Raw genomic sequence first — 115,343 nt, forward strand, 5'->3', positions numbered from 1 at the left:
CGGGCAGTCTTCCATGAACATAGGTGTGCGCTCTCGGAAATTACCGTATGGCAGGCTGGTCACGTTATTTGGATGCGGTGCCGTGCTGTTGACTGTATTCAGCCTGATGTTTGGAGGGATGCGAATTCCTGTCGGCGATCTATTGTCCGGCCTGTTCGGCGGTGAGAACGCAAATTCGGCCTTGCTGCAGTTTAGAATTCCGCGCACGCTGGTGGCAGCCGGGGCTGGTATCGCGCTTGCGGTCAGCGGTGTCTTGATCCAATTAGCCGTTCGTAATCCCTTAGCGGATGCCTCGATCATTGGTGTTTCTTCAGGGGCTGGCTTTGGTGCGCTTGCAGTGATTATCGTTTGGCCTGGGCTACCTGTTTATATGCTGCCCATCGCGGCGATTGCCGGAGCGACGGTGTCGGCGGCGGTGATCTTCTTTTTATCATGGAACAAGCACCTAAACCCGTCTGTGGTCATCCTACTTGGGATTGCTGTATCAGCGATCGGAGCAGCCGGCATTCAGGTACTGATTATCCAAGGCTCGCTTTGGGGCAGCACAGGCTATATTTGGCTGACGGGTAGTACCTACGCTCGAAACTGGGGGCAGGTGGCGACGATTCTGGCCTTTCTGCTCGTGTTGTTGCCAATAGCCTGGTGGCTAGCTCGCCGCTTCGATCTTTTGGTGTTTGACGATAGCAGCGCTATGGGACTGGGACTTCCGGTACGCCGCACTCGGCTGCTGGCCATGGCAGTGGGTGTGCTGCTGGCGGGTGGAGCGGTAGCCTGTGTGGGGACAATTGGCTTCATCGGGCTGATTGCTCCGCATATCGTGCGTACGTTGATTGGGCACCATGTACGCCGCTCCATTGTTCTGTCGAGCCTCTTGGGAGCAGTAATGCTGGTGCTGGCTGATACGATTGGCCGGACAGTGCTTGCGCCGACCGAAATTCCTTCCGGATTGCTGATCGCACTGATCGGTGCACCGTATTTCCTGTACTTGATGTATCGCTCCAATAAGAGTAAGTCAGTGTAGTTAAATATGTACTTGAACAGGCTGCTTCCCAACGGTGATTTTCCGTGGGGAAGCAGTCTTTATTATTAATTTTCTACGTAATCAATGGACTTTATATTTACAAATCTAATAAAATAGATATAATGTTTTATATGGAACCGTCATTGATTTATAAAGCATTGTCAAACGAAACTCGTCGTCTAATTATGCTGTGGTTAAAAAAACCAGAAGAGTTTTTTGATGAACAGGCTTATCTAAAACAAGGGCTTAATTTTCAAATTGGTGTATGTGTGGGAGATATTCAGGCTAAATCGGGACTTGCGCAGTCTGTGATTTCAAGTTATTTATTAACAATGCAAAAATCCGGTTTGTTAGAGTCTGAGCGTATTGGGAAGTGGACGTACTATCGTCGGAATGAAAAAACAATCCGGGAATTTGCCGAGTACGTTCAAAAAGAACTATAAACTGAAAGGAGGTTTTTTTTCACATAACATATCTAGAAATCTATATATATAATTAAATTGGAGGCTTATACTTAAAATGAAAAAGGTTAACCCGTTACTTATTATCATTCTGGCTTTAGGCGTATTCGGCATTATTACAACGGAAATGGGGATTATAGGCGTTCTCCCTCAAGTAACTCAAAAATTCAATGTATCAGCTGCCCAGGCTGGTTGGCTCGTCAGTATTTTTTCTTTAGTTGTTGCCATTTCAGGTCCGTTCTTGACCTTACTCGTTTCCGGCATGAATCGTAAAGTCATTCTATTAACCGCTGTATTCAGTTTTGTCATTTCTAATATTGTCTATGCCTATACCACTCATTTTGAGGTCATGCTCATTTTTCGTGTTCTTCCTGCTATTTTTCATCCTGTCTTTTTTTCGGTCGCTCTCGTGACTGCATCTCATCTTGTCCCCCCTGAAAAGAGTAGTAAAGCCGTCACTAAGGTTTTCGCTGGAATTACAGTAGGATTTGCGTTTGGCGTGCCTTTGACTTCCTATCTTGCTGAAAAGATATCGTTAGAAGCTGCTTTCTTGTTTGGAGCTGTCGTAAGCATGATTGCATTTGTGGGAATACTCGTATGGCTTCCTTCCCTGCCCGTTCAGGAAAAGATGTCTTATGGCAAACAGCTTGGTATATTACGTAAACCTCAATTGTGGTTCAACATTGTGACTGTTATTTTTATCTTTGCAGCTATGTTTTCGGTGTATAGCTACTTTGCCGAATATCTTGGAGAAGTAACTCTTATGAACGGGTCATGGATCAGTATGATGTTGATGGTCTTTGGAATCGTTATGATTTTTGGAAACTTTTTATTTGGAGGATTATTACATAAAAATCTGACAAAGACCGTCATCATGTTCCCATTGCTATATATGGTCATTTACGTATTCACTTATGCTCTAGGAGCTTCTTTCCTACCGATGGTTGTGGTTGTACTCATTTGGGGGGCCGTGCATTCCGGGGGGCTAATTATTAGTCAAACATGGTTAACCACTGAAGCGAAAGAAGCTCCAGAGTTTGGTAACAGTCTGTTTGTCTCATTTTCTAATCTGGGTATTACGATAGGGGCTGCTATGGGCGGGTGGTTTATCTCTCACTTGGGAATACACCAGCTCATCTGGAGCGGATTGATGTTTGCACTGCTAGCGTTTTTATCTATGATTATAAAAATAAAATTGTTCAATTCGAATGCAACGGAAGTCAACGTGCGTTAAAATATGGAGAGATATTAGAAGAGTACTCTAGAAGATGATGACCATAAATTGATGCATGGGGTGATGTTGATTGAATTTCGTATGGACTTCGATCTTAATGACATTCGTAATCGTTATCGGGATTTTGGCGTTGCTCATCTGGGGAGTGATATCCTTAATTAAGCGTTTTCGCTAATCGCAATGAAGGGGTAGGCATCTCTATGTACAGGTGTAACCTTGCATCAATACGTCAAATTCTCAATTATAACGGGCATACTCAGCGATCAGTAGAGCTTTTAAATGAGGAGATTTTAGATTTGGAAGGTGCAGGGTACCGGATTATACATGCTTGATTGGAAGTGCAAGAGCATTTCGGGACCAGCCCAAGCTTTATTAAGAAATGGCGAGAAGTAAATCTCTGGATGAACAGGATATACTACTTCAATTTGCGGCGTTGGATGTGAACGCCAAACTTCTAAGCGATTTAGAGGATAATCAATAACCAATGTAATGGTCCTATACAATCCTAGATAAAATGCCAATTTGGATACGTACAGATAATGGGCTTATCAATTATTTATGAGGAGGACGATTGCATTGAAATTAAAAGAAGTGCTCTTAGGCACACACAGTTTCGAAGAGATGAAAGCTTTTTACGGCTCTCTCCTGGATTTGCAGGTTGTAGAGGAGGGGCCTTCGCGGTTGTCGTTTCAAGTAGGGGAATCGGTTCTTGCCTTTCAGGAATCCTCCCACATGAAAAATGAGTTTTACCATATTGCCTTTACGATTCCAACAAATAAATTCATAGAGGCAAAACAGTGGGCCATCGACCGTGGGATTTCATTGATTTCAAAACTCCAAGAAGAAGATGAGTTTTTTTTCGAAAACTGGAATGCAACAGCGCTTTATTTCTATGATCCAGATCATAACCTTGTTGAATTCATTGCCCACCATACACTCGATAATGCAGTCGCTGAAGCTTTCGGACCCAACTCTATACTTCGTATAAGCGAGATTGGTCTTCCGGTCGATGATGTTCCAGAGGTATCTAGAATAATTACCGAAACGTTCCAACTTAATTCATGGGGAGGGGCTGGACAGAAATTCGCGCCGCTAGGGGATGTAGAAGGATCATTTATAGTCATAGACAAGCAACGGCCTTGGTTTCCTGATGATAGGCTTCCGACCGTGTGCAGCATCAGTGTCTTGTTTGAAGGTCCACACTCTGCTAGTCTTTCACTGCATAATGGTTTGTATCAATTGAGATCAGACGGATAGTGCTTCCCATCTCCACCACCCCCGGATTTCTGGAATAAAGCTTACGATGGGGTGGAAATCCGGGGATCATAATACATACAGGAGAGAATATATGAATATTAGACTACTTAATTCAAATGAAAAATATCCAATAGAGCTTTTGTTACTAGCTGATCCATCGCACCAACTTGTTGAGGAATATTTAAAAAGAGGGGAGTGTTATGTAGCAGAGATTGACCATCATATTGTAGGGGTCTATGTTCTTTTACCTACAAGACCTGAAACAGTTGAGTTAGTGAATATAGCAGTGTCAGAAGGTATGCATGGTAAAGGAATAGGCAGACAATTAGTAACACATGCAATTGAAACAGCCAGGGCTGAAGGTTATAAAACGATGGAAATGGGTACAGGAAACTCTAGCATTGGGCAGTTAGCTCTCTACCAAAAATGTGGGTTCAGAATTGTTGGTGTAGATCTAGATTTCTTTGTCAGACACAACTATCTAGAAGAAATTTATGAGAATGGCATACAGTGTAGAGATATGATTCGTATGTCTCAGGATTTATAGAGCTTAAATTCTTTGCAAGCCCATCAAAGGTATCTTAAGTAAGGTTCTGAAAGGTATATGATATTGTGCCAAAAGATGGTACAATAAATTGCGGAAAGGCTATACAATCATTGGATTGCAATAGTCCTTTTTTAATAAGTTGATATCCTACTAAGTTCCTGATAAGGGGTGGTTACTTTGTACAACACAACAACCACGATACTCACAGAGATAACAAAACATATGAAAGATAATGATTTAATACTAAGTGATTTAGCTAGAGAGGCAGAAATGAATCCGGGCACCATGAGCAGTATTATTAATGGGAACCGTACTCTTTCAGTGGATCAGCTAGACCGAATTACAAAAGCAATGGGGCATCCTGTTGGCTATTACTACGAACGGTATGTGTCTGAGTATTTAACAGAGGCTAATCCGAATTGGCGTCGAATGAGTCCTTTTATACATAATTGTGCAAAATTAAACAAGCTGGACTGCATTCATGATGTGGTCAATCTATTGATGGATAAGTTGGGCTATTCAGAATCCTTATTTGAGCTTGCTGAAGAATTATTTCATGAAAAGATGTACCAAGCGGCAGCCATACTTTATGAAAATGTAGCTTTAAGTGAGAAAAAACAATACTCAGAACGCCTCGCTATGTGTCAGTACCGCTTGTTCCATACGAGGCAAGGAGACAATCAAGAGAAAAATTATGAGGCGGCAGTTCAATTTGAAATATATGTTGAACGACTAGATGAGATAGATCAGTTAGAAGCGTTAAAAGATTTGGCGAATACATACCGTTCGTTACGTAAATGGGACAAAGTAGAACTGTTCGCTAAAGCTTTGGGAGACAAAGCTAAGATTCAATACAAACTGGAACAACAACGGCATCATATGAAAAAAGAAAATTCAAAGAAACCAAGTTTTCCTCTGTTTGCTTATTGGGCATTTTCTCATTTACTTCGTGCAGAAGCTTGTGAAGCGAGGAAAGACTATGAGCAAGCACTCCAGCACACTTATGCTTATGCCGATTTAAGTTGGGTGAAAGATACGGATGAAACTGCTTTGAAGTGGAAGAGGCAGTATGAAGAGTGGGCTGTGGGGAATACCTATTTGAATAAGATTCTTGCAGGCGAGATAAACGTTCTATCTGATTATGTAGTTTATATATCATCAAGAAAAGATGAGATTCTTCCGGCACTTGATATTATCGTCGATTCGGCTAATAGATACCACATTGATGTAGATGATATTTTAAAGCAATTCAATGAGGACATTTCATCTTTTCTGGAGCAACAGAAAGTTGAAAGCTTTTATACTAGACGATTCATAACAGAACGTTTTATGCATTTTTCGAAGGAATTATCAGTCTACTATTTGACCAAAGGAAGATTTTCTGATGGTTTTAAATTTTTAATAAGTTGTTTGGAAAAATCTACATTAATCAATAATAAATCGTATATAATTAAGTGTATGCGGCTGTATGAGTCTTATCGAGAGCATGCATCAACTGAGATAAAGACAGCGTACAGAAATTTGATTAATGAGGTGGAAAAGGATGAAACATAAAATAATTTTAACCGTACTGGTAACGAGCTTTATGTTATTGACAATAGTATTCCCTCGAGCAGGCTATCAAGACATTGAACATGACTATCAACCTGCACAGCATGGGGAAATGTAATTATTTCTAATAGGAAAAATATGTTTTGTATTTAAAATAATTAAATGATATATATTGCTAAATTCAATGGATAATGGAACAGGTTAGATGGAATGATCCGTCTAGCCCTTTTATTGCGTTTTTTGCTGTATATAAGTAATATGAGGAAATCTTCTTTTGAGAAATATATGTAAAAAGTGCAAAAATGTTATGTGTGCTGTTGTAAATAACTGAAGGGTATATGACTTTGTTCCAAAAGAAAATGATGGGCTAAAGTAATTCTTACTAACTGTTTCTCATTACATGGTTTAATTATGTATCATATGCCGAGTCTACGTTGAAAGGGTGGTTTATCTATGGAGATCACACCTACGATTAGAGCAGAAGTTCAAACCTATCTGATAAGAAAAAGCTTAACCATGACCGAGTTTGGTCACATGATTGATTTGAATGTAGGAACAGTTAGTGGCATTGTGACGGGCAACCGACCTATTTCTGTTCACCAGCTAGATCGGATCACTATGGGAATGAATTTACCATCGGATTATTTTTATGAACGTTATATTGATGAATGTATTGAAGAAGAACCGCTTAACTGGCGAAGAATCAGCCCTTTTTTATACCGGTGCGCGGAGTTAGGGCGACTTGATTGCTTGCGAAGAGTTGTAGGTATGTTGCTAGATAATCCTGTTTATCTTCCTTCACTTTTTGAAGTAGCCGAGGATTCTTATAAAAAAGGTTATACTGAAGCAGCGGCGTTCCTTTATGAAAATGTAGCAGAAGGGGAAAAGTATCAGTATTCAGAACGATTGGCGGTTTGCCAGTATCGATTGTTTACGATTCGTATTGGAGACGATCAAGAGAAAAACTATGATGCAGCCATTCAATTTGAGCCTTACGTTGATCGATTAGATGAGGTAGATCAGCTAGATGCCTTAAAAGACTTGGCGAATACATACCGCTCGTTACGAAAATGGGATAAAGTAGAACTATTCGCTAAAGCAATGGGAGACAAGGCAAAAATTCAATACAAACTGCAACAACAGCGGCATCATGTACACAAAGACAATTCGAAGAAACCTAATTTTCCTTTGTTTGCGTATTGGGCATTCTCGCATTTACTTCGTTCACAAGCATGTGGTGAGGGGAAAGACTATGAAAAGGGACTTCAACACATTAAAAAATACGCTGATTTAAGTTGGGTTACTGATACAGATGAAGAAGCTTTGAAATGGAGAAAAAAGTACGAAGACTGGGCAGTAGTAAACACGTATGTTAATAAGCTTCTTTCTGGCGATAAGAGCGTTCTTTCTAATTATGTAACTTATATTTCTTCAAGAAAAGATGAGATTCTTCCCGCACTTGATATTATGATCGAGGCAGCTAACCGATATCATTTTGATGTAGATGATATTTTAAAGCAATTTGAAGAAGAAATCATCTCCTTTCTGGAACAGAAAAAAGTTGAAGGATTGTATTCTCAACGATTCACAACGGAGCGATACACTCATTTCTCAAGGGAATTGGCAATCTATCTTTTGCGTAAAGGGAAGTTTTCAGAAGGCTTCACATTTTTGTGTAGCTGTTTGGAAAAGTCTGCTGAAGCTAATAATAGAATACAAGCAATCAGATGTATGAGGTTGTTTACGTATTTTAAAGAACATGCATCTGCTCACACGAGGGCAGTCTACGGAAATCTGATTAAAGTGGTTAATGAAGATGAAGAGTAAGTTGATTCAACCCTCCTAGTATCCAGTTTTATGTCAGTAGCATTAGTAATTACGATCTAGCTGGACAATAAGGAGGAATGTTGGAATAAAATAGTCTCAATTATAAGATCACAATAGACCTAGAAAATTAACTATGATCAAGAGGTTAGATGGAATTATCCGTCTAGCCTTTTTCATATCGTTTGTTTTGCTCTACATAAATAAGCTTCTAGAAGTGACTTAGCTTGGACTTTTATCTGTAAAATGTTTATTCGATCATTGGAGGATTATGTAATGTGGAAAGTAGTATTTAAATAACAAGACATATTGCCTATTCCCTTCATTTCCCTTATGATAATTGCACTACTACCTAAGAAGGAGATACATATGAAAAAAGCTGTTCTACTATTATTAATGTTTGTTGTTTTAATTCCATCACAAGCATTGGCAGCAACATCTACAAAAGCAATGTCAACAAGTGAAATCGAAAAATTATACTTTGAGAATTACAAAGATCGTGTAAAAGAAATTAAAGTTGCACAAAAAAAACTTAATGCTGTTCTGGGGGCAGAGGTTCGTGAGCTAACTCAAAGATTAAATCAAGCATCTGCACGTTATAAAAATGAAGTGAAAAATAAGTCTAGTAAAGCGGTAATAGCTCAAGCCAAGGCTGATTGTGATAAATTAAAGAAGCAGCTCGGCGTGGCTAAGGTGGAACTAAATAAAACAGTTAAAAATTACAAAAAAGAAAGCGAACAAGCATTAAAGGATATTGCAAATCAGAAAGCAGACCTTATAAAATTCATTAAGAATCACACAGCAGGAAAAGATAAACTTACGGAGTCTGAATTTAGCAAGCAAGTTAATGGAGGTATTATGTCGATTGACGGCTCATTTACTGGCATTTTAAAAATGTTGACGGAAGCTGAATAATGGTGAGTAAAGGCAGCAGGTATCACCTGTTGTCTTTTTAATTTAGGCTTAGAATGGAAGTCCTTGTTGGAGACTTTGGATTGCTGTGAAATGGGGACAAAGAGGATATATGGATATGGATGAAATAAATTTGTTCGTTTTTATATAATGAAGTACGATTAGCGAGGAGAAAAATGTATGAATCGTAAGTTTTTTATCATGGCTTTGATAAGAGGTATTTTCGGGTATTTCCCTTGTGGGCTGGGAGTTGCAGTATTATTGGAGGCTTATAGCAGATATAGTCTAAGAGGTTTTTTAATTGGAGCTACATTTTTCCTTATCGGGGGATTAGTGCTTTACTTCACAAGACGCTATGAATCATCAGATTGGTTACTTTAGATAAAGCAAATATTACATTAGAAGGAGTATATGATGTTATCACCAAAACAAGAAGAGAGCCTTAGTAAATTTATGAGTAAAATTCTTAGGCATACACCAGAACAGTTTGGAATTAAGTTGGACCATGAAGGTTATTGCCACGTGCAAGACTTAATTTCAGCAATTAAATCAGAGAATAGATGGTCGGATATAGGAGAAGCAGGGATTGATCAAGTCGTAACTAATTGTCCAAAGAAGCGATACCACATGGTAAATGGATACATACGAGCGAACTACGGGCACAGTGCAGGAAGATTAGATTACAAAGAATCCATTCCGCCAACTGCTCTTTATCACGGAACAAATAGCAAAGTAGTTGATAAAATTATTACCGAGGGAATTAAACCAATGGGGAGAAAATATGTTCATCTATCTGAGACACTTGAATTTGCAACATTGGCAGGTAAGAGACGTGGTGAATTAGTCATTCTTGAAGTCGATACAGTAAAAGCGCTGGATAATAATGTGAAGTTCTATATCGCTAACAATGGTGTTTGGCTTGCCGATTTTGTGCCTCCACAATATTTAAAAAAAATTTAACACTGATATTTTCGTTTATATTAAAAAGTCAGTTGCATTACTTGAATCTGTTAGTGAATCTATTATTTCTATAAAATTGGATGCTCTCAAAAGAGTGAAGTCAAATAATTTACTTTGCCAGGCATTTATACAATACTTTTGACATAGTAAATCCGTTTATATCAGTCCATTTGTCACATAATATAAAAGGAAATTTCAGGATAACAGGTGGATATCCCTAAACATCTCCTTCTGATAAGATTATTTCCATCTAAATTAAAATGGACGTGATCAATTGGGGAGAATATTGGTTCCACCTGATAAGCTAATGGAAGTGGCTGACCAGTTCTTGCATGGTAAACACGAAATGGAACGTATGTTAAATTTACTGAATGGAAGAATTGATTTTGTCCAACAAGGTTGGTCTGGTGCTACCCGAGAGAGGTTTTTTCAAGATTTTCAGGTCTCTAGACAATCCATGGGCGTGACACTTGAACGACTTTCTACGGTTGCACAAGAACTCATTTTTATTTCAAAAAACTTCACACAGGTAGATGGAGAAAAAGTCGTACTGGATGTGCCGTGGCTTGGTACCCCTGTTAAAACGGCATCCACAGGTGGAGGCTGGTTACATAAAATATTTGAACAAATGGGACGAGCTGAGATCACCAAGGCTGAAGCTCAATTGGAAGCTAGCAAACTTCAAGGAGAAATCCTTTGGGATACTGCACAGGGAGCAAAAGGAGCTATTCAGGGAAATTTGACATTAGGGATGCTGCCAGATAAAGAACGGGATTATGATCATCCCATGGCAGCTAAAGTAGGAGAAATTCTCGGGAATGTAGCTACAACATTGCAAGGGAGCTGGTGAGGTAATCGTTGGAACAGGTGGAGAAGGATTATCAGTTGCTGTTTCATCCACGGGAGTTGGTAGTATTATCGGAATACCTGGATTGATTGGCTCAGCAGCTTTAGCGGCACATGGAGGTACAACCGCAGTTAAAAGTGCAAGCGGAATAGGGAAGAGCTCAGCGGAATTGTGGCAGATGGCGAAAGGAGAAGGTGGAGGTTCATCTAAATCTACTCCATCTTCGGGAGCTAAGGCAGAAAAGGCTCCACATGTAATCGAGGGAACTCACAATAATAATATAGGGAGTATAATTAAGGAAGGAAATAAGACGAAATATACAAACCCTGCTGGCAATGAATTGACATGGGTTGATCAACATCCCAAAAATATTAACCGGGATATTGAGAACTTTATGAATAGCTCAGATGTAGGAAAGGCAACTGAAGCAAAAGTAGCTGGCTTTTTAAAAGAAGAACGGGAAGTCACTGGTTTTGGACAAAAAATTTTAAAAAAAGATGGTCAATTTGCAGGTGATTTAGATGTAGTTACAAAAAATGAATTAATTGAGGTTAAGGCTTCAATCAAAGCAGTTAAAGAAGGACAACTTGAGAAAATGACAATTACGACTGATAAGCTTTATTTTAATCCAGAACAGAAGAAAGTTATACTTTATATCGATAAGCCTTTGGGCAATCTATCTCAAAGTAATATAGAAAAATTAGATAATATCAAGAAGCTAGGAGTAACTGTTGTAAATTCCTTAGAGGAATTAAGAAAGGTGGTTAAGTGATGGGAAGTTCGGCTTTTATTTTAATAGAACGAGAAAAATATACACCTGAGAAATTACTAGGAGATGCAATCGTAGCTGCCTTTCATGCAGATGCTGGATTATATTTTGACAATGATAAAAAATATAAGAACGAACAGTTTTTTTCAACAACTCTAAATATATCTTATAACCCACTGGGTGCTGAAAATAACCAGCAGTTTATATTCTATATTGACGGAATTGATAATTACGAAATTAATTATGAGCATGATGAAGATATTAGTGGATTAGATTCAAGCTTGTCCTTGTATCAAGTAGGATGTATTGAAGATGTTTATGGTGTTGAAGAGCTGATTTTTCGCTTTATATATGAATATCTCAAGCTAAATCCTACTGACTATTTTTGGATTCCTGATTACGATTGGGTCTACAGTTGGGAAGATATGCAGAAGTTCAGATCTCTGCCCTATGATCCAAACTGGTGCTATAAAAATCCTAAATCAATATAATTCACAACGATTAATGAATATCTATAAGCTTGCTCCTTTAACAATAAAATGGGAGCAAGCTTTTTTCATAGTAATTTATCTGATAAAGAAGATAATTTGCATGCACCTAAGAATTAAGAGGCGGGTTTAAACAGGAGAGTCTTCAATCAGGCTACTAACTTAGCGATATGGGTAAAGTATACGGAAGGTGCGTGAATGTTATGAAGTATGATACATTCTTAAAATTATGGGAAGAACAAAATAGTCTAATGAGACTATTGTTCTGTGAAAATAAAGTGTTAGACTGAAAAACAAAGCATTAGACCGTGAAAAATAAAGTTGTAGAATGGCAGCCGGCATTAGCCAACGGGCAGGATAACGCAACCATTAGATGGACTTATGGTTCTCATATGATACAATTTATCCCAGAAGTATCTTCGCGGGTTCATGAAAAGCAGCGGTGATGAACTAATAGGAGACCAACACAAAAAAGTGGTAGTTTTATGGATATGCAATAGTTTACTATAGGGTCTTATTCCTCGGTTCGTCTAACCGATTGTAACGGAGACTTCATGAAGTGCCTGGAGATATGGAAATAAAAGTGTTGCCTGACAATGGACATAGCGGGACTGGAAGAGCGGAAGTGACAAAGCCCATAAGCGTAGGTCACAGCTCATAATACGAACGGAGAACTATTGCTTAACCAAGATATTACTGGAAAGTGCGGAGGATAATTTGGATCGCAATTCGCTGGAATCGAGTGGAGATTCACTTCGCAGACAACTGGTGGCACTACGCGCCGAATGGAACTTGGTACTAGAAGGAGAGGCAGGACACATGCAAGAAGAACAGGAAATATTCGCGGGCGACGGATATAACAGGTCGTACGCAATGGCTACGGGTATGCCGATTTTGAATCTTAGGGGTAGCATACCGCGTGAAAGTAACGGCCAACTACCGTTTCCGTGGGTGACAACGGGCATCAGGATTGATAAAGAACAGATGTTGGAAACCGTTATGAAGCAAAAGACACTCGAGTATTTATTTAATATGCAATTCAGTAAGGAGGAAATGACCGACCGCAATTTGGTTGTAGGCTGTTATGAATACAGGAATCCAAATGACAAGGAACAAATAATGCTATATGCGCTGGTTTCGTTGAAGGAATTTCTCGCGAGATACGGCGATGAACGGGCATTGGAGATTCTGATGCGAGTTGGCTGCACATACGAGAAGATTATGGAGGAATGTGATGAAGCCATTAAAGAACACTTTGCAGTATTGCGCCGGTCACTTCATTTAAAGAATTTGAGGGACAAATATGATGTCGTTTACGAGTGGAGTGAAGAGGAAGGGGTAAAGACGTACATAATCAGATACACCAAATCGAGTTATACGAAGATTAAAGCTAAATCATTCGAAGAGTTGACCAAACTCTATGATGAGCAACGGAAGAAGGATGCGAAGAAGACGTTCGCGACTCTGGAACCGTTAGAAGCATTTATGCAAGCCTAAGAAAACTGCCCCTTTACGGGGCGATTATTCAACATTTCATCGAACGAAGATTCGAGGAATATCCAGCGATAGAGAGGATTCTCGACAGTCGCATCGGAAAGTGCTGACCCGTACGCCAGATATGGTCGAATGGGGACTGATGGAAGACGTTGATCCAGCCGATTATTTCGGCAAAACCATAGAGGTAGAACGATTTAAGGCGATTGGAAGCCTAGCGATTCAGGGAGAATTTATCGCCTTGGTGTGTTTCTTACTGACGGCAATCCGATCGGCAGCACCGAAACGGTTGTAGATATCAACGGGGATGGCATGTTCTCGCTCCCCAGTGGCAAGCTGCTGCAGAGTATAAGTGGCAATTCCTTCGAGGCGTGGCAGCGCGACTGGCTGGATCGGTACGGCGGATGACAAGAACCTCATCTTGTATCAAATAAACTTTATCAAAACAGCCAGTCTTATCACATGAAGTAATTTTGCACCACTTGTTACGCTAACAGAGAACGTTAGTTCAATAAACGAGCGGCAGTCTAGGACTTTATTTTCAGGTCCTTGACTGCCGCTCGTTTTATATTTGGGTCAGTCTAAAACTTATTATTCCAAGTCTGACGATTTAGCAATTCAGAACCAGCTTAGGACCAACAAATCCAGTCTAAATCTTTATTTTCATCGGACAACTATTAGAAAGGAGGGATTTAAGAATCAGAAATTTTTTATCATGGATTTGATAAGAGGTATTTTCGGTTTTTTTCATTGTGGGCTGGGACTTGCAAAAATATTGAGGCTTATAACAGATACAGTCTAAGAGGTTTTTTAATTGGAGCTACATCTTTCCTTATCGGAGGTTTGGGGCTTTACTTCACAAGGTGCTATGAATCATCGGATAGGTTATTATAGATAGACAAATATTTTATTAAAGGAGTATACAATGTTAACACCAAAACAAGAAGAGAGCCTCAGTAAGTTTATGAGTAAGATTCTGAGACATACACCAGAACAATTTGGTTTGAGCTAGACCATGAGGGTTATTGTGACATCCAAGACCTGATTCAAGGGATAAGATCAGAGAATAGATGGGCCGATGTTAAGTGAGTTGGGTATCAAGCAAGTAGTAAACCATTGTTCAAAGCAAAGATATGAGATTGTTAATGGGTATATAAGAGCTAATTATGGTCACAGTACAGACAGGTTAGATTATAAGAAGGCTACTCCACCAACCATTTTCTATCATGGTACAAACACAAAGGTAATCCATAATATTTTCAATGAAGGAATTAAGCCAATGGGTAGAAAGTGTGTACATCTGTCGGAATCCCTTGAGTTTGCAATTTTAGCAGGCAAAAGACGTGGGGAACTAGTGATCCTCGAAGTAGACACAGAAAAGGCATTAGCCAATCAAGTAAAGTTTTATAAAGCCAATCATGGTGTTTGGCTTGCCGACCTTATATCCCCACAGTACTTAAAGAAGCTTGAATAAAGTGTAAACCTAGAACATTAACGATGATAAAGGGACTAGATGGAATGATTCGTCTAGTCTTTTTGATATAGCATGTTTTGCTATACATAAATAATCCTCCTAAAATTTTGAACGTATCCACGGGCGTCCACACTTACCCGGAAATGCTGCATAAAATATCCCGGGTGAACAAAGAGGAGGTGCATGTAATAACCATGATACACATGGAACCCGTACAAGTGGGTGAGCATACATTTATCGGAGTCGAAGTCAAACTGCCTAAAACAACGCTGCTGACTATCTCCAACTCCCGTGGTTACATCATGTGTGGTGCGTCTAAGATGTACCGAATTTGAGGTGGTAAAATTTTTCAATGTTTAAGTCGTAAAATCAAGCGGGACAAGCTTTCATAGCAATTTTCAATTTACTGATCTGTACTGATTCATTCTATTAAAATCTTATAAATGACTGAATTTTGTGACCGCATTTGTGACCTCTTGGAGGGGGACAAGCATGTGACTGTGCATCATACTCCTGTGAGGTCAGATCAAATGGTTATTTAAGTTGATCCAAGATATGTGGGATGTATAAATGATTTTCGAAGAATGATGGATTCATTAAACTTAAATGCTGGCCTTAAAACGAACATGAGAGCATATAAGGATTATGCCAGTATGAAGAGTTCAACATCAAAAAACTATACTCGAACAAGTGTGCTAACATATGGTATATTGTTCCTATTGCTAAAGGTTTATTTTATAGAAAAGAGTGATACAAATGAAGGATAAAGTTAAAGGTTTATTATTGGGTGTTGCAATCGGCACTATGTTTACAGGTGGTTCAGTATTGGCTGCAAACTATAAAGGCATAGATGTGGTTTTTTAAGATATACAAATTTATGTTGACCAAGTTAAAAAATCAAGCAATTCAGCGATTATCTATGATGGTACTACATATATTCCTGCAAGAACAGTAAGTAAAGCTTTAGATAAACAGGTTTCCCTAGATGGAAATAACCTATATATCGGAAAGCAGCCAATTAATAAGAATATTACTAAAGCTCAAGCTGTTAAACTCGTCAAAGAAAAATACTTTCCTAAGGCACCTTCTCAATTAATTATTGAGGTTGATAATACTGAGGGCAACACATATCTTATACATGCGTATGAAGTTGTAATTGATGATCCTAACACTGGAGCAGGACATACAGCAACATGGGGATGGTACTATGTAGATATGAAATCAGGCAAAGTTACATCAATGTTCTAATCAAGTAACTATTTCACCGAAAACACATGCATTACTAAAAAGGGGCATTAGTATGTTTGATAAAAATTTATGGAATGCACTTAATCCCGGTTCTCATTCATATGATTCATTTGGGGAAAGAGCTGAGAGTTTGGAGAGTTATATAAAGAAAGTTTCCGATTTGGGTCTAAATATTCCTACTGATGTAATCGAACAATGGATTTATCGGCATTACGAATATATTGATGCTCGTTATATCAGCCTTGGAATTGAAAAAATGAAATTTGAAAGGGAAATATGGGATAGTAATAAGGTTTATTCTAAAATCAATACATTTGAATTCGATAAACTTGGTGGAATGGGTCATAACGTATATGAGGAAGAAAACTGGCTGATCAGTTTTATGCTTAAAAATCGTACATGGCCCAAACCCATTATTGTTCTAGAAAATAATACATTTCCTTCTTGGGGAACTCCCTATCATTTGCTAGAGGGTCATCAAAGGTTGGATTTTTTTAGAGAAATTTATCAAGAAGAAAGAGATACATTAAAGGATCAACATGAAATTTGGGTTGTGAAACTGATCAAATGACTGTTTTAATTGGAAGGAATGTAGATAATGATTTGGTTCAAGAAGAAGAGGCTTGTTTATGAGAAAACAAGAATAATGGTCTTAGACCCTGACTTGGGATTTGATGTTAGATGGATGGATAATCGCATAGATAGCCTAGCTGAATAATAGGAAATCATCCAATTGGAATGTCAATCAAAGGAACAAGTCTAAGTGCTCACTCAGTACCTACTGTATTAAGTGATGACAAAAGACCTAATATAGAGGTTGGGGGCAAACAGCTTACAGGAATAGTTGTGATCATGGCAAACGAAGAAGAAAAGACTGAAGGTGTAAGAAAAATAATTTCAATTTCAGCAGACGAAGTTAAATTTATATTGGATACCTTTGAGTTAAAGTAAAAGATGTGTTTCACTGGGAAGGAGCATAGCTGTGACTGATAAGATTGACCTATATGTTGACGACCTCAGAGACTGTCCAAATGGCTTTGTGGTCGCTCGTACATACTATGAAGCAATACATATCCTTGAAACCAAAAGTGTCGGCATTCTTACGTTAGACCATGATTTGGGAGAGGACGTAGATGGTAAAGAACTGCCTAACGGATATGACTTGGTGAAGTACTTCTGTGAACATGGATTGAGGGCTGATAAGATATATTTGCATACAGATAACCCTGTAGGACGCAAGAACATGTATGAAACGTTGTTAGCTGCTAGAAGGAGAGGATTCATCGATGAGGATATTGAAATTTACCATTATCCTATAACGGTGAACAAGTATTCTGGTAGCTGGTAAAAGGCATGTTTCAAATATTCTATAACAATACAAACACTCAAGTCTGTATAAAACACCAATTTTACCATCCAGTTGCCCCTATATGACGGTGACTGGATTTTTTATATCCAAATGCGTCATTGAGAAGATTCTACGAAAATTTCGGGGAACCTTATTGGTGCCTTAACTGTTGCCATTACTAATACTTAAATAATTTCAGTATTAGGCTGCTAACTTAAATGAGGAGAATACAAAATTGGACTGTCCTATTAGTTGTAAAGGATGTGGAAAGATTTCCACGGGGACGTAGCTGATAGTATTGTTTACATAACGAAATGGGTGTCATCAAGTGTCACCCAAAGGATAATTTTGCTGATGATAACCTTAACTTTCCAACCTCTACTTTGACGCTTCGTTCGGGGAATCCCGAAGCAAGTTTACATACATTCTTCACAGCCAACTTTGCGTTCTAAAAATAGCGTGACACCGTGTAACGCTATAGTTGGACTCGTGTCCATTGTGGACATGCGTTGCCAATCCAGACATGGTGAATTTCCATATCGTAATTCTAACCTTCTGAATCGAAAGGATGAAAGCTAAACTCAATTATCGTGAAACGCGATATTCGAAATCCTATGCATAGGGAACTAAATTTCGTTCCCCCTTGTTACATAGTGAGATTAACAACGTTACATCTTGTACCTGTCCCTCAAATTTGAGGGATAGCTAATAGGTAAATCGCCATTGAGTTGTTATCTGTAAGGATACCGCCAACTTTGGCGTGACTGCGAAATTGCCGACACAATATAATTTCACACATACACAAACAAAGAGAATTCCTAAATAGGAAGGAGTCCTTTTTTAATCTTCCTGATCAATGCGATGTAGAGTTGCTTTATTTAATATGACTGTTCAAAGCATTATACGTAACGATATAATAATACACGTCTTAAAATAATGTATTAGTGTGAATGGAGAGATAAGATGAAAAGGTTTGTTGGGATATTGACTTTAATCACTTTAATTGTTTATACCCTAAGCCCTGCTACGAGCATTCAAGCAGCTTCAAGTAAGGCAAAAATTGAGCAAGCTGTATACAAAGGTCAGCCTTATGTAAGAATAAGTGGGATTAATCAAACAGCAGCCAACAAGATAAATCAAGCGTTGAAACAATATGCTGTCAATGCTACTGCTTCATCCGTTACAATTAAAAAGACCAGTAAAGAGGGGTGGCACAAAACAAGTGTTAAAACTGCTTATAATAGTAACGGCAAACTCTCTGTCGTGTTTGAATATAGTAAATACTATGGTGGTGCACATGACGTTCAAGGCACTGATACATTCAATTATGATTTAAGTACAGGTAATAGACTCTATCTTAAAGATGTCATTAACAATAAAACGAAATTAGTAAATACACGGACATACATATCATATGTACTGTCTGAAAAACAAAGAAAAAATTCGTTATCTGTAAATGAAATTAGTATCACTGACTATCCCTTTGATCCAGTAAAAACTGGATTTTACTTTAGTGATAAAGGGATAGTTGTAAGATTTGATCCTTATCAAGTTGGTTCATTCGCTGATGGTATCGTAGACATCCCGGTTCCATATTCAATAATCAACTATATCGTACCCACAGGATCACTAAATGCAAGCGAAAATGTAATTCAGTCGAAGATAGATGATGATTTTGAAGGGTTTGACGAAGGAAATATTTACGAATTGGCAAATGGACAGATATGGAAACAGGAAGATTACCATTATCATTATGCATATTCTTATAGACCTGATGTATTAATTTATAAAGACGGTGGCTCTTATTACATGAAAGTAGAAGGGCAGAATCAAGCGGTTAGGGTGTCACGATTAAAATAGAGAATAGGATTTACAACAAACAAGCCTAGATAATCTTGTCTAGGCTCTTTGCTGTGTCTATGTAGGTGATGATTTTAGTGGGTGAAGGAAGTATCTAACAAATATTGGATGTGCGAAAAGAAAGGGAATGCCCCCCCTCTAAATATTATCCAAATGCCTAGCAATAGGTGCTTTTTCGTTACTATAGACCCATTACCTAAGACATGGTAAACTATTGGTATTATTTGAGAGGTGGGACTAATTTAAATGAACTCGTGTATTAATTGCAATAATCCACTAGAAGATGAAAGTTTATTTTGCAACAAATGTGGAGCTAAACAAAAAGATGATCGGCAGTTTAACGATAATCATGTTGATTCAGTCGATAATTCAGTTATTAAAAATAAACGAAAATTATCTAAAAAAATTCTATTTATCACCGCGGCTATCTGTGTATTGTTTATTGTGTCAGTTGTTATCTATTTAAATACTCCTGAACAAAAGGCTAGAGCAACAGTGGACAATTACTTAAATGCCATACAACATGGTGAATCTGTAAGTAAATTTAAAAATGAATATTTTACTGATTATGTAAATGTGTTGGATTTCAAATATATTAACACTAGAGAATATTTAAGTTATGACGGTAAGCAAACTCTCACCCTTGATGAAGATTGGTACAACAAATATGAGAAACAAAAATTTTCTAGCTTTATGGGTTTTTTGATAGTTAAGGAAGCTGAATATAGAGAAAATACAGATTACACTATTCTAGAGAGCAATAGTGAAAAATTAGTTGTCAGAGACAATAAAGTTGGACATTCATTTTCCTTCTTATACGATATGCAAGTAACAAACACCTCAGGTACTCCTATCTATAAAAGGGTTGTATTTGATGTCGACAACTTCTCTGGTAAATATAAAATCTCTGATATCATAGAAAAGTACTAGTACAGACACACTATAATAACTCTTGCGATCTTATAATTAACTGATGCAGATAGTTGCTTTTCCGTTTGTTTATACTCTTTATAGAAAATGAAATCGATTTCGAAAATATTAAGATAGATGAATAAGTAAAAGCGCCTGAAATGGGCGTTTTCTTGGATTTATTTAAATATGGAACAAAATTCTTCCTTATTATTGGTACAGTGTGCTAATATACTAGGTATATAATACCAAAAGGGGTTGTGGAAGAGTGAAAAATAAAGTATTAGCTAGTTCATTCGCCTTAGTATTAATTCTATCCAGTGCTACAGCATATGCTCATCCGGGTAGAACTGATTCGAATGGTGGGCATTATTGTCGTACTAACTGTGCTAAGTGGGGGCTTCAAGACGGGGAATATCATTATCATAATGGCGGAGGATCTTCTTCAAGTAGTTCCTCATCTTCGAGTTCGAGTAAATCGACTCCTAAAAAGAGCACTGCAAAGCCTAAAGCAGCGAAGCCAGCTTATAAAGAATCGGGATTAAGAGTTTACGTGAACGGAAATAAATTAAGCTTTAGTAGCGAGCCATTGATTTATCAGAATACAAACTTGGTTCCTCTTCGTGAGATTGCAGAAGGTTTGGGTGCTACCCTGAACTATGATAATAATAGTGGTACCATTGGCGTAACTAAAGGAACTAGCAAAATGACACTTACCATTGGAAGCAAAAAAGTATTTTACAATGGATCATCTGAAACAGTAAGCGCAGCACCTAAAGTAATAAAGGGAGTTACATATGTTCCTGCTCAGGTTTTTGCTAGAGGATTAGGTGCAGGAATTGAATTAGACAGTATTAATAACTCTCTAAAAATAACATATTAGAGCCATGTAAATAAGCTAGAGAAGTTTTTTGACTACCTTTAATACACCAAAAAAAGTATCACAGTTTTTAGAAAGTTACATAAAATCTGTGATACTTTTTCGCTTGTATATTGATAATGAGTTGTAAGTAAAACGATGATTTTATACAGATAAAGGGGGATTACATAATGGGGTTAAAAATGATGTTTGGTGAAGCGGACTCATACAAGAACTCAATTTACAGAGAAACTGTGACCACTTATAAGTTTATTTCCGAACTAATGATTGCAATGGCTAAGTACAATAAAATTGTTGATGTTCTAAAGACAACATCAGGGGATTTGTTTGGTTATGACTTGATACTAAATTGTGAAAATGCAGTGAAGTTGGTTCAATTAAAAACGACAGTCAATACTTCGAAATGGGTTATTAAAAATAAGCTTCTGAAAAATATAAATGGAGAAGTTATAGTTATTTATCTTAGTTTTTTTGATGAAAATGATTGGAATTTTCGATACAGAATTTTAGACAAATCAAAAGTAGTAGGAGTAAATATCCTACCAGATAATGGAGAAACTATAATCAATGAAACTTTGCTTGAGCCTGAAAGAGATATTGACCATCTTGCCGTCTATCTGTTTCGAGAACTAGATTTTACCTAATGAATGTGTGAATCGAAATTGATTTAATTTGTGAAGAAGAGGTGCAAACTTAACAGATTTTTTTAAAGATTTAGAGCACATTAAATCTCTTAATGTAAAGCATTCTGAAGTTATTGAGTATTTATCCTTTCATGATGAGAGAGGAAGAGTGATTGTTTGATGAATCGTCAAGCCCTAAAAGGATTCTTTTTAATTTGCCTTATAACAGCCCTCATACATAAGTGGTTACTTGTTGGCTTTCTTATACTAAGTACAGTTATTTTTGTGATTGAAAAATTTGATAGTTATGAGATGAGTAAAGCATATAGAACAAGAAACCGTAAATGATTTGGGAAAACGATAATTTTATAAGGAGACATACCATGCCTTTTTTCGTTATAAACAAGATACCTGTATTTTTAACTTGGGATAAAGATAAACAATTACGTGAGGAGATTTTTGGTATTGAGAATGTCTTTGGGAGTTATATTCAGAGGTACGGACAAAAGAACAATCACCAAAAAAAATTCAAGAAGGCACTCTATAAAAAATATATTCAAAATAAAACGTCTTTTGTTAAAGAGTGGTCAGAATTTGATTTATATGATGAAGATGCAAAGAGTAATATTTGGGATCTAATCTATGATTATTGTGCTTATTATGGATGCGGATACATTTCAGATATTAGAGACGATGCAACCAATTTTATAGATGATTATATGGGTCAGAACTTTTTATTTCCTCAAGGTAGAACGTTTATGCTGAATTATTATGTAGCTCCGTATAATTGGCGATGGAAATACATTAGAAGAAAAAAAGGGATCACAATAACAACTGTAATTGATGCTACTAATGTAGAGAGAATAGTTGGTAATTTAGCAAACTTCACAATTTTTTATAAAGATCGTATTATTAAATGTGGAGAAGTATTTGACATAACATTAATCAATTGATTTTAAGTATAACTTTGGAAGATCATTTGAATGTCGAGGTATAAATTATGCACAATAATATTGAAGATATATATAATAATTTAATTGCTGACGAGAAACTAAAGAATGGAACAAAGTACGAAAGAATAACGGCTATAGTTTATAAATTACTTAATGAAGCTAATACAGTTTTTCACGATCTGAGGCTTAGAGGGAACGGTAAGAAAGCAAAGCATCAAATAGACGTTACTATAGAAAAAGCTGGTCAAGATAAAAGAATTCTTGTTGAATGTAAAGAGTATGACAAAGTAGTTGGAATTGGAATTGTACGAGATTTTTTTGGTGCAGTATCCCAAATTAAACCGGATGAAGCAGTAGTTGTTACCACGAAAGGTTTTACAAAGGGAGCCATTGATTTTGCAAATGATGAAGGCATTAAGCTTGCTATTTTAAGAGAAGCTGAGGATTCAGATTGGGATGGCTTGATCAGAAAAATCAAAATAAATGCTACATTAATAACCATGGGGACTCCTACAATAACGTGGTTAGCAATTGATGAGGAAGGTATAGAGAAGGCTAGACATTTACTGGGAGAGAATTGGGGTAAAGATGAAACGAAAGGAACTTTTGATGAATATTTCTACGATAGTAATCATGAAGTTATTTCAAACTATGAAGAAGTCTTTTATTCTGTTTTAAACAGAGCTAAAAGAATACCAAATGAAAAAACAGAAGGAAGATTTGAATTTGAAGAACCCGTATTTATTAAAATGCATGGACATTATATTCCAATAAGAGGTTTTGATTATGAATTTACTTCTGGAAAAAGTATTTTTGAAGTCAATATTGATGATGGGGGCAAGGTGGCTGTACTCTTGTTTGAAATTTTAAATAACGAATCTAGGAGCCTGATCTTTCAACATCAGATTGAAAAGTGGAAATTTACTGAAAATGGAGAGGTTATAAACAAAATTTGAGCTTTTGAAAATATTGCATAGATTGGGGTGAATATTTTCATATGAATTCAAACCAGCATTACACAATGACCTACACGCTAAACAGCGGTATTAAAGGAACAGTCAATCTATCCAGCAAACAAATTCAAGACTGGATAGAATCGTATCGTGTAGGTAGCAAATATGTAACTACAGTAGGCAAAGAACATTTTGGATTGAATCCTGAGCTTGTAGCAGATTTTAAGGTACATAATGAGTTTAGTGAGCAAAGGGAACAGGTAGCAGCTATACAACCGCCAGCAGCAAGTAAAGGCAGTGAACAGTTAGCAGATGCATACAGTCTGCACAAGGTGCTGATTCAGGTAGAATGTAAATGTGGAGCTTCCTTTATAGAAGAGTCAGCGTACAAGAGAAGTAAATGGGGCTGTAAAGAGTGCGGTGATATTGTGTTTCTGGATAATAAAAAGGGTATGGTTGATACAGAGAAGGGTAAGGCTTGGTATATGACCAATAGGTATTTTGTTGAGAGGTGAGCAACTGACATGTGTCGGTTGCTCTTTTTATATAACCCAAATAAGGAACATAGACTAATTGACTAATAATAATTGCGTATATGTCTATTTATTCTTTAAAATTAACATATAATGTTTTAAATAGATTTTAATGTTGACAAATAGGGAAAAAGAGGTAATATTATCTCGTGTAACATTTTCAAAAAAATTTTATTTGGAGGAAGAGAAAATGAAAAAGAAAATGATATTACCAATTATGGCAGCTGCTTCTTTAGTTTTTTCTCCGTTTGCTGGACATATTGCAAGCGCAGAAAGTGCAGAAAAAATTTTGGAGGGGACTAATGGTAGGGAAATTGTAATACATAAACCGGATGACATCTCTAGTGCAAAAATTGATGAACTTGTAAATCATATCAAGAAAGGGATTGAAGAGGATAGAGTTGGAAACCACAAGCTAGGTTTAAATAAAAATGTGTCGGAAAGTGTTTATGATAATGCAATTTATGATTACACTATTATAGCTGAAGATTATGTTTACAAATATGAAGAGGCTCCCGATAAAGCTCCAGAACTCACTATTGAGAAACCAGATGTTAAATACTTAACTGAAGGTCAAAACGACAGAATCAATACTTTAGCTTATAATATTGGGGATGGTATTGGAGGTAGACAGAATATAGTCAAAAATGGAAGCTACCTATCTACTTTGTTAAGACTTCCACTTGATTCACAAGTTGGTGAAGAGACGGCTGCCTATAACTATTCTGGATTCTCTTCAGGTGCATACGAAGCAGACATGGGACTAGTCTATGATTCTAGTGTTGGTTTAGGTTTAGCTGAAAAGGGATGGAAACCAACTATGGTCGTGAAAAAAGGTAAAGTAGGCAGTCCTGCTAAACTTATTGCAGACTATGCAGATGTACAAGGTGCAAATGCATACTTACCAAATTCCGATGTGAATTTGTATATATGGTATAATGATGGTGGTAAAGTAAGGATGAAGATCAATGGTACAGCAACATGTTCAAATCAGTCCTGTAGTAGCAGTAAAGATACTCCCTTAATTTCTATTATGGAAACTAATGATAGACTCGGCCTTAATAGCGTCGATCAATGGAAGCTTCTATCAACGGTTGTTTCAACAGATGATAGAGGACAGAATAAAGCTACCTATTCAAGTATTAAAGTAGACGGTGCCTCAGTCCCAAGTAGTGCCTTTAGTGCTCCGCTTACTGATTTTGCTAACATCAAACGCGATGGTAATAACACTGTCACTATAACTGTAAAAGGAAGTAATTACTAATGAAAAGAAATCTTTTTATAATGTTTTTAATTCTATTAATAGCAGCAGTTTTTTCTGGAGCGATTTATGCTGAAGAGGTATCCAAACCTAAAGTATACGTTAATAATGAGAAACTTGATTCCGAAACTTTTATTTCCTATTCTGGAGTGGCAATGGTTCCATTCCGAGATATCTTCGCAAGATATGATATGGAAGTGAAATGGGATAACGCACAAAAAACAGTAACGGCCTCAAGTAAGGACGGTTCCAATGTAATAAAATTGACTCAGGATAGTAATGATGGTTATGTGAATAATAAAAAGTATAATTTGACACAATCCCCGGCTTTAGTTAATGGAGTTTTATATGTGAACCTTAGGTTCATTAGTGAATCGATAGGTGCGAAAGTGAATTATGATAAATCATCACTTTCTATACACATAACTCTCCCTAAAGCTGCAAAAGAATAGAGACTTTGCCCCGGTAAATATTCCGGGGTTATTTTTTGTTTTGAATTAATATAAAGAAATAAACAGTTATAAACAAATAGCTGGACAGTCAGTGTTTAAGATTGGAAAACGACTGAAGCATGTTAAGGAGATTAAGGAGAATGATTTGGTGCATGGTGAGTGGGAGAAGTGGTTAAAGACAGTTGATCTTACTCCGAAAACAGCACAAAGAATGATAAAAGCTTTTGAGCAATTTGGAGATGCGACGTCGCAACTGCCAGTTAGTAAATTGTTTGAAATGCTTTCTCTACCTGAATCCATTGATCGTCTAGATTTTATTGATCAGGAACACACCATCCCCTCAACTGGTAAACAGAAGACAGTGAACGAAATGACTGTGCGTGAGCTGCGTGAGGTAAAGCTGAGTTTCTTCTATTATATAGAACCAGCTTGATAGAGTGAAAAAACATGAAAATAACACTTCCACTCCGCGATTCTTGTTACGATTACGATACGTGTTTGCTGTTTTCAAAAACATAGATAAATAAAGGATATTTCAAATTTGTATTTTACACAATTTTATTTATAAAACTTAAATACCCCTTGATATATTAAGCTTTTTTGCACATTATTTCTCGATACCTACGATTGAAGTCACGATACAAAGCAATTCTTCATAAATCCCTTTGTTTATCTATATTTTAGCTATTTTTTCGATACGGTAACGATGTAAATATATTATGGCACAATTTTGAACCACAATGACTCAAAAAGCCATATGGAGTAAGTGTTTTATCATCATATTATCAATTTTGACGATTGAGCTTCGATAAGGGTGTCGATACAGGTCTTCTTCTATAATGCGCTCAGAGTTGGCAATACCCCTATAATGGTTGACACAGCGTCAACATTGACTGGATGTACATCTATAAATCACACGAGTTCGATATTTTCTAAGTTGTACATAGGGTTGTACGTTGCGTAAAATGATAAACTTGTACAAACGAATGTGTCGTAGAAGTAGACTTCCACGCAATAATTATATTATAATGTGTCGTAGAAGTAATAGATATGGAGGAGCTAAGTATGGAAAAATGTTGCGTAGAAGTACAGCCATTCCTAAAAGAACAAGAAGCGCTTGGTAAGAGTGAAAATACTGTCCGTACATATATGAGAATAATGAATGCTTTTGTAAGCTGGATTGAACCCAATGGAGGAGAACTGAATGACTTAACGAGATATGATGTGCAAGCCTACATAAAATATTTAGAACAGGATGGAAAGAGCGCATCAACAGTAGATAAAGTGTTTGCTTGTTTGAGTGTGTATGCTCGTTTCATCTCTCGACCTGATGTTGTTAATCGGATTAAGCGTACTCGACCTCAAAGACAAACACAAACAGCCCCCAAGTCACTAAGCGACTTAGAACGGAAACGTATACTTCGTGAAGTTGAAAAGGATGGGATTTTACGAGATATTGCTATCATGTATGTTTTGATGCAATGTGGTTTACGTGTATCTGAACTATGCTCACTCAATCGTAGTGATGTAACTATGTCAGAACGTGGAGGGAAATTGATTGTACGCGAAAGTAAAGGTGGTGAGTCGCGTTTTTTACCACTAGCTGTTGATGTACGTTATCATATCAGTAAATACCTTGACTCAAGGACGGATGAAAACGAAGCCTTGTTTATCAGTAATGAACGTAAACGTATTTCAGTTCGAACAGTACAGCATATGCTAAGTAAGTATGGAACACATCCCCATGCACTCAGACATACCTTTGTGCGTACCCTTGTTAAATCAGGGAATGATATTGCAGTTGTGGCTGAAATGGCTGGGCATAAAGATGTAAATGTAACGCGCCGCTATTCTAAACCAGATGAACAAGAAATGATTACAGCAATTGAAAGAGCATTCTCATAATAATCATGTGTACACTACGTACACACTGCGGCTTAGATGATTTATGTCTAGGCTTTTTTGTGATAATATAACCATATATTGCCGCTCAATTTAATTAAGGGGGGATAGTTTACACCCAAAACGCCTATTAAATTTCCAAATAATGCAGCAGCACATCTAGCCCCACACTGAAGTTATATGAGCGAACGACTCAAGCCTTGAACAGTTTGGAAACCATCCGACATCGTACGATTTGCCACTGGGTAAAATATTTGAAATGTAGCTTTGCCTGAATCCGTTGATATCAATACGGAAAGTTTCCTGCATGGGGGATGGTTAAAATCATTTGACCATTCACTTTCTACAAATATACCCCTAGCACTTCCAATCCCCGACATAGCATAAATTTTACTCGATACCATCCCTAATATCATTAAGGTTGCTTATATGTTATACATCCAATCTAAGCTCAATTCATAGATTAATTACAAGGAAATACGTACATGACTATTTAATGGAGTAATTTTGTATTGGATGAGTTGTATTATGATTTTCTAAATAAATTATACATAACATAAAGACGATACTTTTAATCATGAAATCATTGCAAACTATCCCAAAAGGTATCTTAAGTACATATATGAAAGGTATATGATTTTATTCCAAAAGATGGTACAATCAAGAAAAATATTTTACTACTTGTTTCACAACTACATAATAAATTTAACTATGCATCGTATTCTTAGTCTACATTGAAAGGGTGGTTTATCTATGAAAGTTACACCCACGATTAGAGCAGAATTGGAACAATATCTACAACAAGAAGACTTAAACCTATCGCAATTTGGACAAATTACAGGGATGAATAGGGGAATAATAAGCAGCATTGTAACAGGTAACAAATCTATGTCTATTAATCAGCTTGATCGAATTACTGAAGCTATGGGCTTACCAGAGGGTCACTTTTACGACTTGTTCGTAGAAAACTACATCATCGACCATCCTCCGAATATGAGGCGAATTGAGCCATTTTTATATCGCTGTGCGGAGTTGGACAAGCTCGGTGTGATCCGTCGAGTGGTGGGAGCCATCATGGACAATCTACTCTATTCACCCAAGCTATTTGAAATTGCAGAAGGATTGCTGGCAAAGGGACGACATGAGGCAGCACTACTGCTCTATGAGGGGGTGGCTGAAGCGGAGAGATATCAACATTCTGAACGCCTAGCCATCTGTCAATATCGCATATTCAAGATTCAGGTTGGAGATGACCAAGAAAAGAATTTCCAATCAGCACTTCAATTTGAGCCATTTGTCAAACGTCTCGATGCTATAGACCAATTAGATGCACTTATAGATTTGGCTAATGTATACCGATCATTGCGAAAATGGGAACGCGCTAAGGAAGTTGCTAAGGATTTAAGGACTTTAGCCAAAGCTCAATACTCTTTGGATCATTCTCAGGAAAGGGAAGAGCGCAAACCTCTGCGACCGTTATTTTTTTATATCGCATTCAGTAAATCACTTATTGGCGGCGTTTATTATGAACAAGGAAAATATGAGTTGGCGTTACAAATTGCGTATGAGTCTTGTAATTTGGATTGGGTGAAAGAGACCGACGAAGAAGCATTGCGCTGGAAAAGCTTGTTTCAAGAATGGGGCGAGGCTAACATATGTTTAACTAAACTCATGGCTGGAGATACAAAGGTACTTCCTTTATATATTGATCTCATTTCAACAAATAGAGAGGAATTACTACCGGGTTTGTGGAATATAATGATAGTAGCCAATCGTTATAAATTAAATGTAGACAGTATTTTGAGTCAATTTGAGTGGGAAATATCCAAGATACATGATCAAGAAGGAAGACAAACGAATGACAAGCAGAATATTAATGATCAGCTTGTTGGCTTTTTGAGTGAATTAGCTGATTATTATTTGACCAGTGGTCAGTACGAAAAGGGAATTTGTTACTTATTAGACTGTATGAGAATATCCACTATAATCAATAATGAGCACTCTATACTTCGTTGCGTGAGAATGTTTGAACGTTGTCGCCAATTTGTCTCAGATGAAGTCAAAGTGGAGTATCGAAATTTAGTGGAAATGGGGTAATGGTATGAAACGCATAATCAAAGGGTTGTTCGCGACTACCTTCTTATTGGTGTTAGTAGCAAGCACACAAATAATGCACATTCAAGATTTTGGTATGTCACAGCCAATTTCTAACGGTGGTATCCAAGTGTTTGGATGGCATATTGGAAGCTAGTACATTTTAAATAGTGTGAAGCGTTTGTTCAAATGAAGAATATTAAGTCACATTTAAGGGTTGGACGGGATTATCCGTTTAGCCTTTTTTGTGTGTAAACAATTGATTGGAGGTGTGCTGGATGGATATAGGTGAATTAGTACAGTATTTAAATCGGATGAGTTCTAGCATTAGTGAAATAGGGGATAAAACTAGTTCAGGTTTACAGGACATTGAAACTAGATTGAGCAACTTAGATAGCACTCTTACTATGACTAATGTTTTACTCATCATTCTAATTATTGTTGTTGCCCTAAATACATTTCTAAAATGGAAAAACTCAAAGAATTAGTCATCAGCTCATTAAATATGTTCATTCATGAATGCCCCTATAGATGCCAGAAAGCTGCGACGATCTGGTTAGGGGCATATTCTTATAGATTGAGTATAGAAGCTACTAGTACATGAAAAAGACTGCGAGCCTAAAATACAATCCAGTATTTCTCAAAAAATTAGAATAATCAAGCAACACCTACATAATTGTAAAAACTTCTAACGTCCATAGAGGGATAAGGTGCTACGTTGATTCATGTAACTTATAACAAGGGATTATAATACTTTTGACATAGTAACCTGTCTATTGCAGTCCATTGGTCACATAATATAAAAGGAAATATCAGGATGATAGATGGATGTCCCTAAACATCTCCTTCTGATAAGATTATTTCCATCAAAATTAAAGTGGGCGTGGTAGAATGGGGAGAATATTAGTTCCACCTGACAAACTGATGGAAGTTGCTGATCAGTTCTTACACGGAAAGCATGAAATGGAACGTATGCTGAATTTTTTGAGTGGACGAATTGATTTTGTCCAACAAGGCTGGTCTGGAGCCACCCAAGAGAGATTTTTTCAGGAATTTCAGGCTTCTCGACAATCTATGAGTGTGACAATTGAAAGACTATCGACAGTAGCACAAGAACTTATTTTTATTTCAAAAAACTTTACACAGGTGGACGGGGAGAAAGTCGTACTGGATGTGCCGTGGTTAGGAGCTCCTGTTAAAACGGCATCCACAGGTGAAGGTTGGTTACATAAAATCTTTGAACAAATTGGAAAAGCTGAGATCACCAAGGCTGAAGCTCAATTGGAAGCTAGCAAACTTCAAGGAGAAATCCTTTGGGATACTGCACAGGGAGCAAAAGGAGCTATTCAGGGAAATTTGACATTGGGGATGCTGCCAGATAAAGACCGTCACTATGATCATCCCATGGCAGCTAAAGTAGGAGAAATTCTCGGGAATGTAGCTACAACATTGCAAGGGGCTGGTGAGGTAGTAGCTGGAATAGGTGGAGAAGGATTATCAGTTGCTGTTTCATCTACAGGAGTAGGGAGTATAATCGGGGTACCCGGATTAATTGGATCGACAGCTTTGGCGGCGCATGGAGCTACAACTGCGGTTAAAAGTGCAAAAGGAGTAGGAGAAAGCTCAGCAGAATTGTGGCAGATGGCGAAGGGAGAAGGTGGAGGTAAAAACTCAAAGCCTTCAAGTTCCCCCGTACATCATGAAGTGACAAGTCAATCGCCTTCTACGATAAAAAATCCAAAAGAAGTGGAGATTGTCAATAAAAAAGGTGAATCAATAGGAGAATTCGATGAAATTGATTTGAAAAAGAAAATATTCTACGAAGATAAATCTGCGAAAGGATTAGATAAAGTAAATCCTAAGACAGGTTTACCTGCTCAAACGCCCCAAGAATTTACGGATAAACAATTATTAAAGAAGACTCGAAATCGAATTAATGAACTAGAAAATAATGCATTTACTACAAGAGCAACAAAAAATAGTTCATCTGATATCCCACATCTAGATAGTATTAAAGATATTCGGGAATTTGTATTTAGATTAGATGGTGATACACCTGAATTGAGAAAAGCTGCCGAGAACAGCCTAAATCAGCTTAAAAAGGAGTTTCCAGATTATAAATTTAGTGTCCAGTTTGGAGGAGGAAAATAAATGTCAGTTAGCGTTATGATACTCGAACCACAAAATGAGTTTGAAAAAAGTTTTTTTCTTCCCGTTGCGTCAGAATCATTTTTTAATGAATGTTGGCAACCAGCTATCGAATCTTTAGGATTACAATGGATAGATTTGTTTTCAACAGGAGTTGATGTTGAGGAGGAAGACTTACCAAATATTTTGTCTGAGCTTCGACAACTTCAGAATTGGGCAGAAAGAAATTTAGAGGAGGATCACAAAAATAAACTCGTTGAACGAGTAATAACACTCATAGAAAAATTGCCTAGCGCGTTTCAGCGTAAGGAAGCAGTTGTTTTTATAGGGTAGGTAGTGATAATTTGGATTAAAGGGTGTACACAAATTGGATACACCCTTTCTTTGGTGCAATTTTAAAATGTACGAATCTAGCTATTCATTCCATGATTGTCAAGTTGGAAGCTATTCATTCCATGATTGTTCGGGGCGATTAACGCTCCTATGTTGCTCACGCTACCGAGCAGAAACAAAGCTATTGCCATCATACATAATGCCTTTTTCATCTTTGAGCACCCTCCCCAAGATTTTATTGTTCAATACATTGTATGCTTCCAGTTGATCTTTAGTTGCATGAACACTAAAAGATACAAATAATGCATTGAGTTTTTTATACCCTGTATCATCTTTAAGTTTATCAGACATTCCCAAAGCCTTGAGGGATATATTTAGTGCATTAGAATAATTTGCATTTTTGAGGTTATATAGAGCCATTAGATAGAGATGGTCTATATAATAACGTATATTGGCATCTGTTTCGTAGTTTCCGTCTAAGGAATCTAGAGTAGGTTGAAATTCTTTTAATGCCCAATCAACGTTATAGTCGTATTTTATAGCTGCCTCCAAAATCGTTATGATTCCCGGCAACAACTCTTCTTCTTCACTTTGATGTATAAATTGAACATATTCAGGAAGCGTATCCATCTTTCCTTCCAACAAGTCAAGGACGTATGTATTTGCTCGTGCAAGCATCCTGAAATGAGCCACATCAGCTTGCCCTTCCTCGTCCAATCCGTATATCCAGCCCAATTCAGTGTACTTTTCGATGCAATCTCTGGCTGCTGTGTAATCACCCATCTTCTGTAATGCGATACCTTTTGCTACCATTGCATATCCAAAATAGAAGGCGACACTTCGTTTAAGTTTTTTGGTATCAATTTTTGGTTGACCTTTTGCTTGCCTAAGTTGGTTTTCATCATACAAATTTCTAATCGACAAATAGAGCTTGTCCGCAATATGTACCATAGCATCCCAATCTTCTAGTGAAAATTCTGCTCGCAACATGTCAGTCAAAAGATTTATATCGCTTACTGATTCCAAAACTGCCGAGTTGAACATGCATCTTCCTCCATATTACATTTTTAACCAATAATATAGCATTATTGGACAATGGTCAATTACGTAGTTAAGTGGACTCGGTGACAAGTTCACGTTCATTATAAAAATATCTATAGTGAGCGGCTTTCTGTTGCATAATAAACGGTAAAAGGAATGCTCGACCCTGATAAGTTTGGCAATCCTTTTACTGTAGGCAAAGGTCATTATCATACTGGCTCTATTGGAAGATCGTTGACTCTTAAACTTGTATTCAGATGAAATGTTTAAATTTGACTGAGTAATTTTACGAAAACTACATGGGAAGATTAATTGTTCGTATGTTTCTGGTCTTCCTCCACGTTGCAATTCGGATCACAACCTTAGAAAATATGCCAAAAGAAGGGGATAACATTCGAACAATGAACGACAATTCCAGATTAGGAAGAAATGAAAAAAACGGTCAATCGGGATCAAACGAGTGGTCAAAATAAGTGAATTGGAATTCTCGCTTCTTTTATATAGACATATTTTCGCGACTACAAAAATGCATGACCGAAAATATATCAATAGAGTATATAAAAAACTTGTAATTAAGGGAGTATATGCTATACTGTAATAGTGACATAGAAGTGAAACAATAAATTGAAAGGAGAAACAAAGTGGGGCGAAGGTGAAACGGAATCAAAGAGAATGAAAGTTAAGTAGTTGACAATACATATTGCTTTACCACGGTTACAATTAAAAAGTAGATTTTAAAATACAGCAAGTAGATAGAATGCCTACTAGATTGGATAGATGGAATTAAAATAGTTTTAATATTGGTAAACTTAATATTGTTTTTATTTGTTCTATCTGAAATGGCTCGTTAAGTTTATTTGTTGTGCGATCTTTGAAAATTTTATTATAAAGAAATAGGATAGCTCTATAATAAAAGTGGAGTGACTCATGATTTTGCTTTCTTTATTTATCTTTAGTCAAAGATATTTTTTAGTATAAAAATTGAAGGGAGAAGTATATAGTTTTGGCTTATGAACAGACACGAGATTTTATCCAAGTTACAGCTAACAACGGAAAAACAAATTTTTCATACATATTTGAAGGTAATGAAGAAGAACGCTTGCTTAAAAGTAAGGTTTATAAAAGTAAAATGAAATACTACAGCAAAGAAGCAAACGAAGAATTTGAGGAATGGAATAAAAACGGTTACGGTATTTACTTTTTGCCTAATGGTGGCGGTTACAAAAATGATAACATAACTGAATTTCGTGCTTGTTTTATCGATATGGATATCAAAGATGAGATTGAGTATGCATTTGTTGCTGCTGGGTTTACTGGAAGCCCTAATGAATTACAGGAGAAGGTAAAATCCAAATTTTATTCGCTTAATAAAACCGAGAAACTCAACTATAAGCAGATATTCAGGTGTCGTGTTTCTGAATTAAAACAACGTGGGATTCCTCCAAGCGCAATTGTGGAAACGAAAAATGGGTTTCATGTATATTATTTGCTCAATAAAGATACACAGAGACACCAATTTGAAACACTAGAAGGACTTTTAATTTACATATATAACGGGGATATGGCTGTAAAGAATACAGCTCGATTGCTGAGAGTACCTGACACTTTACATCTTAAAGATTCAAATGATCCATTTACAATAAAGCTTGAGGAATGGAATCGAAGTGTCAGGTATGATGCAGAAGATTTAATTATTCGTCTTAGGAAAGTTGTTGAGAAGGTACATGTTCAAACAGACACTTTGTTATGTGTTAATTCACGTAAAGCACCCACATATAATACTAAGCTCCTATCAAAAAAGAAAGGTCTTCCATCCAGAGTAGGGATAGATTATTCTTCAATGAATATCGGTAACATCCCTATAATCAGCAAAGGGTTTGAAGGAATTCCAGAACTAAAGAAAAGGCTAGGATTAGATAACCAAGATGATCTGTGCTATATAGACCGGGATGATATCAGGCAATTCTTGAAGAAGCAAAATTTAAAGCACCTACTTGGGATAGATTCTGATAGGTTGTATTGTATTTTTCACAATAGCAGCAATCCAACCAGCGGAAACATATACTCCTATGACGATAAGTGGTTTTATAAATGCCACAGTTCTCGATGTGGAGTCCATTATGATATTGTTCAGATTATAGAGAGAATAACAAGGCTTCCTATACATAAAGCATTCGACTATTTAAAAGAATTGTACAATATTGCCGAGGTTAAAACAGAATGGCAATTAGATCAAGAGAGACTTATTGAATTTAACATTGAGTTTCTGGAACGATTCAAGTACGACATAGATTTACAAGAGAACTATCCATACCTGACGAAGTTTCTGAAAACTAAAGGTACATTGGGGCTGCTGATCCAGATCCATGAGATAGCAAGGAGAAAACTTCCCCAACTTTCTAAAATGAGGAATATGGATTCAAGTAACGCTATTGTGTTCGCACCAATGAGGAAGGTCATAGAGGAGTTATTAAGCGAGAATTCAGATTTACACAGCATTAATAAGGCCAATACCAAAGTAGTAATCATGATATTTATGTATCTGCTCAATTGTGTTGGGGTTGACCAATTACCCGATGAAATGCAAAGAAGAATTGAACAGTATCAAAAGGAATCTCGTAAGAATAGTAATCTCCATTATAATAATATAGCGAGATACTATGAGATAGTTAGCATGGATACTGAACGGCTTATACTAGCTGAAGAGATGAGCCAACTCTTTTATCAGAATCATTTAACAATTTCAAACTTTAATCGTGAACAATTGATCAGCCTGTGTGGAGTAGAAGAGGGAAATCGTGTTTTCCCTGACCGATCAGAAGAGGAGATACCCGGTCTAAATCAATCCATTTCACAGGAAATTAAGCGAATTGTAAATGAGTTAATTCAGGTCAAGGGATGGACATATGACAATGAGATTATTGAGCATATAGATATCTCAGATTTCAATATGAAGCAACGATACAAAGACAGCTTCAAGTACATACCTAAAAAGAAGTCGGATGAATTAGATTCATTAGCTGTACTAGATAATGATGTTGGATTTCAGAAGTGGCGTTATGGGTTTCTAGCTAAAAAACTATCTGTGAGTGTACCAGCAATTATTTCTAATCAGGAGTATCGTAGGGCAAGAGTAAATAAGCTGTTGAGAAAGCAGTTTGACATTCCTATACATATAAAAGGTTTCGTTTATCATCAAGAAATATCAGAACAAGGTAAACAATTAGAAGACAAAGCTTCACATATCCTACGATTAAAGCAACATGATTTAAGTCTATCTAATGCTCAGATAGCTTCATTAGTTGGATGTTCGAGACAATATGTATCTAATGTTCTTAAATGCAGAGATTAAACTTTATATTGATAATCTGATTATAGAAGTGTCAACTAAATTGCTGTTTCTAAGCACCTCATATCATTAGACTAAAGAGTAGTAACATTATGAGGTGCTTTAATAGGCACATTTAGTTGACAGGTAGGTAACGGAATAAGAATAGATGCTAGGTCAAAAATGGATTGTTATTGACTTGTCTTTAGTTCAACCTTTTTTTCTGAATTATCTATATGAAATTAACATGCTTCGTTTTGGAATGGTATTTGTATGGGGAAGAACAACACCTGTTTATTCGAGATAAATCTATAGGGATTATAGTGCTAAAATTAATTTGGGAACTCATCTTTACGTTTCCCATGCAGCAGCATAGACTTACCATAGAGACGGTTTGTAGATTAGATGAAATGAAGTAGTCGACTTCTTCTGCCTGTTTTATATTCTTTAATGAGGTGGTTATTATGGAAGGTAAAAAATTTGTTCTTATGCTTTTACTTTTTTGCTTGTTGGGCATTATAGGGCTAAGCGCTTTAATGTATGGATTCCTCTGGTTAATGTTCAATGGATAGTTTATAAAATTGGCATTTTACAATCGGTTGTTGTATTAAGAAGTGAGCATATACATACAAGTTGCTTCACACAGATGAAAACGTTGGTTTAAGGGCAATATGATTTAGATTAGTCCGAAGGGAAGGGCAATAAATTTAGAAGCTAAGAAGACAAGCTAGACTCTATACATAGGAAGTTGAGAAATAGCGCGGCAAGATTTATGAAGCAGTTAAACAAGGAATGGAATAGGACAAATTAAAACATACATAGGAGTATTTTGAGGTGAGCGTGATGACTAAAACGATGGAAAGCGGAAGAGTTATGATTGGTGTGACGGATATTATGCGTAAGATGGGAATCGGACGAGATAAGGCATATGAGTTAATTAAATCCAAGCAGTTCTACACCATAAAATTAGGAACCAGATATCTGGTGCATGAAGATGTGTTTGAAGACTGGATGAAAGGTCGGTTATAGCTGATTACAAGTAGGTTATAGGGAGGCTTTCATGTGGTATGATTACTTTTAGTCACATGCTTGACCTCCTTTCTTATTGTCACAAGAAGGGAGTTTTAAATGGCAGAACCTTTTGTTAATGAGAAGACAAAAAAATGGGATTTTGTTTTTGGTTATTACGATGAAACTGGGAAGAGACGGCAAATCCGCAGAAAAGGCTTTAAGACAAAACGTGAAGCAAATGATAAGATGATTGAGCTTCAGAATGATGTGAAGAATAAAGAATATATCAGGAAAGATAACACTACACTCAATGAGTTTATGGATTACTGGCTGGATAACATCCGGGTTCATGAATGTGGCGAAACAACGCTTTACAATAACAAGTTGTATTTCAAAAACCATATTAAGCCTAAATTCGGAAAAATAAAGTTGCAAAATTTTGATTTATTGAAATGTCAAAATTTCGTGAATGAGTTGCACAAGAAGAATTTTGCGAGGAATACAATAGATCGCATTACAACGATGGTCAAAAAAGTATTTGATAAGGCGATTGAATATGGATTCATCAAAGAAAATCCCATGCGAAAAGTGACACTTCCCAAGCGAATAAAAAAAGAAATGTCTATTTGGACGCTGGAGCAAGTGAATCATTTTCTCCAATGCACCAAAGAAAATCGTTATCATTGTGTTTATGGACTCGCTTTATTAGCAGGAATGCGGCAAGGGGAGATTTTAGGGTTAAGATGGAAAGATATTGATTTTGAATCAAAGACAATTATCATTAGACAAACGCTTGCTCATTATGGAACTCGGATTAAATCTGGAGCTAAAACCACCGCTGGGGAACGTAAAATATCTATACCTAATCAACTGATTGCGATTTTAGAAGAACAGCGTAGGCTACATGAAGTTTTCAAAGTGAAGTGGAAAAGAGAGTTTGGAGACGGTTTTGTCGATATGGATATTGTCATTTTCAATTTAAAAAATGGTAAAACGGTGTTCCCTGCTAATTTGTCCAAGGCTTATAAAAGGGATGTCTTAAGTGCCAAGCTCCCACATATTCGCTTTCATGATATGAGGCACACCCATGCGACGATGCTGTTGGAAAAGAAAATGAATGTCAAAGTGATTTCAGAGAGATTAGGTCACAGTAAGATATCTGTCACGCTGGATACGTACAGTCATGTACTTCCCAGTATGCAACAAGAGGTAGCCGATGAGCTTGAGCAGATGATCATGTTGTGATTCCTGTGACCTTTTTGTGACCTCAAATGATTTGTTGCTTAAAAACTGTTGATATAAAAGGCTTTTTTGAGGGTTCACATCATGTGTGGTGCACTGGATGTTGGACTGCTCAATGAGCGGCTGGCGGATCGGAAAATTCTTGCCGCACGAGCTGTGGGGGTAAAAACGCTGAAAGAATTGTTGGAAGCGCCGATGGAATCGGTGACAACAGAAGCGGAGCAACTGGGGATTAAGCCGGGGATGCCAGGCTACGAAGCATTATTGAAACTGGTGTAATGAAGCCTATGTGCATATGTTGCATAAAAGTAGAGGAACAAGAACCGAAAAAAACCGGACTTTTTGGCTCCGGTTTTTTTCTATGAAAAGTTCTATTCTATCGAGAAGAATTCTTTGAATTATATACGATCTATATGATCTGCAAGAACAATTATTCGGCAAACAAATTGGTCAGGCTCTCGCTAAAGGGTGCTTGCACAATTCCTTTTTCGGTAATGATGGCGGTAATGTACTCATGAGGTGTAACATCGAAAGCTGGGTTGTAGACTTTGATGCCCTGCGGGGCGGTCCTTTTACCAAAGCTTTCGGTAACTTCCTCCGCAGAACGCTCCTCGATCGGAATATCTGCGCCTGTTGCGGTCTGCAAATCAATGGTAGATAGTGGGGAAGCGACATAAAAAGGAATGCCATGCGCCTTCGCTAGCACAGCTAGACTGTAGGTGCCGATTTTGTTGGCCACATCTCCATTAGCAGCGACTCTATCTGTGCCGACAATAACGGCCTGTACCCATCCTTTGGACATCACCATGCCCGCCATATTGTCACAGAGCAGTGTGACATCAATGCCTGCCTGCTGAAGCTCGAAAGCGGTCAGGCGCGCACCTTGCAGCACGGGACGGGTTTCGTCGGCAAATACTTTGAGGTGGATGCCGTTCTCCTGCGCAAGGTACATCGGCGCGAGCGCTGTTCCGTATTTCGCTGTCGCCAATCCACCTGCATTGCAGTGAGTGAGTACGCCCATCCCGTCCTCGAACAGAGGTAAAGCATGGATGCCGATCTGGCGGCATACTTCTTCATCCTCTGCCTGAATGGCTATGGCTTCACGCTCCAGCCCAGCATTCCAGTCTTCGACCTGACCTCCGCTAGCTTCAACGATGAGTTCCCCGGCCCGCTTCTTCATGCGGTCCAGGGCCCAGAAGAGGTTTACGGCAGTCGGCCGTGAGGTAGCCAAATGTCCGCACACCGCGTGTACATGCTCCAGCCACCCAGCAACGTCGGTGCCGTCGTAGGCGGTAGCTCCCAGCACAACGCCGTAGGCCGCAGCCATCCCGATGGCAGGCGCACCGCGTACCTTCATGGCATGGATGCCGTTCCATACTTCCTCGGCCGTGAATAAATCCAGCATGACAATCGTTTCGGGCAGCAGACGCTGATCCAGCATGGACAAATGGTTACCTTTCCACACCAGCGAAGATAGAGCCTGCCTGGACACTGCAGCTTTCCCGGAGGTTACGGGTGCCGAATCTTTCTTTTCACTCATATTCATTAAGCTCCTTTAGTTTGGGCAGCTGTTGCTGTCCGAACAATGTCTCCCAGTTCCCGAATCGAATGAAGCTCGCGATTGCGAAGAACCAAGGATTTACCGATAGATAACGCCAGACGTTCCGCAGCTTCCTTGATAGCAGGATCGGCAATGGTGTCGATATCTGCCACATGCGACAGGCTGATGATACGGCGAATCACTTTGCACCCTGCAAAACCAATCGTATCTTGCAGTACTTTCTGGAGATACAAGTCCTGATATCCAGCTGTACGTGCCATATGATCGGTGACATGCTCGTCCCACAGTTTGCGGAACCTACCCTCAAACTGCTCCCATACCTGAATGGCAGTCTCCAGAAGCCAGTCACGTCTTTCCTTTAGAGCTTTCTCGCCAGAGGTCCATCCGGGCTGAGCTGCGTAGTTCAACAGCAGATTGGCAATCACCGCTCCGATATCAAAGCCCATGGGGCCGTAGTAGGCAAATTCAGGATCAATGACTTTAGTCGATTCGGTCGTTACGAAAATGCTGCCAGTATGAAGGTCACCGTGCAGAAGCGCTTCGGTTCGTGTCAAAAACTTTTCTCGCAGCAAAGCCACTTCCAAGTGAAGCACTTGATCTGTACGTAGCGCCTCTGCTTCGTCTTCGATGTAGGCACCATAGTTGTTATTATCTGAGAACCGATACGGTTCATCCAGAATCAGATCTTCAGTTATTTTGCAGAGATCTGGGTTGATAAAGCGTTTAACCAGGTCTTTTTTATCCTGCTGATTCATGCCCAAATCTGAGGTGAAGAAGAGCGTGCGTGCCAGAAACTCCCCAATATGATTAGCGAAATATGGATAGGTGTTTCCTTCTATTAGTCCCTTGCGCATGATGGTGTGTGAGCTAAGATCCTCCATCACGGTCAACGCAAGCTCATCGTCATACGCCAGTACCGCAGGAACTAATTCTGGGCAAATATGGTGTTCCTGCTGAAGTGCCTCGCGTTCAATACGGGCACGATCCAGTGAAAGCGGCCAGGATTCACCCACAATTTTTACATAGGGAAGTGCCTGCTTGGCAATGATACTCTTGTTAGATTTAGAATCCGTAATGTGAAAAACCAGATTTAAGTTACCATCACCGATTTCTCGGCATTCTAGACGGGCATCCTGACTAAAAAATCCGGGGATGTTCTTCACGAATTCGATTGCTTCTTCGGTCGTTAAAGGATGATATTGGGACAACGAAGTCACCTCCATAAATTGTGCGCATGAAATAGTTTGAAAAATATTACAATATTAAACCAAGTATTTCGATATGATAGAGAAAGTATAACGAAAATCATTGAAGTTTTGTACATTTTTTTTATGGGGATTGAAAGAGGAAGAAAGGAGTACTCTTCTTTTTGTTTCGACTCCGTATAGAGAGGGTAAATATGAGACAGACGTCCGGCAGATGATATTAGGATGCCCGCTGGCGTCTTACCGTCAGCAATGACGGTGATGGATACGTAAACGTTCCTGAAAATCAATTTGATGAAAAAGGAAGGGATTATGATGGCTAAAACAACAAGTAACTCGAAAAATACGCAAACCAAATCGGTGGAGGAACTTTTAAACCGTCAAGTCGCTAACCTCAATGTGTTATATGTAAAAATTCATAACTATCACTGGTATGTGAAAGGCTCCAGTTTCTACACACTCCATGTTAAATTTGAAGAGTTATACAATGAAGTGACATTGAAAATGGATGAGATCGCCGAGCGTTTGCTCGCGTTGAAAGGTTCTCCTTCCGCAACGTTGAAGGAATACCTGGAGCTGTCATCGATTCAGGAAGCAAACGGCAACGAAGATGCTCCCAAGATGGTACAAACCTTGATCGAGGATTTTGCAACTGTATGTGAGGAGTTTCAGGAAGGCATCGAACTGGCGGAAAGCAATTCCGACCAGCCAACTGCAGATTTGCTGATCGGTTATAAAGCGGATTTGGAAAAACATATGTGGATGCTTCGCTCTTATTTGGGCTAATTGTCAGAATTTCGATTCATCACTTATGCCTAGTTCGGTGAATTTAATTCCACTCCATAGTGGTGGGGTTACGCTCTGAAATAACCCTTTACATGTAAAACGCTACTGACGTCATGCTGTCAGTAGCGTTTTTATGGCTGAAAAGAGGTCATGCATCTCATGTTTTTTGTGTAAATTTATAATTATATAAACAACCACAGGATGTATTTTGCCATTTGTGTGCTGGTAGGGTGAACATTTTATGAAGAAAGTTGGATAACGTGTGTCTCTTGGTTGCACCCTTCAAGATATTTATTATAAAATAACTTGAGAATCATTGAGAATCAGTTTAGAATGATTATAAATAAATTTTTAAGTATTACTTGAAATCAGGGGGCTCCCCTGTTTAAATATACTTTCTGATTTCGACACCACACTACATTTTTTGGAGGGTATTGCAAATATGGCTACAAACTTTAAGATTGAAGGTCTCAAAGCGACCATTGAAGGCAAGGAAATTTTGAAAGGTATTAACCTCGAAATGAAGGGCGGAGAAATCCATGCCATCATGGGTCCTAACGGTACGGGTAAAAGTACACTCGCGTCTGCTTTGATGGGTCATCCTAAATATGAAGTCACAGATGGTAAAGTAACTTTGGATGGGGAAGACGTGCTGGATATGGAAGTGGATGAGCGTGCACGTGCAGGATTGTTCTTGGCGATGCAGTATCCGAGTGAAATTGCAGGGGTAACGAACTCCGACTTTTTGCGTAGTGCGATCAACGCGCGTCGTGAAGAAGGACAAGAAATCTCCCTGATTAAGTTTATCCGTCAAATGGAAAGCAAAATGAAAGAGCTTGAAATGAATCCTGAGTTTGCTCACCGTTACCTGAACGAAGGCTTCTCTGGTGGTGAGAAAAAACGGAATGAAATTCTGCAAATGATGATGATTGATCCGAAAATCGTCATTCTTGATGAAATCGACTCCGGTTTGGATATCGATGCTTTGAGAATCGTGGCTAGCGGTGTCAATGCTATGCGTTCCGAAGAGCGTGGTTTCCTTATCATTACTCACTATCAACGTCTGTTAAACTACGTTAAACCAGATTATGTACATGTGATGATGCAAGGACGTATTGTTAAATCCGGTGGTCCTGAGCTTGCTGAGCGTCTGGAAGCGGACGGTTACGATTGGATCAAGGAAGAACTGGGTATCGTTGATGAAACTGTAGGACAAGAGGCGTAAGCCGGAAGCGAGGAGGAAAACTAATGACTACACAAACAATCCTTCCGGTAGATTCCGAGCAACTGCGTGTTCTGTCCGAACGTAACGGCGAACCATCTTGGCTGGCCGAAGACAGACAAAAAGCACTTGAGCTTGCAGGCAAACTGGAGCTTCCGGTATTTGAAAAAACAAAAATCGAACGTTGGAAATTAAACGATTACGGTCAACATAAACAGAGCGAGGTCATTGCATCGGTAGGGCAGGTTCCTGCAGCCATTGCTGATCTGGTCAAAGAGCAACAGGAGGGCGGTCTGATTATTCAGCGCAACTCCGGCGCGGTATATGTGAAGCTGAGTGAGGAATTGGCGGCGCAAGGCGTCATTTTCACGGATTTACAAACAGCGGTTAAAGAGCATGCTGATTTGGTTAAAGCTCATCTGAACACAGTTATTAAGGCTGAAGAAAATTCATTGTCTGCATTGCATGCAGCACTCTGGAACGGTGGAGTATTTGCTTATGTGCCTAAAAATGTAGAGCTGAACGTTCCACTTCAAGCTGTATTCCTGACGGACGATGCGACTGCAACATTTGCACCGCATGTGCTGCTCGTTGTTGAAAGCCACAGTTCTGTGACTTACGTAGACAACTATGTATCTGCGGACTTGGCGGCACCTGTTCTTCATAACGGTGCGGTAGAAGTTGTTGCAAATGCAGGAGCTAAAGTGCGTTATGCGACAGTCCATCAGTTTGGAGAGCAAGTAACGGATATTTCGATTCGTCGTGCCACGTTGGGAAATGACGCAGCTATCGAATGGATTGTGGGCGAAATGAACAACGGTAATACAGCAAGCAATACCATGTCCGTGCTCAAAGGCAATGGCTCCAATTCGGATGCCAAGATCATTGCTGTAGGTTCCGGCTCACAAAAGCTGAACTATACGACACAAGCACAGCATTTTGGCAAAAATTCCGCCAGTCAGATGATTACGCGCGCAGTAATGCGTGAAGAAGCGTCTTCCATCATTAACGGAATTACAAAAATTGAAAAAGGTGCTACCAAAGCAGACGGTCAGCAAACAGAACGTGTTCTGATGCTCAGCCCGAAAGCGCGTGGTGACGCTAACCCGATCCTGCTGATTGATGAAGATGATGTAACGGCAGGTCACGCAGCATCGGTTGGTCAGGTAAACCGTGAACAAGTGTATTACTTGATGTCCCGCGGGATTAGCCGTACAGAGGCTGAACGTCTGATTATTTATGGCTTCTTGGCACCTGTCGTATCTGAAATTCCGCTCGAAGGACTTCAACATCAGCTGCAAAGCCTTGTTGAAAGGAAGTTAGGCCAATGAATACTGCATTGATCCGTGAACAGTTCCCGATTTTACATCAGGAGATTAACGGTCATCCGCTGGTTTATTTGGATAATGCGGCCACTTCGCAAAAACCGCTGGCGGTCATCGAGGCGATCAAGCACTACTACGAATATGATAATTCGAATGTTCACCGTGGTGTGCATACCTTGGGTAGCCGCGCAACGGATGCTTATGAAGGTGCGCGGGAAAAGGTAGCCCGCTTTCTGAATGCCAAGCGCAGTCAGGAAATTATTTTTACACGCGGAACAACAACGGCGTTGAATCTGGTCGCTTCTTCCTACGGTAGAGCTAACTGTAAGGAGGGTGATGAAATTGTCATCACACAAATGGAGCATCACAGTAATCTGATTCCGTGGCAACAGGTAGCCAAAGCCACAGGCGCGACTTTGAAATATATTCCACTTCAAGAGGATGGTAGCGTTGATCTTGCTGATGTGGAGAATACCATTACAGAGAACACGAAAATTGTAGCGATTGCGCATGTCTCCAATGTGCTTGGTGTTGTGAACCCTGTCAAAGAGATTGCAGCTATTGCGCATCGCAAAGGCGCAGTCATCGTTATAGACGGTGCACAAAGCACACCACATATGAAAGTAGACGTGCAAGACATCGATGCTGACTTTTATGCCTTTTCGGGTCACAAAATGTGTGCTCCTACTGGGATCGGAGCACTGTACGGCAAGAAGGCGCTGCTGGAAAACATGGAGCCGATTGAGTTCGGCGGTGAAATGATCGACGATGTGGGATTGTATGAATCCACATGGAAGGAGCTGCCTTGGAAATTCGAAGGTGGAACCCCGATTATTGCCGGAGCCGTTGGCTTGGGAGCTGCCATTGATTTTCTGGAAAGCATCGGACTGGACGCCATTGCGCAGCATGAAAGCCGTCTGTCCAACTATGCTCTCAAACGTCTCCGTGAAGTGGAGGGGTTGACTATTTACGGACCTGCAGAACGTCATGTCGGGCTCGTAACCTTTAACCTGGATGATGTGCATCCGCATGATGTAGCTACTGTACTGGATAGCAAAGGGGTGGCTGTACGTGCAGGCCATCATTGCTGCCAGCCATTGATGCGCTGGTTGAAAGCCAGTGCGACTGCACGTGCCAGCTTTTACCTCTATAACACGGAAGAGGAAGTCGACGCTTTGGTCAGCGCCTTAATCCAAACAAAGGAGTATTTTGGCGATGCAACTTGATGACTTGTACCGACGCGTGATTATGGATCATTATAAAAATCCGCGCAATCGTGGACGTTTTGAGGAAGATGCCGTTACGGTGGATTTGAATAATCCTACGTGTGGTGACCGGATTTCTCTTCAACTCAAAACGAAAGACGGCGTGGTCGAAGATGCCCGTTTTACTGGTGAAGGCTGCTCGATTAGTATGTCCTCAGCTTCGATGATGACAGAAGCGGTCAAAGGAAAAACAATTGATCAGGCACTGGATATGGCGAGCCGCTTCTCTTCTTTAATGAAGGGAGAAGCCGTCGAATTCGATGATTATGAAGAATTGGAAGCTTTGTCAGGCGTAAATAAGTTCCCGGCCCGCATCAAATGTGCAACACTGGCTTGGAACGCGCTGCGCAAAGGGATTGATGAAGATAAATAATTTAAATAGAACAGAGGAGGTTTGAGAAACATGGCCAAGAAAGCACCGGAAATGGAAGAGTATAAATATGGCTTTCGTGACGAGCACAAGTCCATTTTCCAAACAGGTAAGGGTCTCACTCCGGAAATTGTAAAGGAAATCTCCAAAATTAAGGATGAGCCAGAATGGATGCTGGAGTTCCGTCTGAAAGCACTGAAACAGTTTGAAAAAATGCCAATGCCAAACTGGGGCGGAGATATGGATGAACTGGATTTCAACGATATCCAGTACTATGTAAGACCTTCCGAGAAACAAGGGAAGACATGGGAAGAAGTTCCGACGGAAATTAAAGAAACCTTTGATAAACTGGGTATTCCTGAGGCGGAGCAAAAGTTTTTGGCTGGTGTATCCGCACAGTATGAATCCGAGGTTGTCTACCACAGTATGCAAAAGGAACTGGAAGATCAGGGCGTTATTTTCATGGATACCGATACGGCGTTGCGTGAGCATCCTGAGATTCTGAAAGAGTATTTTGCAACTGTTGTACCTCCTGCGGACAATAAGTTTGCAGCACTGAATAGTGCGGTATGGTCAGGCGGAAGCTTCATCTATGTACCAAAAGGTGTGAAATGTGAAGTTCCATTGCAGGCTTACTTCCGTATCAACTCGGAAAACATGGGGCAATTTGAGCGTACGCTCATTATTGCTGACGAAGACAGCTTTGTGCATTATGTAGAAGGCTGTACGGCTCCAATTTACAGCACGAACTCGCTGCATAGTGCGGTGGTCGAAATTATTTGTAAAAAGAACGCACGTGTTCGTTATACAACGATCCAGAACTGGGCACCAAACATCTATAACCTGGTAACCAAACGTGCGGTTGCGGAAGAAAATGCAACGATGGAATGGGTCGATGGTAACATCGGTTCCAAGTTGACGATGAAGTATCCAGCCGTTGTATTGAAAGGCCGTGGAGCGAAAGGTATGGTCTTGTCCATCGCTGTTGCAGGCAAAGGCCAGCATCAGGATGCAGGTGCGAAAATGATTCACTTGGCACCAGACACCACCTCCACAATTGTATCCAAGTCGATCAGTAAGCACGGCGGTAAAGTAACGTATCGCGGATTAGCTTCATTCGGTCGTCAGGCTCAAGGTGCAAAATCAAATATCAAGTGTGATACGTTGATTTTGGATAATCAATCAACTTCAGATACTATTCCTTATAATGAGATTATGAATGACGACATCACGCTTGAGCACGAAGCAACAGTTTCCAAGGTATCGGAAGATCAGCTGTTCTATCTGATGAGCCGTGGTTTGACTGAAGCAGAGGCAACGCAAATGATCGTTATGGGCTTTATTGAGCCGTTCACCAAAGAACTGCCGATGGAATATGCGGTAGAGATGAATCGTTTGATCAAGTTCGAAATGGAAGGTAGTATCGGTTAAAACGCAGTAACCCTTGGTGTGACAAGGTACTTGAGGTAATTAAAGCTGTTAAATAGGAGTCGTGCCGATTTGTGCCGACTCAGATTTCCTGCTAGTATAGGAGGCGAACTTTTTAAGTTCGTCTTCTTTTATTTTTTCGACTGACGTGTAAATACGTGTCTGCGATGATTCTTTGACTCTTTTACGTCCAAGTCTTTTTATTCACGCCAGCCTCCATAAAGCGTATGAGTGTGCCTGAGGGCGTACGGTGAGAGGATTTGGAATGCTCTCATGATTTATATCTTTATCTTCGCATGAAATGAGGTTATTGGGTTATTAAATGAATTTCGATCTAAGAGAACCGAAATCTATGACTTCGCAGGTAAATGGTATACCCCACAACAATCTCTCTAAGGCATACAGTATAAAGTCCTACTACCCTTAATTGGTCGGCAAAAAGCCGAAGCCGCCCCAAAAGTTGGGACAGCTCGTCTGCTACTTGTTTATTTATCTGAAGTTTTATGGTCTAAGTCATGATGTAATTCGGTTGCTGGTATTTTGGCACTATAGATTTGACCTTTGGCAACAGGGTTAGAGATGTATACATAGCTCCCGCTTCCATCCGGCGCACTTCCTGTTGCCCACAAACCTTCACTAGATTCTTCGCCTTCAGACAAATTCCAAAACTCATAAGCTTCAGGCTGAGACTCTTGCTCTGCTTCAGGAGGAAAAGAAGCGGGGACCACAACACCGTTTTTTTCTTCTAATTCTTGGATTGCCGCCATCCATTGATATTGGTGATAGCGGTCACGTGCTAGCATTTTCCGTAGTGTAGCTCTGACGCTTTCATCTTGTGTCATATGATATAGCCTTGCTACCTGCAATCGACCCTGACTCTCTGCGTGCAAATTGGACCGCATATCCGCCAATAGGTTGCCACTTGCAACGATATAAGAGCCGTTCCATGGAACTCCATTAGAATTACTAGGTAATCCGCCAAGACCGCTGACCAGCAAGTGCTGCGGGTTAATTCCCCCCATAATGGCAGCTGTAACAGGGTCTTTTGCAGCTTGTTCTTGATCTTCTGGTTTAGCTCCATCAAGTAGTTGACTAATTAAAGCACACAGCATCTCCACATGCCCCACTTCTTCAGTTCCAATGTCCATTAGCATATCTTTATATTTTTCCTCACCGCGACAGTTAAACCCTTGAAATAAATATTGCATCATCACGGTCATTTCTCCAAATTGCCCCCCCAAAACTTCTTGTACCTGCCGGGCAAAAAGAGGATCAGGACGCTCCACTTTCACTTCAAACTGCAACTCTTTTTGATGTCTAAACATAATTACTCCTCCTATAGTTAAGCAGCTTAGTAAATTCTAACTGTATTTAACCTTTTCAAGATGTAATAAAACGAGCATCAGCATAACAACAATCTGATAGGAGTCTTTACATTTAACTATCTGTTTGTTTGGTTTGTATAAAAATTATTAAGGAGGGAAGCATATGTTCACGTTTAAAAAAAAGTTTAAGGAGGTTTTTTTACATTGTATTTTTATAAAGAAGATCTAATTAATATAATAGTACCCGATAAGCCCGACCCGGCTGCTGCTAAAGTGATTCAAGAAGTATTAGGTGGTCGATTCGGAGAAATGCGTACCATGATGCAGTTTTTCTTTCAAAGTAATAATTTTCGTGGTAATGCTGTGCAGTTTAGGGATTTGATACGCGGAGTTTTTCTAGAGGAGCTTAGTCATGTTGAACTGGTCCAACATACTATTAATCAACTTCTGACTGGCTCAGGCGCAGACCAAGCCGGCGATGCTGGAATTGATCATGCTCCTTTAGATGAGGCGATAAAACACGCAAATCCTCATCATTTTATTATGGGAGCTCAAAGTTCCTTACCTGTTGATGCAAGTGGAAACCCTTGGCTAGGTAGTTATGTTTATTCCCACGGCAATCTGATTAGTGATTTGCTTGATAATCTCGTACTCGAATCTACAGGGGTTCTGCAAAAATCCCGAATTTACGAAATGAGCTCGAACAAAACATTCCGGGAAACGTTGGCTTTTTTGATTGTGCGGGATAATGCTCATCAAAATGCATTTGCTAAAGCTTTAGAGACACTTGGAGTTGATTGGGGAAAATTGTTCCCGGTTCCAAACTACGATATTAACAAGTATCCAGAATGCCGGAAGTATGTTGAAATGGGCTTTCACAATGCACAGTTTAATTTTCGATTGGATTCTACCCATATTGGAGAAATATTCAATGGGCAAACTCCAAGCAGAAACGGTGGGGATTTGAGTGTGGTGGATCCTCCAGAAGGTTTTCCTCTTCCGTATATGCCTGAATTGCCTAATGAACATAGCCCAGGTCTGCATGATCTTAACACTTAGGTTTAAACAAATAAGTAAGGATGTAACTAGGTTAATGTCCGTAACATAAAAAGAGGCTGTCCTTCGTAAAGAACCTACGAATCAAGGACAGTCTCTTTTTTTATTCGCGTAGCCTGTAATTCGGCATAACATTTCGTTCTACCGAAGTAACGCCGGGAGGCAGTAGTAGCGGATCAGGATTCCAAATAAATTTCATCAATGGATACATGGCGTTCTCTAGACAAATCTACATATTCATCATCGTTAATTCTCACTAAGGGTCTGAAGTAATCAGCAGGATTGTTCAGAATAATCGTTCCTGTCTGACCTGTAGTCAGCAGAACCTGCTTATTAATGAAATTAGGAAGCATGTGTCTGATGAACACTTGGGTAGCTTCTGGGTTTAGATGTCCAAAACTCATGCTGTGCAGCTCACGTAATACGGTGAGCAGCTCCTGCTTCGTCTGGTACACACGATTGGAAATCATCGCGCTATACACGTCGGCAATAGCTGTTATGCTGGCAAAAGGATGAATATCTTCCTTGAACAGTCCATGGGGATATCCACTTCCATCTTCACGCTCGTGATGCTGCAAGGCGACAATTGCAGAAATCTCATCGCTGGTTGAATTGCGGATAATATCATAGCCATATAGCGAATGTTTTTTCATCTCATGGAATTCTTCGGGTGTCAGTTTATCCGGTTTGTTCAAAATTTCATCCGGTATCATGGACTTGCCTATATCATGTAAGTACCCAGCTTTACCAGCGGCATATGCTTCTTCTTCCGTATATCCAAGCCATGTGGCAATGTAATATGACAGTACACCTACTTGGAGAGAATGATTATAGGTATAGTGATCTCCCCGTTCCATAATTAATAGCAGAGATACGACATCTTTTTGACGAGCCAGCTCTGAAACAAGAGGGCCGAACAGCTCATCGACTCGATATTCATCAAATTTTCCAGTTGAGGAGGCTTTGAGAAACATGCTTTCAAAGCCACTGATCGTCTGCTCCATGAGAGGAACGGCACGTTTGAGGGACTCGGGGGAAGCTGGGACATCGGGGGCAAAGTCAACCGGAATGCTCGCTGAACCGGCATCAATGTCGATATAATCGACACCGTGCATAATGAGTTTGGAAATATCGTCATGCTGTAGCTCGGTGCCCTGAATCATGACAGGTACACCGTGCCCATTGTATGTATCGGATTTGAGGCGATCTCCCGGCTTGGCATCGGTAACGTGTACTCTCATGCGCTAACCTCCTTATTGTCGTAAATTTGTCGAAAATACGAAACAAACTTAATATATCAAGAATTAAATGGTATGACAACGACTAATTTACTATTATTCCAAGCTGTAAAATAGGTCCCAGGAACCCGTTTCCTATCAAATACCTACAGTAGATAACGTCAATACCTTTCACTATGTTTAGGATATGAGATTGCCCAGAGAGTACAGCGAAGCTTAAGGACTATGTCCACTCATATGTACCATATTGCTAAATAACATGGTATGCTTAAACATTAGAAGCTCCAAAGTCGATATATATAAAGTATAGAGGAGGGCGGTTATGGAGATGACGACTCGGCAAACGTTGACCATTTTGCATACCAATGATATCCATAGTCATTTTGGCAGTATGCCTTCGATAGCCGCGATGATCGATGAACGAAGAGCCGCATCACGGGATGCGCTGCTTGTGCTCGACATAGGAGACCACATGGACCGGATGGCCCCCGAAACGGAAGGAACGCTCGGTGGGGCAAATGTGGATGTGATTAATCTAACAGGATACGATGCAATTACGATCGGTAACAATGAGGGACTGACTTTTACCCCGAATATGATTGAACAGGCATATGCGGGGATTCATTGTCCGGTCGTATGCGGCAATATGACAGAGCGTGCCACGGGGATGAGCCCTTCGTGGATGAAGGAATCCCTTATCGTAGATAAAGCAGGAATTAAGGTGGGTTTACTTGGTGTGACGGCTCCTTTTGTAGAGTTTTATCAATTGCTGGGTTGGGATGTGCTCAATCCGTTTGAGGTGCTGGAGAAGCAGATCGCGGCACTGAGAAAGCAGGTTGATGTTTTGGTTGTGATGTCGCACCTGGGTCTACCTTCCGATAAAAAATTAGCGTCGCAGTTTCCTGAAATTGACGTTATCCTTGGAGGTCACACCCATCATGTGCTGGAGGAACCGCTTTGGATCGGAAAAACAGCTTTATGTGGGGCGGGTAAGTTCGGAACGCTGCTGGGTGAAGTGACACTAAGTCGTAACGATAGCCTCGAACCGTTTCGAGTCACGTCGGGCGGCGTAGTTCCTGTGGATCAGACACTACTGGACGAAAAAGTGGCATCGGCCATTGTGGTGCATCGCAGACAAGCAGAGCGCGCCATGGAGAACACCGTTGCGGTGACGGATCGGAAACTGGAGATCGCATATGATCAGGAATCCCCTTTCGGGAATATGCTGGCACAAGCGGTGTCCCATTTTACAGGAACAGAAATTGCCCTCGTCAATGCGGGACAACTGCTCGGCCCATTACCTCAAGGGGATATCAGCAAAGGAATACTACATTCCTTATGCCCTTCGCCGATTAATGCCTGTGTTATGAAGTTGCGGGGAAGAGATATTCGGTTGGCGCTGGAGCAGTCCTTGCTGCCTGAATTTACAGACAAGCCCATGACGGGTTTTGGCTTCAGAGGCAAAGTGCTTGGCACGATGTGTGTGGAAGGCTTGGCCATTCAGTATGACCCTGGCCGTGCTCCTTATGAAAAAGTGACGGACATTCGTGTAGCGGGTCAACCTTTGGAAGAGCATGAGGAATACACAGTGGGCACGTTGGATATGTTCACTTTCAAAGCAGGTTATGAGGTGCTTGCGAACGGAACAGATCTCCGATTTATGCTTCCAGAATTTTTACGGGATATGATTGAAATGGAGTTGAAGCGTCCGGGCGCGATGGAAGAATGTTTTGCAGCTAGGTGGCTTCAGGTATCAAAACAATCGGGAGAGGATTAAGCTGCGACTGGTACCTGTTACATTATTGAGAGCCGGCATGAAGCTGGGCAAAAAAATATACAATGAAAACGGAATGGTGCTGCTCTCGGAAGGTGTTGAGCTTACTTCGCGATTGATTGAACGTCTAGGCCAAGTCGGTATTGGATATGTATACATTGAGGATGCTGTGACTGAAGATATCGTCATTCCTGAGATGATCCATGAACAGACAAGGGCCGCGGCGCTACAGGAAATCAAAAAGCAGTTTCAAGGTTTATCATCCTACTCCGTAGATCATAAGCACAAATATTTTGGCAAGTCATTTTATAAGGTGATGGAATCCATTCTGGACGATATTGGAGGCCGTCAGGACGCCGTCATTATGTTGATGGATATCGGGGCCGCGGATCAGGATTTGTATCATCATTCTTTGAACGTATGTTTATATTCACTAGTACTTGGGATATCCAATGGCTACGATAATAACCAGCTCATGGAGCTGGGGATAGGTTCACTACTGCACGATATTGGTAAAATGAAAATTTCACCTCAAGTACTCTATAAGCCGGGTAAATTGACGGATGAGGAATATGAGCATATGAAAACACACACGGTGATCGGCTACAAGCTGCTCAAAGACGAACCTGGCATTCCCTTATTGTCGGCTCATTGTGCATTACAGCACCATGAGCGTATCGACGGCAGTGGATACCCACACGGTTGGAAAAAGGACCAGATCCACGAATATGCGAAATGGATCGGTCTGGCCGACTCGTACGACGCAATGACAGCAAGTCGGATATACAAACAGGCTTTGTTGCCCTATGAAGCGATGGAAGTGCTGTACGCCGGGGCAGGAACGTTATATGAGCAGCGAATGCTGGAAGCCTTTCGTGACTGTGTAGCTATTTACCCCCTGGGACTCTCTGTGGTGCTCAACACGGGGGAAGAGGGGGTCGTGGTGCGTATACATCCCAAAATCCCGCAAAGACCCGTCATTCGCATTGTAAGAGACCGGGATGGGCAGGAAGTGAAGGCACCTTATGATGTGGATTTGTCCGTATCCCTCTCGGTTATGATTACAAACACATTGGGTGCTACTGTCGCCCCTTTCGGAGGAGTACACGTAGATTAGCAGATGATGTGGAAGAAAGTATGCAGACACTTTACACATCATGATATGATAATTATACGTCTTTTGAGGTTAATAACAGAAATAAGGTGAAAACATAATGACAGTTCTACAAAATAACACGCTACCCCAAATATCGCCAACCTATGATCCGTGGGACCCGATTGTCTCACTGCGTACACATGGTCGTCATTTGCTTACGAGTGTGGAGATGACCGTAACGCATCTATGTAATATGCGCTGTGAGCATTGCGCTGTTGGCGATATGCTGGTTATGAAGGAGGCCCCTTTCCTTCCGCTAGACCTAATGCTGAAGCGTTTGGATGAAGTCGAGCATCTGGAGACGATCAGTATTACAGGTGGGGAACCTGCTTTACTCGATAAAACAGTGGATGAAGTAATCGTTCCACTGCTGAAATATGCCAAGGAGCGCGGTATTCGCTCGCAAATCAACTCCAATCTGACATTAGATATTCGCAGATATGAGAAGATGCTTCCTTATCTGGATGTGATGCATATTTCATTTAACTATTTGAATGCAGACGATTTTTATGAAGTGGGTTTTGCAAATACCGGCCGGCCGACTCCGCGTGCGGGTGCTGTTCGCCTGTATGAAAAAATGATGGAAAATGCCCGCAGATTGAGTGAAATGGGGATGTTCATTTCAGCTGAATCCATGATTAACTATCGGACACACACGAAGCTGGAGGGCATTCATCAATTAATCAACGAAATGGGATGCCAACGGCATGAGGTTCATCCAATGTATGCGTCGAATTTTGCCTCTGCTTTGCCTGTGCTTTCACTCGACGACATGCGGAACTCTATCCATAAGCTGCTGGATGTACGTAATCAGGACATGTGGATGTTGTTTGGTACATTACCGTTCTTTGCTTGTTCGGATCGGGAAGAAGACCGCAAACTGCTTCGACGCTTGCGTCAGGAACCGAATATTACGGTGCGTAATGATCCGGACGGAAGAAACCGTGTGAATGTGAATATGTTCACGGGTAGCGTGTATGTGACAGATTTTGCAGACATACCGGCTTTCGGAAATATTCAGGAAGATAGTCTGGACGATATTTTTGGTGAATGGCTGAATGAGCATCCGCTGAATCAGACTGTGAACTGTCATTGTGATGCCGCTGCCTGTTGTGGACCAAATCTGCTCGTGGCGGATATGTATTACAAAGGAATAGACTTTAAATCAAGAAAAGCATTACAACTATAGAAATGGGGAGTTCGTATTGGATGGTCATACCGAGTTTCATTGGGGATTGCTAGCTGTGAATCTCCTCTTGGTACTGCTGCTTGTCTTTCTAAATGGTGTATTTGTGGCCGCAGAATTTTCGCTGGTCAAAATGCGCCAATCCCGATTGACGCAGCTCCAAAGCGAGGGTCATCGCCTGGCAGGCTATGCGCTGAAGGTGAACCAAAAGTTGGATGCTTATCTGTCCGCCACCCAATTAGGCATTACGCTGGCTTCATTGGGCTTGGGTTGGATTGGAGAGCCAGCAATATCCGGCTACCTGATAGAGCCACTCATGCACAAACTCGGTGTAACTGACGGTACACTGATTACAACGGTATCTGTTATCGTCGGATTTTGCGTAATTACCTTTTTGCATATCGTATTGGGGGAACTGGCGCCAAAGTCCTTAGCGATTCAGAAGACCGAAGGTGTGGCGTTGTTTTTATCGGCGCCTTTGCTGCTTTTTTATAAGGTCTTTCTGCCTGTGATCTGGGTATTGAATGCTGCGGCAAACTTGCTGTTGCGCGCATTCGGCATTCAGCCGGCTAGTGAAGCCGAAGCGGCTCATTCGGAGGAAGAGATTCGTATATTGATGAATCAGAGCGCCAAAAGCGGTGTGATTGATAAGGACGAAATTAAGCTGATGGATAATATTTTTGATTTTTCCGACTTGCTTGCCCGTGAAATCATGCTGCCGCGTACAGATATGGATTGTTTATATACGAATTTGTCGTTTAAGGAAAATCTCAAGATCATCAGCGAGACCAAGCATTCCCGCTACCCGGTAGCAGTTGAGGATAAAGACCAGATTATCGGTTTTGTCCATATTACAGATCTTCTGCTAGCTGAGCAGGGAGATCAATTGGATCTGGCTTCGGTGGTACGTCCTATTTTGAATGTGCCGGAGTCCATGGAAGTGAGTCACGTGCTACGCCTTATGCAGAAAAAACATTCCCAAATGACTCTCGTGGTAGATGAGTACGGCGGAACGGCCGGGCTGCTGACAGCGGAGGAAATTTTGGAGGAAATCGTTGGGGATCTCTATGATGAATTTGAGGATGAACGCCCGAGTGTGGAAATGAAGGAGAACTTCATCTCTGTGGACGGTCGTATGCTCATTGAGGATGTCAATGATTTGACTGGAGTGAACATTGAAGACGACGAGGTGGATTCCATCGGGGGATGGCTGTTTAAGGAATTGGAGGGCATTCCGGTGAAAGGGAAGAAAATTGAGTTTTATAACCTTACCTTTGAGGTGGAGGAAGCAACAAGGCTTCGCATAATGAGAGTGAAGATTCACCGCAAGCCTGAGCCTGTGATTGAAGATGAGCTTTCAGGTATGTAAGTTATTATAGAGTGCTGAAGAAAGAGCTTTTAGATCCACGTACCGTGGTTTTAAAGGCTCTTTTTTGATTAGAAACAGTTCTATAGTTATTTTCTTGAACAATTATTTTTATCTGTGATTTTTTGTTCGAGACTTGGGCGATGCGGCATATGTTGAATAGTAAAACAGATGGATCAATCAAAGGAGGTCCCGGCCCGTGAAATTTCCACAGCAAGGTGAGTATGCCCCGTTTGTCGGCCCGTTCGATCCGTGTCCGCCCGTTCTGTGTAAGACTTATGTGCTTCCGCCAAACTTGTTTATACAATTTCAGCCCCCTGGTCTACCACAATTCAGTCCAGATGAGGCGCTGACGAAGGGAACGCTATGGCCTATGCTTTACAGCCCTTATGAGCCTAGGAGAAACCAGGGGGGAGGCGAATAGAATGGAGAATTCAAATCAGGGTCAGTCCCCATTCCAATTCCAGCAGCAAAATCAGCATGAGAGCGGGCAGCAACAGCCGAATCCATATCAAAGCCCTTATTCAAATCCGTATCCATACCAGAACCAGTATCAGAACCAAACTCAGGGCTATAGTCAAGCCGGAAACCCGGCCCAAGGCTGCACGCCCCAAACCAAGCCAGTTGATGCCCAGTATTATGCGTTGCTGGAGAAGCTCCAAGCGGTGGATTTTGTGTTGGTGGAGCTGAATTTGTATCTGGATACGCACCCAGATGATTTACAGGCTATCGAACAGTTCAATAAGCTGACGCAGGAAAGAACGGCGATTGCTAACGAGTATCAGATGCTATATGGGCCTTTACAAAATTTTGGCCGTGCCTATTCCAAGTATCCTTGGGAGTGGAGTCAATCCCCTTGGCCGTGGCAGGTCTAGGTAGGTATAACCTTTTATAAAGGAGGAACATGAATGTGGGTATATGAGAAAAAACTGCAATATCCCGTACGTGTCAGCAAATGTGATCCTCATATGGCCAAACTGCTTATGGAGCAGTATGGTGGAGCGGATGGCGAACTGGCAGCGGCATTGCGCTATCTGAATCAGCGCTATACGATTCCCGATAAGGTAATTGGCGTACTGAACGACATAGGCACGGAGGAATTTGCGCATCTCGAGATGATTGCGACTATGATTTATAAGCTGACCAAGGATGCGAGCGTGGAGCAAATGAAGGCAGCTGGGCTAGGGGAATATTACGCGGCGCACGATCATGCGCTATATTATCAAAACGCCGGCGGTGTTCCTTTTACGGCGGCCTATATTCAAGCCAAAGGGGACCCGATTGCCGATCTATATGAGGACATAGCGGCAGAGGAAAAGGCTCGAGCTACATATCAGTGGCTGATTGATCTGACAGACGATGTGGATTTGCAGGATAGTCTGAAGTTTCTGCGTGAACGTGAAGTGATTCATTCGCTGCGTTTCCGTGAGTCAGTGGAAATTTTGAAGGGGGAAAGAGACCGGAAGAAAGTGTTCTGAGAAAGTTTTATACCATCAACGGTTTAAATTGTTAGCTTGTTCTATATATTATTACAAATAGGAAAGGCCATCTGCAAGCCTCAAGTGCAGGTGGCCCTTTTTTATTTTTTTACATTCATCTATCCCCTAATATTAATTACTTGGAACGATGGATTTTTTGGACGTCTGGACTAGAAACTGTGCTTAAATACAAAGCAGAGGATAGCCTTCCTCAATATTTAGATAGGTAGCCACATCAAAGGAAAAAAACTCCATACCACCCTGACAGAAAACTTATTTTTGTTCTAGCTGTGCAAAATACTGCTCGTTGTATAAGACGCTTGGATGAGTAGGATGGTGCAACTGAGCTATGCGATGATGCGATTTTGCCTTTTCAATGTCGCCGATTCGGTCGTAACACAGGCATAATTGCAAGTGTGGAAACCAGGTATAGTACGACGAATTAGTTAAGGCCATCACATCCTGTGGGGGCTCGATCAGCGTCGCCTGACGAAACCAGTAAATGGCTTGAGTATACTGCTCATCTTCAATGAACAAATTGCCAAAGGCACAGCAGAACTGGGCGCGTGGTACATCGAGGTTGAGTGTGCGAAGCAGTGCCATACGCTGCTCCTGTTTTTGACCCTGGTGAGCGTAGCAATCTGCTAGCTTAAAACAAGCAGCAATCCGATCCTCAATCCATCCTTGATCGAGCCCCAGATAGTGTTCGTACTGCTGGATGGCTTCTAGTATGCGTCCGTTATCATATAGTTCATTAGCGAAGTAGTAGTGATCTCGCTCAGAAAATGCAGTGCCTTTCTCCCGGTGCTGGAGATAAATATGTAAATTACGGTCAGTGTAGGCACGTGTCTTTTTATGAGTCACTGCCATATTGCTGTGAAAGGTGCTGCCAGTCACATTCAGGAATTCGTGCACAAAGCCGATCCATCTGAATCTACGATCACGCCGCACCATTCGGTTTCTTTTGAGCTTATGCAGCGGCTGCCCCTGTTCATCTACAGATAGTACATAATCCATCGTAATGCTGTCATAGGAGACGGTGGCTTGTTTTTTCCAGTCGAGAAATGCCAGTCGATCTTGCTCCTCTAGGATGTCATCAGCATCCAGCCAAAATTGATATTCCTGTGTTGCCTGATCAAACGCATAATTGCGGGCTGCGGAGAAATCATCGCACCATTCAAAATTGTATACCCGAGCATTGAACGATGCAGCGACCTCTTGGGTACTGTCTGTAGAACCAGTGTCAACGATGATAATTTCATCCACCAGATCATGGACTGATTTCAGGCAGGTATGAAGGGCTTCTTCTTCGTTTTTGACAATCATACATAAGCTGACAGTTACCATGCTCTTTGTCCCCCCAAAAAAACTTGGTATAATCTCCATTTTATTAGGATAGCTTGCTCATTATGTAGTAATTCCTATGGATCGTTTAGAGGATGTGTGATGATCATAAATTCAATCTTGCTCTAATAAATTAGAAAATCAAAGTCTGATATGAAGAGGAGGAGATTGTGCAAAATTCGATATTATCAAGTGCGACCGGGAAATAAATTTGATGGCTAAATGTAGTTAGAAAACCGGTAACAGAAAAAAAGGCAGTTAACTGGAGGGTAAGATTGTATTTTGGTATTGATGTCGTTTTCATTGAATTTCCAGGTGTAAGTCCATTCATACCACGCTCACTCCCATATCGCTTGGTCGCAATTATGATATGTCTTAGGACATGGAGGGAGAACGGTTTATGAGGCTTCTACCTGATGGAGGCGTTGAATCATGCGTATACTAATCGGTAGCCCGGTGCACCAGAAGCCGGAAATATTGTCTTTATTTCTTCAAGCTTTGGAGCGACTGGAGGCACCTGACGTGCTGCCGGATTATTTATTTGTCGATGATAATGACAATCCGACTTCAAGCCAATGGCTTGCCGATTTTTCCAATCGGCTGCCGGGCAGGGTTTTACCCTTGTTGACAGGCTCACAGCAAGTAGAGAATCGAAGTGATGAGCACACTCATTATTGGCCGCCTGCCCTCGTCTGGAAAGTGGCTGGCTTTAAAAATCGTCTTATTGATTATGCACTTCAACATAATTATGACGCGCTGTTTTTGGTCGATTCAGACCTGATTCTCCATTCCCGTACCTTATGTAAGCTGGTGGAGGCGGAGAAGGACATTGTATCTGAGATTTTCTGGACACGCTGGCAGCCGGAGGGGCCTCTATTGCCTCAGGTGTGGGTTAGTGATGAATATAATTTGTTCCATCGTGAAGAAGGCGAAGTGTTGTCGGCAGAGGAGCGAGCGCAACGCGAGTTGCATTTCATACACCAATTGCATGTTCCTGGTTTGTACGAGGTGGGTGGTCTAGGCGCTTGTACTCTAATTCGCAGACGTGCACTGGAAGCAGGGATTCACTTTGGTAAAATCAAAAACGTTTCCTATTGGGGAGAAGATCGACATTTTTGTATTCGAGCAGCTGCATATGGATTTCCACTTTTTGTGGATACACACTATCCGGCGATGCATCTGTACCGGGAAGCGGACAGAATGAAAGCAGAGCAGCTACTATTCGCCCTAAAGTATTTTACAACGAGTGCTGTTCATACGGACCATTCAGAACATTTAGCATATCTGGATCACTCCGATACTTCTACTAACTCTCCTGCCTTCAATCGTTCTGCATCATCAAGTCCCTCTAAGTTCCCTGAACCTCCTGTTATACCGTATGATCTCCGTGAGTCAGCTGTCTTTGCCAAGTACACTGCAGATTCTTTTGCTGTACCACAAACATTCTCTGGTCCACGACAAAGTGAACTTCATACGCCGCCTGTCTCCAAACCCAAATTGACGCTGACTATGACGGTATACAATGAGGCAGATCGCAAGCTCATTGACGTGCTGCGGAGTCATCGGGAATATATTGATGAAGCGGTCATTATTGATGATGGCAGTCAGGATGATAGCGGAGAGTTGTGCCGTGAGATCCTAAAGGGAATCCCACTGCGTTTAATACGCAATGAAACGGCTTCTTTTACCAATGAATTAGAGCTGCGTAAGCAGCAGTGGAGAGAGACGTTGGCTTCCTCTCCCGAATGGATATTAAACATGGACGCTGACGAAATGTTCGAATCCCGTTTTGCTCAAGGGGTACATTCGTTGTTAGCGGGAACGAAAGCCGATACGATTTGTTTCAGGTTGTTTGATATGTGGTCTCCCACGCATTACCGCGATGATGATTATTGGCAGGCTCATCGGTATTACCGTCCTTTTTTGATTCGATATAAGGAAGGGTTCTCTTATAAATGGAAGGAGCAGTCCTTGCACTGTGGGAGATTTCCCGAAAATGTGCTTGACCTTCCCAGTGAAATCAGCAACTACCGCATCCAGCATTGGGGATGGTATACACCTGCTATTCGCATGGCCAAATTTCAGCGTTACCAGTTGCTTGATCCAAGTGCTCGTTATGGCTGGAAAGAGCAATATGAATCTATTTTGGACCCGAACCCCCGACTCACGCTCTGGGTGAATCAGGACAACATAAATGTAGAAGAAGAAACTGCGCCAGAATATGAAGCTGCCCACCAGGTAAACGACATGGATGTTGCCGAGATTTCGAGTGTCCAGGTTATTGATAATTCCGATCTGCAAATAAAAAGTGAAACCAAGGACTTACTTTATAGTAAATGCAAACTGTGTGGCTCATCTGACACGGCAGTATTTCATAGCTATGAACGCTTTACCTTGATGGGATGCGGTTCCTGCGGATTGGTTTTTCGTAATGATGTGGATCATATACAGCCCGAAGATATGATTGCAGAGATTTATAATGCCAAATGGGTTGCTATGCGGGATAGTGCAGCAGCGTCAACTTATGGAGATCATGCCCTTTTTGGACTCATGCTGCTGGATATGTTCAGTACCGGTAAAGGGAAATTGCTTGAGATTGGATCAGGTACCGGAGAATTTATCCATGCTGCCCTTCAAGCCGGCTGGGATGCAGTGGGCATTGAACCTTCCATAGACTCGCGTGCTTACGCCAAATACAAATATGACGTGGATTTATTGCCGGGTTACTGGGGCGATGAAGCCGAAGAAGAAACTCAAACCCAAGAAGCACATGAAATACAGGAATTGAATGAAGTAGAAGAAGCCGAAGAAGATACTGATTTACCACTGGATCACAAATACGAGGCCGTAGCATGCTGGCATGTGCTGGAGCATATTGCGGACCCAGTTGCATTTTTGACAGATTTACGCGAACAGCTTCAACCTGACGGGACGATCTATATTACGGTGCCCAACAAAAATTCGTTCACCAATGAGGCTTATGGCGTTTACTCGCCTCTATTTACGGAGGAAGATCATTTGTATCATTATTCTGAGCATACGCTTGCGCTCTTACTGGCAAAGTCCGGCTTGCGCCCGGTGGCTTTGTTCACCCGCCAGCTTCCCTCTGGTTTAGATGCCTTGCTGCAAGCCCATCCTTTGTACGGTGAGCTTACCCTTACGGAGCAAATGGGATTGTTGGCCAAACTTCAAGGCGAGAAACGGGGTCATGAACTGTGCTGTGTCGCAAGGGTAATTTAGTCATCCCCAAAAGGAGGCAGTATCCATGAACATGTCTGATCCGTATCTGTCTCGCTTTTTTGTATATTCTGACCCCAACTCCTCCAACATGATTTACAGACTCCCCCAAAGCTGGTGGAGTCGCCCCTATGAGTATGAGTGGTGTCTCCAATTTATGTCTGGGCAAGATACAGTACTGGACGCAGCATGTGGAATCCCTCATCCATTCAAATTTGAGTTGGCCCGCCGTTGCGCTGAGGTCTATGCCTGCGATCTGGATATACGGATCGTTTCCGTGGATGCCATTTTGGCCGAGGTGCGGCGGGATATCGGAGAGGAGGCTGCCGAGCGCATTCAGGAGATTTTACCAGTTCGTCTCCACTCCGCACATGCCAATCTGACGGCTCTACCCTATGAAGATGCCAGTTTTGACAAAATTGTATGTATCTCGGTACTGGAGCATTTAACGCCTGATGAATCTTTGGCAGCCTTACGTGAATTTCACCGAACTTTACGGGATGACGGAGTGCTTCTGCTTACGTTTGATTATCCTACAGTGGACTTATCAGCGATGGAGCAATGGATAGAGCAGGCAGGGTTTTCGTATTGGAATGGTGTGGATCTCAAGCTTCCACGGGGGGCTCTACACACGGATATGTGGGGCGGTCTGCATTGTTTTAGGACTGTTTTAAAAAAATATAAGAGTTAGCGGTATGCGCAATGAGGTTTACACGGACCTCTCTTATTGCTTATCATGAGAGGGGTTAGAGTTGTAAACCTACATAGGAAAGGAATGACTGATAACTACATGAACAATGCACCTGTGTTGAAGAAACCTGAGGCTATGGTATTTGATATGGACGGTACACTTTTTCAGACGGAGACGCTATTGCTTCCTGCGTACCACAAGCTGTTTGATACGCTGCGCGCCGAAGGGCTTTATGAAGGAGAGACTCCTCCCGAGGAGCTTATTTTGAATAGTTTGGGTATGTTGCTGGATGAAATCTGGAGAAGAGTGATGCCGGAAGCCAGCGAAGCGGCCCACAGAAGAGCGGACGAGCTGCTGCTTCAGCTGGAGCTGGAGGGATTGAAGAGCGGAAGTCATGCCCTGTATCCACATGTAAAAGAAACACTTCAGTCCCTTCATGAGAAAGGTGTCCGATTGTTCGTAGCCAGCAACGGGTTGGAGGATTATGTAAAAGGGATCGCTGCTGCGTATGAAATGGTTCCCATTTTTGAAGGACTGTACAGCGCTGGGGAGTACAGCACGCTTTCCAAAGTGAATTTGCTGGAAATTCTGTTGAGCAAGCACGATATTTCGAATGTATGGATGGTAGGAGATCGCTCCTCAGATGTGGAAGCAGGCAAAAAGAACGGACAGACGGTGATCGGTTGTGCTTATGCTGGATTTGGCGTGAACGATGAGTTGAAGGGGTCTGATGCAATTATTACGGACTTTACGCAACTGCTTACACTTTATAAAAACGCCGAGTAACTGTGAAACACAGGTTAATGGTTATAAATAGGCTTGACGTACCATATAAATAAAACATGCTAGCACTGTCGGGCAGACGAAAAAGAAAGGAAGGCAGCCACTTTACGCGGAGCCTTCCTTTGTCTTATTCTCAGTCTTACTCTCTGCTTTATCTTCTGTTTTATCTTCTGCTTTGTAGTCCGTCTGAGGCTTTGGATTAATTTGTGTGTGGTAGACCCACAAGGCATATTCCATGGGCTTGGCGATGGAACGGCGATAGGTATCTTTTTCTCCAATACGTGAAAATACCTCGCGGGCTGGTTTCGGGTTGACTTCCAGCACGTATATATGACCGTCCTTATTAATTGCCAAATCGAGCGCAAGCTCGCACAATGCCCCGTAGCTTTCTTCCAGATACGCAGCGATGTCCAGTCCGAGTTTTTCCCCCTGCTTGATGATTTTCTCTCTACGGCTCTCATCACGAATCCATTGCGTCAGCAATTGGTTCATCGGTACCGCCTTGCCTCCACCATGCAGGTTGGAAGTAACACTCCGATGTGCCCCAATTCGTCCGGCGCATCCGGTTAGCTCCCATACTCCTTGGCTATTTTTCTGCACCAGCATACGGTAATCATGGACCCTGCCATTCGGCAACTGCACAGGAATGCCTTCCTGAACAATGTAGTTATCCATGTTCCAGCTGCTCAGACGCGGCTCCAGACGGTCTAGACGTACCCGCTGCTGGGGAATAATATGGCGTTTGCGATTGCGGCCTTCAATCAGATACAGGCCACCTTGCTTGTTAACAGGTTCAATACGTAAAATGCCGCGGCCTCCCGTACCGTTAATCGGCTTGAGGTACACTAATGAATTCTGTTTGAGCATCCGTTTTACACTATGAAATCCATTGAACAGCTCTGTTGCAGGCAAATGGGAGCGAAAGGCAGACCTTCTTGCAAGCTGCTGATGAATGACCCACTTGTTACTCAGCGGTCGGTTTAAATATACAAGGTCTGTATATTGCAATCGAAACTGCTTCAACTGACGATATCGTTCACTGCGCTGTACCCGGCAACGGTCGAAAATCATATCTGGGAACTCTCGCCACTTTCGGCTCCATTTTCCGCTGTGTGGATCATAGATTTGGGCAAGGAGCAGCCTTCGATCCTTATGGACATCTGCAGGAGTGAATACATACATATCCAGTCCCAGTCTTTTCCCTTCTGCAATCATGCGCTCATATATGTCGCGTTCCTCCAATTGCTTCTTGTTGTTTAAATACAAGGTCATGATGCCTAGGACAGGTTTTGGCACAGCATTCCACCTTCCTCTGCCGTCTGCTTATCTTGGGATAACTCCCCGTGAAATATCAGCGTGGGTTTCCCGGTCGGTCCAGTCGTCATTTCATGCGCAACCAGTCCAGCACGGAAACAGGTTTTGAGACTGGCCATATTGTCGGCGGCTACGCTGCACGTCAGACGGCGCAGCTGTTTGAGCTGGGCGGACAGCAGTCTAGCGCCCAGTCTGCGGCCCCGGTAAAGCGGACGAACAATTACGATGCAAGCATCCTTCCCGTAATTCAGAGCGAGGGAAAATCCCGCAATCCGCAGCCCCTTCTCCGTGCGCACATATGCGCACAGGAGAGAGGAACCAGGGGTGTTCAATTGCTCCGGCGTCAAAACAGCCAACTGCCGCAGAGCATTACGAGTAATGCGCATGCCCCCTGAGCTGCGGGCCAGAAACAGTAACTGTCGTCGTCTCAGCAGCCAGCTCCGGGCAGGCAAATGTTGAACATCGCTAATTTGCGGCATGATTCCACTTCCTTGATCATGATTTCATTCGTCCGGCCAAAAAGGAGCTGTACTGGAATATGCGTCTAAGCGACTTTTGGCGGATTTCCGGCTCGTCAAATTTCATCGGTTTGGCATTGGCCTCAAAAAACCAGAGGGTTCCGAGTGTATCCACGCCCAAATCCATGGACATTTCGCCATGAGAAAGACCGGATGCGCGTTCAATTTGACGTGCAATCTGTATGGCCGTACTTTTAACTTTGTTCAGTAGATCCGTGCTGTCCTCAGGCCCAAACAGTGAGGACAGTAGCTTGAACGGGTCCTCTACACTCCCGCCACGCGGGACATGTGTGGTAATGCTCCCTTTACCCGCCAGTCTGGCACCGACCCCGGTTATACTCCAGGAGCCACGGATATTTTTTTGTACCAGGATACGCAGGTCGAAGGGTTTTTTCTGATAGGTTGCCAGATCGATGCCCTGTTGAATGATATAAGGCGAGTTGCCCGCTTCCCGGCGGATACGTCCCCACAGCCGGGATAGCGATACAGATCTGTAGGTTACACTTTTTTTGTCATGCTGAATGGTCAGTCTGTAAGCCATTAGATGTTCTGGGCGGAATTTAAGAATCATAATCCCTTTTCCGGCCTTACCGTTTTCCGGTTTGAGATACAGGTATGGATACGCAGACAGCATTTTTCCTAAGGAAGACAGGTTGCTTAACCGTTTGGTTGCCGGAACAAGCTGACGAGTGGTTTCCGAGGTACGCAACCACTTGAACAGTTCCCATTTGTTAAAAAAGCCTGGATTGTACAGCTCAATGTCTGAAGCATGTGAAATTTCATCCAACTTTGTGCGCACAGAGGTTTTAAGTTCATAATTACGATTGGGGATGCGATTATAAATGACCTGTGGAGGTGGAAAATTCTGTTCCTCCCACGTCTGTAAACTCTTGTTGAAAACGTAGCCCTTAACCGTTTCGTCTGCCAGTTTCAGGTCCCTGACGGTAACAATGTACACCTGATAGCCCATCCGTGTTCCCGTTTCAAGAATATCCCTGAAATTGCGCTGATTGCCCTTGAAGAATTGTTCTTCGTCGTGCACTGTCAATACAGCAACGACTGGCTTATGCTCCGCCCGGGTATTCATAGTTCCTCTTTTCTGCGGAATTTACTGAGGTAAAGACAGTGGTCCAAAATATGCTCCACGGATGCTTTACCCTCCGCACGCAACGATGGATGCTGAAAAATGGATCGGCCTGGCTTGGAGTTGGCTTCAAACATCCATACCTTTTCATCCTGATCAATACCCAGATCAAAGCCGATTTCACCCAGTAGATGCTGGTGATGGTATTCAATGGCTTCTGCGAGCGTAACTGCTACGTTCTTGGCACGCTGGAGCACTTCACCCGCCCGGTCTCCGAATACCCGGTTTAACGCCTGTTCAGGTGTCATAAGGGAGCCACCGTTTTTGATGTGGGTCGTGACACTGCCGCGTCCGGCTTTTTTGGCTCCAATGCCGACGACGACCCATTGATTATTCCCATTTTTATGCATGTGAAATCGGAAATCAATCGGGCAATTGTCAATCTCGATCAGCTGGATACCCTGTTGAATGACGTAACCCTTTAACATCTGTCCCTGATTGGAGTGAAGCATCCTGAGCATGGAGTTAAAAGAGGCGAATTTTAGCAATACATTGCTATTTTTCTTACGGTACCTCACAAAATAGCCTTGCTTGGGAACATGGGACAGACGGTAGATTCCTTTGCCTAGGCTGCCTCCACTTGGCTTGTAATAAGCAAATTGATGTCGCTCCAACATACCTCGGATACGTTCAGAGCTGGGATTCATATATGATTCAGGGACATAGCGGTTAACATCTGGATTATTTTCCAGCAGATTATAGATATCGGACTTATTGAAAAAGCTCCAGTTAAAGAAGGGAATTCGTTTGCGGGAAAAGCGTTCGCGTAGTTGATTGATCGCCGGGGAAAAATCAGAGCGTCGGCTCGGCAAACGATTATAAATTACGTCCGGCAGAGGTACAAGTTTACGTGTGAATTCCCCGCTGGAAGACAGAAAATAGCCGTTAATCGTATCATTTTGCCAGTTAATATCCCGAGGGGTGAAGGCAAAAATATAAGATTTTTTGCTGCCTTCCTTCAGCAATTGCTTAATAAAGCCTGTGCGTGATCCGAAAGGGCGAGTGGTGGAGTTGGTACCGTCAGACAGCACGCCAATCAACGGCCCTAGCTGTATATCCCCATCCAGATTTCGCAAATAGATGGCCCCGCTTTTGGGAACACGGATTGCATTACGTAAGCCGGAGGTCAAGTATAGATGGCGTCCCGCCTTCTGAATGGGTTTTACTGTAGCGGGAATCTGATCCTTACCGAGCCGCAGACGTACGGACTTGGCTCCGGATAATTTAAGGCTTTTCAACAAGGAAGTGGATATATACGCCACCTTGTCGGGCTGCTGTGAGAAATGCACATTGCAATGCGTTAAACTCATCTGTTTATCCTCCTATACCGTATGTTCAAGGGAGGCGCCCGCGCCCTTTGGCCCTGTCGCTTTGGAATGGGTCATTAAATATCGAGCATATTCGAGCGGGCGGTTGACCGACTGGAAAGCGCACTCTGGCTGACGGGTCTGAAAAAAGGAGGCCCGGCCAGGTCGGGAATTAACCTCCAATAGCCAGATGTTCCCGCTCCGGTCAATACCGTAATCAATTCCCAACTCGCCAAGGCGGCCATAACGTTCCTCCAGCGCCCTGGTAATGGTCAAGGACAGCGCCATCATCTGCCCGATGATGAGACGCGTGGTGTCCGCGCCAAATTGTTCACGAAGGTAAGGCTCAGCTGGATGGGCTTCGCCCCCACCGTGAAGATTAGAAGTCAGAGTTCCTTGTCTGCCTTCTCTTACGGCAAAGCCCGTCAGGCGCCAATAGCCGTTGCCATCCTTTTGCATGAGTGCGCGAACATCAAAGGGATGATTGCTTTGGCTTGTTAATTTTAAATAAGGCTGCACGATATAAGCGCGTTTGTGTGCAATTCCGTGGACCCATGACAATCCTGCATCCAATTCGGAAAACAAGCGCCGGAACGGGCGGTTACGGGAGTCTCTACCCTGTACAAGTAGTCCCTGGCCTCCTTCTGCCAGCCGGAGATACAGTGTGCTCTTGCCATGTGTTCCGGTCTGTGGCTTCATAAACAGCTCCGAATGGCGTCGTAGCCATTCCACAAGCTGGATCGTGTCCCGGTATGGCGCCGTAGGCGGCACAAAGGGACGCACTTTATCTACCGTATGCAAAGCGCGATACACCTGCCATTTGCCAGGTAAGTTACGCGACCAGTAGATGAGCTTGCGCGATTTTTGCTCCGCCATATCTTCCAGTGTGCGCCTGACATTCTGGCTCTCGTGAGCATGGAGACAGCGGTTATACACAATATCCGGCAACGGAAAGCGGCCGGATGTCCATACTCCTTTACGGTAAACATAACCTCGTATGGAGTGATCTTCAAATGAAACTCCTTCGGCGGTAAACGCCATTACGCTAAGACCAGAGCGCCTGCCCAACAGACTTAGCCTGCGGCAAAAATCGGCTTCAGTAATAGGGGGAGTGGCAGCCTGATTCCGGCTAACAAGCACGCCCAGCGTGCCTGGCACAACAAGAGACACCGACAACAGCTCCTTTGACAGCCAGACTCTGGAAGAGGTGAATTCATTTGAAGCCGGCTGAATAACAGCAGTATTCAATCATTTTTTTTACGGACGGGCGAGTTTTCTGATCATTTAACGGCGTGTTGTCATTCTTCGATGGCTTCGAATTGACCTCCAGCAACCAGATGCGCCCCGTGCTGTCTATTGCCAGATCTATACCAAATTCTGCGAAATGGGCGGGAATCGCTTTTTCTACTCCGCTTGCGATATCCAGTGCTGCTGTTTTGAGAGAGGTATGCCCATTCGATTTAACGGTTGCGGGCAGCGTGGTTTTGGCAAGTGCTTCCTTGACTGTACTCAGCGTGCCGCCTCTTGCCAGATTGGACACAAAGTGGCTGCCTCCGGCGATCCGGGCGACAATGGATGTTACGGTCCAAGTCCCGGACGAATTTTTCTGTACAAGCGCACGAAAGTCGACCGGACGCTTACCGTGATCAATCAAGGTAAGTCCCTGTTGGAGTTGAAAGCGTGTTGTTTTCATTTTTCCCGCTAAGCTTTTGTACAGTTTATCGACGTTGGCATACATTTGCTTGCGGGGTGTGCCCGCTGTTGTGGATAGCACCGAAAAGGTACCATCCGTTTGTTTGTTAATGCGCATTATGCCTTTACCTAGGCTTCCGCGCACTGGCTTGAGAAAAACAGCGGGATACTGGTTGCACATTTTTTTGAAAACAGCAAAGGTTTGCAGCAAGTGGGACTCGGGTAAATACTTGCGCAGGGAAGAATTTGATTTAAGCGCATCAAATACTTCATTTTTATCCAGAAACTTTTCGTTAAAAATGGTTGTGCCGTACTGCGATTTTACTTCTTTCATGAAATGCTGTACGCTAGTTCTGTTCTCGAGTTTACGGGAGGTAAGACGATTATTGACGACATCGCCGGCGGGCATGACCGTCTTTTTCCAGCCTCCGTCATACACCCATCCCTGAACTCGCCCGGGCTGACTTCCGATATGCTCCGGGGTGAAAAAATACACATATGCTCCTTGTCTGCGGCATTCCCCGACTAGTTCACGGCAGAACAGGGTGATCGGCCCGAAAGGCTTGTCGGGCTGTTCGGGATAGTCCCGACTGACCAGCACGCTAATAAGTGGGCCCACTCGAAGTGTCCGGCGACCTCGGCTGTAGGTTACTCGCAGATCACAATTGGCATGAAGCCCCATTTTTCGGGCTAGCACGCTTCCCACACGTAGGCCGCTGTAGCGGGGCACCGATATGACGGTAACCTCTTGGCGGAACGAACCGAAGGCGAGCTGAACGGGGTGGCCAGCGGATATTTTCCATTTGCGAAGCAGGGACTCGCCGACCATGAGTACGTCATCCTGCAAGATGCCCGATCCGATGATTTGAATCGTTGTTTTTTTGATGGACATCGTGGATCTCCTTCCGGGCAGCAACTTGATGTCTTGAAAGTAACGGGAAACGTGAATGGGCTGTAATAGCACTGATTCATCATATGAGGACATATATCCCTTGGTGATTGACGGACAATGTGAAATGTTGACACTAAACTTGTATTGGAGGAATAAACAATCATGAACATCTATGACAAAGCCCATGATTTAGCGAAAGCATTGAAGGAAAGCAAAGAGGTAGAGGAAATTACGTCAGCGATGAAGCTGATCGAAACCGATCCAGAAGCTAAGAAAATGCTCGACGATTTCCGTGAACGCCAAATGGAAGTACAGCAACGCATGATGAGCGGCGATATGCCAGCACAGGAAGAGATGGAAAAGATGGAGAAGCTGTTTGAGGTACTTAGCTTGAACCTCAACATCCGTCGTCTGTTCGACGCTGAACGTCGCCTGAGCGTGATTATTGAGGACGTTAACAAAATTATTGCAGACAGCCTTCAACATTTGTACGGTTCATCTCTGTAAGTTTGTCTCATATTCCTTCCTGTCCTCTCATAGACTAGATACATAGAGTCACAGGGAGAGGAAGGGATACGATTGGGTTCTTTCAAAAAATGGAAACACGGTTTGTACACACTCATTGCATTGGCTATGGTTTTGATCGCGTTACCACGCATCTCGCTTGCAGGCGGTTTGAACTGGGTCAACGGCTTTGGAATGGTATGGGTACTTTTTGCGCTGCTAGTCATCGGAGCAAACATGCATTTTTTGCTGGGTGTGGATGAGGAAAAGCGCAAAACGCTGGAGCGTGTGCGACGGGCCAAAATGCAGCAGTGGCAGATGAGATGGGATAAAAAAGCTGACAAAGGCAGCATGTAGTGAGTTTTTTCAGCTTGTCCTGGGCTTGTCTCCCAGATGACAAATCAATCATAGTAAGAAGCGATCCCTTGTAAAAGAGGGGATCGCTTTTTTTGCTATTTGCAAAGCGGAGAAGTCAAAATGAACAAGGGTCTAAAATATAGGGATATTGTGCTATAATAGATACAGAATGATACAGATTGAACGTTGGGGGTGTAACAGAGTTGGACGGGCTAGATGAAACAGTTACGAAGCATGAGCAGCTATTGCGACATATCGAGCAGTTGAAAATAGGCTCCAAAATTTCTGTGCGCAGGTTGGCTAAAGAAATGAGTGTCAGCGAAGGAACGGCCTATCGGGCCGTGAAAGAAGCCGAGAACCTGGGAATCGTCATTACCAAGGAACGGATCGGAACAGTACGAGTGGAGAAGCGACCGCGCGGCTTGTCCGAGCAGCTGACCTTTGCAGATGTCGTAAATATTGTAGAGGGACATGTGCTGGGCGGAAGTGAGGGGCTGGAGAAGCCCTTGCACAAGTATGTGATCGGAGCGATGCGCGAGGAAGCTATGGCCCGTTATATTGACGCAGGTAGTTTGCTAATCGTAGGTAACCGTGAGGATGCGCATTCACTTGCATTGGAGCAGGGGGCCGGTGTGCTGATTACAGGGGGCTTCGGTACGAGCCGAGAGGTTAAGCAGCTCGCAGATCAGATTAGTCTGCCGATTATTTCCTCACGCCATGATACTTTTACAGTGGCATCTATGATTAATAGAGCCATATTTGACCGCTTGATCAAAAAGAAAATTATGCTGATTGAAGACATTGCGGCAGGCAAACCGAAAACGTTGACCTTGAAAATCAACAGCACGCTTACCGAGTTTGAAGAACTTTCGGTGACGACCGGACATCATCATTTTGCAATAGTGGATGAATGGAATCGTTTAATTGGTATCGTCAGCCGCAAAGATGTGGAGGGGCTTCTACCTGAGCATACGATGGATAAATGTCTGATCCGCAATCCGATAACGGTCACCTACCAGACCTCGCTGGCTTCTGCCGCGCAAATGATGGCGTGGGAAGGTGTAGATTATTTGCCGGTCGTGGACCGTAACCGCAAGCTGCTTGGGTCCGTTACACGGCGTGAGGTGCTGGAGGCGCTGCGTAACGCCCAAAAGCAGCCACAACTTGGCGAGACGTTCGACCAGTTGATCTGGAACGGATTTGCTGAAGAGCGTAATGAGGACGGATCGTTATTTTTTCGCGGTTTTATTATTCCACAGATGGCGACCAATTTAGGTACGATCTCGGAAGGCGTACTAGTCAACGTGATGACACAAGCGGGCTACCGGGTAGCTAGAGACATGACCGGCAAGGATTATGTGCTGGACAATTTGACGACTTATTTTATTAGACCCGTACAGATAGAGGATGCTGTCGTTCTTCGTCCGTTGCTGCTCGAGCTGAGTCGCCGCACCTGCAAGCTAGAAATTGCAATTTCACGGGAAAACCATTTGGTATGCAAAGCAGTGATGACACTTCAATCCATTGAACATGGTTAGTCTACCTATGGATCAGAGCAGGGTGTGAAGTCGAATAGATCGACTTAGTGGCTTTCAGGCAGTCTTTCTTTTGCTTCCAGCCAAATTTGCAGCACCCCTTCCATTACAAGCATCGTTTTGACCTGGATCGTATACTCCTTGTCACGAACGGTGTATTTTTTTTGGTGCAGCAACATACGTACCAGCTTGCTGTCAGAGTCAATTTCGAACATGTCTCTGCCCCGCAGCACCTCCAGATCACGACTGACACGGCGAAGAAGTTCCTTCAGGTTGATAGAATCAATTTTTTCGGCCGAAGCTTCCTCCGCGATCAGCTTGATTTCTTTGACAACGGTTTGGCGCTTGCTGTATTTGCGCAATGTTTTGTTGTCTTCCTCGGCTTGCTGGAGCTGGAATTGAAGATCCTGGTTGTTCGTCCACAGCTGATTGAAGCTGGCATGCCAGATGGCATTGTAGATCATTCCTCCCGTAATCATACCGAGTACAAAGACAGAGGATAATTGCATAAAAGGGCGCAGGCGCTCAAAAGGGGGGACTCTCATAGTCGTTTCACCTCACGGTCGTCCGTTGCCGCATACCCACTTGACCAGCTCTGCACCCATATGAGCGCCTAAAAAGGCGAAAATCAAATACAATATCTGCTTAATGGCAGGTGACAAATTACCATCCAACATATTGCTTTCAATGACCCGGATCGGGTCCATCGTTCCCCCCACAGCGGCGGCAAGCGCCCATATTTTAATTCTTCCGGCAACCTCCAGCATCGTCTGGGTTGGCGGCTGAAGCGATACCACAGCTCCCATTCCGCCGAGCATGGCTCCCCCGAGCACGATGCCGAAGGCAATGAAGAAGTCGAGAATCGCTTTGGATATAAAAGTGCTCATGCTCTTTTCCTCCTTAGGTATACGAATCAGGACCGCGCTTGTCCGCCGAGGTCTGTACTTTTATTCTATGGGCGCTACTAACGCGGATATGATAAAATAGTTTGAAGAAAATCAAGCGGTGAAAGGAAGAGAAGCGCATGAGTTCATTTGTGCATTTGCATGTTCATAGCGAGTACAGCCTGCTGGACGGCGCGGCTCGTACCGCGGAGTTGGTCAAACAGGCATCAGCTTACGGAATGAAGGCGCTGGCCCTTACAGACCACGGGGTTATGTACGGTGCCATTCCTTTTTATAGAGCGTGTGTAGAGAACGGCATTAAGCCGATTATCGGGTGTGAGGCCTATATGACGGCAGGATCGCGTAAGGAGCGTGGCAGCCGGAAGGATCAGCCCATATATCATTTGATTTTGCTCGCCAAAAATAAAACAGGCTATCAAAATCTGATGAAGTTGTGCTCCATCGGCCATTTGGAGGGCTTTCACTACAAGCCGCGCATCGACATGGAGGCTTTGGCTGCCCATCATGAAGGCATCATATGCCTGAGCGCTTGTTTGGGCGGTGAAGTGCCGCAGCATTTACTGCATGGTCGGGAAGCCGAAGCACGACGAGCAGCGGAACGGTATCGTAACATTTTTGGCGATGATTTTTATCTGGAACTTCAGGACCATGGTCTTTCGGAGCAAAAACGTGTAAATCCTCTCTTGATCGCACTGGCGAAGGAACTGAGTATTCCACTGGTGGCGACGAATGACGTGCATTACTTGACTGAGCCAGATGCGGACGTGCAAGACGTTCTGATCTGTATCGGGACAGGGAAGACAGTTGACGATGAGGAACGCTTGCGTATACCAACACGTCAGTTGTATCTGAAAAGTCAGGAGGATATGGCTCGTTTATTCCCGCATGTGGCAGAAGCCATCGCCAACACGGTGCGTATTGCTGAAAAATGCGAACTAGAGCTGGAATTCGGTCAATCCATTTTGCCTGAATATCGCCCGCTGCCGGAAGGAATGACCTCTTCGTCCTATTTACGCAATCTGTGCGTGCAAGGGCTGGAGCGTCGCTATGGAAGCGATCCCGGATGGGAGCAACTGGAGGAACGGGAAAGGCTGAACCAACGGCTAAACTATGAGTTGAATACCATTGATAGTATGGGTTTCAGCGATTATTTCCTGATTGTATGGGATTTTATTGCCTTCGCTCATAAGCATAAGATTGCAACGGGACCGGGGCGGGGTTCCTCAGCAGGCAGTTTGGTTGCCTATGTGCTTAACATCACGAATGTCGATCCGATAAAATACAACCTGTTCTTTGAACGGTTTCTAAATCCCGAACGAATCAGTATGCCGGATATAGATATTGATTTTAGTGATGAACGGCGTGACGAGGTTATCGACTATGTAGTGCAGAAATACGGAAATGAGCATGTAGCGCAAATTATTACCTTTGGAACGTTGGCGGCAAGAGCCGCTGTTCGTGATGTCGGTCGCGCATTGAACGTACCGTATGGCGAGGTGGACAAGGCAGCCAAGCTGATTCCGGCGCAGTTAGGCATTAATATCCGTCATGCGCTGGAAATCACCCCGGAGCTAAAAACGCTATATGAAACGAAGCCCAAGACACGTGAACTGCTGGATATGGCGATCAAGGTTGAAGGAATGCCTCGTCATGCTTCAACACATGCAGCAGGTGTTGTCATTTCGCGGACTCCATTGACCGATGCGGTTCCGCTTCAAGAGGGGAGCGAAGGGGTTCCTTTGACGCAGTACTCGATGGAAAATCTAGAGCGCATTGGTTTGCTTAAAATGGATTTCCTTGGGCTGCGTACGCTCTCCATTATTGAACGGTGCATACACTGGATTGCGGAAGAGCATGGAGAAACGCCTGATTTTAATCGTATTCCCGATAACGATCCGCATACCTATGACTTGCTGGGCAAAGGAGATACAGGAGGCGTATTCCAGCTGGAGTCGGCCGGTGTACGCCGGGTACTCAAGGATTTGAAGCCGAGTGTATTCGAGGATATCATTTCTGTCTTGGCTTTGTATCGTCCGGGCCCGATGGGCTTTATTCCTAACTTTATACAGGCCAAGCATGGTCAGATTGAGATTTCTTATCCGCATCCTGACCTGGAACCGATCTTAAAGGATACGTACGGTATTATTGTGTATCAGGAGCAAATCATGCAGATTGCTTCACGCATGGCGGGCTTTTCCCTGGGAGAAGCCGATCTGTTGCGCCGGGCTGTGTCCAAGAAAAAGCGCGAAGTGTTGGATCTGGAGCGCGGGCATTTTGTCGAAGGCAGTATCAAACAGGGATACACGGAGGAGGAGGCCGGAAGGGTTTACGATATGATTGTCCGTTTTGCTGACTACGGCTTCCCGCGTGCCCATGCAGCTGCTTATGGTGTGCTAGCATTTCAAACGGCTTATCTAAAGGCCCATTATCCGGTACAATTCATGGCTTCAATGCTGACAGCGGTGATGGGAAGTCATCGGAAAGTGGCTGAATATGTCGTCGAATGCCGTCGTATGGATATCGCAGTGTTGCCGCCTGATGTGAATGAGAGCGGGGTGTTGTTTACTCCTTTACAGCAGGGAGGCATCCGCTTCGGCCTGGCTGCGATTAAAAATGTCGGCACACAGGCGATGGAGAGCATTCTCGCTGTTCGCAAGGAACGGCCTTTCGACAGCCTGCTCGATTTTTGTCGACGTGTCGATTTGCGGGTATGTAATAAGAGAGTGATTGAATCGCTTATTCAGGCAGGAGCCTTTGATTCATTAACGGGTCATCGGGCACAGTTGCTTGCCATGCTGGATGAAACGGTGGATGCAGCCGTCAAGTGGCGCAAGGAACGGGATGACTTGCAAATTGATATGTTTGGTTTTGTGGAAATGCCCAATTGGGATATCGAATATCCCAATGTACCCAAATTCAGTGCCAGTCAGCAGTTAGAGCTGGAACGCGAATTGCTGGGACTGTATTTATCGGGGCATCCGTTGGATGATTTTGAGTCGCTGTTGGAAAGCAGCGAGGCGGATCGTTTGATGGAGCTGGGCGATGTGCCAGATGAAACGGTTGTTGTGACCGCAGGCATGGTAGTGTCACTCAAAACGATTACGACCAAGCAGGGTAAGGCCATGGCCTTCATTGAGCTGGAGGATCAGATTGAGCGCTGTGAGGTTGTGCTGTTTCCTGAGGTATGGAAGCGAAGCCAGCAGTGGATTGAAAAGGGAGCTTTGCTTACGCTTCGAGCCAAGATGCAGCAGCAGGACGAGCACTTCAAGCTCCTTGCGGATGAGACCGCCCCGCTGGCAGAAGACTCGCTGGCCCGGCTCCTCCAGCGCCGACGTGCCAGTACGCGCTCGTCCGCCGCTGGAACATCCGTGCCAGCTGCTGGCTCTGCTGCTGGCGGCCCGGGCGGGAGAGCGTCGCGCGTGTCGCCCCCGCCTTCGGCAGCCACTTCATCTGCTTCGCCTCAGCCGAAGGCGGCCCGTCCCGTGCTGGCTGCTTCACCGCGCGGAGCCGAAGCGGCTCGCGGTGAGCAGGTACCGCTCCCGCGCAGCTCGGAGTCGACCGCCCGTCAGCGGGTGTTTGTCAAAATCACCCGCCAGGCCGAGGAGGACGCCAGCTTGCTGGTCAGTCTCAAGGCACTGCTACAGGAGCATCCCGGTGCTATGCCTACCGTACTTTTTTATGAGAGCAACCAGCGTCTGCTGGCTTTGAGCGATGCTTACAGCATTAAGCCTTCTCCTCAGCTTTTTGATCAAATGGAGTCGATGTTGGGTGAAGGTACGGTGAAAGTCAAATGATAGGCACACAGCAAACCGCCCTTATTGTAACGGTTTAATGAACATTTTTCTTCCTTCCCGCATACACTTGGAAAACTGGCGGAACAGGAGATTCAACACGTCTCCTGCACCATAAGGTCCCGTACGGTGAAAGAATAGAACTGCACGGTGAAAGCGGGAGGGAAATTATGTCCTATGAATATGCAGAAACTTTGTTAAATCGCAGAGGCATTCGTATCGAGTCCATTGCGGACATTGTTTTTCAGCTTCAGCTAAAATATTATCCTCATTTGACGATGGAAGAATGTATAGACAGTGTCAAAGCGGTTTTGCAAAAGCGTGAGGTTCAATATACGTTGCTCACAGGTATTGCGCTCGATGAGCTGGCCGAAAAAAAACTTCTCCCCCAGCCATTGCAAGCCATTATGGAGGCTGACGAACCGCTGTACGGAGTGGACGAGACACTGGCTCTTGGAATTACGAGTGTGTACGGCATGATCGGCTTAACCAGTTTTGGTTATCTGGATAAGGAAAAGACGGGGATTATTGAACAGCTGAACCAAAAAGGCAGTGGTATTCATGTGTTTTTAGACGATCTTGTCGCCGGACTAGCTGCCGCTGCTTCTTCGCGCATTGCACACCGGAGCCTCCATGCCAAGCATTATCCTGCATCATTGGACGCTTAATTGACCTGTGTAGACAGAGTTGATGATTTTCTAGGCCCTCCGACGGAACTTGAATGATCAGGAGGGCTTTTGTTGCGGGAAAAAAGTAAGGTATGTTATCATGAGTCTATTATATGGGCTCAAAACTTGAGGCTTAGGGGGTAGAAACAAGGCATGTGGACGGTGATTTATATTGCACCGACGGCCAGACTGGCTGACATGATTAAGCTCAAACTGTCTGAAGAAGGTTTTATGGTGCAGGCCCGGGCCATCAGTGCGTCCAAGCAACAGTTTGAGATACTTGTGCCTTCGGGTGAAGTCGAAGAAATTCAGGAAGTGCTTAATTCGATTTTGCGCCCTTGAGTCCGGAACGGCGGAAATGATACAGCAGCATGAGTGGAACAAAGGATGCACGATCGGCGGTAATGTTTTAGTAACAGGCGTTGACGTGTGTATGAACATAATGCTTAAAGGTGCCGCATAGACGGCAGAGGACCTTGTATCGGTTACGGCTGACAAATAAACGGCTGGAGAGGTGTAGTTGTGTTTAAAGATTTATTCCAAAAGAAGCGTAAATACGCGACCATCCCTTCGGAACGGGCGCTGAGCGGCGATCAAGCGGACATGCCGGATCGTCCCAAACGGGAAATTCCCGAAGGTCTTATGACCAAATGTGGCAAATGTGGAAGTATTCAATACAGCAAAGAACTAGAGAAAAATTTGAAAGTGTGTCCGGTGTGCGGATACCATATGCGTTTGAATGCAATGGATCGCATTCGCATGGTGCTCGACGAAGACACGTTTACGGAATATGATGCCGATATGATTTCGGTTGACCCGCTGGATTTTCCGGGATATGCGAGCAAGCTGGAGCAACAGACCCTGAAATCTGGCTTGCGAGAGGCTGTCGTTACGGGCGACGGCCTTATTTATGGACATCCTGTTGTCGTTGCTGTGATGAGCTTTGACTTTTTTACTGGCAGTATGGGTTCGGTCGTAGGAGAGAAAATTACCCGCGCCATTGAGCAAGCAATAGACAAGCGTCTGCCGCTAATTATTTTCTCAACTTCCGGCGGGGCACGTATGCAGGAAAGTATTTTAAGCTTGATGCAGATGGCCAAAACAAGTGCTGCTCTTGCTCGTCTGGATGAGCAGGGCTTGCTGTATATTTCTGTTATCACCGACCCGACTACAGGTGGCGTGTCCGCCAGCTTTGCTACGCTTGGAGATATTAATATCGCGGAGCCAGGAGCTGTATTCGGCTTTGCAGGGCGTATTGTAATTGAACAGACAATCAGACAGAAGTTGCCGGATGATTTTCAAACATCCGAATTTAATTTGCAGCATGGACAATTGGATATGGTTGTACACCGCAAGGAACTGCGTGATACCCTCGGGCAACTGCTTGATCTGCACAGTGTGAAAGGGGTGGAATAGATGGCTGGTGAATTGCCTTATGAAAAGCCCCTGGTCGAGATGCGACAGAAGATCGAAGAACTCAAGCAATTCGGACAGGATAAGCAAATTGATTTTACAGATGAAATCAACCGTCTCGAGGAACGTTATCTCGAGATGGAAGAAGAAATATATTCGAACATTACAGCACCACAAAAAATGCATTTGGCCCGTCATCATCAAAGACCAACGTCTCTTGATCTGATTGAGCAGGTGTTTACGGACTTTATTGAATTGCACGGCGACCGCTTGTTTGGAGACGATCTGGCGGTTGTGGGCGGAATTGCCAAGCTAAATGGTATTCCGGTGACCGTCATTGGTCAACAGCGTGGTAAGGATACGAAAGATAACATTGCACGTTTCTTTGGTAGTGCTCATCCGGAAGGATTTCGTAAAGGCTTGCGTCTTATGCAGCAGGCTGATAAATTCAAACGCCCTATTATTACATTTATTGATACGAAGGGCGCTTATCCGGGTAATACAGCAGAGGAGAGAGGTCAATCGGAAGCGATTGCCCGCAACTTGCGGGAGATGGCAAAGCTTTCGGTGCCTGTTATTTGTGTGGTCATCGGCGAGGGTGGAAGCGGCGGTGCGCTTGCGTTTGCAGTCGGTAACCGTGTGCTGATGCTGGAACATGCCATTTATTCGGCCATTTCTCCAAACGGTGCAGCTTCGATTCTATGGAAAGATGCTTCCAAGGCCGATCAGGCAGCTGAAGCCATGAAGATTACGGCTAATGACCTCCTGCGCATGGAAATTATCGAGGATATTGTGCCGGAGCCGAAAGGGGGCGCGCATCGTAACTATGAAGTGACTGCTGCCGCAATCAAGGAGCTATTGGAACGTCATTTGGCAGACCTTACGAATATGAGCTGCGATGAATTGAGGGAAGATCGGTATCAAAAATTCCGAAAAATAGGTCAATACACCTTCTTAAAACCTTCGGAATCTGAGCCTATGTTGTAATACGCTGTAAACGGGTAACAATAAATATGACGAACTTCCTATACAAATAGGAAAAAGTGTAGTAGATTTAATTGTTGGAAAAAGATATAAAGAGTAGCACCTTTGAAAACGGAGGAAAAACCCAAATGCGCAAAACTAAGATTGTATGTACCATCGGTCCTTCCAGTGAGTCATTGGAAAATGTGAAGAAACTGATTTTGGCTGGTATGAACGTAGCCCGCCTGAATTTCTCTCACGGTGATTTCGAGGAGCATGGCAACCGGATTAAAAACATCCGTCAAGCTTGTAAGGAGCTTAACAAAAACGTTGCTATTTTGCTCGATACGAAGGGGCCGGAAATCCGGACAGGAAAGCTCGAAGTTGAACCTATTGAGCTTGTTCAGGACGAGTTCATTACGCTGACAACGGAAGAAATTCTCGGTACGCAAGATCGTATTTCCATTACGTACAAAGATCTTCCCTCGGACGTGGAGCCCGGCTCCACCATTCTGATCGACGATGGTCTGATCGGACTCACCGTTATTGAAGTATCAGGCACTGAAATCAAATGCCGCATTGTTAATGGCGGAACGATCAAAAGCAAGAAGGGCGTTAACGTTCCAGGCGTTGCTATTTCTTTGCCTGGTATTACCGAAAAAGATGCTAATGATATCATTTTCGGTATTGAGCAGGACATTGATTTCATCGCGGCTTCTTTTGTTCGTAAAGCAAGTGACGTTCTGGAAATCCGTGAATTGCTGGCGAAACACAACGCAAGTCATATCCAAATCATTTCCAAAATAGAAAATCAGCAAGGTGTTGACAACCTGGATGAAATTTTGGAAGCTTCGGATGGCCTGATGGTTGCTCGTGGTGATCTCGGTGTGGAAATTCCTGCTGAAGAAGTGCCTCTGGCGCAAAAATTGATGATTAACAAATGTAATGTAGCTGGCAAGCCTGTTATTACGGCAACACAAATGCTGGATTCCATGCAACGTAACCCGCGTCCGACTCGTGCGGAAGCAAGTGACGTGGCGAATGCTATTTTTGACGGAACAGACGCAATTATGCTGTCCGGCGAAACAGCTGCGGGTAAATATCCGGTAGAATCCGTACTGACGATGTCACGTATTGCAGAAAAAGCTGAGTCCTCTCTGAACTACCGTGATTTGTTCAAGAAACAAAGAACGGCTCAAGAAATTAGTATTACAGAAGCAATCAGTCAATCTGTTTCTATTTCTGCACTTGACCTGCATGCCAAAGCGATCCTGACGTCCACACAAAGCGGAACAACGGCACGTATGATTTCTAAATACCGTCCTGAAGCTCCGATTGTTGCTGTGACAACACAGGAAAGAACAGTTCGCCGTTTGGCTCTGATCTGGGGCGTACATGCAGTACAAGGCAGACCAGTCGTTGACACAACAGATAGTCTGTTTGACAACGCACTGGAAGGCGGTCGCAAATCTGGCCTCGTTAAAGAGGGCGATTTGGTTGTAATTACTGCGGGCGTACCTCTTGGTGATTCCGGTTCTACGAACCTGATCAAAATTAGCTGCGTTCCAGCACAAGCGTAATTAAAGTCTCCATGACATAATACCGAGGCTGTATCGTTACAACAAGCAAAAGAGCATTCAAGTCAATAAGACTTGGATGCTCTTTTTTTATGTTCTCTAGCTTTTCATTTCCAGTCCTTCTCGTCGTATGAAATCAAGAAATGCCTGTTGCATCAAGTTCATGTGTGTATCTTGTTGATACACGATGTTTATTTGATAATGGCTCCTTTGGTTATCAGCCTCGGGATAAGGGAGCCATTCCACCGAGGGAGCAGCATTTTCATTATTATCCACTCCGCTTGCAGGAAAGAAGGCAAGCGCTTCTCCGCCGCTTACGACTTGCTTTACCGCTTCCCAAGAGTTGATTTCCAGATGAGGCTTAACTAGCGAGGAATACTGATCTACAACTGATGAACCGCTATATTTTACCCATGTGTGCTTGTCCAGCACATCGGGTCCATCGACCTCCTCAAATTTGAATGCAGGTGCAAGTGCAGATGCAGAACGGATAACTCCTACTTGATCAGAAGCCACTGGCTCTGCCACCGTATACTCTGGAAGAGAATCTCTATCGTCGAGAAAAGCAAAATCAATTTCCCCCTGTTTCAGTAGCTGCTTAATTGCATCCGGGGATTGAATCTCCAACTGAATACGACAATCTGGATACCGCTCAGCAAACTTAGCCATCAAAGTGGGGAGGAGGTACGTACCTGATATCGACTCTGCACTCAGATGTAATTGCGCCTGAGACTCTTCTGTCAGTTCATCTACAGCTTGTCTAGCTTCTTGCTCCAGAGAGATGATCTGCTTTGCGTAAGGTAATAATTTTTTTCCAGCCTCCGTTAGCATAATTCTGCCTTGTTGAAGAGAGAATAGAGAAACACCCATTTCCTTTTCCAAGCTTTTCATATGAAAGCTGACGGTAGGTTGTTTAACTTGCAAAGCTTCGGCCACATCCGTCGCCTTATGGAATTTGTCGATCAGCATCAAAATACGCAATTTTAGAATATTCATGGAATTCAACAGCTCTCCTTATATGTCATTCATATGTGAATTTCAAACTATAGATTAATTATATACCGAAAAATAATTTATCTATCAATATTTTATATTTGTTTTACAAAACCACGTCGTTCGTCTAACATTCCAGGCCTACAATGTAAAAGTGTTGATGGTCATAAATAAAAAACCGTCACTTAACTAAGGGGAGGACAATAAAAAATGTTGAAAAAATGGCCGTTCATTCTGATGACTCTCACCATGGTATTTGCACTTGCAGCTTGCGGATCAGGTAACAATGCTGCACCACAAGGAGAAGCTGCTACAGGAACAGACAATAAAGCAGCTGCCGAACTGACAGGAAACATTCTGGCTGTTGGCTCCACTGCACTTCAACCATTGGTAGAGCAAGCGGGACAAAAATTTATGGCTGTCGATAAATATAAAGGCATTGCAGTTCAAGTGCAGGGCGGCGGTAGCGGTACTGGCTTGACTCAGGTTTCCGGCGGACAAGCGGACATCGGTAACTCCGACGTGTTTGCAAAAGAAAAACTGGAGAGCGGCGCAAATGAGCTGGTCGATCACCAAGTAGCTGTTGTAGCCATGTCAGCGGTAGCGAATCCTAAAGTAGGCGTTACAGACCTGAAAAAAGATCAATTGGTACAAATCTTTACAGGTAAAATCACGAACTGGAAAGAAGTTGGCGGTGCAGATCAAAAAATCGTTATCGTAAACCGTCCAAGCAGCTCCGGTACTCGTGCAACATTTGAAAAATACGCATTGGGACAAAAAACGGAAGATCTGCCGGGCTCCATTCAAGAAGATTCCTCCGGTACTGTGAAAAAGCTGATTGCTGAAACACCGGGTGCGATTGGTTATCTGGCTCTGTCCTACATCGACAACACAGTAACTGCTTTGAAATACGATGGCGTTGAAGCTAACGTTGAAAATGTAGAACAAGGTAAATATCCAGTGTGGGCTTACGAGCATATGTACACTAAAGGTGAGCCAAAAGAGCATGTGAAAGCATTCCTGGACTACATTCTGTCAGATGAAATCCAAAAAACGGATGTCGTAGACTTGGGATACATTCCAGTAGCAGGTATGCAAGTGAAACGTGATGCTGACGGTAATATCACGAAATAAGGAGAGTCACACCTCCTGTTCGATGAACGCAGCTAATGCGAGTATATTCACGAAGAAGAGGCGGACTAGCGTCCGGCCTCTATTCTTCGGTTAAAGGAGTTACAGTATGGAACCAATTGAAGGGAAGGCATACATGGAACAGAATAAACGATCCCGAGTTATGAAAGAAAGACATTACTGGGAAGAATGGACCGGCCGCATATATACGTCGGTTTGTGTCGTTTTTTTAGTTGCAGTCATTGTCTCCATCGTATATTTTGTTGCCTCCAAAGGTGTAGCTACATTTGCGGTGAATGGGGTCAGTCTGCGAGAGTTTTTCTTTGGAACCAAATGGAGCCCGGATGGCGAACCTAAGTCCTTCGGCGCGCTTCCGTTTATTACGGGTTCTTTTGCAGTAACCATACTGGCGGCTTTAATTGCCAGTCCACTCAGCTTATGTGCGGCTTTATTTATGACGGAAATCGTGCCGAAATCGGGTAAACGTATCCTTCAACCTGCGATTGAATTATTATCCGGTATTCCGTCTGTTGTATATGGCTTTGTCGGCTTGACCGTGATCGTCCCGCTGCTGCGGAACGTGTTTGGAGGACAAGGCATCGGCATTCTGGCAGGCTGCCTAGTGTTGTCAGTCATGATTTTGCCGACGATTACGAGTATTATGGCGGATGCGTTGTCTTCCTTGCCGGGGGGGCTGCGTGAATCCTCTTATGCTTTGGGTGCTACCCGCTGGCAGACAATTGCCCGTGTTATTATTCCGACGCTGTTGCCTGCTCTTTTAACAGGAATTATCCTCGGTATGGCTCGTGCCTTCGGAGAAGCGTTGGCTGTACAGATGGTAATCGGGAATGCTCCGCATATACCGCATTCCTTGCTGGAATCCGCTTCGACCTTGACCAGCGTCATTACACTAAGCATGGGCAATACAGCGATGGGCTCCGTTCATAACAATGCTCTCTGGAGCATGGCGCTTGTTCTTCTGCTCATGACATTCATTTTCGTGCTGCTGGTAAGGCTGCTTGAAAGGAGAAACCGGGTTTGATGAAAGCTAAAACGACCGACAAGATCGCTACATTTGTAATCTGTTTCTTCGCCTTGTTCATTGTTGCACTTTTGGTTGGATTACTGGGCTTCATTTTGGCCCGCGGAGTCAGTCATATTTCTTTTGACTTTTTAACCAGTGCTCCCCAAACATTACGTGCAGGCGGTGGTATTGGCCCACAACTATTTAATTCCGTGTTTTTGTTAATCTTAACTTTGATTATCACCATTCCGATTGGCTGGGGCGCAGGTATTTACATGGCGCAATATGCAAAGCCGGGGAAAATTACGGACTTTATACGACTTGTCGTCGAAGTATTGTCCTCCTTCCCGTCTATCGTCATCGGATTGTTTGGACTACTACTTATCGTAAATACGTTTGATTTTGGTTTTTCCCTCTTATCAGGAGCCTTGGCTTTGGCCGTATTTAACCTACCGCTGATGGTTCGCACAACGGAGCAGGCTTTCCGAGCTGTGCCGAAGGAGCAAAAGGAAGCTGGACTTGCGCTTGGATTGTCCAAGTGGAAAATTATCACCTCCATTTTGTTGCCAGCTGCGCTGCCAAGCTTGATTACGGGTACCATTTTGGCCGCAGGCCGTATTTTCGGGGAAGCCGCAGCATTGCTGTTTACAGCAGGGATGAGTACGCCGCCGCTTGATTTTACTGATTGGAATCCATTGCATGCCAGATCGCCTATTAACCCGATGCGACCTGCTGAGACATTGGCTGTCCATATTTGGAAGGTCAACAGTGAGGGGATTGCTCCTGACTCCAAAGATATTGCTGCAGGCGCTTCTGCCGTACTGGTGCTGCTTGTGCTTGCATTCAACTTGAGTGCAAGATGGTTCGGAAGAGTTGTATACCGCCGTCTGACAGCTGCCAAACGTATGGATTAGAAAGGGGATGGAGAACAATGGAACATGTGATTACGCGAACGGTAAAAACCGCCGCACCAGCAACATCCGTTCAGTCTACGCGTTCGGAACAGCTTGCGGGGCAACCGCCGCATCCGTTCAGTACTGAGGATTTGAGTATTTATTATGGCAGCTTTGAGGCTGTGAAAAAAGTGAATCTGGCCTTTCCGGAACAGACAGTGACTGCCCTGATCGGGCCTTCCGGCTGCGGTAAATCGACCTTTTTGCGCTCCCTTAATCGGATGAATGATGAGATTGCGTCTTCCTCTACAACGGGACATATCTGGATGGATGGACAGGATTTGACGGCACCGGAAACGGACGTGATCAAGCTGCGTCAGCAAATTGGCATGGTGTGGCAACGTCCCAATCCTTTTTACAAATCCATTTACAATAATATCGCCTTCGGTCCCAAATACCGTGGGGTGCGCAAGAAGAAACAGCTTGATGAAATCGTCGAAAGCAGCCTGCGTAAAGCAGCATTATGGGATGAGGTCAAGGATCGCCTTCACGATTCCGCTCTGGCGCTGTCTGGCGGGCAACAGCAGCGGCTTTGCATTGCACGTGCACTATCCGTTCAGCCGAAAATTCTATTGCTTGACGAGCCAGCTTCCGCGCTGGACCCTGTGTCTACAGGCAAGGTAGAAGAGCTCATCACCGAATTAAAAAAAGAACTGCGCATCGTTATTGTGACGCACAATATGCAGCAGGCTGCACGAATTTCCGATTATACTGCTTATTTTTATATTGGAAGTCTGGTTGAACATGGGAAAACGAACGATATTTTCACGAATCCTGAAAATGAGCTTACTCAGGAGTACATCATGGGTCGATTTGGTTAAGCGATGTTGCTCATCGACCTACTATATATGAGCTGCACGTAAAATCCTCTTACTAATCCAGCATTAGTAAGAGGATTTTTATTGTGTTCAACATTTTGTAACTTTTTTAATCTATTAGTAAATTAAAATATATTGATCGTTTGGGTATATTTTCATATAATACAACTAACTATTTATCATGCATAAATAGTGGTTTAGTTCCCCTCGCTATCAAAAAGAATCTTCTGCAAGAGTAAATAGGGTTAAACTGAACACAATTACCCAAATCAAAATAAGGGAGAGGGTTCAAATGAAGAAGAAGATGTGTCCAACCGTAAAGATGATAGCGCTTTCAAGTTTGGCAATTACAGTAACGTCAGGACTCCTAAGTCCCTCATGGGCTGCGGCACAGGAGATGGTGCCGACTACATATGATTCAGGACGTGAATCGGCGACTGCTTCTTATGAACTTACCACAGATTCAGCTGTGCGACGGGACGTTTATGGCGGTGATGTAAATTCAGGTGTTTTGGATCGTGAGCCATTATTTGGGCTGTCGGCTGTGGCGAAGCCAACCGCTGTTGTGAATACAGACAGCCTCCTGAACAAAATGCGCGACTTTAGCAAGTTTTCTACGGGGAATATATCCAAGGATACGACGCTTGCCTTAAATATTGTATCCTGGCAATTGCCGCATGGCGGATTCTTCAAAGCTATGGAAAAGAATTATAAATCTAAATGGGATGGCAAAGCTGCACGCTCCACATGGAAAAGCAAGGATGGTGTTGAACTCGGAACGTTTGATAACGAGGCCACGACAACCGAGATTCGTTTTTTAGCGGATGTATACAAAAAAACCAAAAATAAAGATATTAAGAACAGTGTACAAAAAGCAGTCGACTTCGTACTAACCTCTCAATATTCCTCAGGTGGCTGGCCTCAAGTATACCCTAAACGTGGTAATTATTCCGATGCTGTAACTTATAATGATGATGCGATGGTCAGAGTTATGGTTTTGGCTGACGATATTGTGAACAAGAAGCAGCCGTTTGATAGCGATATTCTGGATAACTCTTACCGCTCCAGACTTCAGCAAGCGCTAAACAAAGGTATCCAGTACACAATTAAATCTCAAATTGTAAATAATGGTACACCAACAATTTGGGGGGCACAGCACGATCCGGCTACTTATGCATCTGTTGAAGCCCGGGCATTTGAGTTACCTTCCAAAACAACTACAGAATCAGTAGGCATTACTGCTTTTCTCATGTCCCAGCCGCAAACCGCTGAAGTGAAAAAAGCGGCTCAGAGTGCTTTGAAATGGTTTGACGCGAACCGAATCGACGGTATCAAATACAATCGTCAAGGTCCGGAGTTTTTCCAAAAGGACGCATCGAGCGTAATGTGGTATCGGTTCTATAACGTGGAAGACAATAAATATTTCTTTTCAGACCGGGATGGCAAAAAGTATACCGACATCATGAAAATTAGTGAGGAAAGACGACTTGGTTACGCCTGGGCGGGAAGCCAGGCTAAGAGCTTGCTCAAGCTGGCTTCGGATAGCGGATATTATAAACTGTCCAAGCCGTTGCCACAATAATAAAGGCATTATTATATATGATTGGAGAGGGCGGACCGTTCGGTCTGCCCTCTTTTTGTTCCCGGGCTGTAAATATGGTTTAATGGAGAGAGGGCAAAATAGAGATAAAGATGCACAAAGATAGGAGAGCTTGTATGACTCAAGAGGAGAAACAAACGGAATTACGCTGGTATGGCGCACCGCTACGCGTCCGTTATCAGGAAAGCGACCAGATGGGGGTCGTATATCATGCGAATTATTTGAACTGGTTTGAGATCGGGCGCACCGAAATGATCCGACAGGCGGGTTTTAACTATCGGAGTATGGAGGAACGAGGAGTCTTGCTGCCAGTTATTGAAATCAATGCGAAATATGCGAGTCCTGCTCGATATGATGATTTAATTACCATTTATACTGCAATTACGGACTTCTCCAGATTACGTCTAAACTATATCTATGAGGTTCGACGGGTAACGGAAGATGAGCATCAAAGGTATATGGGAAAGGTATGGACCCAGGCAGACACGCTGCCGGGAGAATTGCTTGTCACAGGGATGACACGGCACGTATGGTTGAACACCGAATGGAAGCCCGTTCGACTGGATCAGGCGCTACCTGAGCTGTACACTGCATTAAGGTTTGCTTTTACAGGCGGGGAGGGACAGAAGTCATGATGATGCGTAAACGTCTGTGGCTGTTGCTGCTGCTCATTCCTTTGGCGGAGCTGTACGGGTTTATATGGGTAAGTCACTGGATTGGAGCGGGCAAAACGATTTTACTCATCATTCTGACGACCCTAATCGGGGCTGCCATGATGCAATTTGAAGGTCGTAAGGTGATTGCCGATGCGAAAAATGAAATGAACCGGGGACAAATGCCCGGCCGTAAAATGCTGGATGGATTATGTGTCTTTTTCGGTGGGAGTTTGCTGCTTATCCCTGGATTTTTAACAGATATTATTGGTTTTACGTTGGTGTTTCCTTTAACACGAGCGTTGTACCGACGGTTTTTATTGAAGTGGCTGGAGAAAAAAATGAAGAACGGCAGTATTACGTTTCGGCGGTTTTGACGTGAGCTGCCGTTTTTCCTATCCCTGATTTAGCGGACTCTTCCAGCGAGAATATAGTTGCGCAAGTCCTGAATGACATTCGCGCGATTCAGTGCATCAACGACAATGAGTGATACAGGTCCGATAATTAGTCCTAAAACGCCAAACAGCTTGAGCCCGATGAACATACCGATGAGGGTGGGAAGCGGGTTCAAGCCCACGCTGCTGGCCAGCACCTTAGGCTCCACGATCTGTCGTCCAATCAACAGGATGATATAAAGGATCGACAATCCTACTCCTAGTGCCAAATTACCAGACATATACGCATACAGTATCCACGGAATCATCACAATGCCAACCCCCAAATAAGGTAGCAAGTCCACCAGCCCGATCATCAAACCGATGGTAAAGGCGGATTCCACACGCAATATGAACAGCCCAACAATGACCGTTAATGCCGTAATGGATATGATAATGAACTGTGCGCGCAAATAGCCGTACAGTGCTTTACGCAAATCGTGCCATATATCCGACAATGGCTTGCGAATCGTATCAGGAATCGTGTTTGAGAGCATCCGACTATGTCGGTCCCAATCCTTACTAATAAAAAAGGCTGCTAATACAATAACCATTAGAACTGCTCCCATATTAGGCAGAGAGGTCAGCAAGTTCAAAACTCCATTAAAAAATTGAGCGACTAGCGTAGTGACAGCCGAACTGACAGTTTGAGTTGTCTTATCAATATTACTGTTAATGGTATGTTGGTAATCCGGATTATCCCGGATGAAATGGTTAATTTCAATAATTACATTTTGAATCAAATCGCTTTGTGTCCAATCGATAAATAGACTTTTAAAACGCTCAATATGTCCGTCAAAAGTCATGGCCAACTTTATAACTTCACGGACCATGCGGGTGATTGCAGCAGATAGGATAATTGCAATTCCACCTAAATATACAAATAATGAGACCGTGACAGCCGTCCAACGTGGCATACGGGCTTTGCTACGCAGAAAACTAACCAGTGGATTCATGGCATAAGCCACAAGCCAGGCGAATAGGAAAGGATAGACGAGAGGGAAAAGCACATATATGCCCAGTAACAGAGCTACAATCACGATTGCCACCCATAGAGCACGAAATATGCGATTCAGGATTAACCGGCTCAAGCTCTCACGGCTCCTTTCTTTTACGATAGTTTTTCATAAAATAAATGCTCTACTATACATATGCGGGAAAGGGGGGAGACAAGACCTGTGTAAAAAAGTGCAAATGAATCAATATTTTTTGTAAGGGGTTTCAAAAATTTATTTATGGAAGCGATAAAACATTTGAATGTGTTGGAATAGCCCTCAATGTTCACATAAACGACAAAATCCAGTATAGTGAAAGAAGGTTTAAATATTGACATATGGCGTTAACATTACTCAGCTATTTAAAAGACATATCTTACTTTTGAAAATGTTTACATTGCAAGTCCGTTCACAATGTTTTTACAAAGGAGAGATGTAACGATGACAGCGACTAAAGGTCTGGAAGGGATCGTAGCGACCACTTCCTCCATAAGCTCTATCGTAGATGGCGTTCTCACGTACCGGGGTTATAACATTGATGATTTGGCTGTTAACGCCGATTTTGAAGAGGTAGCTTATTTGTTGTGGTTTGGAAAATTACCTGATAAAGAGCAATTGCAGGAGCTTCGCAACCAGTTAAGCGAATACGCTGCTATTCCGGATGAAATTGTTACTCAATTAAAGTTATATCCGAAAAATTTGAGCACGATGGCTGCCTTGAGGTCAGCCGTATCGTCTCTCGCTTTGTATGACCCAGAGGCGGATGATATGTCGAGAGAGTCTAATGTGACCAAAACCGTCAAGCTTCAGGCGCAATTGCCTACCATTGTGGCAGCTATAGCACGTATACGCGAGGGCTTGGAGCCGATTGCGCCTAAAAAAGGTATTTCCATCGCTGAAAACTTTTTGTATCAGCTGACTGGCAAGGACCCGGAGGAGACGGCTATTAAAGCGTTCAATCAGGCTCTCGTGTTGCACGCCGATCATGAATTAAATGCTTCTACCTTTGCTGCGCGTGTAACGGTAGCCACATTGTCGGATATTTATTCCGGAATCACGTCTGCAATTGGAGCTTTAAAAGGACCACTGCATGGTGGGGCCAATGAGGCTGTGGCCAAAACGCTGGAGGAGATTGGTGGCTTGGATCAGGTGGACTCCTATATTCAGGCGAAACTGGATAACCGCGAAAAAATTATGGGCTTTGGACACCGAGTCTATAAAAACGGTGATCCGCGTGCCAAGCATTTGCACAAAATGTCCCGCGAGCTGGGGGAAATGAACGGCGACACAACGTTGTTTGATATGTCAGTTCGAATTGAAGGAATTGTAACAGGGCAAAAAGGCTTGAAGCCCAATGTGGATTTTTATTCTGCCTCTGTGTATACCCAGTTGGGTATCAAGAGAGACCTGTTTACACCTATTTTTGCTGTGAGTCGTGTATCTGGGTGGACCGCACACATTTTAGAGCAGTATGAAAATAACCGCCTGATTCGTCCTCGCGCCGAATATACAGGTCCAATGGATCAAAAATATGTATCACCAGAGTTGCGCTAACCCTTTGTCGAAGGAAGATTGAGGTTGTATACCCTGAATTTAAAAAATAAGGTACAATAGAGGGGACGACGAGAGATGTACGTTTTTGTCTGTGATAAAGATCATGTCTTTCGTCCTGTACCCATTCATATCTGAGGAGGAAAAGGAACTTATGGCGAAATTTGAAAAGTTTGAGCTCCCAACTGAAGGCGAAAAAATTACGATTGATAACGGTCAACTACGGGTTCCGAACCATCCGGTAATTCCGTTTATCGAAGGTGACGGCACAGGTCGCGATATCTGGAAAGCTTCCAAGCGCGTACTGGACGCAGCTGTAGAAAAAGCATATAACGGCAGCAAAAAGATTGCCTGGTATGAAGTATTCGCTGGTGAGAAAGCTTTCAATACATACGGCGAATGGCTCCCTAACGATACTTTGGAAGCCATCCGTGAGTATATTGTAGCCATCAAAGGTCCACTTACAACACCTATTGGCGGTGGTATCCGTTCGTTGAATGTGGCATTGCGGCAAGAACTGGATTTATACGTATGTCTGCGTCCTGTTCGTTATTTTAACGGTGTTCCTTCTCCAGTGAAACGTCCTGAATTGGTAGACATGGTTATTTTCCGTGAGAACACAGAAGATATTTACGCGGGGATCGAGTATGCTGAAGGGTCCGAAGACGTGAAAAAGGTTATTCAGTTCCTCCAACAAGAGCTGGGTGTGAACAAAATTCGTTTCCCTGAAACCTCTGGTATTGGCATTAAGCCAGTTTCTTCCGAGGGTTCAAAGCGTCTGGTACGGGCAGCCATTCAGTATGCTGTTGACCACGGACGCAAGAGTGTCACGCTCGTACACAAAGGTAACATTATGAAATTTACCGAGGGCGCCTTCAAAAACTGGGGTTATGAAGTGGCTGAGGAAGAATTTGCAGATAAAGTATTTACTTGGGCCCAATATGATGTAATCAAGGAAAAAGACGGTGAGGATGCGGCAAATGCAGCTCAAAAAGCGGCTGAAGATGCAGGCAAAATCATTATCAAGGATGCGATTGCTGATATTGCACTTCAGCAAGTACTGACTCGTCCTTCTGAATTTGATGTAATTGCTACGCTCAACCTGAACGGGGACTACCTGTCCGATGCTCTTGCTGCCCAAGTTGGTGGAATTGGTATTGCGCCAGGTGCAAACATTAACTATGTAACAGGGCATGCTATCTTTGAAGCTACACATGGTACAGCTCCAAAATACGCCGACAAAGACGTAGTGAACCCTGGTTCCGTAATTCTGTCGGGCGTAATGTTGCTTGAACACTTGGGTTGGAAAGAAGCGGCTGACCTGATTTACAAAGGGCTGGAGACGTCCATTAATAAGAAGATTGTAACTTATGACTTTGCTCGTCTGATGGATGGTGCTACACAAGTGAAATGCTCCGAGTTCGCAGATACCATTATTAGTAACCTGTAAGGAAGGGGAATACCACTTGTCCATTCAACGTAAAAAAATATCCATTGTTGGCGCCGGTTTTACCGGTGCCACTACCGCATTGCTGCTGGCTCAAAAGGAGCTGGGTGATATCGTACTGATCGATATTCCGCAACTAGAGAATCCGACCAAAGGCAAGGCGCTTGATATTTTGGAGGCCGGTCCGGTACAGGGATTTGACAGCCAGATCACGGGCACTTCCAGTTACGAGGATGCAGCTAACTCGGATATCGTCATTATTACAGCCGGGATTGCACGCAAGCCGGGTATGAGCCGTGATGATTTGGTAAATACGAACGCAGGAATTGTAAAATCCGTTTGTGAAAACGTGAAGAAGTATGCGCCGGATTCTATCGTCATTATTCTGAGTAATCCGGTAGATGCTATGACCTATACTGCTTATCAAACGCTTGGATTCCCGAAAAATCGGGTTATTGGCCAATCAGGTGTGCTGGATACAGCGCGATATTGTACCTTTATTGCACAAGAACTGAACGTTTCCGTCGAAGACGTACGCGGCTTCGTTATGGGTGGTCACGGTGATGATATGGTGCCCCTGGTACGCTATTCCAGCGTTGGAGGTATACCTATCGAAACCCTGATTTCGCAGGAACGTATCGAAGCAATCGTACAACGGACACGCGGTGGTGGCGGTGAGATCGTCAACCTGTTGGGTAATGGTAGCGCATATTATGCACCGGCAGCTTCGCTTGCACAGATGACAGAAGCGATTGTAAAAGATAAAAAACGGATTATCCCGGTCATTGCCTATCTGGAGGGAGAGTACGGCTATCAGGATTTGTTCCTTGGCGTACCGACACTTCTTGGCGGTAATGGTATCGAAAAAGTGTTCGAGTTGGAATTGACAGCCGAAGAAAAAGCAGCGCTCGATCAATCCGCCGAATCGGTCCGCAGTGTGATTAAAATAGTTACTGTATAGATTCAATTTTCTACTAAAACGGTATACTTTTACTTGAAGAGGTGTTCCCAAGCCATAGTCATGGCCATCGGACACCTCTTTTACTTTTAAACGGAATATAAGGAATCTATTCGTTTTCTTTCTTATTTCCTTTGCTTTGGACCACTTCCCCGGTATAATAGAGTTCATATGCATTGATAGTTACATGAGGATTCTTCAAAAATCCTTACATAGAAAAGCATGTCCCAAAACACTGAAAAGATGGTAGTCATTCGTTGGAATATGATCGTTCTATGGAAAAAGAGTTTGTGTGAAAACAAAGAAATGGAGGTTATAAAGAATGTTTTTTATTCACATTATTGGATCACTGGCGATGGGTTTTTATTTATTGCTCCCCTTCGTTGTGGGCAAAATCGACAAATTGGCTCCAAGTGCGCAGGAAGGGACGATATCGGCTGTACAGCTATTAAACCGTCTGGCTCAATTTGCACTGATTCTTGTACTTATTAGCGGCATCTATATGATTTTTGTTTGGGATTCTTATTCGGTAGCATGGATCGTTGTTGTGTTGGTGTTGTTTCTTGCCATTTCTGGTATTGCTGGTGCTATGGGTAAGCCATTACGCTTGTCACTGGAAGCGGTTCGTAACCAACAGCCGATTACGCAATACGCTGGTAAAATGCGGATGTTCAGCACGCTGCTGGCTGTCTTCATGATTCTAATTACGATTTTAATGGTATACAGCCATATTATTTAATTATGCATTTGGTGAAAGCCTATAATCGAATGATGACAAATGCTAAATTGAAAAAAAACGGTCTGTGCTGAATAAGCATAGGCCGTTTTTTTGTGCGCTCAAATAACTACATTTTTCTTTTTTCGTTTAACGAATAACTTTGTGTGGTAAATCAGGAGTAGAGTGGATGCAAATGTTGCATCCTAAAAAATATCTAATTTTGAAGGGAGAATGTACAATGGCTAAAAGTAACCAACCTCAGCAAACCTTGCCCCCACAGCATCAGGACCAGCAACCGGGGATTGAATCCAAAATGACGCCTGCACCTCAGTTTGAAAAACCAACTTACAAAGCAGCTGACAAGCTCACAGGCAAAGTTGCACTTATTACTGGTGGAGACAGTGGAATTGGGCGGGCTGTAGCTGTCACGTATGCCAAAGAAGGTGCGGACGTAGCTATCATCTACTTGAATGAGCATAAGGATGCGGAAGAAACAAAACGTCAGGTAGAGCAGGAGGGGCGCAAATGCGTATTGATTCCTGGCGATATCGGAGATGACCAATTTGCCAAAAAAGCGGTTCAACAGACGGTTAACGAGTTGGGCAAGCTCGACATTGTCGTGAACAATGCGGCAGAGCAACATCCACAACAAAAGCTGGAGGATATCACCAAAGAACAGTTGGAGCGCACGTTCCGTACGAATATTTTCGGTATGTTCTTCCTGACGCAAGCAGCATTGCCGCATTTGAAGAAAGGGAGCACAATTGTCAATACAACATCGATTACCGCGTACGCTGGGAACAAGACACTCATTGACTATTCATCGACCAAAGGGGCGATCACATCCTTTACTCGTTCCCTTTCACTCAATTTGGCGGATCAAGGTATTCGGGTGAACGCTGTAGCACCAGGGCCAATCTGGACGCCGTTAATCCCGTCTACCTTTGATGCCAAGACGGTCAGCGAGTTTGGAGGAGCACAGCCAATGAAGCGTCCGGGTCAGCCGGAAGAATTGGCGCCAGCCTATGTGTACCTTGCTTCTGATGATTCTTCATATGTAAGCGGGCAGGTTATTCATATCAATGGCGGTGAAGTTATAAACGGATAAGAGGACAAAGGAAAGGCTGGGGCCGTGTTATGCCCTGGCCTTTTTTCTTTTCACAGTGGAACATAATGCAGGTAGCCTGTAGAATGAGACTTAACTTACATAAAGGATGGGCATATTTTATGAAATCGTTTCGTTTCAGGCTTACCCTGATCATGCTGATTTTGATTGGCGTATCTGTCCTTGCTGCTGGAATCACGATGGGACAAATCTTTAAAAATTCGAATATGAAGGTGCTAGAGGAGAACATGGGACGGGAGATCGACCTGCTTCGCGCTACATTCCCTTTTGTGAATGCAGATGCCCTGTCCAGTACGGATTATGTATCTTATTATTCTCAAAAGGCGAAGGAAATTGCCCGTCTGACGGAATCGCGGGTGACCTTCATTCGCAAGGACGGGACGGTGGTTGGCGATTCGTTAAGCGATCCGCGTAAGATGGAAAACCACGCATCTCGTGAAGAAATTCAGCAAGCCTCAACAGAGAGAATCGGACGCACGATTCGTTACAGCGAAACCTTGCAGCGGAACATGCTATACGTTGCAGAGCCTGTTGTATCGGACAAGGGCTTTGACGGATATATCCGTTTGTCCATGAGTCTGAAAGCGGTGGAGGAGGGAGTACGCCGCGGCTGGACGGCTATCGGGATTGGACTCGTATTGCTATTTCTTGCTGCTGGATTGGTGAGCTATCGTATTGCCCGCAGTCTGACTTCGCCTATTGAGCATATTACAGGGGTAGCCAACCGCATTTCAGGACTGGATTATGACGCAAGGGTTGGTGTGCAGCGCCGGGACGAAGTAGGGCAACTGGGGGAAGCCATTAATCGTATGGCTGACAGTCTCCAAAACCAAATGAAAACGATACGTGACAATGAGGATCTACTCCAGAGCGTCATGAGTAATATGACAGGCGGGATTCTAATGATTGATGCAAGTGAGTGTATTGCGCTTGTAAACCGTGAGTCTGAGCGAATGCTCGGTGTCGTGGGTAAACGGGTGACGGACAAGCCGTATCATGAGCTGAAGAAGCACTATGAGCTCACAAAGCTAATTGAGGGCAGCATACAAAGCCGAGAGAGGCTGCATGGTGAGGTTCATTTGTACAATCCCGAGGAGAGACTCGTGTTGCTAGACGGTGTTCCGATGTATGAGGATGAAGGCGGATACCGGGGGATGCTATTCCTTTTACAGGATATTACGGCTATTCGACGGTTGGAAAATATGCGGAGCGAATTTGTGGCAAACGTTTCTCATGAGCTAAAAACACCAATTGCCGCAGTCAAGGGTTTTGCCGAGACGTTACTCGGTGGCGGGGTTAAAGATGAGGAGACGGCCCGTTCATTTTTGCAAATTATATATGATGAAAGCGAACGATTGAATCGGCTGATCGGTGACATTCTGGAGCTATCCAAAATTGAATCCAAGCGTTCTCCACTGGATTGCTCGCCGGTGCACGTTTCGTCGTTCATAGAATCATTGCTGGAAAAACTGAACAATGTAGCTGCCAAAAAAAGAATTACGCTGCATATGGATATCCCGGATGAGCTGTTTATGGAGGCAGATGAAGATAAGCTTCAGCAGATTTTCCTGAACCTTTTGTCTAATGGTATCAACTATACACTTGATGGTGGCAAGGTAAAGATTAAGGTTTTAACGATCCAGCGGGAGAATGAAACGGAAAAGGTTGTATTTACAGTCAGTGATACAGGTATTGGAATTCCAAAGAAGGACCTGCCACGTATCTTTGAACGCTTTTACCGGGTGGACAAAGGACGCTCGCGTAACTCTGGCGGAACGGGGCTGGGATTGTCGATCGTCAAACACTTGGTCGATTTGCATCATGGCACCCTTTCGGTGGAAAGTGAGCTTGGATTGGGTACCACATTTACAGTTGAATTACCGCTATTGCAACAGGAAGAATGAACTATAACCTTTTTTACATTCTGTTAACAATGCCGTGATAAAATAAACGGGTGTCGCATGAGTATGGAAAAGGTTTCTGGATTCTGACCAATGCGCCTTTAACAGGTAAACAGGAGATGAAGTTATTTATGGGACAACGCTTGCTGGTTATTGAGGATGAACCAACGCTTGCCAGATTGCTATCCTACAATTTGATACAAGAAGGTTTCGAAGTGGACACGGAGGATCATGGCAGTGCAGGGTTTGAAAAAGCCTCCAGAGAGTCCTACGATTTGATCCTGCTGGATTTGATGCTGCCGGGAATGAACGGTCTGGACATTCTGAGCAGACTTCGCCATCAGGGGCTGACAACGCCTATCATTATTTTAACGGCCAAAAACGGCGAGGCCGAGGTTGTCCAAGGGCTGAAGTCGGGTGCAGATGATTACATCACGAAGCCTTTTGGCGTTTCTGAGCTGTTGGCACGTGTAACGGCTGTGCTGCGAAGAACTTCCGGCGGGGATGAAGGAGTGCTGTCTGATCAGAAAGATAGCTCCAAAATTCAACTGGGCGAGCTGGAGATTTATCCTGAGAAATATGAAGTCATTCTTGGAGGTCAGTCTATCAGCCTCAGACCAAAGGAATTTGAGGTACTTCTTTATTTGTCCCGCAAGCCGGGTGTGGTCCTGACCCGGGATGATCTGATGAATGCTGTTTGGGGTTTTGACTACATTGGTGGTCAACGAACCGTGGATGTGCACGTCAGTTCCTTACGTAAAAAGCTGGAGCTGGATCCCGACTCGGTTCATATCGATTCGATCCGTGGAGTGGGGTACAAGCTGGTTGTAAATAAAAAAAGAAGCGCTTCTCATTTATTATAAATGAGGAGCGTTTTTCTTTATCCAGGGAAGTGTCCGACGACTTTTGTGTCCATTTCGTGATTTTACATTTCATTAACAAAAATAGACGCTAGAATCAACAAATGACCGATATGATGTTCCCGTCACTCCAAGTAGTTAAAAAAAGGGGACTTCAGAACGATGATAACGGAACCAAAGACCCAGCCGAGTTCCACTGCCGTGATTGAACGTGAAGCATACAAGCCGATTACTACCTATGTGTCATGCCGGGAGGTTCCGATCATTGGTACGGATATGTCTTGTAAAGAACTGTTAGGACTTATGAAAACACAGGAGGATATACCTTGTGTCATTGTTGTGGATAAAAATGATCTTCCATTGGGCATTATTATGAGAGATGCGTACAATCGCCATTTTACGGGCAGATTTGCTGCGGCGTTGTTCTATGACAAGCCTGCGGCCATATTTGCCGATCCCAATACATTAATTGTGGATCTGAAAAGCCAGGCATCGGACATTGTGGAACTGGCGATGTTGCGTGAAGATCAGCGTTTTTACGATTGTGTGTTGATTAAGGAAGGAACACGGTTACTCGGCGTACTCACAATTCGTGATATCCTGTCGGTTGTGCAGCGAATGCAAAGAGAAGCGGACGAAGAGCGGGGCGATGTGATTCGGCATAGCTATGACGGAGTCCAGCGTATTCAGCTGACTGTGCTGGATGCAGCTAAAGAGGCCGATGACAGTGTGCGGCTAACCCGGTCAATGAGTGAGTTATCCCGCCGTGGCAAAGTAGAACTGGAAGATGTTTTGCTCTCCTATCGTGCAGTCACGGAGCAAATGAAGCGCCAGCATGAGCAGATGACGGCGTTGACCCAATCGCTGAATGACATTGCGGGCATGACCTCATCCATTCGTGCACTGGCAGATCATAGCGGACTGCTGGCGATCAACGCGTCCATTGAAGCGGCGCATGCTGGCGAACACGGACGAGGCTTTCAGATTGTGTCTCAAGAGGTGCGGAATATGTCACTCCAGACGAAAGCCTTTTCCACGCAGATTACAGGCTTACTCACCCATATCGAGCAAATGCTGCGTGACACCGCTGAACTGACGGATACGAGTATGCAGCAGATTCATACAGGCTCTCAATATATTTCTGCCGGAACACAAACTTTTGCCAAACTACTGCAGGCTGTCAATGAAATTGAAGCCAAAAACAGTGAAATGTCCCGTTCCGCAGAGGAAGCGGCTTTGAATGCAGCCGAAATAGCGCATGAGCTAGAGCTCATGTTAAGTTCTTGATCATTTTACATACCGTTAACAAATCCACCACACTAAATTTACACACAGCTTATATAATCTTCATATTGTGCAAATCAGGTGCAATGCTTGAGGATCATAACTGCAACACGAAGGAGATCATAAATCCATGAATGATTCCGTAATCCGGATCGATAAGCTGAATTTATATTATGAGAAATTTCACGCGCTGAAACATATAAACCTCGATATTCCTGAAAAAACGGTAACTGCCTTCATCGGCCCGTCCGGCTGCGGCAAATCAACCCTGCTGCGTACGCTGAACCGGATGAATGATATGATACCGGGAACGCGTATTGAAGGCACTGTGAGTATCGCAGGTCAGGATATATACGGCGATACTATGGAAGTAGAAACTCTGCGTAAGCAGGTGGGAATGGTTTTTCAACAGCCTAACCCATTTCCCAAATCGATTTATGATAACGTGGCCTACGGCCCGCGTCTGCATGGAGTTCGGCAAAAGGACAAGTTGGACGAATTGGTTGAGCAAAGCCTGCGGCAGGCGGCACTTTGGGAAGAGGTCAAGGATTTTCTGAAGCGTTCTGCTCTGAGTTTATCCGGTGGACAACAGCAACGGTTGTGCATTGCCCGGGCGCTTGCTGTACAGCCAGATATTTTGCTTATGGACGAGGCGACATCTGCGCTGGATCCGATCTCCACGATGAAAATTGAAGAACTGGTTCAGGAATTGCGAGACACGTATACCATTGTCATGGTGACGCATAACATGCATCAGGCAGCGCGTGTGTCCGGTCGAACTGCGTTCTTTTTGAATGGTGTTGTGGTGGAAGCGGCGGATACGCAGACGATGTTTTCCACGCCGCAAGATTCACGTACAGAAGATTATATTTCAGGGCGATTTGGCTAAAGCCTACAGATGAATATGCCAGAAGGGGTGACTTCGAAATGATACGTAGAAAAGGTTTTGATGAAGGGTTAGATGAACTGAGAGCCGTACTGCGCGAAATGGGTGCACACGTTTCGAAGGCGCTCGATCAGGCCATTGAATGTTTGCAGACCAAAAATACAGAATTGGCTCAGCAGGTGGTCAAAAATGATGCATCCCTTAATACGCTGGAAGAGAATATTCTCGATATGGGTTCCAAGCTCATTATTACCCAGCAGCCGGTAGCGAAGGATTTGCGCCGGATCATTGTTGCATTTAAAATTTCCAGTGATCTGGAACGAATGGGCGATTTGGCGCTTGATATTGCCAAGGTGACACTTCGCTTGGAAGGGCAGCAGATCATTAAGCCGCTGGTGGATATTCCGCACATGGCTTCCATTGTTAAAGAAATGATAGATGATGCGATCAAATCCTATTTGGATGAAAATACAGATCTGGCCTACAAAATGGCCAAAGAGGATGATCGAGTAGATTCCATGTATAGCCACATGATCAGCGATCTGTATGCCTTTATGGTAGAAAAGCCGGCAGAGGCTTCACAAGCTATGCTGCAACTGCTTGTAGGACGATACATTGAACGAATTGGTGACCATGCTACGAATATCGGTGAAAGCACTGTATATCTCGTGACAGGGGAGAGACCAGATTTGAACCAGTAGAGCTTTCAGGTATATAGCGGTTGTTTCTGACCCAGACTTGTCTTTGAGCAAAAGGCAAATTTGGTTAGGAAGCAGCCGTTTTTTTCTGAAAAAGGAGTCTTGTATGTTAAGATAGGAAGAGGAATGCGTAAAACGTAAGAACGTTACGAATGCATTGATGAACTTGCGAGGTGCTAAATGGATAAACTCATGCTTATAGATGGTAACAGTATCATTTACCGGGCGTTTTTTGCTATGCCACCGTTAACGAATTCGAGCGGGCAGCAGACGAACGCGGTGTACGGATTTACGACGATGTTATTGCGGCTCTTGGAGGAGCACAAACCAACACATATTCTGGTTGCCTTCGATGCCGGTAAAATAACGTTTCGCCATAAAGGATACGAGGATTACAAAGGTGGACGGGAGAAAACACCGCCAGAGCTGTCCCAGCAATTTCCGTTGCTGAAAGAGCTATTGACCGCTTTTGGCATTGCCCAGTTTGAACTGGATGGCTATGAGGCGGACGATATTATAGGCACCCTCTCCAAGACAGCGGACGAAGCCGGTTTCAATGTGCTGGTCGTGACCGGGGACAAGGATATGCTTCAATTGGCTTCAGACCATGTCACAGTTGGCTTGACCCGCAAAGGGGTTACTGAGGTGGAGACATATGGACCTGAGCAAATTCAGGAACGATATGGCCTGAAGCCGCTGCAAATTATTGACCTTAAGGGTCTGATGGGCGATACATCGGACAATATTCCTGGTATTCCCGGCGTGGGTGAAAAAACAGCGCTCAAGCTGCTGCATCAATACGGTTCAGTCGAAGAAGTGCTGGCGCACACGAATGAGCTGAAGGGCAAAATGAAAGAACGCGTAGAGACACATGCCGATGATGCGCGAATGAGCAAAGATTTGGCGACCATTTATCGGGATGTAACGTTGGACAAGCAGCTGGAAGATGTGGCCTTTGGCGGGCTGCAAGCAGAAACGGCCGGGCCAGCTCTGGCGAAGCTAGAGTTCAAGTCCTTGCTGGAGCGTTTATCCTTTTCAGGTGAGGTTGGCAGTACTGGGGTAGATGTAGAGGAAGCCGCGGCTGACGTAACAGTGCTGGATGAGCAGCGGATTAGCGAATTGGTAGAAGTGTTGGATCATGTGGATGTGCTGCATGTTGAGACGCATGGTGATAATCCGCATCATGCTGACATCGTAGGTCTGATATTTGCCGCAACGGGGCAGCAGTATTTTATGACGCTGGATGTACTGCAAAGCGATGCAGCTACACCTATTCGCGAATGGCTTGCTGACCCTGAACGCAAAAAACGTGGTCATGATCTGCATCGTACGGATTTGGCTTTACACTGGCATGGAATTGCGTTTGCAGGGGCCGAGTTTGATGTGCAACTGGCAGGGTACTTGCTGGACCCGACCGATGCAAACCAGACATTGAGCGGATTGGCAGCCAAATATGGTTTGTCTTCGATCCGTCCAGACGAAGAAGTGTTCGGTAAAGGAGCTAAATATAAAGTCCCTGACGTGGCTGTACTGTCCGATCATGTGGCGCGTAAGGCAGCGGTGATTGAAGCTTTGGTGCCTGTACAGCAGGCGGAGCTGGAAAAAACGGAAATGCACAAGCTGTTTCATGAGCTGGAGATGCCGTTGTCCCGCATTTTGGCGGATATGGAGAAGCAGGGCATTTTGGTGAATGTAGAAGAACTGCGCGCTTTGGGGAAAGAATTTGAAGCCCAGATTGCAACGTTGGTGGGTGAAATTTACAGCATTGCTGGAGTAGAGTTCAATCTGAATTCGCCCAAGCAGTTGGGTGAGATTTTGTTTGATAAACTGGGTTTACCTGTCATTAAAAAGACGAAAACGGGGTACTCGACCGATGCGGAGGTTCTGGAAAAGCTGGCCCCCTATCATGATATTGTGCAAAATATTTTGCAGTACCGCACCATTGCCAAACTCCAATCGACGTATGTCGAAGGATTGCTGAAAGAAATTTCGGAGAAAACAGGTAAGGTGCATACGTATTTCCGGCAGACCGTTGCAGCAACTGGACGCTTGAGCAGTCAATTTCCGAATTTGCAAAACATCCCGATTCGTCTCGAAGAAGGACGCAAAATCCGCAAAGTATTTGTTCCGTCCGAACCGGGCTGGTCTATTTTGGCGGCAGACTACTCACAGATCGAGCTGCGGGTGCTGGCTGATATTTCGGATGATGAACGTTTGAAGGAGGCCTTTGTCCACGATATGGACATCCATACCAAGACCGCATCCGATGTGTTTGGGGTAGCAGCGGAAGATGTGGACTCCAATATGCGGCGTTCTGCGAAGGCAGTCAACTTTGGGATTGTCTATGGGATCAGTGATTATGGTCTGTCACAAAATTTGAATATTACGCGGAAGGAAGCGGCTCGTTTTATCGACCAGTATTTTGATGTGTTCCAAGGCGTTCGCCGTTACATGGATGATATTGTGAAGGATGCGAAGCGGGACGGCTACGTAAAAACGCTGTTGGAACGCAGACGCTATTTACCGGAGATTAACGCCAGCAATTTCAACCTGCGTTCATTCGCTGAGCGTACAGCGATGAATACGCCGATTCAAGGTACCGCAGCCGATATTATCAAGTTGGCGATGGTACAGATGGATGAGGTCTTACGTGAACGTAAACTTCGCAGCAGAATGCTGCTCCAAGTACATGATGAGCTTGTGTTCGAGGTTCCGCCTGAAGAAATGGAAACGATGAAAGAGCTTGTCCCGGCTACCATGGAAGCCGCATTAAAGCTGGCTGTGCCGCTCAAAGCCGAAGTAAGCTATGGCAGCAATTGGTATGAGGCCAAGTAATATATTTCAATGAGTAGATAGTCCCAATTTGACGCTGCTTCCGTTATAATATAGGGTGAGGTGAAGACATCATGCCGGAATTACCGGAAGTAGAAACAATTAAACGAACGCTAAACGAGCTTATCGTTGATAAACATATAGATCATGTCACCGTTAATTTGCCGCGGATCATTCAACGGCCCGATGATATCCACGCTTTTGCGATGGAATTGGCCGATCACCGGATTACAGGGGTTGAGAGACGCGGGAAGTTTCTGCGGATTTTGCTGGACGGGCTGGTGCTGGTCTCCCATCTTCGAATGGAAGGGCGATATGGATTGTATCCGCAACATGATCCTGTGGAAAAGCATACCCATGTCATCTTTCATTTTAAAGATGGTACGGAGCTGCGTTATCAGGATGTGCGCCAGTTTGGCACAATGCACTTATTTCCGGCAGGACAGGATTTGCTGGAAAAGCCGCTAAACAAGCTCGGTTTGGAACCGATGGACGAGGCCTTTACACCCGAAATGCTGCGTGTCGCTGTTGGAACTCGTTCGACTTCGATCAAGGCAGCGCTGTTAAACCAGTCATATGTGGTGGGCATCGGGAATATTTATGTAGATGAATCGTTGTTTAAGGCGGGGATTCATCCAGCACAGCCAGCCAAAAGCCTAACGGATAGCCAATTTCATGTCTTGCATGAAGCTATTGTCTCCACGCTGGGTGCGTCGATTCAGGTTGGAGGCTCGTCCATTAAATCGTTCGTTAATGGACAGGGTAAAACGGGCGACTTCCAGCATCAATTGCAAATCTATGGACGTAACGCGAAGCCTTGCGTTAAATGTGGCACATTGATCGAAAAATCTGTCGTAGCCGGACGTGGCACACATCATTGTCCGGTCTGTCAGCCTATGCGTTAAGACTTGCACAGTCACCCCAAGCCCATCCCTCTCATATATTGTTCCAAGTACCAATACTGCGGAGGGTTTCGGTTGTTATAAGGCCCTGCCTTCGCAATGGGAGGGAATTGGAGTGGCTAATCATTGGGGAGGCCTGCTGTTACTGGCATTTGCGCTAAGTTTGGACAGTTTCGGAGTCGGTGTTACATATGGTTTGCGCAAAATGAAAATTCCACTGTTGTCGATTGCTATCATCTCCGTATGTTCAGGTTTGGTGATTGGCATATCCATGCAATTGGGCGCATTACTATCTCGTGTCCTGTCTCCTGTATATACGACCGTTTTTGGCGCTGTCATCCTGATCTGTATCGGCTGTTACTCTTTGTTTCAAGCTCTGCACCACAAAGAGGATTCGTCAGAGGATTCAGTGGAGGCCTCTCGGGGGCTGCTTCTTACAGAACAGACTGATCCAGTGAGCAGATTTGTTCTTGGGGAGAAGAAGAGTATAGAAGATGCTGATACCGAGTCTTTCCCCAGTTCAAGAAAAGATCTGTCGACAGAAGCTTCTGTGGAGCAGCAGGAGCGAACGCTATTTTCTCTGGAGTTCCGCAAATGGGGACTTGTTATTCGGATTCTTCGAAGTCCGTCTGCTGCGGATATGGACCGTTCCGGCAGTATATCTGCTACCGAAGCGGTTTGGCTGGGCATTGCATTATCGGTCGATGCGTTCGGAGCGGGACTCGGGGCAGCTATGCTTGGTTTTCAGCCACTGTCTACTGCGCTGGCTATTACGTTATTCAGTGGAACATTTTTGATTGCAGGGATGAAGGCAGGCTTCTTTCTATCAGCATTTCGATTTATGAAGGCGCTGGGTGTATTGCCGGCATTATTACTGATTATGATGGGCATATTGAAGCTGTTATGAGGTGAAAGAGCATGAATATCGGATTAACCGGAGGTATTGCTACCGGAAAAAGCACCGTGTCGGCTCTTTTGGTCGCCAAAGGTGCGCTGCTGATCGACGCAGATGCCATTGCCCGGGAAGTCATGCTTCCGGGGCATCCGGTGCTGGCGGCGGTCATAGAGCATTTTGGACAAGCTATAGTGAACAATGACGGAACCCTGCACCGCAAAAAACTGGGTGAGATTGTATTCGGAGACCCTGCCCAACGGCAGGCACTTAACGATATTACCCATCCTGCTATTCGTGAGGAAATGCGTATGCGCATGGAAGCATATGAACGGGAACAGCCGGACAAGCTTGTTTTAGCAGATATCCCGTTATTGTACGAGTCCGGGCTGGAGAGCTTGTACGAGGAAATTATGGTTGTGTACGTACCACGTGATATTCAGCTCCAGCGTCTGATGCTCAGAGACGTTCTGACGGAGGAGCAAGCTGGACTTAGGCTGTCCGCACAAATGGATATTGAACAAAAGAAAAGCTTGGCCGATATCGTTATCGATAATAGCGGAGCACAGACTGAGACGAAACGACAAATTGATCAATTTTGGCAGCGGAAGGGACTTGCATGAACATTTTGCGAAAGAAAAGAGTCCTGCTCACTTTGTTTGTCGGGTTTGTCCTAATCCTGTTCCTTAATTCAAATTGGATGTCCTGGTTCTATCCAATTCAATATAAGGATGAGATTCGGCAGTATTCACAAACGTATGAAGTGGACCCATTTTTGGTGGCGTCTATTATCCGCGTAGAAACCAATTTTAAAACCAGCAAGCAGTCGCATAAGGGTGCACTGGGCCTGATGCAGATTATGCCGAATACGGCAAATTGGATTATGGACAGCGCCCAGATTCAAAAGGTTCCGCTGGAGAGTGTCAAGCACGAGCCTGGCACCAATATTGAGCTGGGAACCTGGTATTTGCATAACCTATCCATGAAGTTTCAGGATAATCCTATAGCAATCGTAGCTGCTTACAATGCAGGGCCAGGGAAAGTTCAGGAGTGGCTAGATAAGGGAGTGTGGGATGGAAAAGAAGAGTCCATTAAGCAAATCCCTTTTGGTGAGACACGACATTATGTACAGCGGGTCATTTATTACTACAGGCAATACACGAAAATTTATAATGATTTTTAAATGACAAGTTCATGACATGATGAGCCTTTTAGCTTTAAAATGAAAAAAGCGCAGGACAGGCTGTTTTTAGCAGCCCATCCATACACTTTATCTTGTTATTTCTGCATTATTACCGCGATTATTGGTATTGACCTGCCAATTGTTGTTCGGCGATCGTTACGAGGCGTTTAGTGATGTAGCCCCCGATCGAACCGTTCTCATAGGAAGTCATGTTACCTTGGTATCCATCTTGAGGAATGCTGATACCCAGCTCTTGAGCGATTTCATATTTCATTTGCTCCAGAGCGCCGGAGGATCTGCTGACTACCAGATTGTTGGAGTTGCCATTGTTTCCTTGTGCCATTGTTGTTCACCTCCTCGCGATATGGTAAACATATTATGATCCGTTTTGACAAAATTATTACTAAGAATCTTCGGGAATTTATTGGAAAAAGAAAGTGGTGAGATTATGAAATGTCCGTATTGTGCCTACAACGGCACGAAAGTGTTGGATTCGCGACCTGCGAATGATAACAAGTCCATCCGTCGTCGCCGTGAATGTGAACAGTGTGCCAGGCGTTTTACCACCTTTGAAATGGTGGAGGAAACGCCGCTCATGGTTATCAAAAAAGACGGCAGCCGTGAAGAGTTTAGTCGTGATAAAATGCTGCGCGGTCTCATTCGGGCCTGCGAGAAGCGCCCAGTATCCGTCGAGCAACTGGATATGATCGTATCCCAGGTAGAGAACGCTATCCGCAACACAGCAGCCACAGAAGTGGATAGCCAGCAGATCGGTGAGCTGGTCATGGAACAGCTTTACCCAGTGGATGAAGTCGCCTACGTACGTTTTGCGTCCGTCTATCGTCAGTTTAAAGACATCAATATGTTTATGAAGGAACTGAAAACATTGTTATCTAAAGATACAGCCAGCGACTGATCGCTGACTGTATCTTTCTTGGGACAAAGTGGGAAGATGACTATATTTTTTTTATAAAAGTATTGACACAGGAATAAAAATTTTATATGATATAGAAGTCGCTTGAAACGTTGAAAAAACTTACTTACGATGGGGCCTTAGCTCAGCTGGGAGAGCGCATCGCTGGCAGCGATGAGGTCAGGGGTTCGATCCCCCTAGGCTCCACCAAACTTATATTATGGACTCTTAGCTCAGTTGGTAGAGCAGTTGACTCTTAATCAATTGGTCCAGGGTTCGAGTCCCTGAGAGTCCATTCTTTAGAAAAAACGGCAGAGATGCCGTTTTTTTGTTGTTTATAGATTTATTCCCAGTCTAACCGGGAACCGTTATGGGTTGAATGAGCGTGTAACTGACTGCACAGAAAACAGATCCTATAGGAAATAGAAGTCGATACTGAATAGCAACTCATTTTTCGCAAGTGTAGCTTTGATCGTTGTTTCATTGCAGTTTGTATTTTACAATAACATGAGTTAAGTTCCTAATCATTGAACTGAACTAAGTAAAAACTAATGTGATGTCAAAAAGGAGGGGGAACGATGTATCGTATCATTGATTTCGTACTCAATCTGCTCCATGCAAAGCCTGCGAAATAACAAGGCGAAGCTTGGTATGGAGCGAATATATTTCGCCTGTAAGGAATAGTTATTGGCAGACGCAGGCTTTGCCCTTAAAATGTAAAATTTATTTTAAGGAGCGAGCCCTACATGAATTATTTAAAGGCAACTGATCTGCTTCCTGATGATTTGCTTAAGGAAGTACAGCGGTATATACAAGGAGAACTTATTTATATCCCAAGTCGTTCAAGTGAGCGTAGGAGATGGGGAGAAAGCTCAGGCGCGGCCCTTTATTATCTCCTTCGGAATGAAGAGATACGCGCAAGATTCAGCAAGAGGGTGCCCATTGACGAACTCTCAGAACAATACGGACTGTCTGTAGACCGCATTAAGAAAATCGTATACTCCAAAAAATGAAAAATGTGCCCGCAGAGATGATCTGTGGGTTTTTGTTGTCCTTATATATAAGCAGAACGTTACAAACACTTGATAAAAGAACTTGGCATATATCTGAAGTTCCAGAATCTTTACAATAAGGTTATTACAGAAAAGCAGGAGGTAAATAATGAAGTATACTCAGAAAAAATTCGAAACGCATGACTTTTTAAGGATTAGAGATTTTTTGAAACACTCCCTGAAAAGTAGTCCTGATCTTAAAAATTGGTTCATAGATCGCTGGAATTTCTGTAGATATTGGGGACAAATCATGCACAATACATTTGAAACATGGCCTGAAACTGTTGGAATTTGGGAGGATGAACATCAAGAAATTGTTGCTGTTGTTCACCCGGAAGGAGAAGATAACATAGGTGAAGCTTATTTCCAGCTTGCAGATCGTGATTTTTCAAATGAATTTCTAAATGAATTAATAGATTATGCTGAATTGAAATTAGCTTTACATGGTGAGAATGTAGCTACTTTAGATATAATCGTAAACGAGGATGGAGAGCAACTGAAGGAGCTTTTGAAAAAAAGAGAGTACATCTTGCAAGATGGGAAAGAAACGACATCCTGTATGAATGTACCGCATGATGTAAAGCTGGAATTGCCAAACGGGTTTAGAATTGCGGATGCGAATGAAGTTGGGGATTTTGAAAAAGGCTTTGCTCATGGAAGAGCATTCGGGTACTACAAGGGCGATTATCCAGATCATAATGTCGCTGAGCGATGTTATATATCATTGAGAAATGCCCCTGATTATATACCGGAATTCGATGTAGTCATCCTGGATCATAACAATGAAGTGGCTTCTTTCACTACAATCTGGTACGACGAGTTGAATAAAATAGGAATACTGGAGCCGGTAGGTACGATACCTAAGTATAGAAAAACAGGGCTTGGAAGAGCTGTTATTTATGAAGCCATAAAAAGAGTCAAGGACAAAGGTGCAGAAAGAATTTTTGTAGGTTCGGATCAGCCCTTTTATCTGTCGATGGGGTTTTCATTAGCATACTCAAAAGAAATATGGCAAAAAAAGAGCATCATTGTTTAACGCTGACTGACATAATTGGCAAGGATTTTGAGATACTCATCATTCACTAATTTTCTTGGGGCGAATACGGCTGTTAAAAAAGTTAGAGATTTTGAACGCGCAATTTTTTCATCCATCATGGAATGGTCGGCTTCAGGTAAATGAATCACGGATAGCAGCTCTGCGGGTATTTTCTGGCGATAGACTCGCTCGGTATCCTGTACATCAACATTAATATCTTTGCCAGCCAGAACCAAGAGTACAGGAGAATGGAAGTGACTTAATTCTTCAGTGGAATCAGACCGAAAATTTTTGCCTATAAAGCTCCATCTTTCTTTGGACATCATATCGTTAGGATCGGCTATGCTTAGGTATTCTTCATAAGAAGCATGTTTTTTCAGTAACTGTAGAATCTCTTGATCGTAGTTCAATGTCTTTTGAATTTCTTGCGGAGTAGCTCCTTCTTGCTCCATTTCTTTTCTGGTATTAAATTGTCCTTGGGAAATCCAGTTCACGGCAGGCGATACAAGGATGCTGAATGCAATATTGTACTCCTCTTTAACAATCTTCGGAATGACCCATCCTGCTTGACTGGCTCCCCATAGGCCGATTTTTTGCTTATCAATCATCGGCAAGGTTTTCGCCCAGTCTATTGCATATCGGATCTCCTGTGCGCGGTCCTCCATGCTTTGATCCAGCCAATTGCCAGGGGCACTATTAATACCGGGCTTATTCAATGACAGGGAGGCATAACCCTTGGAGGCGAACTTTTCCCACAGTGGTTTGTATCCATCATCATATGTGTCATTAATAGGACCATCCCCATGGACAAAAACAACCAATCCAACCTTTTCCGAGTAGTTCTTAGGCAAAGCTAATGTACCTGTTAACAGCCCTTTAGGCGTCGTGATTTGTATTTTTTCTTCTGTCATCTTGTAGGAATTTTGATATAGAACAATGAGTATTAAGGCAACAGCTAGAGCTGCCGCAATACCAAAAGTAAGCTTAAATGTTTTTTTCAATGGTGTTCTCTCCTCGAATGTAGGTTCTCTTTCCAACTCATTAGATGCCATACAGGCTCCTTGAACCAAAAATGCCGTAACCCATTATATTTGGATTGTTCTACTTCAAACGCAAGTTTGTGATACAAACGGATAGCCCCTTGGTTCTTATGCGCTACATGAAGCGTCAATGTATGAAAACCAGATTCAACCGTAAATTGCTGTGCGAAAGCTAGAAGACGGCGTCCTATTCCCTGGTTACGATGACTTGAACGAATCGCCAAATGATCAATGTAACACTCATCTGCAGCGGGGGGATACTCCAGCGCATGCATACCTGTCAAAAATTTAAATATATTAAAGCAACCAAATTGTTTTATGAGCGGAGCCAAAGAAATGGGGGTTGTTTCAGGAAGTGAAGAAGAGGAGGGTTTCCATTTAAGAGAAAGAACACCGATAACTTCTTCGTTTTCTTTGGCTACAAATTGTTTCATAGATGTAGAATAAGGATTTTGAACCCAAACCTGCATTAACAACTGCTGTATAGCTTGATCCTCCAGTGTAACAAGAGATTGAAATTTTGCTTTAAACGATTCGACTAAAAGACTGCAAACAGCTTCATGGTCTTGTTTCTGGTATGCAACAATGTCAAAGGATTTTGCACTCATGTAACGCCCTCCAAGATTTATTCTACTTTAACCTGAATTTCGTATTGTAGCTTGTTGTTGTCGAACATCGAAAGATAAGATTTTTCTACTAGGACAATCCTGCTTTGGCAGTTATATTGGTGATGAGCTACATATCGTTCCATTTGTTTAATTTCATAATCAATCTCAGGCTCTTCAATGACGGAAAGATGCTTATAAAGATAGTTGCCTTCTTCCAGAATATAGTCAGCCACATCCACTGTTTCATAACACAGCTTCACCTGTCCGGCATCAGACAAGTAATGCAGGTCATTTTCAAATAATCGAGGTGGGGCAGGGCGGTGTTCAAATAAGTTTCCGGCAGTGAGCTCTTGACCATTCTCCAATGCAAACCATAGCTTTAAATGACGGGGACCTAATCGTTTGACCTGATATTCATCATTTCGCTGAGTCAGGCTATCATGTTCTTCTAGCACTTTGTGAATAAACTGTTCATGCATTTTCAAGTTAGCTATTTCAGCCTGTACCTTCTGCAACGAATGCTCTAAAAGCCGGTTATAATCATCGGCAGCATAGGAAGTCATACATTCTAGAATCTGGCCGACAGGGACGTTTAATTTGCGTAATAATAAAATATGCGAAAGCTGATAAATCTCATGAAGCCCGTACATCCGATATTGATTTTCTTCTGTATGTGATGGATACAGGATTCCCTTTTCTTCGAAATATCGCAGTTGATGTACAGATACATTCATGAGCTGAGCAAGCTGGCTGATCGTAATGTGTTCTTTCAATGACAGGACTCCTTACTGGTAGTTGAATAACTCCACTATAAACCTTAGGTCAGACCTAGGGTCAATAGAAAATATCAAATCAAATCTTGGATAGGCGTAGGTGTCGAGTATTTGATGCCATACCAAGGGGAGACTGGAGAGTTTACCTGTCGGTAATAACCCGTTATAATCATAAGATTAGTGAGCATAAACAAGATGCTCAGGATGAAGGTTAGAATGGGGAAATCATGTTGAAAACTTTTAAAAAGGTATACATTGAGATAACGAGCATTTGCAATCTTGCATGCAGCTTTTGTCCTCAAACACAGCGTGTCAAAAAATTTATTGATCCGGAAGTCTTTCGAAATGTGCTTGATCAGGTCAAACCACATACGGATTACATCTATTTGCATGTAAAAGGAGAGCCGTTGCTCCATCCGAAAATTGATCTTTTGCTGGAAAGTGCTCATGAGAAAGGCTTGAAGGTCAATATTACCACCAATGGTAACTTGCTGCCGAAGACCGGACATAAGCTGCTTGGGCAACCAGCGCTGCGTCAGATGAACTTCTCTCTCCACAGTTTTGACGGGCATGAAGGCTCCGTGGATCGAGAAGGATATTTGGGTAATATTTTCACGTTTGTAAGAGAAGCAGTAAAACACAATGTCATTATTTCGTTCCGTCTCTGGAACCTGACTCAGGATAATCTGACTAATATGCAGCGTCAGCGCAACCGGGAAACGCTTGAACGACTGGAGCAAGAGTTTGG

107 protein-coding genes, 2 tRNA genes and 4 pseudogenes (2 of these 113 only partly in view) are annotated in these 115,343 nt (G+C 43.1%); 93 read left to right on the top strand and 20 right to left on the bottom strand.

The window, feature by feature from the left end:
* The 35 genes and pseudogenes from NLX74_RS01380 to NLX74_RS01545 form a co-directional block, all read left to right on the top strand.
* Positions 1 to 1,021, top strand: the final stretch of a protein-coding gene (locus tag NLX74_RS01380) for an iron ABC transporter permease (protein WP_235307921.1). 1,028 nt of this gene lie to the left of the window's left edge; 1,021 of the gene's 2,049 nt are visible here — the last part of the coding sequence; the start codon falls outside the window, past its left edge; its stop codon occupies positions 1,019 to 1,021.
* 131 nt (positions 1,022 to 1,152) lie between these two features.
* The gene (locus NLX74_RS01385) at positions 1,153 to 1,464 is read left to right on the top strand and encodes an ArsR/SmtB family transcription factor (RefSeq protein WP_061831898.1); all 312 of its coding nucleotides are present in this window, start codon (positions 1,153 to 1,155) and stop codon (positions 1,462 to 1,464) included.
* 76 nt (positions 1,465 to 1,540) lie between these two features.
* On the top strand, positions 1,541 to 2,716 hold the full coding sequence (locus NLX74_RS01390) for an MFS transporter (protein WP_254327740.1): 1,176 nt from the start codon (positions 1,541 to 1,543) through the stop codon (positions 2,714 to 2,716).
* Positions 2,717 to 3,292: 576 nt separating this feature from the next.
* Positions 3,293 to 3,973, top strand: coding sequence for a VOC family protein (locus tag NLX74_RS01395; RefSeq protein ID WP_254327741.1), 681 nt, complete (start codon positions 3,293 to 3,295; stop codon positions 3,971 to 3,973).
* A 91-nt stretch (positions 3,974 to 4,064) separates the two neighbouring features.
* Positions 4,065 to 4,520, top strand: coding sequence for a GNAT family N-acetyltransferase (locus NLX74_RS01400; protein WP_254327742.1), 456 nt, complete (start codon positions 4,065 to 4,067; stop codon positions 4,518 to 4,520).
* Positions 4,521 to 4,742: 222 nt separating this feature from the next.
* Positions 4,743 to 6,074 carry a helix-turn-helix domain-containing protein gene (locus tag NLX74_RS01405; RefSeq protein ID WP_254327987.1) on the top strand — a complete coding sequence of 444 codons (1,332 nt, stop codon included), beginning with the start codon at positions 4,743 to 4,745 and terminating at the stop codon, positions 6,072 to 6,074.
* Between the two features lie 450 nt (positions 6,075 to 6,524).
* Positions 6,525 to 7,898 carry a transcriptional regulator gene (locus tag NLX74_RS01410; RefSeq protein ID WP_254327743.1) on the top strand — a complete coding sequence of 458 codons (1,374 nt, stop codon included), beginning with the start codon at positions 6,525 to 6,527 and terminating at the stop codon, positions 7,896 to 7,898.
* Positions 7,899 to 8,264: 366 nt separating this feature from the next.
* Positions 8,265 to 8,810 (top strand): hypothetical protein, encoded by a 546-nt coding sequence (locus NLX74_RS01415; RefSeq protein ID WP_254327744.1) that lies wholly within the window; start codon positions 8,265 to 8,267, stop codon positions 8,808 to 8,810.
* A gap of 177 nt (positions 8,811 to 8,987) precedes the next feature.
* Positions 8,988 to 9,188, top strand: coding sequence for a hypothetical protein (locus NLX74_RS01420; protein ID WP_028542918.1), 201 nt, complete (start codon positions 8,988 to 8,990; stop codon positions 9,186 to 9,188).
* Positions 9,189 to 9,221: 33 nt separating this feature from the next.
* Entirely contained in the window at positions 9,222 to 9,767 is a 546-nt protein-coding gene (locus NLX74_RS01425) for an RNA 2'-phosphotransferase (RefSeq protein WP_061831880.1), read from the top strand.
* Positions 9,768 to 10,041: 274 nt separating this feature from the next.
* Positions 10,042 to 11,386, top strand: a pseudogene (locus tag NLX74_RS01430) (WXG100 family type VII secretion target).
* Positions 11,386 to 11,874, top strand: coding sequence for a hypothetical protein (locus NLX74_RS01435; RefSeq protein ID WP_250267935.1), 489 nt, complete (start codon positions 11,386 to 11,388; stop codon positions 11,872 to 11,874). Before NLX74_RS01430 ends, NLX74_RS01435 begins: the two are co-directional and overlap by 1 nt.
* Positions 11,875 to 12,588: 714 nt before the next feature.
* Positions 12,589 to 13,368: a hypothetical protein gene (locus NLX74_RS01440; RefSeq protein WP_254327745.1), complete on the top strand. Its 780-nt coding sequence runs from the start codon at positions 12,589 to 12,591 to the stop codon at positions 13,366 to 13,368.
* Between the two features lie 100 nt (positions 13,369 to 13,468).
* Positions 13,469 to 13,660, top strand: a complete 192-nt coding sequence (locus NLX74_RS01445) for a hypothetical protein (protein WP_254327746.1) — start codon at positions 13,469 to 13,471, stop codon at positions 13,658 to 13,660.
* 630 nt (positions 13,661 to 14,290) lie between these two features.
* A pseudogene (locus tag NLX74_RS01450) lies at positions 14,291 to 14,839 on the top strand (RNA 2'-phosphotransferase).
* 194 nt (positions 14,840 to 15,033) lie between these two features.
* Positions 15,034 to 15,153, top strand: a pseudogene (locus tag NLX74_RS01455) (YunC family protein); the annotation flags it as partial.
* A 559-nt stretch (positions 15,154 to 15,712) separates the two neighbouring features.
* Positions 15,713 to 16,087 (top strand): stalk domain-containing protein, encoded by a 375-nt coding sequence (locus tag NLX74_RS25765; protein ID WP_367997006.1) that lies wholly within the window; start codon positions 15,713 to 15,715, stop codon positions 16,085 to 16,087.
* A gap of 52 nt (positions 16,088 to 16,139) precedes the next feature.
* Positions 16,140 to 16,658, top strand: coding sequence for a hypothetical protein (locus NLX74_RS01460; protein WP_254327747.1), 519 nt, complete (start codon positions 16,140 to 16,142; stop codon positions 16,656 to 16,658).
* A 167-nt stretch (positions 16,659 to 16,825) separates the two neighbouring features.
* Positions 16,826 to 17,038, top strand: a complete 213-nt coding sequence (locus NLX74_RS01465; RefSeq protein ID WP_254327748.1) for a hypothetical protein — start codon at positions 16,826 to 16,828, stop codon at positions 17,036 to 17,038.
* A 31-nt stretch (positions 17,039 to 17,069) separates the two neighbouring features.
* Positions 17,070 to 17,435 (top strand): cyclic-phosphate processing receiver domain-containing protein, encoded by a 366-nt coding sequence (locus NLX74_RS01470; RefSeq protein ID WP_254327749.1) that lies wholly within the window; start codon positions 17,070 to 17,072, stop codon positions 17,433 to 17,435.
* Positions 17,436 to 18,398: 963 nt separating this feature from the next.
* A complete protein-coding gene (locus NLX74_RS01475) occupies positions 18,399 to 19,295 on the top strand; it encodes a DUF3298 and DUF4163 domain-containing protein (protein WP_254327750.1) in 897 nt (298 codons plus the stop codon).
* 246 nt (positions 19,296 to 19,541) lie between these two features.
* Positions 19,542 to 20,225 carry a zinc ribbon domain-containing protein gene (locus NLX74_RS01480; RefSeq protein WP_254327751.1) on the top strand — a complete coding sequence of 228 codons (684 nt, stop codon included), beginning with the start codon at positions 19,542 to 19,544 and terminating at the stop codon, positions 20,223 to 20,225.
* 247 nt (positions 20,226 to 20,472) lie between these two features.
* Complete coding sequence (locus tag NLX74_RS01485; RefSeq protein ID WP_254327752.1) at positions 20,473 to 21,087, top strand: copper amine oxidase N-terminal domain-containing protein; 615 nt, start codon at positions 20,473 to 20,475, stop codon at positions 21,085 to 21,087.
* A 167-nt stretch (positions 21,088 to 21,254) separates the two neighbouring features.
* On the top strand, positions 21,255 to 21,728 hold the full coding sequence (locus NLX74_RS01490) for a hypothetical protein (RefSeq protein ID WP_165084583.1): 474 nt from the start codon (positions 21,255 to 21,257) through the stop codon (positions 21,726 to 21,728).
* Positions 21,729 to 22,090: 362 nt separating this feature from the next.
* Positions 22,091 to 22,660 carry a hypothetical protein gene (locus tag NLX74_RS01495; protein ID WP_254327753.1) on the top strand — a complete coding sequence of 190 codons (570 nt, stop codon included), beginning with the start codon at positions 22,091 to 22,093 and terminating at the stop codon, positions 22,658 to 22,660.
* A gap of 47 nt (positions 22,661 to 22,707) precedes the next feature.
* Entirely contained in the window at positions 22,708 to 23,616 is a 909-nt protein-coding gene (locus tag NLX74_RS01500; RefSeq protein ID WP_165084587.1) for a restriction endonuclease, read from the top strand.
* A 41-nt stretch (positions 23,617 to 23,657) separates the two neighbouring features.
* On the top strand, positions 23,658 to 24,128 hold the full coding sequence (locus NLX74_RS01505) for an SUI1 family translation initiation factor (RefSeq protein WP_254327754.1): 471 nt from the start codon (positions 23,658 to 23,660) through the stop codon (positions 24,126 to 24,128).
* 208 nt (positions 24,129 to 24,336) lie between these two features.
* Complete coding sequence (locus tag NLX74_RS01510) at positions 24,337 to 25,410, top strand: YrpD family protein (RefSeq protein WP_254327755.1); 1,074 nt, start codon at positions 24,337 to 24,339, stop codon at positions 25,408 to 25,410.
* Complete coding sequence (locus NLX74_RS01515) at positions 25,410 to 25,859, top strand: copper amine oxidase N-terminal domain-containing protein (protein ID WP_254327756.1); 450 nt, start codon at positions 25,410 to 25,412, stop codon at positions 25,857 to 25,859. Before NLX74_RS01510 ends, NLX74_RS01515 begins: the two co-directional genes overlap by 1 nt.
* A 58-nt stretch (positions 25,860 to 25,917) precedes the next feature.
* Positions 25,918 to 26,292: a DUF3102 domain-containing protein gene (locus NLX74_RS01520; protein ID WP_483311645.1), complete on the top strand. Its 375-nt coding sequence runs from the start codon at positions 25,918 to 25,920 to the stop codon at positions 26,290 to 26,292.
* 632 nt (positions 26,293 to 26,924) lie between these two features.
* A complete protein-coding gene (locus NLX74_RS01525; RefSeq protein ID WP_254327758.1) occupies positions 26,925 to 27,764 on the top strand; it encodes a tyrosine-type recombinase/integrase in 840 nt (279 codons plus the stop codon).
* Positions 27,765 to 28,514: 750 nt separating this feature from the next.
* Complete coding sequence (locus NLX74_RS01530) at positions 28,515 to 29,858, top strand: tetratricopeptide repeat protein (RefSeq protein ID WP_254327759.1); 1,344 nt, start codon at positions 28,515 to 28,517, stop codon at positions 29,856 to 29,858.
* A gap of 275 nt (positions 29,859 to 30,133) precedes the next feature.
* Positions 30,134 to 30,343, top strand: a complete 210-nt coding sequence (locus NLX74_RS01535; protein WP_254327760.1) for a hypothetical protein — start codon at positions 30,134 to 30,136, stop codon at positions 30,341 to 30,343.
* 403 nt (positions 30,344 to 30,746) lie between these two features.
* Positions 30,747 to 32,006 carry a WXG100 family type VII secretion target gene (locus tag NLX74_RS01540; protein WP_254327761.1) on the top strand — a complete coding sequence of 420 codons (1,260 nt, stop codon included), beginning with the start codon at positions 30,747 to 30,749 and terminating at the stop codon, positions 32,004 to 32,006.
* Positions 32,007 to 32,336, top strand: a complete 330-nt coding sequence (locus tag NLX74_RS01545; RefSeq protein ID WP_043882133.1) for a hypothetical protein — start codon at positions 32,007 to 32,009, stop codon at positions 32,334 to 32,336.
* A 162-nt stretch (positions 32,337 to 32,498) separates the two neighbouring features.
* Here the strand turns inward: NLX74_RS01545 and NLX74_RS01550 are convergent, their stop codons facing one another.
* Positions 32,499 to 33,380 (bottom strand): DNA-binding protein, encoded by an 882-nt coding sequence (locus tag NLX74_RS01550; RefSeq protein WP_254327762.1) that lies wholly within the window; start codon positions 33,378 to 33,380, stop codon positions 32,499 to 32,501.
* A 1,000-nt stretch (positions 33,381 to 34,380) separates the two neighbouring features.
* On the opposite strand from NLX74_RS01550, the gene NLX74_RS01555 reads away from it, so the two are divergent.
* The 4 genes and pseudogenes from NLX74_RS01555 to NLX74_RS01570 form a co-directional block, all read left to right on the top strand.
* The gene (locus NLX74_RS01555) at positions 34,381 to 36,729 is read left to right on the top strand and encodes a hypothetical protein (protein ID WP_254327763.1); all 2,349 of its coding nucleotides are present in this window, start codon (positions 34,381 to 34,383) and stop codon (positions 36,727 to 36,729) included.
* A gap of 819 nt (positions 36,730 to 37,548) precedes the next feature.
* Complete coding sequence (locus NLX74_RS01560; RefSeq protein WP_013309546.1) at positions 37,549 to 37,734, top strand: helix-turn-helix domain-containing protein; 186 nt, start codon at positions 37,549 to 37,551, stop codon at positions 37,732 to 37,734.
* Positions 37,735 to 37,833: 99 nt separating this feature from the next.
* Positions 37,834 to 38,961, top strand: coding sequence for a site-specific integrase (locus NLX74_RS01565; RefSeq protein ID WP_254327764.1), 1,128 nt, complete (start codon positions 37,834 to 37,836; stop codon positions 38,959 to 38,961).
* A 69-nt stretch (positions 38,962 to 39,030) separates the two neighbouring features.
* Positions 39,031 to 39,237 (top strand): annotated as a pseudogene (locus NLX74_RS01570) (YunC family protein); the annotation flags it as partial.
* Between the two features lie 151 nt (positions 39,238 to 39,388).
* Here the strand turns inward: NLX74_RS01570 and mtnA are convergent.
* Complete coding sequence (gene mtnA / locus NLX74_RS01575; RefSeq protein WP_254327765.1) at positions 39,389 to 40,498, bottom strand: S-methyl-5-thioribose-1-phosphate isomerase; 1,110 nt, start codon at positions 40,496 to 40,498, stop codon at positions 39,389 to 39,391.
* A gap of 5 nt (positions 40,499 to 40,503) precedes the next feature.
* Positions 40,504 to 41,727, bottom strand: coding sequence for an S-methyl-5-thioribose kinase (mtnK, locus tag NLX74_RS01580; protein ID WP_165176027.1), 1,224 nt, complete (start codon positions 41,725 to 41,727; stop codon positions 40,504 to 40,506).
* A gap of 312 nt (positions 41,728 to 42,039) precedes the next feature.
* Here mtnK and NLX74_RS01585 point away from each other — a divergent pair, with 312 nt between their 5' ends.
* The 6 genes from NLX74_RS01585 (at position 42,040) to sufB (ending at position 48,123) form a co-directional block, all read left to right on the top strand.
* Positions 42,040 to 42,510, top strand: coding sequence for a Dps family protein (locus tag NLX74_RS01585; protein ID WP_069291579.1), 471 nt, complete (start codon positions 42,040 to 42,042; stop codon positions 42,508 to 42,510).
* Positions 42,511 to 42,952: 442 nt separating this feature from the next.
* On the top strand, positions 42,953 to 43,735 hold the full coding sequence (gene sufC / locus NLX74_RS01590) for a Fe-S cluster assembly ATPase SufC (RefSeq protein WP_013309552.1): 783 nt from the start codon (positions 42,953 to 42,955) through the stop codon (positions 43,733 to 43,735).
* A gap of 23 nt (positions 43,736 to 43,758) precedes the next feature.
* The gene (gene sufD / locus NLX74_RS01595) at positions 43,759 to 45,063 is read left to right on the top strand and encodes a Fe-S cluster assembly protein SufD (RefSeq protein ID WP_254327766.1); all 1,305 of its coding nucleotides are present in this window, start codon (positions 43,759 to 43,761) and stop codon (positions 45,061 to 45,063) included.
* A complete protein-coding gene (locus NLX74_RS01600; protein WP_254327767.1) occupies positions 45,060 to 46,283 on the top strand; it encodes a cysteine desulfurase in 1,224 nt (407 codons plus the stop codon). Before sufD ends, NLX74_RS01600 begins: the two co-directional genes overlap by 4 nt.
* The gene (gene sufU / locus NLX74_RS01605) at positions 46,273 to 46,695 is read left to right on the top strand and encodes a Fe-S cluster assembly sulfur transfer protein SufU (RefSeq protein WP_235307950.1); all 423 of its coding nucleotides are present in this window, start codon (positions 46,273 to 46,275) and stop codon (positions 46,693 to 46,695) included. The genes NLX74_RS01600 and sufU overlap by 11 nt, the downstream gene beginning before the upstream one ends.
* Positions 46,696 to 46,725: 30 nt before the next feature.
* Positions 46,726 to 48,123, top strand: a complete 1,398-nt coding sequence (gene sufB, locus NLX74_RS01610; RefSeq protein WP_013309556.1) for a Fe-S cluster assembly protein SufB — start codon at positions 46,726 to 46,728, stop codon at positions 48,121 to 48,123.
* A 482-nt stretch (positions 48,124 to 48,605) separates the two neighbouring features.
* On the opposite strand, the gene NLX74_RS01615 is transcribed toward sufB, so the two are convergent.
* Positions 48,606 to 49,445: a manganese catalase gene (locus NLX74_RS01615; RefSeq protein ID WP_165176021.1), complete on the bottom strand. Its 840-nt coding sequence runs from the start codon at positions 49,443 to 49,445 to the stop codon at positions 48,606 to 48,608.
* A gap of 204 nt (positions 49,446 to 49,649) precedes the next feature.
* Here NLX74_RS01615 and NLX74_RS01620 point away from each other — a divergent pair, with 204 nt between their 5' ends.
* Positions 49,650 to 50,504: a manganese catalase family protein gene (locus NLX74_RS01620; RefSeq protein ID WP_254327768.1), complete on the top strand. Its 855-nt coding sequence runs from the start codon at positions 49,650 to 49,652 to the stop codon at positions 50,502 to 50,504.
* A gap of 173 nt (positions 50,505 to 50,677) precedes the next feature.
* Here NLX74_RS01620 and NLX74_RS01625 read toward each other — a convergent pair whose 3' ends face one another.
* Positions 50,678 to 51,742, bottom strand: coding sequence for an HD-GYP domain-containing protein (locus tag NLX74_RS01625; RefSeq protein WP_250261869.1), 1,065 nt, complete (start codon positions 51,740 to 51,742; stop codon positions 50,678 to 50,680).
* Between the two features lie 319 nt (positions 51,743 to 52,061).
* Between NLX74_RS01625 and NLX74_RS01630 the strand changes: the two genes are divergently transcribed.
* The 7 genes from NLX74_RS01630 to NLX74_RS01660 all read left to right on the top strand — a co-directional run bounded on the left by NLX74_RS01630 (position 52,062) and on the right by NLX74_RS01660 (position 58,699).
* On the top strand, positions 52,062 to 53,516 hold the full coding sequence (locus tag NLX74_RS01630; protein WP_254327769.1) for a bifunctional metallophosphatase/5'-nucleotidase: 1,455 nt from the start codon (positions 52,062 to 52,064) through the stop codon (positions 53,514 to 53,516).
* On the top strand, positions 53,470 to 54,630 hold the full coding sequence (locus tag NLX74_RS01635; RefSeq protein ID WP_061831692.1) for an HD-GYP domain-containing protein: 1,161 nt from the start codon (positions 53,470 to 53,472) through the stop codon (positions 54,628 to 54,630). Before NLX74_RS01630 ends, NLX74_RS01635 begins: the two co-directional genes overlap by 47 nt.
* A gap of 97 nt (positions 54,631 to 54,727) precedes the next feature.
* The gene (gene yfkAB, locus NLX74_RS01640; protein WP_254327770.1) at positions 54,728 to 55,858 is read left to right on the top strand and encodes a radical SAM/CxCxxxxC motif protein YfkAB; all 1,131 of its coding nucleotides are present in this window, start codon (positions 54,728 to 54,730) and stop codon (positions 55,856 to 55,858) included.
* Between the two features lie 16 nt (positions 55,859 to 55,874).
* Positions 55,875 to 57,224 carry a hemolysin family protein gene (locus tag NLX74_RS01645; protein WP_254327771.1) on the top strand — a complete coding sequence of 450 codons (1,350 nt, stop codon included), beginning with the start codon at positions 55,875 to 55,877 and terminating at the stop codon, positions 57,222 to 57,224.
* Positions 57,225 to 57,420: 196 nt separating this feature from the next.
* Entirely contained in the window at positions 57,421 to 57,645 is a 225-nt protein-coding gene (locus NLX74_RS01650; protein WP_254327772.1) for a spore coat associated protein CotJA, read from the top strand.
* A gap of 1 nt (position 57,646) precedes the next feature.
* Positions 57,647 to 58,096 carry a spore coat protein CotJB gene (locus NLX74_RS25580; protein WP_302058468.1) on the top strand — a complete coding sequence of 150 codons (450 nt, stop codon included), beginning with the start codon at positions 57,647 to 57,649 and terminating at the stop codon, positions 58,094 to 58,096.
* A gap of 33 nt (positions 58,097 to 58,129) precedes the next feature.
* The gene (locus NLX74_RS01660; RefSeq protein ID WP_061831696.1) at positions 58,130 to 58,699 is read left to right on the top strand and encodes a manganese catalase family protein; all 570 of its coding nucleotides are present in this window, start codon (positions 58,130 to 58,132) and stop codon (positions 58,697 to 58,699) included.
* A 273-nt stretch (positions 58,700 to 58,972) separates the two neighbouring features.
* On the opposite strand, the gene NLX74_RS01665 is transcribed toward NLX74_RS01660, so the two are convergent.
* Positions 58,973 to 60,046, bottom strand: a complete 1,074-nt coding sequence (locus NLX74_RS01665) for a glycosyltransferase (RefSeq protein ID WP_235307956.1) — start codon at positions 60,044 to 60,046, stop codon at positions 58,973 to 58,975.
* Between the two features lie 429 nt (positions 60,047 to 60,475).
* Between NLX74_RS01665 and NLX74_RS01670 the strand changes: the two genes are divergently transcribed.
* The 3 genes from NLX74_RS01670 (at position 60,476) to NLX74_RS01680 (ending at position 64,757) form a co-directional block, all read left to right on the top strand.
* Complete coding sequence (locus NLX74_RS01670; RefSeq protein ID WP_254327773.1) at positions 60,476 to 63,283, top strand: bifunctional glycosyltransferase/class I SAM-dependent methyltransferase; 2,808 nt, start codon at positions 60,476 to 60,478, stop codon at positions 63,281 to 63,283.
* A 25-nt stretch (positions 63,284 to 63,308) separates the two neighbouring features.
* Positions 63,309 to 63,971 (top strand): class I SAM-dependent methyltransferase, encoded by a 663-nt coding sequence (locus NLX74_RS01675; protein WP_254327774.1) that lies wholly within the window; start codon positions 63,309 to 63,311, stop codon positions 63,969 to 63,971.
* Positions 63,972 to 64,055: 84 nt separating this feature from the next.
* A complete protein-coding gene (locus tag NLX74_RS01680) occupies positions 64,056 to 64,757 on the top strand; it encodes an HAD family hydrolase (protein ID WP_235307959.1) in 702 nt (233 codons plus the stop codon).
* 102 nt (positions 64,758 to 64,859) lie between these two features.
* Here NLX74_RS01680 and NLX74_RS01685 read toward each other — a convergent pair whose 3' ends face one another.
* The 6 genes from NLX74_RS01685 to NLX74_RS01710 are packed head-to-tail and all read right to left on the bottom strand — an operon-like array spanning position 64,860 to position 71,621.
* Positions 64,860 to 66,050 (bottom strand): YheC/YheD family endospore coat-associated protein, encoded by a 1,191-nt coding sequence (locus NLX74_RS01685; protein WP_254327775.1) that lies wholly within the window; start codon positions 66,048 to 66,050, stop codon positions 64,860 to 64,862.
* The gene (locus NLX74_RS01690; RefSeq protein WP_061831701.1) at positions 66,032 to 66,547 is read right to left on the bottom strand and encodes a GNAT family protein; all 516 of its coding nucleotides are present in this window, start codon (positions 66,545 to 66,547) and stop codon (positions 66,032 to 66,034) included. The genes NLX74_RS01685 and NLX74_RS01690 overlap by 19 nt, the downstream gene beginning before the upstream one ends.
* Positions 66,548 to 66,563: 16 nt before the next feature.
* Positions 66,564 to 67,673 (bottom strand): YheC/YheD family endospore coat-associated protein, encoded by a 1,110-nt coding sequence (locus NLX74_RS01695; protein WP_235307961.1) that lies wholly within the window; start codon positions 67,671 to 67,673, stop codon positions 66,564 to 66,566.
* Entirely contained in the window at positions 67,670 to 69,040 is a 1,371-nt protein-coding gene (locus NLX74_RS01700) for a YheC/YheD family endospore coat-associated protein (protein ID WP_254327776.1), read from the bottom strand. The genes NLX74_RS01695 and NLX74_RS01700 overlap by 4 nt, the downstream gene beginning before the upstream one ends.
* A gap of 12 nt (positions 69,041 to 69,052) precedes the next feature.
* Positions 69,053 to 70,207, bottom strand: a complete 1,155-nt coding sequence (locus NLX74_RS01705) for a YheC/YheD family endospore coat-associated protein (RefSeq protein ID WP_254327777.1) — start codon at positions 70,205 to 70,207, stop codon at positions 69,053 to 69,055.
* Positions 70,208 to 70,250: 43 nt separating this feature from the next.
* Positions 70,251 to 71,621, bottom strand: a complete 1,371-nt coding sequence (locus tag NLX74_RS01710; RefSeq protein ID WP_254327778.1) for a YheC/YheD family endospore coat-associated protein — start codon at positions 71,619 to 71,621, stop codon at positions 70,251 to 70,253.
* A 162-nt stretch (positions 71,622 to 71,783) separates the two neighbouring features.
* Between NLX74_RS01710 and NLX74_RS01715 the strand changes: the two genes are divergently transcribed.
* The 3 genes from NLX74_RS01715 (at position 71,784) to NLX74_RS01725 (ending at position 74,020) form a co-directional block, all read left to right on the top strand.
* Positions 71,784 to 72,128, top strand: a complete 345-nt coding sequence (locus tag NLX74_RS01715; RefSeq protein ID WP_025685398.1) for a YlbF/YmcA family competence regulator — start codon at positions 71,784 to 71,786, stop codon at positions 72,126 to 72,128.
* 72 nt (positions 72,129 to 72,200) lie between these two features.
* Positions 72,201 to 72,482 (top strand): hypothetical protein, encoded by a 282-nt coding sequence (locus NLX74_RS01720; protein ID WP_254327779.1) that lies wholly within the window; start codon positions 72,201 to 72,203, stop codon positions 72,480 to 72,482.
* 203 nt (positions 72,483 to 72,685) lie between these two features.
* A complete protein-coding gene (locus tag NLX74_RS01725; protein WP_250267953.1) occupies positions 72,686 to 74,020 on the top strand; it encodes a DRTGG domain-containing protein in 1,335 nt (444 codons plus the stop codon).
* Positions 74,021 to 74,064: 44 nt separating this feature from the next.
* On the opposite strand, the gene NLX74_RS01730 is transcribed toward NLX74_RS01725, so the two are convergent.
* Both NLX74_RS01730 and NLX74_RS01735 read right to left on the bottom strand, forming a co-directional pair.
* The gene (locus NLX74_RS01730) at positions 74,065 to 74,562 is read right to left on the bottom strand and encodes a sporulation membrane protein YtrI (RefSeq protein WP_061831708.1); all 498 of its coding nucleotides are present in this window, start codon (positions 74,560 to 74,562) and stop codon (positions 74,065 to 74,067) included.
* 12 nt (positions 74,563 to 74,574) lie between these two features.
* A complete protein-coding gene (locus NLX74_RS01735; protein WP_013309582.1) occupies positions 74,575 to 74,904 on the bottom strand; it encodes a YtrH family sporulation protein in 330 nt (109 codons plus the stop codon).
* A gap of 137 nt (positions 74,905 to 75,041) precedes the next feature.
* Between NLX74_RS01735 and NLX74_RS01740 the strand changes: the two genes are divergently transcribed.
* The 6 genes from NLX74_RS01740 (at position 75,042) to pyk (ending at position 83,337) form a co-directional block, all read left to right on the top strand.
* Positions 75,042 to 78,716, top strand: a complete 3,675-nt coding sequence (locus NLX74_RS01740) for a DNA polymerase III subunit alpha (protein WP_254327780.1) — start codon at positions 75,042 to 75,044, stop codon at positions 78,714 to 78,716.
* Between the two features lie 167 nt (positions 78,717 to 78,883).
* Positions 78,884 to 79,381: a phosphatidylglycerophosphatase A family protein gene (locus NLX74_RS01745; protein WP_023987905.1), complete on the top strand. Its 498-nt coding sequence runs from the start codon at positions 78,884 to 78,886 to the stop codon at positions 79,379 to 79,381.
* Positions 79,382 to 79,534: 153 nt separating this feature from the next.
* A complete protein-coding gene (locus tag NLX74_RS01750; protein WP_013309585.1) occupies positions 79,535 to 79,723 on the top strand; it encodes a hypothetical protein in 189 nt (62 codons plus the stop codon).
* Between the two features lie 180 nt (positions 79,724 to 79,903).
* On the top strand, positions 79,904 to 80,797 hold the full coding sequence (gene accD / locus NLX74_RS01755) for an acetyl-CoA carboxylase, carboxyltransferase subunit beta (protein WP_013309586.1): 894 nt from the start codon (positions 79,904 to 79,906) through the stop codon (positions 80,795 to 80,797).
* Positions 80,798 to 81,781, top strand: a complete 984-nt coding sequence (locus tag NLX74_RS01760; protein ID WP_220027477.1) for an acetyl-CoA carboxylase carboxyltransferase subunit alpha — start codon at positions 80,798 to 80,800, stop codon at positions 81,779 to 81,781. It abuts the gene before it with no gap.
* A 125-nt stretch (positions 81,782 to 81,906) separates the two neighbouring features.
* Positions 81,907 to 83,337, top strand: coding sequence for a pyruvate kinase (pyk, locus tag NLX74_RS01765; RefSeq protein ID WP_023987907.1), 1,431 nt, complete (start codon positions 81,907 to 81,909; stop codon positions 83,335 to 83,337).
* A gap of 96 nt (positions 83,338 to 83,433) precedes the next feature.
* Here the strand turns inward: pyk and NLX74_RS01770 are convergent, their stop codons facing one another.
* Positions 83,434 to 84,330: a LysR family transcriptional regulator gene (locus NLX74_RS01770; RefSeq protein WP_235307967.1), complete on the bottom strand. Its 897-nt coding sequence runs from the start codon at positions 84,328 to 84,330 to the stop codon at positions 83,434 to 83,436.
* A 207-nt stretch (positions 84,331 to 84,537) separates the two neighbouring features.
* On the opposite strand from NLX74_RS01770, the gene NLX74_RS01775 reads away from it, so the two are divergent.
* The 7 genes from NLX74_RS01775 to NLX74_RS01805 all read left to right on the top strand — a co-directional run bounded on the left by NLX74_RS01775 (position 84,538) and on the right by NLX74_RS01805 (position 90,883).
* A complete protein-coding gene (locus NLX74_RS01775) occupies positions 84,538 to 85,461 on the top strand; it encodes a phosphate ABC transporter substrate-binding protein (RefSeq protein ID WP_235307968.1) in 924 nt (307 codons plus the stop codon).
* 106 nt (positions 85,462 to 85,567) lie between these two features.
* The gene (gene pstC / locus NLX74_RS01780) at positions 85,568 to 86,500 is read left to right on the top strand and encodes a phosphate ABC transporter permease subunit PstC (protein ID WP_013370343.1); all 933 of its coding nucleotides are present in this window, start codon (positions 85,568 to 85,570) and stop codon (positions 86,498 to 86,500) included.
* A complete protein-coding gene (gene pstA, locus NLX74_RS01785) occupies positions 86,500 to 87,396 on the top strand; it encodes a phosphate ABC transporter permease PstA (RefSeq protein ID WP_023987910.1) in 897 nt (298 codons plus the stop codon). Before pstC ends, pstA begins: the two co-directional genes overlap by 1 nt.
* A gap of 17 nt (positions 87,397 to 87,413) precedes the next feature.
* Positions 87,414 to 88,256, top strand: coding sequence for a phosphate ABC transporter ATP-binding protein PstB (pstB, locus tag NLX74_RS01790; protein WP_061828683.1), 843 nt, complete (start codon positions 87,414 to 87,416; stop codon positions 88,254 to 88,256).
* 289 nt (positions 88,257 to 88,545) lie between these two features.
* Complete coding sequence (gene pelA, locus NLX74_RS01795) at positions 88,546 to 89,835, top strand: pectate lyase (RefSeq protein ID WP_235307970.1); 1,290 nt, start codon at positions 88,546 to 88,548, stop codon at positions 89,833 to 89,835.
* 134 nt (positions 89,836 to 89,969) lie between these two features.
* A complete protein-coding gene (locus NLX74_RS01800; RefSeq protein WP_235307971.1) occupies positions 89,970 to 90,488 on the top strand; it encodes an acyl-CoA thioesterase in 519 nt (172 codons plus the stop codon).
* Complete coding sequence (locus tag NLX74_RS01805; protein WP_013309596.1) at positions 90,485 to 90,883, top strand: FxsA family protein; 399 nt, start codon at positions 90,485 to 90,487, stop codon at positions 90,881 to 90,883. Before NLX74_RS01800 ends, NLX74_RS01805 begins: the two co-directional genes overlap by 4 nt.
* Positions 90,884 to 90,912: 29 nt before the next feature.
* On the opposite strand, the gene ytvI is transcribed toward NLX74_RS01805, so the two are convergent.
* Entirely contained in the window at positions 90,913 to 92,031 is a 1,119-nt protein-coding gene (gene ytvI / locus NLX74_RS01810) for a sporulation integral membrane protein YtvI (RefSeq protein WP_235307972.1), read from the bottom strand.
* A 345-nt stretch (positions 92,032 to 92,376) separates the two neighbouring features.
* Here ytvI and citZ point away from each other — a divergent pair, with 345 nt between their 5' ends.
* From citZ to NLX74_RS01885, 15 genes are all read left to right on the top strand, one after another.
* Positions 92,377 to 93,489 carry a citrate synthase gene (gene citZ / locus NLX74_RS01815; RefSeq protein WP_028542893.1) on the top strand — a complete coding sequence of 371 codons (1,113 nt, stop codon included), beginning with the start codon at positions 92,377 to 92,379 and terminating at the stop codon, positions 93,487 to 93,489.
* A 151-nt stretch (positions 93,490 to 93,640) separates the two neighbouring features.
* Positions 93,641 to 94,936, top strand: coding sequence for an NADP-dependent isocitrate dehydrogenase (icd, locus tag NLX74_RS01820; RefSeq protein WP_069291602.1), 1,296 nt, complete (start codon positions 93,641 to 93,643; stop codon positions 94,934 to 94,936).
* A 16-nt stretch (positions 94,937 to 94,952) separates the two neighbouring features.
* Positions 94,953 to 95,894 (top strand): malate dehydrogenase, encoded by a 942-nt coding sequence (gene mdh / locus NLX74_RS01825; protein WP_061828678.1) that lies wholly within the window; start codon positions 94,953 to 94,955, stop codon positions 95,892 to 95,894.
* A 319-nt stretch (positions 95,895 to 96,213) separates the two neighbouring features.
* The gene (locus NLX74_RS01830; RefSeq protein ID WP_013370353.1) at positions 96,214 to 96,630 is read left to right on the top strand and encodes a hypothetical protein; all 417 of its coding nucleotides are present in this window, start codon (positions 96,214 to 96,216) and stop codon (positions 96,628 to 96,630) included.
* 217 nt (positions 96,631 to 96,847) lie between these two features.
* Complete coding sequence (locus NLX74_RS01835; RefSeq protein WP_069292098.1) at positions 96,848 to 97,717, top strand: SDR family oxidoreductase; 870 nt, start codon at positions 96,848 to 96,850, stop codon at positions 97,715 to 97,717.
* Between the two features lie 119 nt (positions 97,718 to 97,836).
* Complete coding sequence (gene pnpS / locus NLX74_RS01840) at positions 97,837 to 99,639, top strand: two-component system histidine kinase PnpS (RefSeq protein WP_254327781.1); 1,803 nt, start codon at positions 97,837 to 97,839, stop codon at positions 99,637 to 99,639.
* 128 nt (positions 99,640 to 99,767) lie between these two features.
* Positions 99,768 to 100,499 carry a response regulator transcription factor gene (locus NLX74_RS01845; protein WP_013309604.1) on the top strand — a complete coding sequence of 244 codons (732 nt, stop codon included), beginning with the start codon at positions 99,768 to 99,770 and terminating at the stop codon, positions 100,497 to 100,499.
* 159 nt (positions 100,500 to 100,658) lie between these two features.
* Positions 100,659 to 101,783, top strand: coding sequence for a methyl-accepting chemotaxis protein (locus NLX74_RS01850; RefSeq protein WP_254327782.1), 1,125 nt, complete (start codon positions 100,659 to 100,661; stop codon positions 101,781 to 101,783).
* 127 nt (positions 101,784 to 101,910) lie between these two features.
* Positions 101,911 to 102,669 (top strand): phosphate ABC transporter ATP-binding protein PstB, encoded by a 759-nt coding sequence (gene pstB / locus NLX74_RS01855; RefSeq protein ID WP_029516628.1) that lies wholly within the window; start codon positions 101,911 to 101,913, stop codon positions 102,667 to 102,669.
* Positions 102,670 to 102,707: 38 nt separating this feature from the next.
* The gene (gene phoU / locus NLX74_RS01860) at positions 102,708 to 103,367 is read left to right on the top strand and encodes a phosphate signaling complex protein PhoU (protein WP_025721993.1); all 660 of its coding nucleotides are present in this window, start codon (positions 102,708 to 102,710) and stop codon (positions 103,365 to 103,367) included.
* A gap of 177 nt (positions 103,368 to 103,544) precedes the next feature.
* Positions 103,545 to 106,199, top strand: a complete 2,655-nt coding sequence (polA, locus tag NLX74_RS01865; RefSeq protein ID WP_235307974.1) for a DNA polymerase I — start codon at positions 103,545 to 103,547, stop codon at positions 106,197 to 106,199.
* Between the two features lie 71 nt (positions 106,200 to 106,270).
* On the top strand, positions 106,271 to 107,101 hold the full coding sequence (gene mutM, locus NLX74_RS01870) for a DNA-formamidopyrimidine glycosylase (protein WP_254327783.1): 831 nt from the start codon (positions 106,271 to 106,273) through the stop codon (positions 107,099 to 107,101).
* Between the two features lie 112 nt (positions 107,102 to 107,213).
* Positions 107,214 to 108,005, top strand: coding sequence for an MntP/YtaF family protein (locus NLX74_RS01875; protein ID WP_254327784.1), 792 nt, complete (start codon positions 107,214 to 107,216; stop codon positions 108,003 to 108,005).
* Positions 108,006 to 108,016: 11 nt separating this feature from the next.
* The gene (gene coaE, locus NLX74_RS01880; protein WP_254327785.1) at positions 108,017 to 108,613 is read left to right on the top strand and encodes a dephospho-CoA kinase; all 597 of its coding nucleotides are present in this window, start codon (positions 108,017 to 108,019) and stop codon (positions 108,611 to 108,613) included.
* Positions 108,610 to 109,173, top strand: a complete 564-nt coding sequence (locus tag NLX74_RS01885) for a lytic transglycosylase domain-containing protein (RefSeq protein WP_254327786.1) — start codon at positions 108,610 to 108,612, stop codon at positions 109,171 to 109,173. Before coaE ends, NLX74_RS01885 begins: the two co-directional genes overlap by 4 nt.
* Before the next feature lie 118 nt (positions 109,174 to 109,291).
* On the opposite strand, the gene NLX74_RS01890 is transcribed toward NLX74_RS01885, so the two are convergent.
* Positions 109,292 to 109,516 (bottom strand): alpha/beta-type small acid-soluble spore protein, encoded by a 225-nt coding sequence (locus NLX74_RS01890; RefSeq protein WP_013309613.1) that lies wholly within the window; start codon positions 109,514 to 109,516, stop codon positions 109,292 to 109,294.
* A 105-nt stretch (positions 109,517 to 109,621) separates the two neighbouring features.
* Between NLX74_RS01890 and nrdR the strand changes: the two genes are divergently transcribed.
* The 5 genes from nrdR (at position 109,622) to NLX74_RS01915 (ending at position 112,174) form a co-directional block, all read left to right on the top strand.
* The gene (nrdR, locus tag NLX74_RS01895) at positions 109,622 to 110,089 is read left to right on the top strand and encodes a transcriptional regulator NrdR (RefSeq protein WP_013309614.1); all 468 of its coding nucleotides are present in this window, start codon (positions 109,622 to 109,624) and stop codon (positions 110,087 to 110,089) included.
* A gap of 131 nt (positions 110,090 to 110,220) precedes the next feature.
* Positions 110,221 to 110,296, top strand: a tRNA-Ala gene (locus NLX74_RS01900).
* Positions 110,297 to 110,308: 12 nt separating this feature from the next.
* Positions 110,309 to 110,381 (top strand) — tRNA-Lys (locus NLX74_RS01905).
* A gap of 451 nt (positions 110,382 to 110,832) precedes the next feature.
* Positions 110,833 to 111,099, top strand: coding sequence for a CD3324 family protein (locus NLX74_RS01910; protein WP_254327787.1), 267 nt, complete (start codon positions 110,833 to 110,835; stop codon positions 111,097 to 111,099).
* Between the two features lie 148 nt (positions 111,100 to 111,247).
* Entirely contained in the window at positions 111,248 to 112,174 is a 927-nt protein-coding gene (locus tag NLX74_RS01915) for a GNAT family N-acetyltransferase (RefSeq protein WP_254327788.1), read from the top strand.
* Here the strand turns inward: NLX74_RS01915 and NLX74_RS01920 are convergent.
* Genes NLX74_RS01920 through NLX74_RS01930 form a run of 3 tightly spaced genes read right to left on the bottom strand, consistent with a single transcriptional unit; the run spans position 112,171 to position 114,595 of the window.
* Entirely contained in the window at positions 112,171 to 113,175 is a 1,005-nt protein-coding gene (locus NLX74_RS01920; protein WP_254327789.1) for an alpha/beta hydrolase family protein, read from the bottom strand. The two genes, NLX74_RS01915 and NLX74_RS01920, sit on opposite strands and share 4 nt — an antisense overlap.
* Positions 113,172 to 113,822: a GNAT family N-acetyltransferase gene (locus NLX74_RS01925; RefSeq protein ID WP_235307980.1), complete on the bottom strand. Its 651-nt coding sequence runs from the start codon at positions 113,820 to 113,822 to the stop codon at positions 113,172 to 113,174. The genes NLX74_RS01920 and NLX74_RS01925 overlap by 4 nt, the downstream gene beginning before the upstream one ends.
* 17 nt (positions 113,823 to 113,839) lie before the next feature.
* Entirely contained in the window at positions 113,840 to 114,595 is a 756-nt protein-coding gene (locus tag NLX74_RS01930; RefSeq protein ID WP_254327790.1) for a helix-turn-helix domain-containing protein, read from the bottom strand.
* 227 nt (positions 114,596 to 114,822) lie between these two features.
* Here NLX74_RS01930 and NLX74_RS01935 point away from each other — a divergent pair, with 227 nt between their 5' ends.
* A protein-coding gene (locus NLX74_RS01935) for a radical SAM/SPASM domain-containing protein (protein ID WP_254327791.1) crosses the window boundary here: on the top strand, positions 114,823 to 115,343 show its 5' portion. Its footprint extends 358 nt past the window's final position; the window shows 521 of its 879 coding nt (coding positions 1-521); it begins with the start codon at positions 114,823 to 114,825; its stop codon lies off the right edge, out of view.

It is taken from the genome of Paenibacillus sp. MZ03-122A (genome assembly GCF_024213325.1).
GTDB lineage: Bacteria > Bacillota > Bacilli > Paenibacillales > Paenibacillaceae > Paenibacillus > Paenibacillus polymyxa_B.

Coding starts and splice junctions, on each gene's coding strand:
- NLX74_RS01385 (WP_061831898.1), top strand. CDS start 1,153: ATGGAACCGTCATTGATTTATAAAGCATTGTCAAACGAAACTCGTCGT.
- NLX74_RS01390 (WP_254327740.1), top strand. CDS start 1,541: ATGAAAAAGGTTAACCCGTTACTTATTATCATTCTGGCTTTAGGCGTA.
- NLX74_RS01400 (WP_254327742.1), top strand. CDS start 4,065: ATGAATATTAGACTACTTAATTCAAATGAAAAATATCCAATAGAGCTT.
- NLX74_RS01405 (WP_254327987.1), top strand. CDS start 4,743: ATGAAAGATAATGATTTAATACTAAGTGATTTAGCTAGAGAGGCAGAA.
- NLX74_RS01410 (WP_254327743.1), top strand. CDS start 6,525: ATGGAGATCACACCTACGATTAGAGCAGAAGTTCAAACCTATCTGATA.
- NLX74_RS01415 (WP_254327744.1), top strand. CDS start 8,265: ATGAAAAAAGCTGTTCTACTATTATTAATGTTTGTTGTTTTAATTCCA.
- NLX74_RS01420 (WP_028542918.1), top strand. CDS start 8,988: ATGAATCGTAAGTTTTTTATCATGGCTTTGATAAGAGGTATTTTCGGG.
- NLX74_RS01425 (WP_061831880.1), top strand. CDS start 9,222: ATGTTATCACCAAAACAAGAAGAGAGCCTTAGTAAATTTATGAGTAAA.
- NLX74_RS01435 (WP_250267935.1), top strand. CDS start 11,386: ATGGGAAGTTCGGCTTTTATTTTAATAGAACGAGAAAAATATACACCT.
- NLX74_RS01460 (WP_254327747.1), top strand. CDS start 16,140: ATGTTTGATAAAAATTTATGGAATGCACTTAATCCCGGTTCTCATTCA.
- NLX74_RS01465 (WP_254327748.1), top strand. CDS start 16,826: ATGTCAATCAAAGGAACAAGTCTAAGTGCTCACTCAGTACCTACTGTA.
- NLX74_RS01475 (WP_254327750.1), top strand. CDS start 18,399: ATGAAAAGGTTTGTTGGGATATTGACTTTAATCACTTTAATTGTTTAT.
- NLX74_RS01480 (WP_254327751.1), top strand. CDS start 19,542: ATGAACTCGTGTATTAATTGCAATAATCCACTAGAAGATGAAAGTTTA.
- NLX74_RS01490 (WP_165084583.1), top strand. CDS start 21,255: ATGGGGTTAAAAATGATGTTTGGTGAAGCGGACTCATACAAGAACTCA.
- NLX74_RS01495 (WP_254327753.1), top strand. CDS start 22,091: ATGCCTTTTTTCGTTATAAACAAGATACCTGTATTTTTAACTTGGGAT.
- NLX74_RS01500 (WP_165084587.1), top strand. CDS start 22,708: ATGCACAATAATATTGAAGATATATATAATAATTTAATTGCTGACGAG.
- NLX74_RS01505 (WP_254327754.1), top strand. CDS start 23,658: ATGAATTCAAACCAGCATTACACAATGACCTACACGCTAAACAGCGGT.
- NLX74_RS01510 (WP_254327755.1), top strand. CDS start 24,337: ATGAAAAAGAAAATGATATTACCAATTATGGCAGCTGCTTCTTTAGTT.
- NLX74_RS01515 (WP_254327756.1), top strand. CDS start 25,410: ATGAAAAGAAATCTTTTTATAATGTTTTTAATTCTATTAATAGCAGCA.
- NLX74_RS01525 (WP_254327758.1), top strand. CDS start 26,925: ATGGAAAAATGTTGCGTAGAAGTACAGCCATTCCTAAAAGAACAAGAA.
- NLX74_RS01530 (WP_254327759.1), top strand. CDS start 28,515: ATGAAAGTTACACCCACGATTAGAGCAGAATTGGAACAATATCTACAA.
- NLX74_RS01535 (WP_254327760.1), top strand. CDS start 30,134: ATGGATATAGGTGAATTAGTACAGTATTTAAATCGGATGAGTTCTAGC.
- NLX74_RS01540 (WP_254327761.1), top strand. CDS start 30,747: ATGGGGAGAATATTAGTTCCACCTGACAAACTGATGGAAGTTGCTGAT.
- NLX74_RS01545 (WP_043882133.1), top strand. CDS start 32,007: ATGTCAGTTAGCGTTATGATACTCGAACCACAAAATGAGTTTGAAAAA.
- NLX74_RS01550 (WP_254327762.1), bottom strand. CDS start 33,380: ATGTTCAACTCGGCAGTTTTGGAATCAGTAAGCGATATAAATCTTTTG.
- NLX74_RS01560 (WP_013309546.1), top strand. CDS start 37,549: ATGACTAAAACGATGGAAAGCGGAAGAGTTATGATTGGTGTGACGGAT.
- NLX74_RS01565 (WP_254327764.1), top strand. CDS start 37,834: ATGGCAGAACCTTTTGTTAATGAGAAGACAAAAAAATGGGATTTTGTT.
- mtnA (WP_254327765.1), bottom strand. CDS start 40,498: ATGAGTGAAAAGAAAGATTCGGCACCCGTAACCTCCGGGAAAGCTGCA.
- NLX74_RS01585 (WP_069291579.1), top strand. CDS start 42,040: ATGGCTAAAACAACAAGTAACTCGAAAAATACGCAAACCAAATCGGTG.
- sufC (WP_013309552.1), top strand. CDS start 42,953: ATGGCTACAAACTTTAAGATTGAAGGTCTCAAAGCGACCATTGAAGGC.
- sufD (WP_254327766.1), top strand. CDS start 43,759: ATGACTACACAAACAATCCTTCCGGTAGATTCCGAGCAACTGCGTGTT.
- NLX74_RS01600 (WP_254327767.1), top strand. CDS start 45,060: ATGAATACTGCATTGATCCGTGAACAGTTCCCGATTTTACATCAGGAG.
- sufU (WP_235307950.1), top strand. CDS start 46,273: ATGCAACTTGATGACTTGTACCGACGCGTGATTATGGATCATTATAAA.
- sufB (WP_013309556.1), top strand. CDS start 46,726: ATGGCCAAGAAAGCACCGGAAATGGAAGAGTATAAATATGGCTTTCGT.
- NLX74_RS01615 (WP_165176021.1), bottom strand. CDS start 49,445: ATGTTTAGACATCAAAAAGAGTTGCAGTTTGAAGTGAAAGTGGAGCGT.
- NLX74_RS01625 (WP_250261869.1), bottom strand. CDS start 51,742: ATGAGAGTACACGTTACCGATGCCAAGCCGGGAGATCGCCTCAAATCC.
- NLX74_RS01630 (WP_254327769.1), top strand. CDS start 52,062: ATGGAGATGACGACTCGGCAAACGTTGACCATTTTGCATACCAATGAT.
- yfkAB (WP_254327770.1), top strand. CDS start 54,728: ATGACAGTTCTACAAAATAACACGCTACCCCAAATATCGCCAACCTAT.
- NLX74_RS25580 (WP_302058468.1), top strand. CDS start 57,647: ATGGAGAATTCAAATCAGGGTCAGTCCCCATTCCAATTCCAGCAGCAA.
- NLX74_RS01660 (WP_061831696.1), top strand. CDS start 58,130: ATGTGGGTATATGAGAAAAAACTGCAATATCCCGTACGTGTCAGCAAA.
- NLX74_RS01665 (WP_235307956.1), bottom strand. CDS start 60,046: ATGGTAACTGTCAGCTTATGTATGATTGTCAAAAACGAAGAAGAAGCC.
- NLX74_RS01670 (WP_254327773.1), top strand. CDS start 60,476: ATGCGTATACTAATCGGTAGCCCGGTGCACCAGAAGCCGGAAATATTG.
- NLX74_RS01675 (WP_254327774.1), top strand. CDS start 63,309: ATGAACATGTCTGATCCGTATCTGTCTCGCTTTTTTGTATATTCTGAC.
- NLX74_RS01680 (WP_235307959.1), top strand. CDS start 64,056: ATGACTGATAACTACATGAACAATGCACCTGTGTTGAAGAAACCTGAG.
- NLX74_RS01690 (WP_061831701.1), bottom strand. CDS start 66,547: ATGCCGCAAATTAGCGATGTTCAACATTTGCCTGCCCGGAGCTGGCTG.
- NLX74_RS01695 (WP_235307961.1), bottom strand. CDS start 67,673: ATGAATACCCGGGCGGAGCATAAGCCAGTCGTTGCTGTATTGACAGTG.
- NLX74_RS01700 (WP_254327776.1), bottom strand. CDS start 69,040: ATGAGTTTAACGCATTGCAATGTGCATTTCTCACAGCAGCCCGACAAG.
- NLX74_RS01710 (WP_254327778.1), bottom strand. CDS start 71,621: ATGTCCATCAAAAAAACAACGATTCAAATCATCGGATCGGGCATCTTG.
- NLX74_RS01715 (WP_025685398.1), top strand. CDS start 71,784: ATGAACATCTATGACAAAGCCCATGATTTAGCGAAAGCATTGAAGGAA.
- NLX74_RS01730 (WP_061831708.1), bottom strand. CDS start 74,562: ATGAGAGTCCCCCCTTTTGAGCGCCTGCGCCCTTTTATGCAATTATCC.
- NLX74_RS01735 (WP_013309582.1), bottom strand. CDS start 74,904: ATGAGCACTTTTATATCCAAAGCGATTCTCGACTTCTTCATTGCCTTC.
- NLX74_RS01740 (WP_254327780.1), top strand. CDS start 75,042: ATGAGTTCATTTGTGCATTTGCATGTTCATAGCGAGTACAGCCTGCTG.
- NLX74_RS01745 (WP_023987905.1), top strand. CDS start 78,884: ATGTCCTATGAATATGCAGAAACTTTGTTAAATCGCAGAGGCATTCGT.
- NLX74_RS01750 (WP_013309585.1), top strand. CDS start 79,535: ATGTGGACGGTGATTTATATTGCACCGACGGCCAGACTGGCTGACATG.
- NLX74_RS01760 (WP_220027477.1), top strand. CDS start 80,798: ATGGCTGGTGAATTGCCTTATGAAAAGCCCCTGGTCGAGATGCGACAG.
- pyk (WP_023987907.1), top strand. CDS start 81,907: ATGCGCAAAACTAAGATTGTATGTACCATCGGTCCTTCCAGTGAGTCA.
- NLX74_RS01770 (WP_235307967.1), bottom strand. CDS start 84,330: ATGAATATTCTAAAATTGCGTATTTTGATGCTGATCGACAAATTCCAT.
- NLX74_RS01775 (WP_235307968.1), top strand. CDS start 84,538: ATGTTGAAAAAATGGCCGTTCATTCTGATGACTCTCACCATGGTATTT.
- pstC (WP_013370343.1), top strand. CDS start 85,568: ATGGAACCAATTGAAGGGAAGGCATACATGGAACAGAATAAACGATCC.
- pstA (WP_023987910.1), top strand. CDS start 86,500: ATGAAAGCTAAAACGACCGACAAGATCGCTACATTTGTAATCTGTTTC.
- pstB (WP_061828683.1), top strand. CDS start 87,414: ATGGAACATGTGATTACGCGAACGGTAAAAACCGCCGCACCAGCAACA.
- pelA (WP_235307970.1), top strand. CDS start 88,546: ATGAAGAAGAAGATGTGTCCAACCGTAAAGATGATAGCGCTTTCAAGT.
- NLX74_RS01800 (WP_235307971.1), top strand. CDS start 89,970: ATGACTCAAGAGGAGAAACAAACGGAATTACGCTGGTATGGCGCACCG.
- NLX74_RS01805 (WP_013309596.1), top strand. CDS start 90,485: ATGATGATGCGTAAACGTCTGTGGCTGTTGCTGCTGCTCATTCCTTTG.
- citZ (WP_028542893.1), top strand. CDS start 92,377: ATGACAGCGACTAAAGGTCTGGAAGGGATCGTAGCGACCACTTCCTCC.
- icd (WP_069291602.1), top strand. CDS start 93,641: ATGGCGAAATTTGAAAAGTTTGAGCTCCCAACTGAAGGCGAAAAAATT.
- NLX74_RS01830 (WP_013370353.1), top strand. CDS start 96,214: ATGTTTTTTATTCACATTATTGGATCACTGGCGATGGGTTTTTATTTA.
- NLX74_RS01835 (WP_069292098.1), top strand. CDS start 96,848: ATGGCTAAAAGTAACCAACCTCAGCAAACCTTGCCCCCACAGCATCAG.
- pnpS (WP_254327781.1), top strand. CDS start 97,837: ATGAAATCGTTTCGTTTCAGGCTTACCCTGATCATGCTGATTTTGATT.
- NLX74_RS01845 (WP_013309604.1), top strand. CDS start 99,768: ATGGGACAACGCTTGCTGGTTATTGAGGATGAACCAACGCTTGCCAGA.
- NLX74_RS01850 (WP_254327782.1), top strand. CDS start 100,659: ATGATAACGGAACCAAAGACCCAGCCGAGTTCCACTGCCGTGATTGAA.
- pstB (WP_029516628.1), top strand. CDS start 101,911: ATGAATGATTCCGTAATCCGGATCGATAAGCTGAATTTATATTATGAG.
- phoU (WP_025721993.1), top strand. CDS start 102,708: ATGATACGTAGAAAAGGTTTTGATGAAGGGTTAGATGAACTGAGAGCC.
- polA (WP_235307974.1), top strand. CDS start 103,545: ATGGATAAACTCATGCTTATAGATGGTAACAGTATCATTTACCGGGCG.
- mutM (WP_254327783.1), top strand. CDS start 106,271: ATGCCGGAATTACCGGAAGTAGAAACAATTAAACGAACGCTAAACGAG.
- coaE (WP_254327785.1), top strand. CDS start 108,017: ATGAATATCGGATTAACCGGAGGTATTGCTACCGGAAAAAGCACCGTG.
- NLX74_RS01885 (WP_254327786.1), top strand. CDS start 108,610: ATGAACATTTTGCGAAAGAAAAGAGTCCTGCTCACTTTGTTTGTCGGG.
- NLX74_RS01890 (WP_013309613.1), bottom strand. CDS start 109,516: ATGGCACAAGGAAACAATGGCAACTCCAACAATCTGGTAGTCAGCAGA.
- nrdR (WP_013309614.1), top strand. CDS start 109,622: ATGAAATGTCCGTATTGTGCCTACAACGGCACGAAAGTGTTGGATTCG.
- NLX74_RS01910 (WP_254327787.1), top strand. CDS start 110,833: ATGAATTATTTAAAGGCAACTGATCTGCTTCCTGATGATTTGCTTAAG.
- NLX74_RS01915 (WP_254327788.1), top strand. CDS start 111,248: ATGAAGTATACTCAGAAAAAATTCGAAACGCATGACTTTTTAAGGATT.
- NLX74_RS01925 (WP_235307980.1), bottom strand. CDS start 113,822: ATGAGTGCAAAATCCTTTGACATTGTTGCATACCAGAAACAAGACCAT.